Origin of the sequence: Brevundimonas fluminis, from assembly GCF_003934285.1 — a bacterium.
In the GTDB taxonomy this organism is placed as follows: Bacteria; Pseudomonadota; Alphaproteobacteria; order Caulobacterales; family Caulobacteraceae; genus Brevundimonas; species Brevundimonas fluminis.
The window spans coordinates 492,501-601,522 of record NZ_RQWJ01000003.1 but is presented as its reverse complement, the minus strand read 5'-3'; the positions used below and the strand labels follow the sequence as shown (position 1 = coordinate 601,522).

Sequence of the window (109,022 nt, the reverse complement as noted above, 5' to 3'; positions counted from 1 at the left end):
GGTGGAGGCGTGGGTCTGCTGCGCCGCCGCTTCGGCGGGCGTTTCGCCGAGCACGGGCTCGGGCGGACCTGGCGGCTGTGCGATCGGAGGGGCCATCGGACTTCTAAGCTTGGAAATGGAAGATGCGGCCGACCGTCCGGCCGGCCGCGGTCTCGAAGGGCTTAGTTGGCGCCCGAGTAAAGCAGGAAGCCGATGACGAAGGCCAGGATGCCCAGGGCTTCGGCGAGGGCGGCGCCCACGAACAGGTTGCCGACTTGCGAGGCGGCGGCCGACGGGTTGCGCAGGGCGCCCGCCAGGAAGTTGCCGAAGATGTTGCCGACGCCGATGCCGGCGCCGATCATCCCCGTCATCGCGAGACCGGCCCCGATGGCCTTGGCGGCTTCTACTTCCATGATTCTCTAGTCCTAGTTGGTTGGGGTTGGAAAGGATGGCTGGCCCGGCCCTTTAGTGGGCGTGGTCCAGGTTGACCACATCGTTGAGGTAGATGCAGGTCAGAACGGCGAAGACGAAGGCCTGAAGGAAGGCCACGAGGAACTCGAGCGCGGTCAGGCCGATGGTCATGCCCATGGCCAGCGGCGCGATCAGCAATCCGAGCCAGCCGGCCGCGCCGATCGCCGCGGTTGCGACGAACCCGGCGAACACCTTCAACGCGACGTGGCCGCCCAGCATGTTGCCGAACAGGCGAAGCGTCAGCGTGAGGGGACGCAGCAGGAAGGAGAAGAACTCGATCAGACCGACAATGGGACGCATCACCAGCGGCGCGCCTGTCGGCCAGAACAGCTTAAAGAAGCCCAGTCCGTTCTTCATGAAGCCGATCACGACCACGACCGCGAAGGCGATCACACCGAAGGTCGCGGTGATGGCGAGCTGGGAGGTCACCGTGAAGCTCAGGAACATGCCGAGCATATTCATGGCCAGGATGAAGGTGAAAATGGCGAACACAAACGGGAAATACTTCTTGCCGTCGTGGCCGATGATCGACTCCGTCATCCCATCGATCATGCCGAACAGCGTCTCTCCAGCGGCCTGGAAACGCCCCGGCACGACCTTGGCCCCGGACGTCACGGCCTGAAGGAACAGAACGACCGCGAAGAAGGCGATCGTCATAGCGACGTGCGAGTTGGTGATCGCGAAATCCACGTAGCCGACGACAGGGAGGGTCGCGTCGGGAAGATCGACGTACTTCTGGATCTGGAACTGATGCAGCGGATCGGCCATCGGTCGATCAGACTCCTTCGTCGTCGAAAGGGACCGCCTGCGGCGTTTCCCCGGATGCTTTGGCCTCGGCCATGATGCGCTGCGAGGTCCGCCACGCCATCCAGACCGAGACGGCGAAGCCCAGCAGGACGCCGCCGATAGTTCCCCACGGCCCCGTTCCTGCGAACCGGTCCAGCAGCAGACCCAATGCCAGCCCGACGAAGACCCCGCCGAGGAGATCGGCGAGAATCCGCCAAGCCTGACCGGCCGCCTTCTGGCCCGCCAACTCGTGGGAGAGCGGCGGAGCCGTCCGCGCCTGCAGATCGGATGCGCTCTTCTGAAGGCGAGCGATCGCCTCTTCGCGCGATTCCGGGGGCGTGGACATGGGTGGCCTCAGCGCTTCGACGCGAACGCCGAAGGGGGTCTGAATTCGGCGCGGAACCTATAGGCGGGACCCCGGAAGGTCAAGGCACGGGCAGAGTTCGCCAAAAGTCTGATTTCACTTGCGAAAATCGAAAGTGCGGCGTTCAGGCGCGCAGCGCGCGGGCGGCGGCGCGCGCTTCGTCCGTCACGACGGCACCGGACAGCATGCGCGCGATCTCCTCGTCGCGCCGCGCCTCGTCGAGCACGGCGACCGAGGTACGGACCTGACCGTCGGCCTCGGCCTTTCCGACCTTCCAGTGCGACTGTCCCATGGCGGCGACCTGCGGGCTGTGGGTGACGACGATGACCTGGGCGGCCTCGGCCAGACGACGCAGACGGCGACCCACGGCCTCGGCCACGGCGCCGCCCACGCCCTGATCGACTTCGTCGAAGATCATCAGCGGCTGGCCGCCAGCGCCCCGCGCGGCCAGCGCCGCCTTCATGGCCAAAGCGAAGCGCGCCAGTTCGCCGCCCGACGCGACCGAATCAAGCGGGCCGAAGGGCTGGCCGGCGTTGGTGGCGACCTCGAACCGGACGGTCTCGCGCCCTTGCGGTCCGCGGCGGTCGTCGGCGACGGGCTCGAGCACCACGCGGAACCGGGCGCGCTCCAGCTTCAGCGGCCCGAGCTCGGAGGCCACGGCGGCCTCCAGCCGGCGGGCGGCGGCGTCGCGCGCGGCGGACAGGGCGACGGCCGCCGAATCATAAGCCTCGCGCGCGGCGGAGGCGGCGCGGCGGCCCTGGGCCAGGGCGTCGGCGTCGCCCTCCAGCAGGGCCAGCTTCTCGCGAAGCTCCGCGCGCAGGGCCGGCAGCGCGTCGGTGGTGGTGCGCAGGCGCCGCGCGGCGGCGCGCAGGGCGAACAGGCGCTCCTCCGCCTTGTCGAGGCGGCCGGGCTCGAAGTCGAAGGCGTCGGCGGCGGCGTCGACTTGGGCGACGGCCTCGGCCGCCTCGATCAGGGTGCGGTCGATGGCCTCGGCCGCGGCGGTCAGGCGGACGAGGACCGGATGCCCCTCCCCCACGCCGCCCTGACGGGCACGGCGCCCGGCGTGGTCGACGGCGCGCAGGGCGGCGGCCAGCTTCTGGCTGAGCTTGTCCCCGCCCAGCGCCGAACGGGCGTCGGAGAGGTCCTCCAGAGCCTTCTCGGCGGCGCCCAGCACGGCGCGTTCGCCGGCGAGGGCCTCTTCCTCGTCGGCGCGGGGGTCGAGCTGATCGAGTTCGGCGAGGTCGCGGGCCAGCTCCTCGCGGCGAGTCTCGGCGTCGGCGGCGGCGGCCTGAAGATCCGCCAGCCGCGCCTCGGCGGCGCGCAGGGCCTCGGACGCGGCGCGCACCGCTTCGACCTCGCGACCGAGGCCGCCGAAGCCGTCCAGCTGGGGGCGGTGGGTGCGCCAGTCCAGCAGGCCGACGGTCTCGTGCTGGCCATGCACCTCGACCAGGGCCTGACCGATCTCGCGCAGGGTGGCGACGCCGACCGCCTGATCGTTGACGAAGGCGCGGCTGCGCCCGTCGGCGCCGAGCACGCGACGCAGGATCAGGTCGTCGCCCGGCGGGACGTCCACGCCCTTCTCGTCCAGCAGGGCGGCCAGCTCGGCGGAAACAGGCGCGGCGAAGGTGGCGACGGCGCTGGCCTGTCGTGCGCCGGCGCGGACCAGCCCGGCCTCGGCCCGCGCGCCCATGGCAAGGCCCAGAGCGTCGAGGATGATGGACTTGCCGGCGCCCGTCTCGCCGGTCAGCACGGTCAGGCCCGCGCCGACGTCGAGGTCCAGCGCCTCGACCAGCACCACGTCGCGGATGGACAGGCCCGTCAGCATGGGGCGACCTGATTCGTCATGGCCGGCATGATGGCACGGCCGGCGGCGCGGCTCAGCCCGGGATCAGGCGCTGCAGCCAGTTCTCGCGCTTGCCTTCCGGCGCCTGGTCCGGCCGGGCGCCGCGCTCGGTCAACAGGGCATAGGCCTCGGCGTACCAGGGGCTGCCCGGATAGTTGTGGCCCAGCACGGAGGCGTTGCGGGTGGCCTCGTCGACCAGCCCCAGCATCAGATTGACCTCGACCATGCGGTAAAGGGCCTCGGCGACGTGCGAGGTGCGCTGGAAGTCGGGGTTGTCGACCACGACGCGGTAGCGGTTCATCGCCGCCAACGGCTGGTCGGCGCGCTGGTAATAGCGGCCGATGGCCATCTCCTTGCCGGCCAACTGGTCGTTGACCATGTCGATCTTGACCAGGGCGTCGGTGGCGTAGGGCGAACCGGGATAGCGGCGCACGACCTCGCGCAGACCGGCGAGGGCCTGTTCCGTCAGGGCCTGGTCGCGGCCCACGTCGACGATCTGCTCGAAATAGCAGATGGCGCGCATGTAGAAGGCGTAGGCGGCGGACGGATTGCCGGGGAACAGCTGGATGAAGCGGTCGGCGGAGGCGATCGCCTCCATGTACTGACCGTCTTTGTAGTTGGCGTAGATCTGCATCAGGATCGCGTGACGCGACCATTCCGAATACGGATGCTGACGCTCGACCTCCTGGAAATAGTCGATGGCGTCGCGCCAGCGGCCGCGCTCCAGCCGGTCGTAGCCGGTGTTGTAGAGCAGTTCGACCGGCCGCTCCTCATAGGCCAGACGCGCGCGCGGACGATTGTTGCAGGCCGACAGGCCGAGGCCGAGGATCAGGACCGCGGTGATGACGACCGCCGTGCGGGACCTGGAAAAAGACACGAAGCGACCTCTCGACGATCTCGATCACGTCCGCCGCCCCGGCGAACGAAGCGGCGGTTCTACACCACGCGCCGCGACGCGCCAACGGATGACGGGACACGGCTTGATGCGCCCGGCGCGGCCTGTCTAAAGAGGCGCGCCGGACCCCCATCCTCCTCATGCGGGCGCGATCGCGGCGAAAGGATGACGAGCCATGAAGCTGCTCTCCGGCAACGCCAACCGGTCGCTGTCACAGGCCATCGCCGCCCACCTCGACGCGCCGCTGACGAAGGCCCAGGTCAAGCGCTTCGCGGACAACGAGGTGTTCGCCATGATCGAGGAGAACGTCCGCGGCGAGGACGTCTTCATCCTTCAGTCGACCAGCTATCCCGCCAACGACAACCTGATGGAGTTGCTGATCCTGACAGACGCCCTCGTCCGGGCATCGGCGAAACGGATCACGGCGGTGGTGCCCTATTTCGGCTATGCCCGGCAGGATCGGAAGACGGACGGGCGGACGCCGATCTCGGCCAAGCTGGTCGCAAACCTGATCACGCGCGCGGGCGCGGACCGGGTGCTGACGATGGATCTGCACGCCGGGCAGATCCAGGGTTTCTTCGACATACCCACCGACAATCTGGTTGCCACGCCGGTGCTGGCGCAGGACATCAGGGAGACCTACGGCCGGGACGACAGCCTGATGATCATCTCGCCTGACGTCGGCGGCGTCGTGCGGGCGCGGTCGCTGGCCAAGCGGCTGGACGCGGACCTGGCCATCGTCGACAAGCGCCGCCCGCGCGCGGGCGAGAGCGAGGTGATGAACATCATCGGTGACGTGCAGGGCCGCCGCTGCATCCTGTTCGACGACATCGTGGATTCCGGCGGCACCCTGGTGAACGCCGCCCGGGCCCTGATCGAGCACGGGGCCACGGAGGTGTCGGCCTACATCAGCCACGGGGTGCTCTCGGGCCCGGCGGTGCAGCGGATCACCGACGGCCCGCTGAAGGAGCTGGTGATCACGGACTCCATCGAACAGCCGCACGAAGTGCAGACCTGCGCCAAGATCCGCAGCGTCTCGGTCGCTCCCCTGATCGGCGAAGCCATCCGGCGAATCGCCAATGAGGAGTCCGTGTCCAAACTCTTCGATTAACTGTCGGAAAACGCTTCCTGAGGCGCTATGATCGCGCCGAGACGCCGCGGCTGAAAGCGGCGCAGTTCCGGATCCCTGGGGAGTTTCGTCGATGGCCTGGGCTACTTCGCGCCGCAACCTGTCGCTGGCCGCGGTCGCCGCGGCGACCGTCCTGGCCGCCTGCGCCCAACCCGAGCCCGAGGCGCCGCCGGAGCCCGCGCCCGCGCCGCCGCCTCCGCCGCCCGCCCTGGCCCTGAACGCCGGCATCGCCGAGGCGGCCTCGGTCTACGTCACCTTCATCCGCGAGGTCGGCACGATCGAGCGGGCCTTCAACAGCCCCGAAGCCATCCAGGCCGCGATCCGCAAGGGCGCCGCCTATGAGCCGGTGCAGCTGTCGCGCGGCATGATCGCCTACGGCGCCATCCTGGCCCTGCAGTCGCCGGAGTTCGTCGAAGGCGTGCGCCAGTACGCCGCCGATCCGGTCCAGCGCGAAGAGATCGTCAACCGCATCATCGCCGACCCGGCCTATGCCGCCACTCTGCCGGGCGCGGATCACGCCGCCGGCCTGATCGTGGCCACGCTGGGGGCGGACATCCAGGCCCTCGCCTCCATCGGCGACGCCATCAAGGAAGACGCCTACACCATCCAGGAGCGCAACGACCCGCGCCGGCGCTGGGCGACGACGCCCGTGGCGGATCGGCCGGGCCGACTGGAGGCGGCCAAGACGCTGTCGGCCACGCGCCTGGTTCCCTCCCCGGCAGAGAGCGAGCGCCTGTACGGCGCCGCGCACGCCGGCACCGGCCTGAACCTGTCGTCGGCGCGCCAGGCTCCGCCCTACACCCCGGCCGTGGTGCACAGCCTTGCCATCGCCGCCCTGGCCGCTCTGGGCGCCGGCGGCGAGGACCGCCGCGCCTACACCGAGGCCCTGATCGTCGAATCGAACAGCGAGTTCTGCTTCAACATGTCGAAGCTGAACCTCTTCCAATGCCTGGCGGCCTCGCGTCCGAACTATGAGGACATGTTCTGCGTCGGTCAGCACATCGTGGCGGACATCGCCCAGTGCACGGCGGCCAACACCGGCCCGTTGGCGCCGCAGATCGCCCCGGCCCCGGCGCTGGTGGACGTTCCGCCGGCCCAGACCACGACCGCCGCCGGCGCCGTCGCCGCCGCGGATCAGGCCCAGTCCGCCGGCCGCCAATAGGTCGGGCGGGACTGCAACGGCCCGGTTGCGCCGGGCCACGGGTGCGTGTAATAGCCCGCGCTCTTGAATTCGAGGGATCGTTCCCCGCCGCGCGGGCCGACAGTCGGCGCGGCGTTCGTCATTGAGGCAGGCCAGATGGCTGAGATCATTCTGAACGTCGACGTCCGTGAAGGCGTGGGCACCGGCGGCGCCCGCGCGGTGCGTCGCGCCAACCAGGTGCCGGGCATCCTGTACGGCGGCGGCAAGGACCCGGTGGCCATCTCGGTCAACGAGAAGGACTTCCGCAAGAACCTGTACACCGGCAAGCTGCTGGGTCACCTGGTCACGCTGAAGTACGGCAAGGAAACCCAGCCGGTCATCGCCAAGGACGTCCAGTTCGACCCGGTGTCGGACCGTCCGCTGCATTTCGACCTGATGCGCGTCGACGAGAAGCAGACCATCAAGATCGAAGTGCCGGTGCACTTCATCAACGAAGACCAGTGCGGCGCCTTCCGTCAGGGCGGCTCGCTGGAGATCGTGCGCCACTCCGTCGAGATCCTGGTCCGCGCCGACCACATCCCGGAAGACCTGATCGTCGATCTGGCCGGTCACAAGCTGGGCGACACCATCCGCTGGTCCGACGTGAAGAAGCCGTCGGACGTGGAAGCCACCATCACCGACCGCGACTTCGTGATCGCCTCGATCAAGACCTCTTCGGCCGCCAAGGCCGCCGACGAGATCGAGGAGGCCATCGCCGAGGAACAGGCCGAGGCCGCCGCCGACGAGGTTCCGGCTTCGGAGCAGACCGACGCCGACGCCGCCGAAGGCGAGGAAGCCTCGGAAGGCTGATCCGGCCCTTCGATCTGGTATTCAGGAGCGGCCCTTCCGGCGACGGAGGGGCCGTTTCCATTTGCGGACTGAACCGATGCTGATCCTCGCCGGCCTGGGCAACCCGGGCGCCAAGTACGAAGGCAACCGCCACAACATCGGCTTCATGGCCGCCGACGAGATCGCGCGCCGGTGGCGGTTCGGGGCGGAGCGGGCGAAGTTCCAGTCCATCGTCGCCGAGGGCGAGGTCGAGGGCACGAAGGTCCTGCTGATGAAGCCGCAGACCTACATGAACGAGAGCGGGCGCGCTGTAGGCGAGGCGGCGCGGTTCTACAAGGTCCCGCCGGCGAACGTGGTGGTCTTCCACGACGAGATCGACCTGGCCCCGGGCCGGTTCCGCATGAAGACCGGCGGCGGGGCGGCGGGGCAGAACGGCGTGCGGTCCCTGATCAGCCAGCTTGGGCCCGACTTCCGCCGGGCGCGCATGGGCGTGGGGCACCCCGGGCGCCCGGAGCTGGTGCACGGTCACGTGCTGAGCGACTTCCACAAGGCGGACAGGCCGTGGCTGGACGCCCTGCTGAACGCCTGCGCCGACGCCCTGCCCTTCCTCGTGGCGGGAAACGACGAGCGGTATCAGGCCGAAGTGATGCGCTTGGCGCCGGCGCCCAAATTCAGCCCGCGGCAGGCGGCGCAGGGGGACTGACCCCCTACTCCGTCACCTCGTAGCGATAGGTCAGGGTCCGGCTCTCGCCGGGTGGGACGGTCAGCGTCCAGGCGGGCCAGCCGCCGTCGGTGACCGCGCTGCGGACGCTCTGGCGGACGATGCGGAAGCCGGTGTCGTTGAAGTCCTGCGGGGCCAGCTCGACCGTCTCGGCGTCGTCGCCGAAGTTGGTGACCACGACCTCGACCTCGCGCCACCTGGTCGTCAGCGCACGGCGCGTGCGTGCACCGTCTGCGGTGACCCGGGTTCTCACGCGGACGTCCGAGGCGTCGCCCCGCGCCAGCTCGAACGGCAGGCCGACGGGCCGATCGCGGGTTTCGGCCTCACCCGCATAGACGGCACGGCCCTCCGGCGTCAGCTGGCGCAGGCTCCAGTTTCCGCCCGGCAAGGCGATGCCCAGACCGCCGGCTTCGGTGTTGCGCAGGCGGAAGACGACCTGGGGCGTGGATTCGTCGGCCGCTTCACCGGCGTCCATCCCGTAGGCCCCGATCCACTGCCGATTGACGCGGTCGTAGGGAACGTCCTCGCGCTCGAGGAACCGCACCTGCTTGGTCTGGCGCGCCGCGACGGTGGTCGGGGACGGCAGGGTGTAGACCTTGTAGTCGCCCAGCTCGCCCTGTTCGGCGATGCGGCTGCCGGTGACGACGATCTCGTCGGTCGCCCGCATGGCGGCCGGTCGAGGCGGCGCGGGCGGCGACGGCGGGGGCGGCGCCATGACAGGCGGATAGTAGCCGCCGTACATGTCCTTCATGTCCGGATTGACGCCGTTCGTCGTCGTGTCCTGCGGCCAGCAGCCGGGGCGGCGGAGGCGGACGACGGGGTCGACGGGGACGCTGCGGCCGGTGGTCTGGAGGTCGCCGGCGACGACCTGGACCGGGGCATCGGGGAAGGTGGTGCCGCCGAAATTGGCGAGAGTCAGCCAGCCGGTAAGGTCGAGGGTGCGGCCGTCCGGCGACAGGCGGGCGACGTAGTCGGTCGACCACTGCAGCCCGGTCGACAGATAGGCCAGCGTCACCGTGTACCGGCCGGGCGTCAGGCTGCGCGTGCGAATCGACAGGGTCGGCTGGTCGGACAGGCCCTCGGGCACGTCCTCGAAGATCACCCGCTCGATCAGGCCGGAGCAGGACAGGGCCTCGTACTTTCCGTCGATCTCCAGCACGGCACCGGAGCCGCCGGAGCGGACCACGGCGGGGCGCACCTCCTGGCGGCCGTTCGCCGGATTGGTGCGGACCACCTGAACGGTGTCCCCGATCGACTTGTCGAGCAGCGAGCCGGGGGTCAGCAGGTCGAAGTCGGCGTTCTGTTCCAGCACGGCTGAGGGCAGGCCCGCGATCGTCACGCTCTGCGGCACGATGCCGGTCGAGACGCCTTCGAATCGGATCACGGCGTCGCCGGCCGGCACGTCGACCGTGCGCGTCTCGACGATCAGGGCCAGGCCCTCGCGGTCCAGCCGGTTCCACGACTGGCGCGAGCGTTCCATCAGCTCGACGGTGTCGACCGGCCGGTCGCGATAGATGACGACGGTGGCCGTGTCGGCCCTCTCCGACGTGGAGACCGTCTGGGCGAGCGCGGGCGCGGCCAGCAGGCTGAACACCGCCGTCGCCGCCAAAAGGGCGGCGCGCATCTCAGCCGCCCGTCTCGATGGTGGCGGTCAGCTTGACCTCACCGTTGGCGGGCACCTGCACCTTCCAGACGACGGTGCGGGAATCCTCCAGCACGCCGGGATGGCTTTGCTCCTGAATCTCGGTGTCGCGGCCGAGGCCGCCCTGACGCACCTCGATGGTGACGGGCTCAGGTCTGGCATTGCGCAGGGTGTACTCGACCGAGCGGCGCGTGCGGAAATAGTCGACGATCCGCGTGGAGACCCGCTCTTCGGACACCAGACGCGGCTGGACCGTGACGTCGAACGCCTCGCCGGTGGTGATGGCCAGGTCGGAACCGGCGGGGGTGTGGCTGATCGAGTCTTCGCCGATGAAGCGCGGCTCGCCCGAGGCGTCGTTGATGTAGACGCGGATGGTGCCGGCCGGCAGCGACCGGTTCTGCCCGTTCATCGGGCCGTTGGCGAAGAGGTAGGCCACCTCGACCGCCTGCGGCTGGGCCGAGGTGGTGAAGCCGTAGATCTCCCACAGATAGCGCTTGGTGGTGGCCACGCCGGAGACGTCCAGCAGGCCGACCTGCTTGTTCTGGTTGTTGGCGACGGTCACACGCTCGGGCAGCGGATAGACGTAGTAGTCGCCCAGCGACTGGTCGTCCGAGGCGGCGACGCCATTGCCGCGGTAGTTCGCGCCCGCCGACACGTCGCCGGCCACCACGCGGGTCTCGGCGTCGGTGAAGGTGGCTCCGGAGCGGTTCGAGATCGTCACCCAGCCGACGAGGTCCAGGGTCGAGGCCCGCTCGTCCACGCGCATGACGTAGTCGGCGGTCCAGCTGAGACCTGAAGTCAGATAGGTCAGGGTCACGTCGCGGCGGCCGCCGCCCTCGGCGTCCAGGGTGACGCTGAGCGTCGGGCGCGGGCGCAGGTTGGCCGGCACCTCGTCGAAGATGACGCGGGTCGGGACGCCGTCGTCGCGCAGCACCTCGACGTTTCCGCCGATGCGCAGGACCACGCCCTCGTTGGCGGCCAGCACGGTGGCGCGCTGCGTCTCCTCGCGGCCGGTACCAGGGTTGATGCGGACGAGGCCGATCTCCTGTCCCACCGCGCTCTGCATCAGCTTGTCGGGGGTCAGCAGGTCATAGTCGAAGTTCTGCTCCACCACTTCGAGCCCGCGGCCGGACAGACTGACGGTCTCCGGCCGGATGGAGGCCGAGACTCCCGGGAACTCCTGCCGCGACCGACCGGCGGGGATGCTGAGGCCGCGCACGTCCTCCACGAGGGTCACGTTGCCCTGATAGATGGTAAGGTCGACGCGCTCGGGCCCGCCGGGCCGGGTGTCGATCTGTGCTTCCTGGGCGGCCGCCGCGCCCGCCATCAGCGCGAAGGCGGCGCCCGCCAGCAAGGTCCGTCGCATCATCATCCCCGTCACTCCCACTGCTTGCGAAGCGTCACCGTCCCACGCGTTTCCCGCGAAGTCGAGGCACCCGCGACCGCCGGACCCGTCGTCCGTCGAGCCAACGTAGACCCGGGGACGCGCGGCGCAGCCCTACGGAACCTGATCGGGGCTCACTGAAGCTGATTGGTCATCCATGCGCATTGACGGGGACCCTTCCGGGCGCAAGCTTCGCCGCAAGGGAGAGCGGACATGAAGACACTTCTGATCGCGAGTCTGGCGGCAGGCTTGCTCGGCAGCGCCGGCACTGCGGCGGCGCAGCCGGCGTCGGAATTGAACGGCACATATCTTTTCGGATCGCCGATGACCCGTCTGAACAGCGGCGCGCTGGGCCAGCTGTCCGGCGTGATGGAGGTCCGGCCCAACGGAGAGGGCCGCTATCACGTGTCGCTGTCGACCATCGAGCGGATCGACGACGGCGCCACGCAGAGGCGATCATGGTCGCTGCAGTCCTGCGACGGCCGGAATGACGGGAACGACGTCGTTCTGACGTGCGAACTGCTGAACGGGACCCCGGGCTATGTGGCGGACAACTTCCGGCTTCGTTACGCGGAATGGATTCGATGGGAGGGAGAGCTGATCTCGGCCGACACCTATCGCATCGACATGTTCTACCACTCGCGATGACGACGGCGGATTTGCTCGCTTCGACGTCACGAGCTAAGCGGGCGCGGTGGACACCCGCGCCTTCCGGAGCCTGACCGCCCTGCAGGCCGTCGCCATCATGGCGGCGACCTTCGCGGTCATGTGGGGCGCGCTGTTCCCGTACGCGGCCCAGGCGGCGGCCCAGCCGGGCATGCCGCTCATCCTGTGCTCGACCGAGGGGCCCAGGACCGTGGTCATCGACCCGGTGACGGGTCAGGTCGAGCAGACGTCGGACGCGCCGTCGTGTCCGGCCTGCGTCCTGCCGCCGCCGGCGGATCTGCCGCCTGCGCCGGAAGCGCCCGCCCCGCCGGTCCTGACGCCCGCCGTCCTGCCCGCGCCGGTCAGCGACGCCCTTCTCCTGCCGCCCGCCCGTGCCCCGCCGCGGCCGCCGTCGACCGCTCCACCCCACGCCTGAAGACCGCCACGCAAGCCCCGCGCCCGGCCTGAACGCCCGCGCGGCCCCGTGACCCTTTCTCTTCGGGACATTCATGACCCCCTCGACTTCCGACGGAGCCCGAGCTCCGTCCTCTCCCATGTCCGGCGCCTATCGCGCCGTCTGGCGCTGGCATTTCTATGCCGGACTGCTGGTGCTGCCGTTCCTGATGCTGATGGCGCTGACGGGCGGGATCTATCTCTTCAAGGCCGAGATCGACGACTTGCAGACGCGGTCGGTGGCGGCGATCCCCCCGGGGGCGGCGACCAGCCGACCGGCCGACTGGATCGCGGCCGCCACGGCGGCCGTGCCGGGACGCGCGGCGACGGTGCTGGTCCCGGATCGCCCGGATCGCGCGGTGCAGGTCACGGTCGAGCGGCCTGATGGAGTCCGGCGCGTGGTCTTCGTCGATCCGGCGGACGCCCGGGTTACCGGCGACCGCGCCGTGGGCGGCGTCTCGGAGACCGTGAAGCGCATCCACTCCCTGGCCATCGCGGGTCCCGGCATGAACCTGATCGTCGAGATCGTCGCGGGGTGGGCGATGATCCTGGTCGCCACGGGCGTCTTCCTGTGGTGGCCGCGAAGGCACGACGCGGGCGTCGTCACGGTCAAGGCCAGAGCGGGCCGGCCCTTCTGGCGCGACCTTCATGCGGTGACCGGGCTGTATGCGGGCGGGGTGATCTTCTTCCTCGCCTTCACCGGCATGCCGTGGTCGGCGGTCTGGGGCGACGGCTTCCTGACACTGGTCAATCAGGCGGGGCTGGGCCGACCGCCGGCGCCCGCGGCGCAGGACTGGCTGCACGCCGAGCATGACGATGCGCCGCCCGACGCGGGCTGGGCCTTGGGATCCACCACGCTGCACGCCGCGCCCGGCCCGGTCGACCTGACCGCCGTGGTGGCTTCGGTCGAGACCGCCGGACTGGCACGTCCCTATCTGATCGGCGTGCCGGCCTCGCCGGATCGCGCCGTCACCGCCGCCGTGGAAAACCGGGCGGCCGAGGACGCGCGGGTGATCTATCTGACCCCCGGCGGACGGGTTCTGACCGACGTGAAGGCCGACCAGTTCGGCGTCGGAGCCCGCGCCTTCGAGTGGGGCATCGCCGTGCATGAGGGTCGCCAGTACGGCCGGATCAACCGCTGGATCATGCTGGCGGCCTGCGTCGCCGTATGGGTGCTGGCAATCTCGGCGCTGATGATGTGGTGGCGGCGACGGCCGAACGGGCGCCTCGGCGCGCCCACCGCCCCACCGGGACCGCGCGTTCGTGCCGCGGTGCTGGGGATCGTCATTCCTTTCTGCGTCATCTATCCCCTGACCGGGCTGAGCCTGCTGGTGGCGCTGGTCGCCGACCGCCTCTGGACCCTGACCCGAAGGAGGGCCTCCACGTGAGGAAGATCACCTTGATGCTGGCCCTGCCGCTGCTCCTGGGCGGCTGCGGGGATCCGTCCTCGTCGGCGCGTTCGGCCCAGTCGCGCGACGGGAACACGGTCGGGGTGGAGGTCACCGACGCCTGGTGCCGCGCGACGCCTAACGGGGCGCGAACCGGGGCCTGCTATGCAAGCTTCCGGGCGGTCGGCGCGAACGACAGGCTCGTCTCCGTCAACAGCTCCGCCGCGACCGCCGCGGAGGTGCACGACATGGAGGAACGCGACGGCATGATGCGCATGACGCCGCTGCCGCAGGGCTTGCCGCTGGCGGAGGGTCGAACGGTAGAACTGAAACCCGGCGCGACGCACATCATGTTGACGGGCCTGACCTCGCCGCTGCAGACCGGCGAACAGGCGCCGATGATCCTGACCTTCGAAAGCGGGCGGACGCTGGAGCTGCTCGTCCCGGTTCGGGCGGGCGCCGACGGGTGATGCGGGACTGACAGGGGGACGCGAACCGGCTAAAGGCTCGCCCTCCCTTCTTCCCCCAAGAGCGCCATGGCCCTGAAAGTCGCGATCGTCGGCCTGCCCAACGTCGGCAAGTCCACCCTGTTCAACGCCCTGACCAAGACGGCGGCGGCGCAGGCCGCCAACTATCCGTTCTGCACCATCGAGCCGAACACCGGCGACGTCGCCGTGCCCGAGCCGCGCCTGAAGGTGCTGGCCGAGATCGCGGGGTCGAAGGAGATCATCCCGGCGCGCATCACCTTCGTGGACGTGGCCGGACTGGTGCGGGGCGCGTCGAAGGGCGAGGGGCTGGGCAACCAGTTCCTGGCCAACATCCGCGACTGCGACGCCGTGGCCTTCGTCGCCCGCTGCTTCATCGACGACGACATCACCCACGTCGAGGACCGCATCGACCCGGTCGCCGATCTGGAGATCATCGAGACCGAGCTGATGCTGGCCGACATGGAGAGCCTGGAGCGCCGGCGCGTGCAGATGGAGAAGCGCGCCAAGGGCGGCGACAAGGAGAGCCAGCAGTCGCTGCGCCTGGTCGACCTCGCGCTGGCCCAGCTCAACGCCGGCAAGCCCGCGCGCACGGCGGAGGTGTCGAAGGAGGACAGGAAGGCTTGGGACATGCTGCAGCTGCTGACGGCCTTGCCGGCGCTCTATGTCGCCAACGTCGACGAAGCGTCTGCCGACAAGGGGAACGAACTCTCCGACAAGGTCGCCGAGCGGGCCCGCGCGGACGGCGCCAACACCGTGGTGATCTCGGCCAAGATCGACAGCGAGCTGGCGGTGCTGGACGAGGCGGAGCAGATGGAGTTCCTGCAGGAACTCGGCCTGGCCGAGCCGGGGCTGAACCGGCTGATCCGGGAAGCCTATGCCTTGCTGGGCCTGCAGTCCTATTTCACTGTGGGACCCAAGGAAGCCCGCGCGTGGACCATCCACGTCGGCGACACCGCCCCGCAAGCCGCGGGCGTGATCCACACCGACTTCGAGAAGGGCTTCATCCGCGCCGAGACCATCGCCTACGACGACTACGTCGCCCTGAGGGGAGAGGCCCGGGCGCGGGAGGCGGGCAAGCTGCGGGCCGAGGGCAAGAGCTACGTCGTCAAGGACGGCGACGTCATGAACTTTCTGTTCAGCTGACGGCTCAGCCCGTCGGTTCGGGCGCGGCGACGGGCGGCTGGGCCGGAATCGGGACAGGCCCCGGCTGAGGCGCCTGACAGCGCACGAAGTCCGTCGAGGTCGATCCGGCGCGATCCAGCCAGCTGAGCGTCAGGCGGTCGTCGGCGACGCGCATCCGCACGCGCTCCTGCGTCGTCGTGCCCTCTGCAGTGCAATCCAGCACCGCCTCATAGGCCGTGTTGACCTGCTGCACCCCGGAGATCCGGCAGCTGTTCTCGTAGCCTTCGAACGTGGTCGTGGTGATGCGGATCGGACGTTCCGGGCCGGTCGTGGCGCCGCACCACTCCGCCCGCGCGGCCCAGGCCCCGACGAAGTTGCCGGCGTCCGGACCGGGCGTCGAGGTCTCGCCGTCGACCGGCGGGACCGGCGCGGGGTCGGCCGGAGCCGAGGGCTGCTCGCCGGGCGAGCAGGCGGCGACGGCGAACCAGGCGGACAGGATGAGGAGGCGGGTCATGGCGCGACAACGCGTCGCCCCGACGATGGGTCCGCCGAAGATCTAAATTGCGATTGATCCTGATAATCGTTCGCAGTAATTGCCGCTCCGCTGTGATCCACTTTCGGGGCGCCCACATGAGAATCCGTCTTCTGACCACCACCGCCTCACTGGCCATGACGGTCCTCCCCGGCGTCGCGCTGGCCCAGGCGCAGGAACCGCCGGTCACGGAGGTGGCGCCGATCACCGTCAGCGCCACGCGCACCGCCATCCGGGTCGACGAGGCCCCCGCCACGGTCAGCGTCATCACGGCGCGCGAGATCGAGGCGAACCTGTACACCGACATCAAGGACCTGGTCCGGTTCGAGCCGGGCGTCAGCGTGGTCAGCCAGCCGGCCCGGTTCGGCGCGGCGCTGGGGACCACGGGTCGGGCGGGCAATGAGGGCTTCACCATCCGCGGGCTGGGCGGCGACCGCGTGCTGCAGGTCGTGGACGGCGTGCGCATGGCCGACGGATTCGTCTTCGGCGCCCAGAGCGTGGGCCGCGGCGGCTATGCCGATCTGGAGCTGATGAAGTCGGTGGAGATCCTGCGCGGCCCCGCGTCGGCGCTGTACGGCTCGGACGGCGTTGCCGGGGCGGTGGTGTTCACGACGAAGGATCCGTCCGACCTGCTGGTGAGCGGGCGCGACGTCGCGGTGCGCGGGCGGCTGGGCTACAATTCGGCGGACGACGGGCGGACGTACGGCCTGTCGACGGCGGGCCGCATCGGCGCCTTTTCAGGACTGATCGCGTACACGACGCGCGACGCCTCGGAGACCGAAACGGCCGGCACGAACGACGTCGAGGGCGCGCTGCGCACCACGGCCAACCCTCAGGACCTGTCTTCGGAGTCGCTGCTGGCCAAGGCGGTCTGGGACGTGGCGCCGGGGCACCGGCTGCGGCTGACCTACGACGCCCATGAGTCCGACGTCTCGGCGAACGTGCTGAGCGGCCGCAGCGCCTCGGTGCTGGACCTGCGCGCGGACGATGAGACCCGGCGCGAACGGGTCGCGGCGGACTGGCGGTTCGACGGCGTCCTGGGTCTCGATCGCGGGCAGGTCACGGCCTATCGCCAGACGTCGGAGACGCGGCAGTTCACCTTCGAGGACCGCACCCCGGCGTTGGACCGCACGCGGGACAACCGCTTCGACAACGAGGTGATCGGGTTCGGGGCCGAAGCGGTCAGGACCCTGGACTTCGCCGGAACGACGCATCGCCTGACCTTCGGCGGCGACTGGTCGGAGACGACCCAGATCGGCATCCGCGACGGCACGGTGCCGCCGGCCGGCGAGACCTTTCCCTCCAGCCCGTTCCCGGAGACCGACTATCGCCTGTCGGGACTGTTCGTTCAGGACGAGATCCTGCTGATGGGCGGGAGCCTGCGCATCATCCCGGCGCTGCGGTTCGACTCCTATGAGCTGACGACGACGGCCGACCCGTTGTACTCAGGCGCACGCGCCGATCAGTCCGACGAGCGGCTGTCGCCCAAGCTGGGCGTGGTCTGGTGGGCCAGCGACGCCTTCGGCCTGTTCGGCAGCTATGGCGCGGGCTTCAAGGCGCCCACGCCGTCGCAGGTGAACAACGGCTTTTCCAACCCGGCGTTCGGCTATGTGTCGGTCCCGAACCCTGACTTGGGGCCGGAGACCAGCACCAGCGTGGAGATCGGGGCGCGGTGGCGCGACCTCGATCTGCCGGGCGGTCGTTTGGCCGGGCAGGTCGTGGCGTTCAGGTCCGAATATGAGGACTTCATCAGCCAGCAGGTGGTCTCGGGCTCCTTCACCCCCGCCGACCCGGCCGTCTATCAATTCGTCAACTTCACAGAGGTCGAGGTGTCGGGCGTCGAGGCCCGCGCCGACGTGTTCTGGGACAACGGCTTCCGGGCGCGGTTCTCGGCCGCCTGGGCCGCCGGCGACCAGACCTCGGGCACGACGACCGTGCCGCTGGTCACGATCGACCCGATCAAGCTCGTCGGCGGGCTGGGTTACGACGACCCGGCGGGACTATGGGGCGGCCAGGCCGTCCTGACCTGGTCGGACGCCAAGGACCCGGGAGACCTCGCCGGTCTGGCCTGCGCGCCGGACTGCTACGCCGGCGAGGCGTTCACCCTGCTGGACGTGACCCTCTATCTGAATGTGTCCGACAACGCCGTGCTGCGCGCCGGCCTGTTCAACGTGACGGACGAATCCTACGGCTGGTGGAGCGACGTTCGCGGCCTGTCCGGGACCTCCGCGGTGCTGGACGCATACACCCAGCCGGGCCGCAACCTCAGTGCCTCGCTGACCTTCCGCTACTGATCACTGGCCGAGCGACGTTCGCGCGACTATCGCGAACGCGTCTCATTTTCGAGGTACCGCCATGCGCGCCCTTTTCGTCGCCGCCTTCCTGGCCACCACCGCCCTGCCCGACCTCGCCGCGGCCCAGGCGCCCGCTTCGCAGACGGCGAGACACGCCGCCTATGAGCAGGACCGTCAGGCCATCCTGAGCCAGGTCGGCAACTTCAGCGTCCGCTTCGACATGCGCGAAACGGTCAACTTCGTGGACGGATACGAGCCCTTGGCCCCCAAGACGTCGGGCGGCCACGAGATCGTGCGGGTCGTCTACGACACGGGCGACCGGATCAGCCTGCAGCACATCCTGGTCATGGAGCACGGGGGCAGGACGCACGTGATCAAGCACTGGCGACAGGACTGGGTCTATGAACCGCGGACCGTCCTGACCTATGCCGGACCGAACACCTGGACGCTCACGCTCGTGCCGGAGATCGAGCGCGCGGGCGCCTGGTCGCAGACCGTCTGGCAGACCGACGACAGCCCTCGCTACGGCGGCGTCGGCAAATGGCGCCACGAGAACGGCATGGCGGAATGGGCCTCGGCCCCGTCCTGGCGTCCGGTGGCGCGGCGCGACGCCATCCGCAGTCCGGTCTATGACCGCTACCTCGGCACCAACCGCCACGCCGTGACGCCGTGGGGGTGGGTCCACCTGCAGGACAATCACAAGATGCAGTCGGCGCAGGGGGGCGAGGGCGGACTTACCGTCGTGGTGCACGAGGACGTGGTCAACTCCTATCGCAGGTCCGACGGGTTCGACCCCGGGGCGGGAGACCATTACTGGGCCGCGACGCAGGGCTACTGGGGGGCCGTGCGGGACGCCTGGGATGCGGCGATCGCCCGCGGGAACGGCCTGCGCCTGCAAGAGGAGCCCCAGGCCGGGGCGGTGACGGGACCGGAGCTGATGGATCTGGCCGACAAGGTGCAGGCGGGCGAACTCACCGAAGCCGCGGCCGTCTCCCGGGCGCAGGCGTTGATCGCGGAATCGACCGCGCGTTGAATCTTTCCGCCGGGGGTTGACGTCCCCCGACCCGCTCGTCCAGCGTAAGGGCACTCATCAAGACCGGCTGAGGGATAGGCCCTTTGACGCCGGGGCAACCGACCGGACCCACCCAGGTCCGACACGGTGCCAACTCCTGCGGGGACCCTCAGCCGGTCCGCGAGAGATGAGTGAAGGGACGGCCGCGCTGCGCGGTCCGGCGTCTTCACGGGTTCTCCTCACCGCACGGCGTGCTCGATGAGCGGGACCGTGCGAGACCTTGGCGAGACTTTCTGACATTCACGACTTCGACGTCGCCCTGCCCGGCGGCGGCAGCGTGCGCGCCCGGCTGGCGGGACGGGCGGAAGGCCCGCTGGTGGTGGTGGTCGGCGGCATCTCCGCAGACCGGGCGCCGGCGAGCGGCGCGGCGCGGCGCGGCTGGTGGGACTGGGCCGTCGGGCCCGGCGCTCCGGTGGACGCGGCCCGCTTCGCAGTGCTGGCGATCGACTGGCTGCCGGAAGCGGGCGCCGGGATCGACCGGCCCGTGACGACGCAGGATCAGGCGCGGGCGATCGCGGCGGCGCTGGACGCGCTGGATCGGCCCATCGCGGACGCCTTCGTCGGCGCCTCCTATGGCGGCTGCGTGGGGCTGGCCTTCGCCGAGCTGTTTCCCGAGCGGATCGGGCGGCTGGTGGCGATCTCGGCCCCGCATCGGGCGCATCCGATCGCGACGGCCTGGCGCGGCGTGCAGCGGCGCATTCTGGAGCTGGGTCTGGAGACCGGCCGCACGGACGAGGCGCTGAGTCTGGCGCGCCAGCTGGCCATGACGACCTATCGCACGACCGAAGAGCTGGGCCTGCGCTTCGGCGGCGCCCCCGCGCCCGCCGCGATCGGCGCGCCGCATCCGGTGTGCGACTGGCTGATCGCGCGGGGCGAGGCGCATGCGTCGGGCGCCGACGCGCGGCGGCAGATCGCCCTGAGCGACTCGCTGGACCGGCACGCGGTGGACCCGCAGCGCGTGACCTGCCCCCTGACCGTGGTCGGCTTCACCGACGATCGGCTGGTCCCGATCGACGATCTGCGCGACCTGGCCCGCCGCGCGGCCAACCTGTGCCGTTTCGTCGAGGCCCCCAGCGTGTTCGGCCACGACGCCTTTCTGAAGGAGCGGGAGGTCGTCGGCCGCACGCTTCGTTCCGCCCTGTCTCCCCTCCCCGCCTGTCCGGAGTTCGCCGCATGAGCCAGTCCCCCGAAACCGCCTGCGTCCGCGCGGGCGTCGACAGCGACGCCGCCCACGGCGCGGTCATTCCGCCGATCTGCCTGTCGGCCAATTTCAGCTTCGACGGCCTGGATGGGAAGCGGGCGCACGATTACACGCGCTCGGGCAATCCGACGCGCGACCTGCTGGCCGGGGCGCTGGCCGAGCTGGAGGGCGGAGCCGGCTGCGTGGTGACGTCCAGCGGCATGGCGGCGCTGGATCTGGCGCTGAGCCCGCTGAACCCCGGCGACCTGCTGGTCGCGCCGCACGATCTGTACGGCGGCACTCACCGGCTGCTGTCGGCGCGGGCGCGAAAGGGCCATTTCGACCTGGCCTTCGTCGACCAGGGCGATCCGGAGGCGCTGGACCGGGCCTTCGCGCTTAGGCCGAAACTGGTGCTGATCGAGACGCCGTCCAATCCGCTGATGAGGATCGTCGACGTCGCCGACATCTGTCGCCGCGCCCGGGCGGTCGGCGCGCGGTCGGTGGTGGACAACACCTTCCTGTCGCCCGCGCTGCAGACCCCGATCGCCCTGGGCGCCGACGTGGTGGTGCATTCGACGACCAAGTTCGTGAACGGCCATTCCGACGTGGTCGGCGGCGCGGTGATCAGCGCGGACGCCGAGGTGCACGCCGAGACGGCCTGGTGGGCCAATGCGACGGGCGTGACGGGCGCCCCGTTCGACGCCTGGCTGACGCTGCGGGGGTTGCGCACCCTGTTCGTGCGGGTCGAGCGGCAGCAGGCGAGCGCGCTGGAGATCGCCCGGCGGCTGGAGCGCGCGCCGGGGGTGAAGGCGGCGCACCATCCGGGGCTGGAGAGCCATCCGGGGCACGCGCTGGCGGCGCGGCAGCAGAAAGGGTTCGGCTCCATGCTGAGCGTGGAGCTGGAGGGCGGCATCGCGGCGGTGCGGGCGTTCGTCGAGCCGCTGGGGGTGTTCACCCTGGCGGAGTCGCTGGGCGGGGTGGAGAGCCTGATCGCCCATCCGGCCCTGATGACCCATGCCGCCATGACCCCCGAAGCGCGCAAGACGGCGGGGATCGGCGACGGCCTGATCCGGCTGTCGGTCGGGCTGGAGCATCTCGACGACCTGTGGGCCGACCTGGAGCGCGGGCTGCGGGCGGTGGCCGCGCTGAAGCTGGCGGAGGCGGCGTGATGGGTCTGCTGGAACTGGAGCGCGGCCTCGCGACGAGCACGCGGCCGCTGCGGGTGGCGCTGGCGGGATGCGGCGTGGTGGGCGGCGGTGTGCTGAAGCGCTTGGGCGGGGACGCCCGGTTCGAGGTGGTGGGGGTGCTCGTCAGGGACGCGGGCAAGCCGCGCGACCCGGCGCCCGACGCGCGTCTGCTGGTGACCGATCCCGCGGCGCTGCTGGCGCGGGAGCCGGACGTGCTGGTGGACGCGCTGTCCGACCCGTCGACGGGGCTGGCGCTGACGCGGGCGGCGCTGTCGCGCGGCGTGCACGTGGCGTCGGCGAACAAGCAGGCGGTGGTCGAGGACCTGTTCCCGCTGGCGCGGCAGGCGCATCGTTCGGGCGTGCGGCTGGGCATCGCGGCGTGCGTGGGCGGCGGAGCGCCGATGATCGAGACGGTCCGGGCGGCGCGGGCGCACGCGCCGATCGTGGCGATTGAGGCGGTGCTGAACGGGACGGTGAACTTCCTGCTGAACCGGCTGGCGCAAGGCGCGCCGTTCGCGGCGGCGGTGGCGGAGGCGCAGGCGCTCGGCCTCGCGGAGGCGGATCCGTCGGCCGACCTGTCGGGCCGGGACGCGGCGGCGAAGCTGGCCATCCTGGCGGCCGAGGCGTTCGGTCCGCAGGGGCCGAGGCCGGGCGTGGTGCAGCCGCTGACGGCGGCGTTCACGCCGGGCGGCGCCGTGCGGCAGCTGGCGCGGGCGGCGCCGGACGCGGCGTCGGTGCGGCTGGTCGACGTCGACCACGATCCGCTGTTCGCCGATCTGCCGGGCGAGACCAACGCCTTGAGGGTCACTTGCGCCGACGGACGAATCTTCAGCTGCACCGGCCCGGGCGCCGGCCGCGAGCCGACGACGGACAGCGTGCTGGGCGACCTGCTGGCCCTGCTCTAGTCGGCGGCCACGGCCTCGATCTCGACCAGCCAGCTTTCGTCGAAGATGCCGGTGACGATGACGGTCAGGGCGGGCTGGCGGCCCTGCAGGCGGTCGAGGCGGACGGCGCGGTTCAGGTGGGCGTCCTCGCGGCGGGCGAGGAAGGTCGTGACCTTGACGAGGTTGTCCAGCGTCATGCCCGCGGCGCGCAGCTGGGTCTCCAGATTGTCCCACACCTGCTCGCACTGGCCGCGGAAGTCGTCGGCGAGGCCGCCGTCGGGCCGGGTCGGCACCTGACCGGAGACGAAGAGCCAACGGGTCGCGCCGGTCACCTCGACGGCCTGCGGATACGACCCCTGGACCGGCGGCGAGCCGTCGCCGGTCAGGGGTCGAAGGGTCAGGCTCATTGGCGCGCCGCGTCGGTGCGGGCGCGGACGGCGCCGAACTCGGACGTCGGCTTCCAGCCCGGCCAGTCGGTCGAGTTCGCCAGGTCGAAACCGAGGCGATAGAGCAGCTCGAGGTTCTCGACCGCCGAGCGGAAATCGAGGTTGGGCGACCATTCGTCCGACGGCTGGTGATAATCCGCCTCGAACTTGGCGTCCCAGGCCGCGCGGCCCGCGGCGATCCCGCCCTCGTCCCAGTCGACGCCGTGCCACGGCATCAGGGCCGGCACGCCCGCGCGGGCGAAGGGGAAGTGGTCGGAGCGATAGTAGAAGCCCTGCTCCGGCTGGCGATCGTCGGTGACGTAGCGGCCCTCGGCCGCGGCCAGCACGGCCAGACGGTCCTCGAGGTCGTTCTGGCCCTTGCCGAAGATGGCGACGTCGCGGGTCGGCGGCGACAGCGGCAGCATGTCAATGTTGAGGTCGGCGACCGTCTTCTCCAGAGGATAGACCGGGTCGTCCGCATAGGCGTAGGCGCCCAGCAGGCCCATCTCCTCGGCCGCCATGTGGGCGAAGACGACGGTGCGTTCCGGGCGCGGGCCGGCCGCGAAGGCGCGGGCCACCTCGACCACGCCGACGGTGCCCGAGGCGTTGTCCCAGGCGCCGTTCCAGATCTTGTCCTCACCCTCGGCGTCCGGGTGCTGGGCGGCGCCGCCGACGTGATCCCAGTGGGCCGAATAGACGATGACCTCGTCCGGGCGCTCGGTTCCCTCGATCTTCGCCAGCAGATTATGGGTGACGAGGGTGTTGATGGTCTCGGCGGCCTGGACGTTCAGCTTCACGCCCGGCAGTTCCACCGCCCGGAACGAACCGGAGCCGTAGCTGGCGAACGCGGCGTGATCCAGGCCGGCGGCCATGGCCATGGCGTGCGCGGTGTCCATGTTGATGGAGCCCGTGAACTCCAGATCCGCGGCGCCCGGGGTGAAGGTGCGCTGGCTGGCGTTGCGGCGCGCCGCGCCGGTCCAGGCGGAGTCCGTGGCGGAGACCGGGTTCAGCATGATCAGGCCGACGGCGCCCCGGCGGAAGGCCTGGTCGGCCTTGGCCGAGGTGGAGGCGTGGTGGGTCGTGTACTGGCCGTTGAAGACCTCGCCGTTCGGCTCGCCGGCCATGACGATGACGACCTTGCCGCGGACGTCGAGGTTTCCGTAGTCGTTCCAGTTCCTTTCCGGCGCGTCGATGCCGTAGCCGGCGAACACCAGGCCCGCGCCCTGGACGTTCGCGCGGCCGTCGTTGGTGGCGGCGCGGATCAGGATGTCCTTGCCCGGCTCAAGCGCGTGGGTCGCGCCGTCGGGGCCGGTCCAGCTGACCGTCGCGGCGCCGTCGGGAGTGTAGCGCTTCAGCTCGACGCGCTGCAGCCATTCGCCGTTCGGACCGCCGGGCTGCAGGCCCATGGCCTCGTACTGCGCCTGCAGCCAGGCCAGGGTCATCCGCTCACCCTCCGTGCCGGGATAGCGGCCCTGAAATTCGTCCGCAGAGATGGTGCGAATTCCGTCGGACAGGCGCTGGGCCGAGATTTGCGGCTGCGGCGCGGGCTCGGGCGCCGTGGCGCAGGCGGCGCCGAAAAGAAGGCTGAGCGAGGCGACGCCGGCGAGAAGGCGGGAGGTCATGCAGGGGCTCCGGGGGGCGGGTTTCGTCGGCGCGGACCTTAGCGGGGGCGCGAGACCGCGCAGGTTACGTTTTCGTCATGTGGGATCGGAGCCGACGCCGGGCCGGCAGGGATCGTAGCACCATCCCTTGCGCCGTTTGGTCTCGAGGACCAGACGGATGGCGTCCAATCTCTCGTGAAACAGGGCCATCAGACGCTGCAGTTCCCCGGGGTCTTCAGGCGCCGCCATGGGGGCGCGTCGGGATTGAAATCCCTTTCGCACCACGTTTCAGAACCGGGACGCCCAGGGGAGCCGCCAAGAGCCGTCCGGGCGAAGAGAGTTGCCGAGCCCTCCGCCGCGTGACGACGGAGTTGTAAAGGGCGGGCGGAGCGCCGGGCGCGGAGCCCGGATGCTGTGTGGGTTCACCGTTTCGGCTTCGCGTGACGCTCCGCGCGGTCCGTCTGATCGAAAGCCGTCCGGAACGACCCGCAGGTCACCGCATGGGGCCGCTGCTTCGCGACTGACGGACGCGCCTTCGGCGGGCGGGCGGGAGACTTGCGAACCCCGGCCCCGGACCCGGTCCTTCCCGTGAACCGGCATGACCGCCGCCCTCCCCTGAGGAGGAGGGAGAGGATCACGTCCTACTTCATCCGCCAGGTCGCGCCGTCGGGGCCGTCCATGACGACGACGTTCAGGGCGTTCAGGCGATCGCGGATGCGGTCGGCGGCGGGCCAGTCCCGGGCCGCGCGGGCCGTGGCGCGGTCCCGCAGCAGCTGCTCCACCTCCGCGCGCAGGGCGTCGTCGACCTCCCCTTCCAGCCAGGCGGCGGGATCGGATTGCAGGACGCCCAGCAGGTCGGCGGCGGCCATCAGCCGGCCCTTGGCGGCGGCGACGGCCGCGTGATCGCCCGAGGTCATGCCGCGCTCGATCTCGCTGGACAGGGCGAACAGGGTCGACATGGCGCCGGGTGTGTTCAGGTCGTCCTGGATGGACTTCAGGAAGTCAGCCGGCGGTTCGTCGCCGTCCGCCTCGACGGCCGCGGCGCGATGCAAGGCGCCGTAGAGGCGGTCGAGGTTCTTCTTCGACTGGTCCAGCAATGACTGGTTCCAGTCCAGAGGCTGACGGTAGTGGGCGGACAGCAAAGCCCAGCGCACGACCTCGCCCGGGATCGACCGCACCAGGTCGTGCAGCAGCAGGACGTTGCCGATCGACTTGGACATCTTCTCGGCGTCCACGGTCAGGAAGCCATTGTGCATCCAGTACCGGGCGTACTGGTCGTGCGCGTCGGGGCCATGGGCGTGCCCGTGGGCGCAGACGCCCTGGGCGATCTCGTTCTCATGGTGCGGGAAGACGAGGTCGATGCCGCCGCCGTGGACGTCGATCGGCAGACCCAGGTTCTCCTCGATCATGGCCGAGCATTCGATGTGCCAGCCGGGGCGGCCGTCGCCCCACGGGCTGGGCCAGGACGGCTCGGCCTCTTTCGACGGCTTCCACAGGACGAAGTCGTGGGGGTTCTTCTTGTAGGGCGCGACCTCGACGCGCGCGCCGGCGATCATGTCGTCGAGGTTGCGGCCCGACAGACGGCCGTATTCCGAATAGCTGGAGACGTCGAACAGGACGTGGCCCTCGGCGGCGTAGGCGCAGCCGGCGTCGACGATGGCGGCGATCTGCCTCACGATCGCGTCCATGTGGTCGGTGACGTGCGGGGCAAGGTCCGGCGGGGCGACGTTCAGGCGCGCCATGTCCTCGAGATAGTGCGCCTCGTACTTCGCCGTGATCTCGCCGATCGGGACGCCGAGAGCGGCGGCGCGCTGGTTGATCTTGTCGTCGACGTCCGTGACGTTGCGGGCGTAGATCACCTTGTCGGCCCCGTACTCACGGCGCAGCAGGCGGACCAGCACGTCGAAAACCACCGGCGGGCGGGCGTTGCCGATGTGGGCGTGGTCATAGACCGTCGGGCCGCAGACGTAGAGCGTCACCCGGTTCGGGTCGCGCGGTTCGAAGACGCGCTTTTCGCGATGCAGGGTGTCGTACAGGACCAGCGACATATTGTTGCGACGTTCGTGGGTTTTCTTGCAGGACCGAGGGGGTCGCCCATATAGCGGTCAAGCGCCGCTTGCCGATAGGTCGGCGGCGTCTTCTTTGAGGGAGCGCGGCACGCGTCAATTTCCGGGGCCTTCGTCCCGGCGCCACTAGGCCGCTGAACACGATCCATGACCTCCAGCCCCGTCGTCCCCGCCCTGGTGAGCGTCAACGACTCCGCGACCCGCCCCAGCCGCGAGGAGGCCCTGAAGGCCGTCCGGACCCTGCTGGCCTGGGCGGGCGACGATCCCGACCGCGAGGGACTGAAGGACACGCCCCAGCGCGTGGTCGACGCCTATGCCGAATGGTTCGAGGGCTATGACGCCGATCCGGGCAAGGAGCTGAGCCGCACCTTCGAGGACGTGCAGGGCTATGACGACATGGTCCTGCTGCGCGAGATCGAGGTGGAGAGCCACTGCGAGCACCACATGGCGCCGTTCCTGGGCAAGGCCTACGTCGCCTATGTGCCGAACGAGAAGGTGGTCGGCATCTCCAAGCTGGCGCGGGTGGTGGAGATCTTCTCCAGGCGCCTGCAGACGCAGGAGGTGCTGACGAATCAGATCGCCGAGGCGATCGAGCGCCATCTGGCGCCGCAGGGCGTGGCCATCCTGATCGACGCCGAGCACCAGTGCATGACGACGCGGGGCGTGCACCACCGCCACGTTTCGACCATCACCACGCGGTTCACTGGCGTCTTCAAGGACGACGCGGCCCTGAAGGACCGGTTCCTGCGCCTGGCGCGCGGCTGATTTTCGCCGTTTCGGCGTATTCGCGCCGGGCGGAACCGTTCGACGCCCGAGACCGCTTTACAAGCGGCGCCGGGTCGGCCAAAGCCGTCCGGAAGTTTCAGCACGCCCCGATTGGGGCTCGACATGGAGACGCGACGCATGGGCGCGAAACTGGCCGGACCTGGCGGCGGCAAGACGATCGAGCAAAACAGCGAGATCAATGTGACGCCGTTCGTCGACATCATGCTGGTGCTGCTGATCATCTTCATGGTGGCGGCGCCGCTGGCGACCGTGTCGATCCGTCTGGACCTGCCGCCGCCGAACCCGACCCCGACCACGGAGCCGGAAGAGCCGGTCTACATCACCATCCAGGAATCGGGCTCGCTGTTCATCGCCGATCAGCAGACCACGATCGAAACCCTGGCCGTGGACGTCTGCGCGGCCCTGGGCGGCGGCGCGGCCTGCCGCGAGGAGCGGCTGTTCATCCGCGCCGACGCCGAGGTGAAGTACAACGAGTTCATGACGGTGATGAACACCCTGCAGGAGAACGGCTTCTTCAAGGTCGGCCTGCTGAACGAAGACATCACCTGATTTCGGGCGCCCGCCCGGGAGAACAGGGCCGCCCCCGCAGGGGGGCGGCCTTTTTCATGACCGGAGTCCGGCATGACGGGCGATGAGATCGACGCGCTGGTGATGGCCCTGCCGGGGGCGGAGCGGAGCACGGCGTACGGCGCGCCCTGCTGGCGGATCGCCGCCAAGTTCTTCACGCGGCTGAGGGCCGAGGACGACAGTCTGGCGCTGGACGTCGGCGACCGCGCGCGGCGGGACATGCTGGTGGAGATGGAGCCGGATGTCTTTCACCTGACCGACCGCTACCGGGCCTATTCCTACGTGCTGATCCGCATCGGCGGCGTGGACCGGGCTTGGCTGGAGCCCGAGCTGAAGGCGCGCTGGCGCAAGGTTGCCCCGGCGGCGCTGAGGAAGGCGCATCCGGAGATGGCCGGCGGTTGATCCGGCGCGGCGAGGCCCCACCTGAGGCGTCCCCCTCGCCGCGCAGGAGCCGCCCCATGACAGACCAGCCCACCGTGACCGTCGACGGCCACGCCATTCCCCTGCTGGGCTTCGGCACCTGGAACCTGACGCCCGAGGACGCCCGGCGGATGGTCCGAGAGGCGCTGCGCATCGGCTACCGCCACATCGACACGGCCTGGATCTATGAGAACGAGGCCGCCGTCGGTCAGGGCCTGCAGGACGCGATCGACGAGGGCGTGGCGACCCGCGACGAGATCTGGCTCACCACCAAGATCTGGGTGGCGCATTTCGAACGGGACGACCTGCTGAGGCAGGCCGAGGAGTCGGCCGCGGCGCTGGGCACGACGCCGGACCTGCTGCTGCTGCACTGGCCGAAGCCGCAGCCGGCGTGGGAGGAGACGCTGGGCGCGCTGAACGAGGCGAAGGCGCGGGGTCTGACCCGGACGATCGGCCTGTCGAACTTCCCCTCCTCCGAATGGCGGCGGGCGCAGTCGCTTTCCGAGGCGAGGCTGGTGACCAACCAGGTCGAGTACCATCCCTACCTGAAGCTGTCGCGGCTGCTGGAGACGGCGAAGGCGCTGGGGTCGTCGATCACGGCCTGGTCGCCGCTGGCGCAGGGGAAGGTGGCGCAGGACTCCACGCTTATCGAAATCGGCCGGGCGCACGGCAAGACGGCGGCGCAGGTGACGCTTCGCTGGCTGATCCAGCAGGGCGTGATCGCCATCCCGCGCACGACGAAGGAAAGCCGCGCGGCCGAGAGCTTCGACGTCTTCGACTTCGCGCTCTCGGACGAGGAGATGGACCGCATCCACGCGCTGGCGCGACCCGACGGGCGACTGGGCGACTGGATTGATCCGGCGTTCCAATGGGATCAAGAATGGTGACGGGCTGATCGCGCGCAGACGCGGCGGCCGACTGGGACAGGAGCCGCCATGGGCCAGGTGCTGGGTTTCCCCGGGATCGATCCGGACGACGCCGCCGTCGGCGCCCGGCTGAGGCGCTGGCGCGAGGCGCGCGGCATGGCGGTCGAGGATCTGGCCCGGCTGATGGACCTGACGCCGGAGGAGGAGCGCCGCGTCGAGGCGGGGCGCGCGCGACTGGACAGCGTGAAACAGGGTGCGGCGACGCGGGCCCTGCGCCTGCCGATCTGGGCGCTGGCGTCGGACCGGCGGGCGCACTAAGCCAAGGCGCATGGCCTACAAGTCCCTGCGCGACTTCATCGAGATGCTGGAAGCCGAGGGGGAGCTGGTGCGCGTGCGCGAGCCGGTTTCGACCCATCTGGAGATGACGGAGATCCAGACGCGGCTGCTGCGCAACGGCGGGCCGGCGGTGATCTTCGAACAGCCGGTGATGCCGGACGGGTCGATCAGCCCCATCCCCTGCCTGGCCAATCTGTTCGGCACGGTGAAGCGCGTCGCCATGGGCGTGACCCTGGGGAAGAAGGCGCGGACCACCGCCGCCGAGATGCGCGAGGTCGGCCATCTGTTGGCGGACCTGCGCAATCCCACGCCGCCGCGCGACATGGGGCAGGCGCTGGAGATGCTGCCCATGATCCAGACGGCCATGACGATGCGTCCCAAGGTGGTGAAGTCGGCGCCGGTGCAGCAAGTGGTGCTGAAGGGCGACCGGATCGACCTGACCCAACTGCCGATCCAGGGCTGCTGGCCCGGCGAGCCCGCGCCCCTGATCACGTGGGGCCTGGTGGTGACGAAGGGGCCGTCGGACGCGCGGGAGGACGACTTCAACCTGGGCATCTACCGGATGCAGGTGCTGGGCAGGGATCGGGCCATCATGCGCTGGCTCGCGCATCGGGGCGGGGCGCAGCATTACGCCCGGCACAAGCAGGCCGGAAAGCGCGAGCCCCTGCCCGCCGCCATCGTGCTGGGCGCCGATCCGGGCACGATCCTGGCGGCCGTGACGCCGGTGCCGGACACCCTGTCGGAGTATCAGTTCGCGGGCCTGCTGCGCGGGGCGAAGGCGGAGCTGGTGGACTGCGAGACGGTGCCCCTGAAGGTCCCGGCGCAGGCCGAGATCGTCATCGAGGGCCACGTCCTGCTGGACGAGCACGCGCCGGAGGGGCCGTACGGCGACCACACCGGCTATTACAACTCGGTCGAGACCTTTCCGGTGTTTCAGGTCAGCGCCGTCACCATGCGCCGCGACCCCATCTACCTGACCACCTTCACCGGGCGGCCGCCGGATGAGCCCAGCGTGCTGGGCGAGGCGCTGAACGAGGTGTTCATCCCCTTGTTGCAGCAGCAGTTTCCGGAGATCGTCGACTTCTGGCTGCCGCCCGAGGGGTGCAGTTACCGGATCGCCGTGGTGTCGATGAAGAAGGCGTACCCCGGCCACGCCAAGCGGGTGATGATGGGCTGCTGGAGCTATCTGCGGCAGTTCATGTACACCAAGTGGATCATCGTCGTGGACCACACGGTGAACGCCCGCGACTGGAAGGACGTCATGTGGGCCATCTCCACCAAGATGGACCCCGCGCGCGACGTCACGCTCATCGAGAACACGCCGATCGACTACCTGGACTTCGCCAGCCCCGAGAGCGGTCTGGGGTCCAAGATCGGGCTGGACGCCACCGACAAATGGGAGCCCGAGACGAAGCGCGAATGGGGCGAGGAGATCCGCATGGACGCGGAGGTCGTCGAGCGGGTGTCGGAGATGTGGGACCGGCTGGGCCTGCCGGGCGACGGGACGCCGATCTGGAAGTAGCCGGAGGCCGCGGCCCCGAACTGTGGCCAAAAAGCGCTATTCTCATGACGGAAAAGTAATCTAGGGTGCCGGCAGTTCCCGCTTCGAGAGGACCCGGCATGCGACTTTTCCTGATCAGTGCGGCGGCCTTCGCGCTGGCCTTGCCCGTGATGACCGTTCCTACGACCGCCGACGCCCAGGTGCTGGCCGGCCGGAACGCCGCCCGGCAATCGAGGGCGCCCCGCCTCACCCGCGAGGAGCGCCTGACCAACCTCCTCCGCGAGGCCGAGGACCGCCTGGCCGAAATCAACGACGAGATCGCGAGCCTCGAGAGCGCCGGGGAGGCGGCCGGCGCGCTGACCTCCGGTCAGCAGCGTCAACTGGCGGGGCTGCATCGCCGCCGCGAGCGTGAGGAACGCGAGATCGCCCGGCTGGAGACGGCCCTTGACGGCCCTTCGGAAGACTGAGGTCGACGTCGGCTGAACCCCTGTCGCATATGGAGCCGCACAGGTTCCATGCCAGGGTCGCGGGGGTCGTCGGATGAGCGATTTCGAGTTCTTCTTCAGCTTCTACGGCCTGCTGCTGGGGCTGTCGGTGGCGGAGCTGACGGGCGGCTTCGCGCGGCTGCTGCATGAGCGGCACAGGGTGCGGTTCGGGTGGCTGACGCCGCTGCTGGCGCTGTTCGTGGCGATCGATCTGGCGACGTTCTGGAATCAGGCCTGGCGGTTCTTTCGCGACGCGCCGTTCAACCCGGCCCTGTTGCTGGTCGGCCTGGTCATTGCGGCGACGTTCTACATCGCGGCCAGCGTGACCTTCCCGCGGGTGACGGCCGAGGGGGTCGAGGAGCGGATCGATCTGGACGATCATTTCTGGGCTCATCGCCGCGTGGTGTTCGGCTGCGTGCTGGCGGCGAACGCCATGGTGTGGGGTCTGCTGGGCCTTCTGGCGATGGCCAACCCCGTCTGGGCCGGATTCTGGACGCCGCGGCTCATATTCGGCGTCCTCCTGTTCGCGGCGTGCACGGCCACGGCCGCGTTCGCGCCGAAGCGGGGCGTGGTCATCGCGGCGCTGGTCGTGGTCCTGGCCTACACGCTGTGGAACATGCTGCTGGCGGGATCGAAGCTGATCGCTGCCGGCGGATGGTCGCCGTCGGTCTGAGGCTTGCCAGACGGCCGGGATCGGTCGACGAAGGCGCATGCGCCCGATCCTGTTGTCCGCGGCCCTCGCCGCCCTGTTTTGCGCGAGCCCCGCGATGAGCCAGTCCGTGTCCAACGCCGCCCCCTGGGATCAGGAATTCCTGCCGCCCGCGCCGGAGTGGAGCGGGGCCAGCCGGTCCCTGATCCGGCGGTCCACCGACCCCTGGGCCACGGATTTCGAGAAGGATCCGGAGCTGAACTTCAGCCCCGACTATGCGGCGACGCGCGCGTGGTTCGACCGGCTGGACGCCTCGTCCGACCTGATCCGCATCGAGGAGTTCGGGGTCTCGCCCGAGGGGCGGCCGATCTATGCCGTCATCGCGTCGAAGGACGGGGCGACGTTCGATCCGGCCAAGCCGGTGCTGATGATCCAGGCGGGGATCCACCCGGGCGAGATCGACGGCAAGGACGCGGGAATGATGCTGCTGCGCGACGTGGCGCACTACGGCAAGGCGCACCTGCTGGATGAGGTGAACCTGATCCTGATCCCGATCCTGTCGGTGGACGGGCATGAGCGGGCGTCGGTCTATTCCCGGCCCAACCAGCGGGGACCGCGCGTCCAGGGCTGGCGCAACACGGCGACCAACCAGAACCTGAACCGCGACTACATGAAGCTGGATCAGGCCGAAATGCGCGCGGTGCGCGGCCTGATCGTGAAGTACCGGCCGGACCTGTACGTCGACGTGCACGTCACCGACGGCATGGACTACCAGTACGACGTCACCTTCGGCTTCAACGGGGAGAACGGCGCCTTCACCCGGTCGCCGGCCAGCTCGGCCTGGCTGAACGACGTGTTCAAGCCGGCGATGTACGGGGCGCTCGAGGACCGGGGGCACATTCCGGGCGAGCTGGTGTTCGGCGTGGACGGGGACGACCCGAAGGCGGGCCTGTCGGACGGCGGACTGGGCGAGCGGTTCTCGAACGGCTGGGGGGCCGCGGCGCACGTGCCGACCATCCTGATCGAGAACCACAGCCTGAAGCCCTATGACCAGCGCGTGCTGGGGACCTACGTCTTCATCGAGGCGGCGCTGCGCATCCTGGCCGAGGATGGCGGCGACCTGCGGGCGGCGATCCGGTCGGACGAGGCGCTGAGGCCGGCGGAGATCCCCGCGAATTTCGAGCCCGATCCGACGCCGCAGCGGACGGTCGCCTTCAAGGGCATCCGCTACGAGACCTATCGGTCGGAGGCGTCGGGTCGCGACGAGATCCGCTGGTTGGGAGAGCCGGACCCGGAGCTCTGGCAGGTGCCCTTCTTCGGCTCGCGGCCGACGCTGACGCTGACGCGGCCCGAGGCCTATTGGGTGCCGGCGCACCGGGCCGACCTGATCGAACGGCTGGCGATCCACGGCGTGCGGATGGAGCGGATCGAGGCGCCGCGGACGGTGTCGGTCGACATGCTGCGTCTGGTCGATCCGACCACGGCGACGCGGACGAACGAGGGCCACGTCGCCAATGCGGTGAAGACGGTCGAGGTGGAGCGCCGCGACTGGACCTTCCCCGTCGGGTCGGTGCGGGTGCCGACGGACCAGCCGCTGGGCGACGTGGTGGTGCTGCTGCTGGAGCCGCAGTCCAGCGAGAGCTTCTTTGCCTGGGGTCTGGTCCCCGAGGTGCTGAATCGCGTCGAATACATCGAGGGCTATGCCATCGCGCCGCTGGCGGACCGCATGCTGGCGGCCGATCCGGTGCTGAAGGCGGAGTTCGAGGCGAAGCTGGCGGCCGAGCCGGAGTTCGCGGCGAACGGCGACGCGCGATTGCAGTGGTTCTATGAGCGAACCCCGTTCTATGATGATCGGTACCGACTCTATCCGATCGCGCGGGAACCCTGATGGACATGACGCCCATTCACGCCGCCGGGCTTTGGTCCGGTCTGATGATCCTGCTGATGACCGTGCTGGCGTTCCGCGTGGTCGCCAACCGCCGGAAGCACCGGGTGCTGTTCGGCGACGGCGGCGTGCCGCAGGTGACGGTGGCGACGCGAGCCTTCGGCAACGCGGCTGAGTATGTGCCCGTCGGCATCGGCGCCCTGATCCTGCTGGCGCTGCTGGGCTATCAGAGCTGGGCCATTCATGCCGTCGGCGGGGTGCTGTTCGCGGGCCGGCTGATCCACGGACTGTGGCTGAGCCACGGCAAGGGACCGGGGTGGGCACGCATGACCGGCATGATTCTGACGCTGACGGCGCTGATCGCCGCAGGCGCCATGCTGGCGGCCTGTCCGTTCATGGGGTGACGCCGGTTGCGGCCCGTCGGGCCGTCCGCCATATCGGGGCATGTTCGACGCCGCTCCCGACGACCTGCTTCCCGAGCTGATCACCGCCGCGCGCAAGGCCGGCGCCGACGCCGCCGAGGCGGTGCTGGCCGAGCGGTCGTCTTTGTCCGTCGGAGTGCGCAACAGCGCGCTGGAAGAGGTCGAGCGCGAGGAGAGCCGCGACCTGTCGCTGCGGGTCTTCGTGGGGCGGAGGCAGGCGACGGTCAGTTCGTCCGATCTGTCCGCGGCCACCCGCGCTCGGCTGGTCGAGCGGGTCGTGGCGATGGCCAGGCTGGCGCCGGAAGATCCCTATGCTCGGCTGGCGACGGCGGCGGAGCTGAACCGCGGCGCCCTGCCCGACCTGGAGCTCTTCGACCCCTCGGAACCGAGCCCGGCGGAGCTGGAGCGCGCGGCGGTGGAGGCGGAGGCCGCGGCGCTGGACGTCGAGGGCGTGGCGAAGTCCGAGGGCGGACACGCGTCGACCAGCAGCAGCCGCTGGCGGCTGGCGACGTCCGAAGGCTTCGACGGGGTGCACCGGGGCAGCGTCTTCTCGCTGGGCGCGTCGGTGATCGCCGAGAAGGACGGGGCGATGGAACGGGGCGGCGAGCACCGCGCCATGCGGTGGCTGGCCGACCTGCCCCCGGCCGAAGAGATCGGACGCGAGGGCGGTCGGCGTGCCGTGCGACGCGTGGGCGCGCGCAAGATCGCCTCGACCACCGCGCCGGTGATCTTCGAGAACCGGGTGGCGACGCAGGTGCTGTCGCCGCTGATCTCGGCGATGGCCGGGCCGTCCGTGGCGCGGGGCATGAGCTTCGTGAAGGACCGGCTGGGCAAGGCGGTGCTCCCGGGCGGTCAATCAATCATTGACGACCCCTTCCGGCCCCGCGGGCTGGGCTCCACGCCGTTCGACGACGAGGGGCTGCCGGTCTCCAAGCGGGCGCTGGTCGAGGACGGCGTGGTCACGACCTGGCTGCTGAACCTGTCATCTGCGGCGCAGCTGGGCATGACGTCGACGGGGCATGCCTCGCGCGGCGGGGCCGGGCCGGCGGGCGTGTCCGGGCACAATCTGCATCTCACCCCGGGCACGCGCGACCTGGACGGGTTGATGGCCGACGCGGGCAAGGGACTGCTGGTCACCAGCATGTTCGGGCCGTCGCTGAACGCGGACACCGGCGACTGGTCGGCCGGGGTGTCGGGCTTCTGGTTCGAGGGCGGCGAGATCGTCCATCCGGTGAGCGAGGTGACCGTGGCGGGCAACCTGCTGGACCTCTACGCCCGGCTGGTCGCGGGGTCGGACCTAGAGTTCCGGGGCAGTTTCAACAGCCCCTCCCTGATGTACGACGCGGTCACCATCGCCGGAAAATGAACGGGTTGCAGGCCGATCTTGATCTGATCGTCGAGGCGGCGCGGGAGGCGGGCGCGCTGGCCCTGAGCGAGCGGGCCAAGGGCCTGAACATCCGGTCCAAGGTCGGCGGTTCGCCGGTGACCCACGCGGACCTGGCCGTGGACGCCCTGCTCAGGGATCGTCTACTCGGCGCGCGGCCGGATCACGGCTGGCTGTCGGAGGAAACCCCGGACGGGCCTGACCGCCTGTCGAAGCGACGCATCTTCGTGGTCGACCCGATCGACGGCACCGTGGCCTACATGAAGGACCGACCTTGGTGGTGCGTGCCGATCGCCCTGGTCGAGGACGGGCGGCCGGTCGCCGCCGTGGTGCATGCGCCCGCTCTGGACGAGACCTTCACCGCCGTCGCGGGCGGCGGGGCGTTTCTGAACGGGCGCCCGATCACCGCGTCGGACACCGCCGATCTGGACGACGCCGCGGTGCTGGGCGACGCGCGCCTGTTCGCCGACGTCAGCCTGTGGCCGGAGCCGTGGCCGGCGATGCGCTGGGAAAAGCGCAACGCCCTGGCCTATCGGCTGTCGCTGGTGGCGGCCGGCGCCTTCGACGCGGCCATCGCCACCGCGCCCAAGTGGGACTGGGACGTCGCGGCCGGCGCCCTGATCGCCGGGGAGGCGGGCGCGAAGGTGTCGGACCACCACGGTCGGCCGTGGACCTTCAACCGCCCCGACCCGCGACAGGCGGGCCTGGTGTGCGCCGCGCCCGCCCTTTGGCCGTTGATCGTGCGGCGGACGCGGTCCATACCCCTGCCCGCCGACCTTCCCTGACGAGACCCCGATGACCGAAGCCCACGAAGACCAAGAACAGCTGCTGCACATCGTCATCGGCGGCGAGCTGCGCCATCTGGACCAGCCGGTGTTCCGCGATCTGTCGCAGGTCGAGTTCGTGGGCGCCTTCCCGAACTACGCCGAGGCGAAGAAGGCGTGGAAGGCCCGTGCGCAGGCGACGGTCGACAACGCCCACATGCGGTATTTCATCCTGCATGCGCACCGGCTGATCGACCCGCGCGGGGACGCCCACTGAGATGGAGCTGTTCGGCCGCACCCTGGGCGCGCAGGAGATCGCCGGACTGGTGTTCCTGCTGGGCGCGCTGGCGCTGTGGGCGAACGTGCTGCGGGCCCAGATGCGCGAACGCCGCTGGGTCAGGAAACGCGAGGCCGAGCTCAAGGCGGCGAAGAAGGAGCCCGGGGGACCGGATCACGGCGGCCCGTGGGGCTGAGCCCTACTCCCGCCTGAGCAGCTTCTCGGTCAGCAGGGTGCCCCACCACTGGGCCTTGAACTCCGCCCGGATCGCCCTGGGGTCGTAGGCCGGCGAGCTGATCCAGTCGAGGAAGGCGACGCCGGTCGGCTCGACCTCGTTCAGGTACTTCTCCAGCGTGAAGTCGAGGACGCCGGTCAGGCCCTCGCGGTGGTGCAGATACTTCTTGTCGAGCTGTTTGATCGCCTCGGAGATCGGCTCGCCGAGATGGAAGTGGCGATAGAGCACGGCCATCATCCCGGCCCGGTCCGCGCCCGACTTGCAGTGGATCAGGGCGGGATATTCGATCGTGCGGAACAGCTCGCGCGCGCGATGGATGCGGTCGGGCCACGGCGGGTCGCGGCTGTCCAGCGGCGCGTCGATGAGGGTCAGGCCGAGGCGCTCGCAGGCGTCCTTTTCCAGCGCGTACCAGGCCTCGTCCCGCGCGCCGCGCAGGTTGATCACCGTCCTGACGCCCTGCCGCTTCCAGTCCGCCAACTGACGCGGCGACGGCTGGTTGGTGCGGACCAGGTCGGGACCCAGCCAGTGGGCGTTCCGGAACCAGCGGCGCAGGAAGGCGTGGTCGCCCCAGACATAGTCCCAGTGCGCCTTGAACCGGCCGGCGCGAGTGGAGAGGTCGTAGCGCGACATGGGGCGGAGATAGGGGTTTTCCCGGCCGCCGTCACCGGAGGGTGATCGCTGAAGGGCAACCGCCGCGCCGGGATCGCCGTTGTGCCGGGAACGAAGTGGAGATTTCAATGCGCACGCTTGCCCTGTCCCTGACCCTTTTCATCGGCGTGAGCGCGGCGGGGGCCGCGGCCGCGCAGGAGCCGCCCTCGGCCGGCGCCGTCATCCGCCAAAGCGACCAGTCTCTGACCTGCGAGCAGATCGTCGCCGCCGGCGCCGAGATCAGTCAGGCGTTGGGGGAGACGAAGGAGCAAAGCATGTTCGGGCGGTTCGGCGGCGTGGTGAAGGCGGGCGCCTCGATGCTGGTCCCGGGCGCGGGGATCGCCATCGCCGGGGTCGAGGCCATGGGCGAGGACGAGCGGCAGGCCGCGCTGGCCGAGGACCTGGCCCGGATGAACCGCTGGTACTATCTGAACGGCCTGTATTTCGGCAAAGGCTGCGGCACGCCGGCGATCGCGGGACAGTAAGGCCCGCGTCTTCGCAGCGCGGCGGGCCGGACCGCTGAGCGCTTGACTTCCCTCCCCCGCCGTCCGACCTCGGACCGATGACCGCCGCCGCCGACACGACCGCGCGCCGTCCCCTGCTGGGGCGAATCTGGCGCGAGCATCTGTCGAGGCGGAAAGGGGCGCTGGCCGTGTCGATCCTGTGCGCCGTGGTGGTCGGGATCATGGCCGCGACCGTGCTGCAGCTGCTGGAGCCGGCGATCGACGGCCTGTTCCTGCAGCGGCCGGTGACGATCTGGGGCCTGGTCCGCATTCCGCCCGAGGGGGCTCTGGTCACGATCCCGCTGCTGATCGTCGGGCTGGCGGTGATCTGGACGATCGCGGCGCTGGGACAGGCGGCGCTGGTCAACCGGATCGGCCACGGCATCGTCGGCGACATCCAGGTGCGGCTGTTCGGGTCGATGATCCGGGCGGACCTGGCGCGGCTGCGCAGCAAGCACTCCGGCAGCTTCGTCTCCTCGGTGCTGTTCGACGCCAATCTGGTGCGCGAGGCCTTCACCAACGGGGTGGTGAACTACACCCAGCACAGCCTGACCCTGGTCGCGGTCATCCTCTACATGGCCGTCACCGACTGGCGGCTGACGCTGATCGTGCTGCTGGCCGTGCCCGTGATCAGCTGGGTGATGCGGCGCTTCTCGAAGCGGATGCGCAAGGCGACCACCGGGGCGATGGTGGAGACGGAGAACCTGTCCACCGCCCTGATGGAGAACCTGGACGGGGTTCGCCTGGTCAAGATCGAGAACCGCGAGGCGGTCGAGGAGGCGCGCGTCGGGGAGGTGGTCGACCGGCGTCAACGGCACGTGATCAAGTCGGCCGACAGCCGGGCCTTCGCCGGGCCGTTCTCGAACCTTGTGGCCATGATCGTGGTCGCGGCCGTCATGGCCTATGCCGGGTGGCAGGCGCGCGAGGGGCAGATGACGGTGGGCGCTTTCGCGGCCTTCATCGGCCTGCTGATGGCGGCGGGGCAGAGCCTGCGTCAGGTGACCAATCTCCAGACCGTGATGTCCGAGGGCCTGACGGCGGCGGAGCGGCTGTTCGACGCGCTGGACATCCAGCCGGAGATTCGCGAGGCGGCGGCGCCTGCGGCCCTGCCGGCGGGTCCGGTCACGGTGGCGTTCGAGCATGTCGACTTCGCCTATGCCGGCGCGCCCTCCCCGACCCTTTCGGACGTGACGCTGACGGTGCGGCCGGGCGAGACGGTGGCGCTGGTCGGGCCGTCGGGCGGAGGCAAGAGCACCATCCTGAGCCTGCTGCCCCGGTTCTATGACGTCACCGGCGGGCGGGTGACGGTGGGCGGGGTGGACGTGCGTCAGGCCTCGCTGGGCGCGCTGCGCGACCGGATCGCGCTGGTGACGCAGGAGCCGTTTCTGTTCGACGACACGATACGCGCCAACATCGCCTATGCGCGGCCGGACGCGACGGCGGGTCAGATCGAGGCGGCGGCGCGGGCGGCGGCGGCGCACGATTTCATCGCCGCCCTGCCCGACGGTTACGACACCCGGGCCGGAGAGGCGGGCGCGCGGCTTTCCGGCGGGCAGCGGCAGCGGATCGCCATCGCGCGCGCCTTCCTGAAGGACGCGCCGATCCTGCTGCTGGACGAAGCCACGTCGGCGCTGGACACCGAGAGCGAGGCCCTGGTGCAGGCGGCGCTGGAACGGCTGATGGAAGGCCGCGCCACCCTGATGATCGCGCACCGTCTTTCCACCGTCATGAAGGCCGACGCCATCCACGTGCTGGAAGCCGGCCGCCTCGTCGAGAGCGGGACCCATGCCCAGCTTGTGAAGAAGGGAGGCCTGTACGCGCGGCTGGCGCGCAGCCAGTCGCTGGACGGGACCCCCGCGGTCGGGGACGTGGCGTGAGGCCGCTGCGCAATCCGGCGATCCGGGACGGGCTGGCGTGGCTGCTGGCGGCATGGATGCGGTTCTGCTTCGCCACCATCCGCTGGACCCGTGAGGGGGAGGCGGAGGTGGAGCCGGTCTGGGCGAAGGGCGGCGGCGTGATCCCGGTCTTCTGGCATTCGCGCCTGGCGCTTTCGCCCGCCGCCTGGCCCCTGGATCGCGCCACGCCCGCCAAAGGGCTGATCTCGCTGTCGCCGGACGGTCAGTTCATCGCCCGCGCCATGGGTCGGATGGGGTTTCCGGCCGTGCGCGGCTCCAGCGCCAACAAGGACAAGGCCCAGGCGGCCAAGGGGGGATCCCAGGCGCTGCGCGACGGGCTGCGGCAGCTGAAGGTCGGCGGGCTGGCGGTGACGCCGGACGGTCCGCGCGGGCCGGCGAACGTCATGGGCGAAGGGGTGCCGCTGATGGCGAAGCTGTCGGGCGCGCCGGTGGTCTTCCTGGGCCTGTCGTGCCGGCCGGCGATCCGGCTGGGCAGCTGGGACCGGGCGCTGGTGCCCCTGCCGTTCGGGCGGGGGGCGATCGTGTACGAGACGGCGACCTACCCCGAGGGCGCCGAGCCGACGGAGGTCGCGGACGCCTGGGCCAAGCGGCTGACCGCGGTCGAGGCGCGCGCCGACGCCATCACCGGGCTGGAGCGGATCTGAGTGAGCCCGGCGTTGTGGGCATATCGCGTGGCGACGCGCCTTCTGGAGCCGCTGGCGCCCCGGTTGCTGGACGCGCGCGCGCGGCGGGGCAAGGAGGACGCCGCGCGGGTCGACGAGCGGCTGGGGACGGCGTCGGTCGCGCGGCCGGACGGCGATCTGATCTGGCTGCACGGCGTCAGCGTGGGGGAGACCCTGTCGCTGCTGCCCTTGGTCGAACGGCTGCGGCGGGACCGGCCGGACCTGACGGTGCTGGTGACGTCCGGGACCGTGACGTCGGCGCAGTTGCTGGCGCGGCGGCTGCCGACGGGCGTGATCCATCAGTATGCGCCGGTGGACGGCCCGCAGGCGGCGGCGGCCTTCCTCCATCACTGGCGGCCGTCGCTGGGGGTGATGGTCGAGAGCGAGCTGTGGCCCAACCTGCTGCTGTCGGCGAAGGCGCGCGGGGTGAAGCTGGCGCTGGTCAGCGCGCGGATCACGCAGAAGACGGCGGACGGCTGGGCGCGGTTCCCGGGCGCGGCGCGCAAGGTGCTGGCGGCGTTCGACCGCGTGTTGCCGCAGGACGACTCCTCGGCGGAGCGGCTGGCGGGGCTGGGCGCGCGGGTGGACGGCCTGGCGAACCTGAAGCTTGCGGGCGAGGCGCCGCCGCATGACGCCAGGGCCTTCACGGCCATGTCCGCGGCGGTCGGCGACCGCGCGGTGATCGTGGCGGCCAGCACGCATGAAGGCGAGGAGGCGGCCATCGTGCGGGCGCTGGACCGGCTGACGGGCCGGGTGTGCCTGATCTTCGTGCCGCGGCACCCCGAGCGCGGGCCCGGGCTGGCGCAGGTGCTGGAGGCCGAGGGCTGGCGACTGGCGGTGCGGTCGCGGGGGCAGACGCTGGACGGGGGGACGGACCTGTATCTGGCCGACACCCTGGGCGAGATGGGGCTGTTCCTGCGTCTGGCCGACGTGGTGGTGATGGGCGGGTCGTTCCACGCGGCGGTGGGGCAGCCGCCGGTCGGGGGGCACAATCCGCTGGAGCCGGCGCGGCTGGGCAAACCGACCTTCACGGGGCCGGACATGTCGAACTGGGCGGCGGTGACGGAGATGCTGACGGCCGGCGGCGGCCTGCGGGTCGTGGAAACGCCGGAGCATTTGCCCGAAGCGATCGCGCCGCTGTTGACCGATCCGGCGGCGGCCAAGCGCATGGGCGAGGCCGGGCGGCGGACGGCGGCCGAGGTCGGCGCCGTGGTCGATCAGGTGACGGCGGCGCTGGCCCCCCTGCTGCCGGCGCGGAAGGGGCGGCGATGAAGCTGAACACGCCGCGCTGGTGGTATCGGCGGGACCGGAAGCACGGGACGGCGCTGCGGATGCTGCTGACGCCCGCCGGGTGGATATGGACGGCGGCGACGAAGCGGCGGCTTGCCGGAGGCGCGTGGGTGAACGTCGGCGCGCCGGTGATCTCGATCGGCAATCTGACGGTCGGCGGATCGGGCAAGACGCCGGTCGCCATGGAGACGCTGCGGCTCCTTCGGGCGACGGGGGTCGAGGCGCATGCGCTGTCGCGCGGTTACGGGGGACGGCTGGAGGGGCCGGTGCGGGTCGATCCGGCGACGCATTCGGCCGGCGACGTGGGGGACGAGCCGCTGATGATCGCGACGACGGCGCCGGCGTGGGTTTCGCGGGACCGGGTCGCGGGGGCGCGGGCGGCGGTGGCGGCGGGCGCGGAGGCGCTGGTGCTGGACGACGCGCACCAGAACCCGGCGCTGAAGCAGGCGCTGAGCCTCGTGGTCGTGGACGGCGAGACTCGGGACGAGGAATGGCCGTTCGGCGACGGTTCGGTGTTTCCCGCCGGGCCCATGCGCGAGCCGTTGAAGGTCGGTCTGGCGCGGGCGGACGCTGTGATCGTGCTCCTGCCGACGGACGTGGCCGAGGTGGACCCGGAGCTGATGGAGGAATTCGGCAGCCTGCCCGTCTTCGTCGCGCGGCTGGCGCCGGAGGGGCCGCCGCCCGAGGGACCGCAGGTCGGATTCGCCGGCATCGCCAAGCCGTGGAAGGTGGAGCGGTCGCTCAAGGCCGCGGGGTGCGATCTGGCGGACTTCGCCCCCTTCCCCGACCACGCCGCCTATTCCGGGGGCGAGCTGAAGGCGCTGGCCGACCGCGCGGCGGTGTTCGGGGCAGGACTGATCACCACCGAGAAGGACTGGGTCCGCCTGCCGCCCGAGTGGCGGGCGCGCGTGACGTCGTGGCCGGTGCGCGCGCGGTTCGAGGACGAGGCCGGGTTTCTGAGGCTGATCAGGTCCCCCGTCTGACGGCGGGGCGGTCCAGCACGTCGTCGCGCAGGGGGGTCATGGTGGACAGGTCCCAGTCGGCCTCGACGAAGGGCTTTCGGGTCGGCTCGGTCACCGGGGGATAGCCGCCGACCTGCCGTTCATGGTCGATGATCTCGCCGCGGCCCTCGGCGACTTCGGCGATCAGCAGGACGTCGCGCTGGTCGCGGTCCCACGGCCGGGCGCCGACGTCGCGCAGCACGCTCACCTGCACGTCCACGGCCGGGATCGGCTGCAGTCCCTCCCACCAGACCGGCGGACGGCGCATCTCGATGATGCGGGCGTTCGTCGTCGTGTAGCGGCCGAACATGCGCAGCGGCTCGCCCACCTGGTCCACGGCGATGTTGTCGCGGCCGTAGTATTCCACGTCGCCGGCGCCGCCGATCATCATGAAGGCCAGACGCTCGGTCGGGGTGGACGGGCCGGCGCGAAGCACGTTGCCGACGACGGTCATCTTGCCGACCTCGAAGGGGACGTCGCCCCACTCCTCGGGGGCGAGGTTGTAGTGGATGGCGCGGGGTCCGGGATTGTAGATCAGGTTGTTGGCGATGATCCCGTGCACGCCGCCCTTGAACAGCGGGCTGCGCTCGTAGTTGTGGGCGTACAGATTGCCCACGATCAGCAGGTTCGTGACGTTGTCGTGGATCAGCGAGCCCTTGGAGTGCTCGCCCTTCGAGTGGGTCGACCAGGCCAGGCTTTCGCCGACCAGGTTGTTCGAGAAGGTGATGTTGTGGCTGGTGCCGGCGCGCCATTCGGCGGGCGTGGAGCCGGTGAAGCGGGGGCCGGAGGCGGACAGGTTCTCGTCGGTGGCCCAGGTCAGGCTGTTGTGGTCGATGATGACGTTGCGGGCGCCGACGGTGGCGATGCCGTCCTCGTCCCAGCCGCTCATCCATTCGCCGCCGGCCGAGCCCGGGCGGATGCGCAGGTGCTGGACGATCACGTCGTGGCCGCGGATGTCCATGCCGCCGCGGATCAGCGTGATGCCGGGCGACGGGGCCGTCTGGCCGGCGATGGTGACGAAGGGATTGCGCAGGACCAGGGTCTTCTTCTCCAGGTCGATGACGCCGCCGACCTCGAAGACGATGATGCGGGGGCCCTCGGCCTCGATGGCTTCGCGCAGGGAGCCCGGCCCCTCCGACGCCAGGGTGGTGACGCGGATGATGCGGCCGCCGCGCCCGCCGGGCGTGGTCGAGGCCCAGCCCAGCGCGCCGGGGAAGGCCAGGGGCGCGGTCGCCTGGGGCGTCGGCTCGGCGCGCCGCCCGATTCCGAACAGCTGGGCCGAGGCCAGCGAAGGTGCGGTCAGCAGCGCCGCGAAGGCGAGCAAACCGGCGAGCGAGCGGGTCAGGCGCATGATTCCATCCCTGTGAGCGGGTCGCCTCACTGTGCGACCGTCTGTTCCGGATTCAAATTGACACCGGTTTCCTTCCTGCGCAATGTCCGCCTCAACCGGGGAGGACGCGTGGCTCACGCGCACGACAGTTCAAGCGTTTCGCCCATCGCCCGCGCCTTCGTGGAGGCGCGCCGGCAGGGTCGCGCCCTGCCCGTCTATCCGGGCGTTGAGCCCACCAGCCTGGCGGACGCCTATGCCATCCAGGACGACGCCATCGGCCTGTCGACCGACCGCATCGTCGGCTGGAAGCTGGGCCGCGTGCCGCCGCCGTACGACGCGCGCTTCGGCGCAGGGCGGCTGGCCGGGCCGATCTTCGCCGCCGAGCTGCAGGAGGCGGCCGAAGCGACGTTCCCGGTCATCGAGGGCGGCTTCGCGGCGGTGGAGGCGGAATATGTGCTGGTGCTGGGAGACGACGCGCCCGATCGGGCCGGATGGACCGCGGACACGGTCGGCGATCTGGTCTCCGACATGCGGATCGGCATGGAGATCGCGGGCAGTCCTTTTCCCGGGATCAACGACCACGGCCCGGCCGTCACCGCCTCGGACTTCGGCAACAATCAGGGCCTGATCCTGGGGCCTTCCATCCCCGACTGGCGGGGGCGCCTGAGCGACCTGACCTGCCGCATGGAGATCGACGGGGTGGAGGTGGGGCACGGGGGCGCCGCGACGGTGCCGGGCGGGCCGCTGGACTCGCTGGCCTTCCTGCTGAACCTTCTGCATGCGCGGGGGCGGGCGCTGACGGCTGGACAGCTGGTGTCGACCGGAGCGGCCACCGGAGTGCACCGGATCTTCGCGGCGCAGTCCTGCGTGGCCGATTTCGGACCCGACGGCGCCCTTTCGGCGCGGGCCGTGGCGTGGGGGACGGACGGATGACGGCGACGCGGCGCGGGCTGGCCCTCGGGGCCCTGGGGCTGGGCGGACTGGCCGCGTCGGGATGCGCCCCGACGGCGCGGGCGAGCGCGGCGACCGAGTTCAGATGCGTGGACGTGCACCCCGCCGACTATCCGACCGTCGAGGCCGTGAAGTGGATGGGCCAAGAGCTGTCGCGCCTGACCGACGGACGTCTGGGCGTGCGCCAGTTTCCAGCGGGCCAGCTGGGCACCGAGGACGACTCGATAGGCCTGACGCGGTTCCAGGCGGTCGACGTGTGCCGGGTGGCGGTGGCGGCGCTGAACAACGCCTTCCCCGAGACCCGCATCCTGGCCCTGCCCTACGTCTTCCGCTCGGTCGCCCATGTGCGCGCCGTCGTGGACGGGCCGATCGGGACCGACCTGCTGAACGTGTTCGAGGGGCGAGGGCTGGTGGGGCTCGCCTATTACGACGCCGCGCCGCGCAGCTTCTACAACGTGCGCCGGCCGGTGGCGGAGCCGGGGCAGCTGAAGGGTCTGAAGATCCGGGCGCCGCAGTCGGACATCTTCCTGGAGTCGATCCGGGCCATGGGGGCGAACCCCACGCCGCTGACCTTCGGGGCGGTGTTTTCGTCCCTGCAGACCCACCTGATCGACGGGGCCGAAAACAACTGGCCCAGCTATCAGTCCAGCCGACAGTTCGAAGTGGCCCGGCACTGGAGCGACACCCAGCACTCCTTCTCGCCCGACGCCCTTCTGATGTCGAAGGCGAGCCTGGAGCGGTTGACGCCGGCCGACCGCGATCTGGTGCGCGACGTCGCACGGAGATCGGTGCAGGTCATGCGCCCCCTGTGGGACGCCCGCGAGACCGACGCCCGGACGAAGGTGATCGAGGCGGGCACGGTGGTGACCGAGGTCGACCGGGAGGCGTTCGCCGCCTCGGTGAAGCCGGTGCTGGACCGGCATCTGGCCGATCCGGTTCTGGATCGTCTGCACGACCGGGTCACGACGACGGCCGGATAGGGCCGCGAACGGAAACGGCTTCGAGAGGGAGGAGCCCATGAGCGAGCAACCGCAGGCGCGGCGTCGCGCGCTGGACGGACTGGCCGCCCTGGCCCTGGGGCTGGCGGCGGCGGCCCTTGCGGGCATGGCGGTGGTCCAGGCGTGGCAGGTCTTCGCCCGCTATGTGCTGAACGACAGCCCGGGCTGGACCGAGCCCGTGGCCCTGCTGCTGATGGGCCTCGCGGTGATGCTGGGCGCGGCCGTGGGCGTGCGCCGTGAGACCCACTTCGCCTTTCAGGGCCTGCGCGACGCCCTGCCCGGCCCGCTGAAGGCGGCGGCCAAGGCGCTGTCGCGTCTGATCGCCCTCGCCGCGGGATTGGGCCTGACGGGCTATGGCCTGATGCTGATGATCGACGACTGGGACGTGGCCATGGCCGGCGCGCCGCTGCCGTCGGGGCTGAAATTCCTTGGGCTGGCCGTGGGCGGGGCGCTGATCGCGCTGTTCTCGGCCGAGCGTCTGCTGACCGGCGATTTCGTCGAACCCGCGACGGAGGGCTGAGCCGTGGAGTATGTGATCCTGTTCGGCGTCCTGTTCGGCCTGCTGGCGCTGGGCGTGCCCGTGGCCTTCTGCCTGCTGGCCTCGACGCTCGCGACCGTCCTTTATCTGCTGCTGCCGCCGCTGGTCGTGTTCCAGCAGATGGGCTCGGACATGAGTTCGGTGGCGCTTCTGGCCATCCCGCTGTTCATCTTCACCGGCGAGCTGATGATGAAGGGCGGGCTGGCGGACCGGATGATCGCCCTGGCCTCGTCCATGGTCGGGCACGTGCGCGGCGGCCTGGGCCAGGTGACGGTGGTCGGATCGACCCTGTTCGGCGGGGTTTCGGGCAGCGCCATCGCCGACGTCTCGGCCATCGGCGGCACCATGATCCCGCAGATGCAGAAGCGGGGATACCAGTCGGACTATGCGGTCAACGTGACCATCTCGGCGGCGCTGGTGGCCCTGCTGGTGCCGCCGTCGCACAACATGATCCTGTATTCGGCCGCGGCCGGGGGCGGGGTGTCGATCTCCGACCTGTTCGCCGCGGGCATCATCCCGGCGCTGCTGCTGGCGGCCAGCCTGATGGTCACGGCCTACGTCATCGCGCGCAGGCGCGGCTACGCGGCCGAAGCCTTCCCCGGCTTCCGCACGGTGGCGACGCGGTTCGTGGCGGCCATACCCGGACTGTTGCTGGTGCTGATCATCTTCGGCGGCATCCGGGCGGGCATCTTCACCGCGGTGGAGAGCGCCTCGATCGCGGCGGTCTATGCCGCGGTGATCACCGGCCTGGTCTATCGCCACCTGTCGTGGGACGGGTTCAAGGCGGCCTGCACGGGCGCGGCGCGGACGGCGGGGGCGGTGCTGTTCATCATCGGCACGGCCGGGGCCTTCGGCTGGCTGATGGCCTATCTGCAGATCCCGGCCCAGATGGTCGAGCTGCTGCAGGTGCTGACCGACAACCCGATCCTGATCCTGCTGCTGATCAACGTCATCCTGCTGATCCTCGGCACCTTCATGGACATGGCGCCGCTGATCATCATCTGCACGCCCATCTTCCTGCCGGTGGCCAAGGCGTTCGGCGTCGACCCGGTGCAGTTCGGGGTGATCCTGCTGCTGAACTGCGGCATCGGCCTGATCACGCCGCCGGTGGGATCGGTGCTGTTCGTGGGATCCGCCATCGCCCGGCAACCGATGACGACGGCGCTGAAGACCATCTGGCCGTTCTGGCTGACCTGCGCCGCCGTGCTGATGCTGGTGACCTTCGTGCCGGCGCTGAGCCTGTGGCTGCCCGCCCTGCTGAAGTAGGTCAGGCGGCGTCGCGGGGACCGTAGCGCAGGCGGGCGAGGAAGTCCGTGGCGGCGCGCAGGGGAGAATAGAAGTCCTTGCCCGCCTTCCACTTCTCGAAGGCCATGACGTTCTCGATGCGGGCGGCGACGAAGGCGTCCGCCGCGTCCTTGCCGTCGAACAGGCGCAGGGTCATGGCCGGGATCAGAATGCCCGACAGGATGGTGCGCTTGGACTGGTGGTTCCAGTCGGTCGCCACATCGCCCGCCCAACGCCAGATGCGGTCGGCGGTGGCCCAGGTCAGGGTCAGGGCGAGGTCGGCGTTGGTCGGCAGGGCCATGAAGCCGGCCACGCGCTTCTCCGCCTCAGCGCCCGCGGCCGCCGCCTCCAGCCGGGCGGAGACGGCGCGGGAGATGCGCTCGCGGATCTTCAGCGTGGTCGGATCGACGCCGGCCAGCGATTCGAAGGCCGCATCGTCGTTGCGGCGCCACAGCAGGGCGGCGAGATCGCGGGGGCCGTTGGGCAGAAGCAGCTCGCGGTCGCCGTCGGACAGGCCGCAGGCCTTGCACGCCGAAGCGACCATTCGGGCGTTCCAGCCCATGGTCGGCGCGCGGTCGAGAGCGGCGTCCAGCACCTTCCGCTCCGTGATGGAGGCCCAGTCGTCGGCGGGTTCGCCCGTGGTCGTCATCGCGCCAGAATAGGCCCGGAAAAAGCGTCGCGCGAGCCCGCAGAAGCGGCCGCGACGATCTGGACACGCCCTGCCCGCTCGTGTATCAGCCCGCCTTCATCCGCGGACCCTGTCCGGCGGAGAACGATTTCGTTTTGTCTGCCCGTCTCCCTCACAGGACGCGGCGGGCGGCCAAAGGAGAGTTTCACCTGGTTCAGATTTTCGTCCGCGACAACAACGTCGATCAGGCGCTGAAGGCCCTGAAGAAGAAGATGCAGCGCGAAGGCAGCTTCCGCGAGATGAAGCGCCACGTGCACTACGAGAAGCCCTCGGAGAAGCGCGCCCGCCAGAAGGCCGAGGCCGTTCGCCGCGCCCGCAAGCTGGCCCGCAAGCGTGCCCAGCGCGAAGGCCTGCTGCCCGCGCCCAAGCCGCGCGTGCCCGGCGGCCGCTGATCTCCTGATCGGCAGTTCGAGTTTGAAGAGCCGCCCCGGGAAGCCGGGGCGGTTTTTCTTTGCTCAGTAGAGCGTGCGGAAGCGCAGCGTGCCCGGGATCGCCTTCAAGGCGTCCAGGGCCTTGGGATCGTAGTCGCGGTCGACGTCGACGATGACGTAGCCGGTGCGCTCGTCCGTCTTCAGGTGCTGGCCCAGAACGTTGAGGCCGGCCGAGGCCAGGGCGCCGTTCAGCTCGGCGAGGACGCCCGGCTGGTTGCGGTGGATGTGCAGGAGGCGGTGCGCCTCGGCCACGTCGGACAGCTGCACGTTGGGCAGGTTGACGCTGAACGTGGTGTCGCCCCGGTTGAGGTAGCCCAGCAGGCGCTCCGCCGCGAACTCTCCGATCGCCTCCTGCGCCTCCTCGGTCGAACCGCCGACGTGCGGCGTCAGGATGACGTTGCGCAGACCCATGAGCGGGCTGTCGAAGGGATCGTCGTTCGTGCGGGGTTCCTCGGGAAAGACGTCGAGCGCGGCCCCGCCGATGCGGCCCGCGCCGATCGCCTGGGCCAGGGCGCTGACGTCGACGACGTGGCCGCGCGACAGGTTCAGCAGCAGCGCGCCGGGCTTCATCGCCGCCAGTTCGCGCGCGCCGATCAGGTTCGTGTTCGAGGCGCGGCCGTCGACGTGCAGGCTGACCACGTCGGCCTCGGCCAGCACCGCCTCCAGCGAGGGCAGGCGGCGCGCATTGCCCAGCGCCAGCCGCTCGGTCAGGTCGTGGAAGACCACGCGCATGCCCAGCGCCTCGGCCAGCACCGACAGCTGGCTGCCGATGGCGCCGTAGCCGATCAGGCCCAGCGTCTTGCCGCGGATCTCGCGGGCGCCCGCGGCGGACTTGATCCACTGGCCGCGGTGCATGGCGGCCGACTTGTCCGACACGCCGCGCATCAGGCTGACGATCAGGCCGACGGCCAGCTCGACCACCGAGCGGGTGTTGGAGTGCGGGGCGTTGAAGACGGCGACGCCGCGGTCGGCGGCGGCCTGCAGATCGATCTGGTTGGTGCCGATGCAGAAGGCGGCCACGGCCATCAGGCGGTCGGCGGCCTCCAGCACGCGGGCGCTGACCTCGGTCTTGGACCGCACGCCGAGCACGTGCACGCCCTTGAGCCGCGCGATCAGATCGTCCTCGTCCAGCGCCCCCTTCACGGTCTCGACCGTGTAGCCGGCGGCCTCGAACCGCTGCACGGCGGCGGGGTGGACGTTCTCCAGCAGCAGGATGCGGATGCGGCTGCGCGGGTAGGACCAGCGACCGGCGAGGCCCTCGGCGTGCAGGACTTCGTCGAGCGTCGCCGCCTCCATGTCGGCGGCGGCCACGACGCGGTCGCGGCGCACGATCTCGGTGAAGGCGATGAAGCGGTCGGCGGCGCCGGCCAGCTTGACCTCGGCGTCGGTCCAGCCGTCGCCGATCATGACGACGGGGCCGGTCAGGTTCAGGGCGCGGATCGCGGCGGCCTTGCCCTGCGGCGCGAGGATCGGATTGGGCTGGACGCCGGCGACCCGGCCGGCGTCGTCGTAAGTCAGGTCGTTGGCCAGCAAGCGGTCGGCGGGAACGCCCAGCAGGTCGGCGACGGGGGCGATCACCTCGCGGAAGCCGCCGGACACGATCACCAGCCGGTCGGCGTGGCGACGGAGCGTTTCGAGATTGCGGGCGACCGAGGGGGCGAGACGGGAAGAGGCCCGGGCGGCGAGGGCCTGGACGTGATCACGCGTGACGGGGAGCAGCTCCAGCCGCTGTGCGAGCGCCCCGGCGAAGTCGATTTCGCCGGCCATGGCCCTGTCCGTCAGTTCGGCCACCCGGGCGCGCCGGTCGGCGGCGTCCGGCGCGTCGGCCAGGGACAGCTCGGCCAACGCCTCAAGCGTTTCGAAATCCACCAGGGTGGAATCGAAGTCGAAGATCAGGGTCGGGGCGGCCATGGGCCGACCCTGACCGACCTTCGCAGTTGCAGCAAGGCTTAGCGGCGTTCCTGGAAATGCTTCAGGGCGGCGGCGCCGACGGCGGCGGCGATGGCGGCGATGGCGGCGGCCCCGGCGCCCTCCTGCGCATGGTCGCGGGCGTAGGCGGCGGCGCGGTGACGGGAGTCGCGGCCGATCATGCGCTCGGTGAACGCCCCGACGCGGTCCCAGCCGCCCTCGGCGTGATCGCGGACGTCACGCAGCCGGTCGCCGGCGCGGAGGCGCGACCAGAGACGCGACGGGCGCACGCTCTCGCGGAGGCGCTCATACCGGGTCGGGCCGCTGCGCTGGTTCAGGAGCAGGGTCGCCAGACCGATGCCCGCCAGGACCGCCACCACGCCGGCGGTGACGCCCGGGTGTTTGCGGATTTCCGCGAGGGCGCTGAAATTCCTGACCATGGGATAATGCACTTCTTCCTCCAGACCGTCGTCCGCGGGATCCCAGAGGCCGTCCTCGTACGGGTGATACTCGCCCCGCTTGTCCCGCATCAGCATGGGAGCGAACCGGGCCAGCAGAGGTTCCGCCACGCCGGGGAAGGCGGCGTAGAGCGAGGCGATCAGCCGCCCTCCTCCGCCCACGGTGATCTCGCGCACCGGATGGGTGGCGCACCACAGGATGGCGTCGGCGACCACCGGCGTCGCATAGACCGGCTGGGGGTTGTGCACGGCGTGGCCGGTGATGTTGCGGGCATGCTTGTTGTAGGGCGTGTCGACGGCGGCCGGCTTGACCAGGCTGACCGCGACCTTGGCGTCCTCGCGCAGAAGCTCCATGCGGAAGGCGTTGGTGAAACCCTTCACCGCATGTTTGGAGGCCGAGTAGACCCCCTGCACCGGCAGGGGCGCGTCGGACAGCGTCGAGCCGACGTTGACGATCGCGCCGCCGTAGGGCCGCTCGCGCAGGTGCTCGGCGGCGATCAGCGATCCGTTGACCACGCCCCAGTAGTTGGTTTCGAACAGCTTGCGCTGGTCCTGGAGCGTCGTCTCGCGGATGGCGCCGAAGATCGAGACGCCGGCGTTGTTCACCCAGGTGTCGAAGCCGCCGAACAGGCGCGCGGCCTTGTCCGCGGCCTCGCGCAGGGCGCCTTCGTCGGCCACGTCGGCGACGGCGAAGGCGACGCGGGCGCCTTTGGCCTGAAGCTCCTCGCACAGACGGGCCAGGTCCTTTTCGCCGCGCGCGATCAGAAACACCCGCGCGCCCGCCGCCGCCGCCTTGCGCGCCGTCGCCAGGCCGATGCCGGACGTGGCGCCGGTGATGACGATCGACTGCTGGCCAAGGGGCTTGAAGGCGGGCTTTCGGGCCATTCGGCGCTCCGGGTGTTCGGGGACGACAAATCAACGGGTCGCCGCATCGCAGGGTTCCCAGCTTGGCCGTAGCACCCGGCCTTGGAAAGGGCCAAGGGTGCGCCTATCTGGCGCCTTTCGCGTTGCCCCGTTCCGGAGACCGACTTGACCGACGCCGCCCCGATCACCGACGACCTGGCCGCCGCCTTCCAGATCGAGGGCTGGCCGGTGCGCGGTCGGATCGTGCGTCTGGGCGCGGCGATCGACGAGGTGCTGTCGGCGCACGACTATCCGGAGCCCGTGGCAGCCCTGCTGGGCGAGGCGTGCGTGCTGGCCGCGCTGGTGGGGTCCAGCCTGAAGTTCGACGGCCGGCTGCTGGTGCAGGCGCAGGGCGACGGGCCCGTGCGGTATCTGGTGGCGGACTACGGCACCGACGGCACGCTGCGCGGCTTCTGCCGGTTCGATCCGGACGAGGTGGCGGCGGCGTCACGAGGCTTTTCCCGGCCGGGCGCGCAGAGCCTGCTGGGCAAGGGCGTGCTGATCATGACGCTGGACCGCGGCCCCGACTTCGAGCGCACGCAGGGCATCACGCCGATCGAGGGCGAGAGCCTGAGCCTGTGCGCCGAGCATTTCTTCGAGCAGTCCGAGCAGGTGCCGACCAAGGTGCGGCTGGCCATCGGCTCGGTCGACGCCGGCGACGGACCGCGGTGGCGGGCGGGCGGCGCCCTGATCCAGGTCATCGCGGCCGATCAGGCGCGCGGCGACACCGCCGACGTGTGGGAGCGGAGCCGCGCCCTGTTCGCGACCCTGGCCGACGACGAGCTGCTGGATCCGACGGTGACGCCGGAGACCCTGCTGTACCGCCTGTTCCACGAGGACGGCGTGCGGCTGGAGGGCGCAAGGCCGCTGGTGGCGCAATGCCGGTGCTCGGCCGAGCGGATCGAGGCCATGATGGCCAGCTTCAGCGCCGAGGACCGCGCCGAGATGGTCGAGCCCGACGGCAGGATCCACGTGAAGTGCGAGTACTGCGGCCGGAACTACGAGCTGGAGCCGGAGGCGGCGCCCGCTCAGTAGGCCAGCGCCAGACCGTCCTTGCGCATTTCTGACGCCGCGCCGTAGGTCCACGGGCCGCGCTCGTTCACCTGGCGCACCACGTTCTGATAGCCGCCAAAGCCGCCGTTGGGTCCGCCCAGGGTCCAGCCCATGGCGCGCAGCCGTTCCTTCGTGGCTTCCGGAACGCCTGTTTCGAGATGCAACACGCCCGTGCCCACGGCGGGCTCTCCCGTCGGTTCGGACGACCCCTCGTGCTGCCAGCGCGGGGCGTCGCCCGCCTCCTGCGGGTCGAGGCCGTAGTCGACCATGTTGATCACGATCTGGGCCTGGCCCTGGGGCTGCATGCCGCCGCCCATGACGCCGAAGGCCATCCAGGGCTCCCCGTCCTTCGTGGCGAAGCCGGGGATGATGGTGTGGAAGGGCCGCTTGCCCGGGGCGTAGACATTGGGGTGGCCGTCGATCAGGGCGAACAGTTCGCCGCGGTCCTGGAACATGAAGCCCAGGGTGCCGCCGTTTCCGTCGTCGGGCACCAGGCCCGAGCCCATGCCGCGATAGTTGGACTGGATCCAGCTGACCATCATGCCGTCGGCGTCGGCGACGCTGAAATAGGTGGTGTCGCCCTGCGTCGGCGCGTCGCCGGGCAGGACGCGGTCCATGACCCGGTCCATGCGGATCAGGGCGGCGCGTTCGGCGGCGTAGTCCCTGGAGATCAGCCGCTCGACAGGCGTCTTCGAGAAGCGCTCGTCGGCGAACCAGCGAGCGCGGTCCTCGAAGGCCAGCCGCTTGGCCTCGGCCTGGACGTGGATGGCGGCGGCGGACTGGAAGCCCAGCCCCTTCAGATCGAACCGCTCGCAGACGTTGAGGATCTGCAGGGTCGACAGGCCCTGGGTGTTGGGCCCCAGCTGCCAGACGTCGACCCCGCGATAGCTGGACGACAGCGGCTCGACCCACTCCGTCCGGTGCGCGGCCAGGTCGGCGCGGGTCATCCAGCCGCCGATGCGCCGGAAATAGCCCTCGATGGCCTCGGCGATCGGCCCTTCGTAGAAGGCGTCGCGCCCGCCGTCGGCGATCAGGCGGTAGGTGCGGGCCAGGTCGGGATTGGCGAAGACCTCGCCCACCCGTGGCGTCCGGCCGTCGGGGGCGTAGACCCGCTTGCGATTGTCGTTGTCCTCTATGATCGCGGCCGACCGGTCGAAGCCGGCCATGTTCCGCTCCAGGTAGAAGGCGATCAGCTGGGGCATGACCTCGCCGCGCTCGCACAGCTCGACGACGGGCATCAGCACGTCCTTCCACGGCAGCTTGCCGTGGCGCTGGTGCGCCTGCCACCACGCGTCGACCGTGCCCGGCACGTTGACCGTGACGGCGCCGTAGGACGGCAGGTATCCTCGCGCGTTTGCCTTGCCGCGCGCCGCCTCCAGCGACAGGCCCCGCGGGCTGGCGCCCGAGCCGTTGAAGCCCAGCACCTTCCTCTGCTTCGGGTCCCACATCAGACAGAAGGCGTCGCCGCCGATGCCGTTGGCGACGGGCTCCAGAAAGCCCAGCGCCGCATTGACCGCGATCGCCGCGTCGATGGCCGAGCCGCCGCGCCGCAGCGTGTCGAGCCCGATCAGGGTCGCCGTCGGATGCGCCGTCGCCACGGCCCCGCGCGTTCCCCACACGGTCGAGCGCCCCGCGAACGGCGCCCCCATGATCCGGTCGCCCATGCCGACGCCGCGATAGGGATAGGCGGAAGGGGCGGTCTGCGATGGGGCGGCCGAGGTCCGTGCGGAGCCCGCCGTCGCGGCGACGGAAGCGCCGGCCAGCACGGCGCCGGCGGGCAGGTTCGACAGGAAGGTGCGGCGGCGCATGGAAATCTCCGTCAGCGACGTTTGGGGGCCGCCGGACCGGCGGCTTCACCGTTCAGGGCGCCTTCGCCCAGCACCAGCGTCGTGCCCTTTCCGGCGCTCAAGGCCTGAAGCAGTCGGAGGCGCATCAGGTCCGGGTTGTCCTTGAGCATGCGCGCCGCGTTCGCCAGCGCCCGGAGGGCCGCCTGCTCGCCGCGCGCGCGTTCCAGAGCGGCCTGTCCTTCCAGACGGGCGCGTTCCACTTCGGTGACGGAGCGGCGGAGCTCGGGCGGCATGACGACCGCGCCGAGCGCCACCTGATCGACGGCGACCTGATCGGCGGGAGCCTTGACCTCTTCCAGCAGACTGCCGTCGAGGGTCTCTTCACGAGCCAGAAGGGCCTCCAGCTGATGGCGGGCGGCGAACCGCATGAGAGCCTGCGCCACCGCCGCCTGAACGACCTGGTAGGCGGGGAACGCCAGCGACCGCTCGGCATCCACGATGCGCCAGAGGACGATGGCCGAAAGGCGGATGGGGAAGCCCTCGGCCGTGACGGCCTCCACGGGCCCGACCGACATGAACTGGGCCGTCATCGACACGCGCTGGACGTACATCGACCGACCTCCGCGGAGGACGTGATGCCGGCCGGGCGCGAGCATCCGCTGGAAGCCGCCGTCAAGGAACACGGCCGCCCGCTCCCAAGGGCTGACGCGCACGGTCTTGAAGGCCGCGGTCCAGCCGATCCACGCGAACAGGGCCGCCAGAGCCGCCAGGACCAGGTACTGCACCGTCATGCACCCTCCTCCGGACCGGGCCCCGACGCCGCGACGGACAGGCGGGGGCACGAGACCCGCAGAGCCTGACCATGGCTGCCTTGCGGCCGGCGTCGGGACCACTGTCGTGACCAAACAGGAGACGGCCGGCGTTGTGGCTGACCGCGCCCGAAAACCGAGCGTCGCGCCTCGACGACCGTCGATGGGGAGTCGAACCCCGTCGTCACGCTAGGGGATGGGCGCTCGATTGCAAGTCGCGGCCGTTGGGCGGCGACGCCGGCTCAGCCGCCCAGATCCAGCGAATAGCCGGCGGAGCGCACGGTGCGGATGGGGTTGGCGGTCCCTTCGACGTTGAGGGCCTTCCGCAGGCGGCCGACGTGGACGTCGACGGTTCGGGCCTCGACGTAGACGTCGGACCCCCAGACGGCGTCCAGCAGCTGCTCGCGGCTGAAGACGCGGCCGGGGTGCTGCATGAAGTGATCCAGCAGGCGGAACTCCGTCGGGCCCAGATGGACCTCCGACCCCGCGCGGCGCACCCGGTGCGCGACCCGGTCGATGACGATGTCGCCGTGGTTGATGCGGTCGTCGGCCAGACCCGGACGGATGCGGCGCAGCACGGCGCGGATGCGGGCGATCAGCTCCGTCATCGAGAAGGGCTTGGTCAGATAGTCGTCGGCGCCGGTGTCGAGCCCACGGACGCGATCGGTTTCCTCTCCCCGAGCGGTCAGCATGATGATCGGCAGGTTGCGCGTCTCGGCCTTGCCCCGGATGCGGCGGCAGACCTCGATGCCCGACACCTTGGGCAGCATCCAGTCCAGCAGGACGAGGTCGGGCAGGCGCTCGTCGATCTGGACCAGCCCCTCCTCGCCGTCGCCGGCGACGACCACGCGATAGCCTTCCTTCTCGAGATTGTACTGAAGCAGGGTGGCGAGGGCGTCCTCGTCTTCCATCACCAGAACGTAGGGCTGCACGTCGGTCTCCAGGCTGTTCGGTCAGGCGCGGATCAGGAGTCGGCCTTGAAGTCGGGCTCGGACGGCAGGGCGCTGAGGCGCGGCCGCTCGCCGTACATGTCGCCGCCGGTGATCTCGTAGTGGATGGTCTCGGCGATGTTGGTGGCGTGGTCGCCGATCCGTTCGAGGTTCTTGGCCATGAACAGCAGGTGGGTGCCGGCCGATATCGTGCGCGGATCGCCCATCATGTAGGTCAGCAGCTCGCGGAACAGGCTGTTGTAGTGCTCGTCCACCTCGTCGTCGGTGCTCCAGACCGAGACCGCGCGGTCCAGCTCTCCGCCGGTGTAGGCGTCCATGACGTCGCGGAGGCGGCCGGAGACCAGCTTGCCCATACGCTCGATCGAGCGCGTCAGCGGCACCATGGGCTCGCCCTCTGCCAGGATCAGGGCGCGCTTGGCGATGTTGCGGGCCAGGTCGCCGGTGCGCTCCAGATCCACCGCCAGCTTCATGGCCGACAGGGTCTTGCGCAGGTCCGACGCCACGGGCTGGCGCAGGGCGATGAGGCGGATGGCCTTCTTCTCGATGTCGTGGTGCAGGGCGTCCAGCTTCTGGTCGCGCTCCACCACCGCACGGGCCAGGGCGACGTCGCGGCGGGCGACGGATTCGACGGCGTCGGCGACCTGGGCTTCGGCCAGGCCGCCCATGCGGGCGACCTCGGCCGTGAGCTGGTTCAGCTCGTCTCCATAGGACTTTACGGTGTGCTGGTTCATTCGAGGTGATCTCAGCCGAAGCGGCCGGTTATGTAATCGAGCGTGCGCCGCTCGCGCGGGTTTGTGAAGATTTCCTCCGTGTTCCCCGTCTCGACGAGGCGGCCCATGTGGAAGAAGGCCGTGCGCTGCGACACGCGGGCGGCCTGGGCCATGGAGTGGGTGACGATGACGATGCAGTACTGCTCGCGCAGTTCGTCGATCAGTTCCTCGATCTTGGCGGTGGCGATGGGATCCAGGGCCGAGCACGGCTCGTCCATCAGGATGACCTCGGGCTCGACCGCGATGGCGCGGGCGATGACCAGCCGCTGCTGCTGACCGCCCGACAGGCCGGTGCCGGGCGAGTGCAGACGGTCGGCGACCTCGTCCCACAGGCCGGCGCGACGCAGCGACTTCTCGACCACGCCGTCCAGGTCGGCCTTCGACGTCGTCAGGCCGTGGATGCGCGGGCCGTAGGCGACGTTCTCGTAGATCGACTTGGGGAAGGGGTTCGGCTTCTGGAACACCATGCCGACCTGGGCGCGCAGCAGCACGGGGTCGACCGACTTCGAGTTGACGTCCTGACCGTCCATCTCGATGCGGCCCGTGACGCGCGCCGACGGAATGGTGTCGTTCATGCGGTTGAGACAGCGCAGGAAGGTCGACTTGCCGCAGCCCGACGGGCCGATGAAGGCGGTCACGGTCTTGTCCGGGATGTCGACGGAGACGTCGTGCAGCGCCTGCTTGTCGCCGTAGTGGACCGAGACGTCGCGCGCGCGGATCTTGATCGGGCCCAGCGGTTCCGCCGGGCGGGGCTGGAGGGCCGGGCCGGCCGTGGCGTCGGTCGGCTCCACGGCGTCGGCGGTAGGGCCGTCGGGCCCGTCAGACCGCGCGGCGGGCAGGACGTGGCCGCCCATGCGCGGCGTCTGGGTCGGATCGCCCGAGCCCCGGTCGTCGTGCGAACGGAAGATGTTGAACTTCATTGGACTTACCACCGACGTTCGAAACGGCGCCGCAGAACGATCGCGGCGGCGTTCATGACGATCATGAGGGCGAGGAGAACCATGATCGCGGCGGCGGTGCGTTCATGGAAGGCGCGTTCGGACGCGTTCTCCCAGATGTAGATGAGGGACGGCAGGGCGCCGGTCGGCTCGGCCACCGAGGTGGCGACGCCGGGCACGAAGCTGACCATGCCGATCAACAGCAGGGGCGCGGTCTCGCCGAGGGCATGGGCCATGGAGATGATGGCGCCGGTCATGACGCCCGGCAGGGCCAGCGGCAGGACGTGCTGGAACACGGTCTGGGTCTTCGAGGCGCCGAGGGCCAGCGCGGCCTCACGGATCGAGGGCGGCACGGCCTTCAGCGACGACCGCGTGGCGATGATGATGGTCGGCAGGGCCATGAGGGCCAGCACCAGACCGCCGACCAGCGGCGAGGACCGCGGCAGTTGCATCCAGTTGATGAACAGGGCCAGCCCCAGCAGGCCGTAGACGATCGAGGGCACGGCCGCGAGGTTGTTGATGTTGACCTCGATGAAGGCGCTGAGACGATTGCGGGGCGCGAACTCCTCCAGCCAGATGGCCGCGGCGACGCCGATCGGGATGGCGAGCAGGGCCGTCACCAGCAGCATCAGGGCCGAGCCCACGACGGCGCCCAGCACGCCGGCCAGCTCCGGCTCGGTCGAGTCGCCGGAGGTGAACATGCGGCCGTTGAAGGTCCGCTTCACAAAGCCGTCGTCCTGCAGCCGGTCCAGCCAGCCGATCTGGCGGTCGGTGACGCGGCGCTGCTCCTCGGGCGTGTCGCGCCCGATTTCACCCTTGAAGAACAGGTCGGCGTCGTCCGACAGAGGGGCCGTGACCGTCACGGTCCTGCCGATCAGCGACGGGTCCGCCTTGATCATGTCGCCGGCCACGAACTTCAGCTCGGACGAAAAGATCTGGCGCATTTCGGTGGAGGCGCGGCCGGCCGCGTCGTCGGTCACGCCCAGACGCGCCAGCTGCTGCTCGGCCACCATCTGCGGGAAGTTGGTTCCTTGCGGATAGGCCGGGTCGATGCGGGCGGGGTCCATGTAGACCGGGATCGCCGCCTCGTGCGCCCAGAAAGCGGTGTTGCCCTGGGTCCAGATGCGGCCCAGCAGCAGAACGAGGAAGCCGACGGCCACGCCGATGGCCAGCAGACCGTACAGCTGGAACCGCCTCTCGCGCGCATAGCGGCGGCGCAGACCCTTCTGCAGGCGCGCGGCGCGGTCCGCGGTGGTGGGGGCGAGCGCGTCAGTCATACTGCTGCCGGTAGGTCTGGACGATGCGCTGGGCGACGATGTTGAGCACCAGGGTGGCGAGGAACAGGGTCAGGCCCAGACCGAAGGCGGACAGGGTCTTGGCGCTGTCGAACTCCTGGTCGCCCGTCAGCAGGGTGACGATCTGCACGGTGACGGTGGTGACCGTGTCCAGGGGATTCAGGGTCAGGCGGGCGGCGAGACCGGCGGCCATCGTGACGATCATCGTCTCGCCCACGGCGCGCGACACGGCCAGCAGCAGGGCGCCGGCGACGCCCGGCAGGGCCGCGGGCATCAGCACCCGTCCGACCGTTTCCGACTTCGTCGCGCCCATGGCGTAGGAGCCGTCGCGCAGCGACTGGGGCACGGCGTTGATGATGTCGTCGGACAGCGAGCTGACGAACGGGATCAGCATGATTCCCATGACGCCCCCGGCCACGAGGGCCATCTGGTTCTGAACCAGCATCAGGTACTGGCCGAGGCCGTCCAGCGGACCGCCGATAAGCTGGGCCCCGATGCCGTTGAAGAAGGCGCGGAAGGCGGGACCGACCGTCAGGGCGGCGAAGAAGCCGTAGACGACGGTGGGCACGCCGGCGAGGATCTCAAGCACCGGCTTGACGATCGCGCGGGTCGTCGGGCCAGCGTACTCGGACAGGTAGATGGCCGACATCAGGCCGACCGGCGCGGCCACGGCCATGGCGATCAGCATGATCAGGAAGGTGCCGGCGAACAGCGGCAGGGCCCCGAAGGCGCCGGTGGACCCGACCTGATCGGCGCGGATGGCGGTCTGCGGCGACCACTGCGTGCCCAGCAGGAACTCCTGCACCGGTACCCGCTCGAAGAACCGCGTGGCGTCGATCAGCAGGGAGGCGACGATTCCGACCGTCGTCAGGACGGCGACGGCGGCGCAGGCCAGAAGCACCCCGACCACCCAGCCCTCGACCCGGTTGCGGGCGCGCAGGTCCGGGCGGATGCGGGAGAAGGCGAACAGACCTCCGATCGCGGCGGCCAGAAGGGCTGCCGCCAGGGCGCCGACCAGGCGGATGGAGTCCAGTTGCCCGGCGCGCACGGCCTGGGACTGCAGATCGGCGCTGAGCGGCGCCTCCCAGGTCTGGAGCGGGGTCTCGCCGCCGGCGACGCGGTGGACGTCGGCGTAGAAGGCGTCGCGGCGGATGTCGTCCAGGGCGACGACGGCGGCGGGCTGGTCCGCCTCCAGCAGGCCGCGCTCGACCTGACCGCCGAAGAGGGCGGCGGCCAGAACCACGACGAGGGCGGGCACGGCGACCCAGATCGCGGCCAGGGCGGCGTGCTGCGAGGGGCGGGAATGCGGCCGCACGCCGTCGAAACGCCGGTGCGCGACGGCGCGGCCGGCCACGAAGGCCGCCACGGCGAGGACGATCGGCAGGAGGAAAAGGAGCGCGCTCATCAGGTCCGGCGAAAGGGAATCGGCGCGCGCCGGGGAGGCTCGACCGTTCGGCCGGGAAACTGCCTGCGATGGGTGAGCGGATTACGACTGTGGCGTGACAGTTCCGTTACAGCGTCGAGCCCGGCGCGCCGGTCGGGCGACGGCCGCCCGAAAGCGGGAAAAACGCCGTGAAAATCGTGCCTTGATCGACGACGCTTTCGACCGCCAGACCGCCTCTGTGACGGTTGACGATGTGTTTGACGATGGCCAGGCCCAGTCCCGTGCCCGGCCGGTCGCCGCCGCTCTTCTGGCCCTCGACCCGGTAGAAGCGCTCCGTGAGGCGCGGAAGATGCTCGCGCTCCATGCCGGGCCCATGGTCGCGGACGACGACCGCCGCGTACCGGGCCGAGGCGTCGCGGTCGGGCGTCAGCAGCGGCAGGCGAGACGAGCCCGACATGCGCGCGGCCGTCGCCTCGTCGCCGGACAGGGCGGCGATCACCTCGACGTCCACGCGACCGCCGCGGGCCGAGTATTTCACGGCGTTGTCGATGAGATTCTGGATGACCTGCACGATCTCGTCGCGGTCTCCGCGCACCTCGGCGAAGCCGGCGCCGGACACGCGGACCTCGACGCCCTTGTCGTGCGTCAGGACGCTGAGGGCGTCGACGACGTCCGTCGTCGCGCGGGCCAGATCGACCCGGCCGGACGGCGGAATGTGTTCGTTCAGCTCGATGCGGCTCAACGACAGAAGGTCGGCGACGAGCCGGCCCATCCGGTCGGCCTGCGCCGACATGATGTCCAGGAAGCGGTCTCGGGCCTTGGGGTCGTCTCTGGCGTGGCCCTTCAGCGTCTCGATGAAGCCCGACAGGGAGGCCAGCGGCGTCCGCAGCTCGTGGCTGGCGTTGGCCAGAAAATCGACGCGCATCAGCTCCATGCGCCGCACGTCGGTGTCGTCTCGCAGGACGAGGACGGCGAGCGCGCGCCCCTCGCCGCAGGCCAGCGGACGCGCGTGCGCCACCCAGTGACGATCGCGCACGCCGGTCCAGTCCACCACGCGTTCGACGCTGCCGAAGAGCGCTTCGTCCACGGCCTCGAGAACGACGGGGTCGCGCAGGACGGAGACCAGGATGGCGCCGTCGCGCTGGATGCGCAGCAGATCGCGGGCGGCGCGGTTGGCCAGCACGACGCGACGGCCGGCGATGTCGTCCGGCTCTCCGCCGCTGATGACCAGAACGGCGTCGGTCAGCGACTCGAAGGTGGCCTCGAGCAGCGACGCGTCGGGCGCGGGCGCAGGCGTTTCGGGTTCCTCCTCGGCGACCGGAACCGCAACGCCTTCGGCCCTGCGACGTGGCCGGTTGACCATCCAGGTCGCCAGCGCGACCGCCGCAGCGCCGCCGAGCAGAACCGGCGCATGATGGGGGTGAAGGGCCGCGACTCCCAGCAGCACCGCCGAGGCCACGCCGCCGCTCGCGCCCGCCGTCCACAGGCGCGACGAGGCGGTCGGCGCGATCGGGGACGGGTTGGAGGCGTCGGGCATCGGGGTTCTCTAAAGCGTCCACGCCCGGAGGGGAACGCGACGGACCGCGGCGCTTAACGCGGGTTTCCGCCATTCGCGTGACAATGCCGGCTTGCGCACGGAATGTTCACCTGTGCCGTTCATGGTCACGCGAAACCGTCGCGGGGCCCACACGACTTGAACGCCGTACTGCTATGTCTGACGACGCAGCACGACCTGGGGCTGGTCGTGGCGGCGGGCGTCCTGTGCCTGACGGGCCTGGCCACGGCCTTCGCCCTTGGCCGGCGGGCGTGGGCCGCGCAGGGCCGCAGGCGGGCGATGCTGACCGCCGGAGCCGGCGCCCTGGGCGCGCTGGCGGTCTGGACCACGCATTTCACCGCCATGCTGGGGTTCGATCCCGGTCTGGCGACGCAATACGATCTGGCCGTGACGGCGGCCTCCCTTGGCCTCGCGCTGGCCTTCGGCGTCGGCACGGCCTTCGCCGGACTGGGCGCGCCGCGGATCCGCCGCGGTCTGGCGGGCGCCCTGGCCGGTTCGGGCGTGGCGGCGATGCACTTCCTCGGCATGAGCGGCCTGCTGATGGCCGGGACGGCGGTCTGGGATTCCGGTCTGGCGGGCGTCGCCGTCGCCAGCGCCCTGATCGCCGGAACGGCCGTGGCGCTTGCGCCGCATCGCGGGGGTTGGAAGAACGGACTGTCGACGGCGCTCGGCGCGACGCTCGGGGTCTGCGCCCTGCACTTCATCGCCATGGGCGCGGTGACGGTCGTGCCGGATCCCGCGCTGGCGGGCGCGACGGGCATGGATCAGGGCGACCTGCTGACGGCGGTGGCCACGGCGGCCGCCCTGCCGGTGCTGGTGGTCGCCTTCCTGACCGGCGTGGCGCGATGGAGCGACGGCCGGACGCTGAACCAGATCCGTGAGGCCGTGGAGGCCATGCCGGACGCCATGGGCTTCTACGACGCCGATGGCCGTCTGGTGTTGTGGAACGCGCGCTACGCTGAGGTGAATCCCGAGCTGGTCGCCCAGCTGAAACCCGGCATGCGCTTCGAGGAAGTCCTGCAGATCGGACTCGACGAAGGCATCTATGCCGACGCGATCGGGCGCGAGGCGGAATGGCGTGCGGAACGTCTCGCCGCCCGCCAGCAGCTCGAAGCGACGCTGGAACAGAGGTGCGACGACGGGCGCTGGCTGCGGGTCCACGACCGACGGACCGCCAACGGCGGCATCGTCACCCTGTGCACCGACATCACCGACCTGAAGCGGGACGCCAAGGCCCTGGCCGACGCGCGCGACGCGGCCGAAGCGGCGAACGCGGCCAAGAGCCTTTTCCTCGCCAACATGAGCCACGAGATCCGCACGCCGCTGAACGGCGTGATCGGCCTCGCCCAGGCTTTGGGGCGGACCGAGCTCAAGCCCGACCAGCGGGAAATGCTGGACCTGATGCAGTCGTCCAGCCGCATGCTGCTGACCCTGCTGGGCGACATCCTGGACCTGGCGCGGATCGAAAGCGGACGGCTGTCGCTGGAGGACGAACCGTTCGCGCTGAAGGCCGCGGTGCACGAGGCGGCGGACCTGTACCGCGCCTCGGCCGCCGCCAAGGGCCTGGCGCTGATCGTGGACGTCTGCCCGACGTGCCCCGACTGGATCGCCGGCGACGTGGTGCGGCTCAAGCAGGTCATGTGCAACCTGGTCTCCAACGCGGTCAAATTCACCGAGGCGGGACTGATCAAGCTGGAGGCGCAATGCGGCCCGGCGGTGGACGGCTCACCGACGCTGCGCATCGCCGTCAGCGACACGGGAATCGGCTTCGGCCCCGAGCAGAGGGACCGGCTGTTCGGCCGGTTCGAGCAGGCGGACGGGGCGATCACGCGCCGCTACGGCGGCTCGGGCCTGGGTCTGTCGATCTGTCGCCAACTGGCGGAGATGATGGGCGGAAGTCTCGACGCCGAGAGCGAACCGGACGGAGGCTCCACCTTCCTGCTGACCGTGCCCCTGCGCGCGGCCTCGGCGCCCGCCGCGCCGGCCGCCGATGAGGCTCCCTCCCTCCCCGCGGGCGCCGCGGTCCGCGTGCTTCTGGCCGACGACCACCCGACGAACCGCAAGGTGGTCGAGCTCATCCTCGGCGCGGCGGCCGTGGAGCTGACCAGCGTCGAGAACGGCGCCGAGGCGGTCGAGGCCTATCGCTCCGGCGCCTACGACCTGGTGCTGATGGACATGCAGATGCCGGTCATGGACGGCCTGACCGCGACCCGGGCGATCCGCGAGTTCGAGTGCGAGGCCGGCCGCGCGTTGACCCCCATCGTCATGCTGACGGCCAACGCCCTGCCCGAGCACGTGGCGGCGGCGCGGGCGGCGGGCGCCGACAAGCACCTCGCCAAGCCGTTCGAAGCCGCGGAACTGCTGGCGCTGGTGACCGCGCCGGACACCGCCGTGGCGAAGGCGGCCTAGCGGGCCTCAAAAAAGCGTTCGTAGCGGGCCTGATCGGTGCCGTTGCTGAGGGGCGACAGCTCCCACGCCAGCCAGCCGGACGCCGCGCACGACAGAAGGAACAGCCCGGCGACCAGCCGCACGCCCCGATCCCTGACGATCGCCTTCATGTCCTCGACCCTCCAGCCGATCCTCGGTCGGCAGGAGCGAAACGCCGGCTTTCCTCACACGTTCCGCGAGATCAGTCGCGCGGCTCGAGCGCGCGCCAGGCGATGTCGGAACGGTGGAAGCCGCCGGGCCAGTCGATGGCCTTGACTGCGGCATAGGCGCGTTCCCTGGCCTGGGCCACGTCGTCGCCGAGGGCGCAGACGTTCAGCACGCGGCCGCCGGAGGCCACCAGGGCGCCCTTCTCGTCGCGGCGCGTGCCGGCGTGGAAGACCTGCACGTGCAGGCCGAAGTCGCGGTCGGCGCCCCGGATGATCGAGCCTTCAAGCGGACTGTCGGGATAGCCCTGCGCCGCCATGACCACGCAGACGCAGGCTTGGGGCCGGAACTCGGGCGCGGCGGGCATGCGGGACAGGTCGCCGCGCGCGCAGGCCAGCAGCCAGGGCACCACGTCGCCGGCCAGCCGCATCATCAGCACCTGGCATTCCGGGTCGCCGAAGCGGGCGTTGAACTCCACCACCTTCGGACCTGCCTCGGTCGCCATCAGGCCGCAGAAGAGGACGCCGCGGAACGGGGCGCCCTCGCGCGCCATGGCGGCGACCACGGGCGCGACGATTCGGTTTTCCGCCTCGCCCACCAGCTCCGGCGTGAAGACCGGCGCCGGGGAATAGGCGCCCATGCCGCCCGTGTTGGGACCAAGGTCGCCGTCGAAGGCGCGCTTGTGGTCCTGGGCGCCCCCGAACAGGACGGCGCGCGTGCCGTCGCAAAGGGCGAACAGGCTGCCCTCCTCCCCGTCCATGAACTCCTCGATGACGACGCGGGCGCCGGCGGCGCCGAAGCGCCCGCCCAGCATGCGGGTGATCTCGGACTCCGCATCCTTGCGATCCGGACTGATGGCCACGCCTTTTCCGGCCGCGAGGCCGTCCGCCTTGATGACGTAGGGCGGCTTGAACACCTTGAGGGCGTCCCGGGCCTCATTGAGCTTCTCATAGACGCCGAAGCCCGCGGTCGGGATGTCCCAGCGCTCCATGAAGTCCTTGGCGAACGCCTTGGACGTCTCCAGCCGCGCCGCCTTGGCCGAGGGGCCGAAGCAGGGGATGCCGGCGGCCGCCAGCCGGTCGGCGAGGCCGGCCTCCAGCGCCGACTCCGGCCCGACGACGACCAGATTTGCCTGCATCTCGCGGGCAAGGGCCGCGAGCCCCTCGGCGTCGGTGGCCTTCAGCTCGGGGCGCAGCTCGGCATGCTTGCCGATGCCCGGGTTGCCGGGGGCGCAGACCAGCCGCCGGCACAGCGGCGACTGGGCGATCTTCCACGCCAGGGCGTGCTCGCGCCCGCCCGATCCGACCAGCAGGATGTTCATCCGCCGGGGGAATGACGCGGGGCGCCCCCGGGGTCAAGGCGCGTCAGCCCCGCGCCCAGACGATGAAGGCCAGTGCCGCCAGCAGGACGACCGCGGCGGTGATCAGCCACGGCGCCAGCGCCGCCTGGCCGCTGCGTCTGGCCAGATCGCGCTCCGCCGGATCGAGCTCGCGGGGCGGCAGATCTGGGGGCTGGACGGCCATGAGGTCTCCGGTTCCGGTTTGCCGCAGGATGCGGGCGGACTACGATCAGATCATGACCGACGACTCCTATGTCTTCGAAGGCCCCGCCGAGGCGCCGCCGCCGCGGGACAACAATCCGCCGCTGTCGATCTCGGAACTGTCGTTCGCGCTGAAGCGGACGCTGGAAGACCGGTTCGGCCACGTCCGCCTGCGCGGCGAGGTTTCGAAAGTGAACCGCCACGCCTCGGGCCACGTCTATCTGACGCTGAAGGACGACAAGGCCTGCATCGACGGGGTCATCTGGAAAGGGTCCGTGCGCGGACTCGGCATCCAGCCGGAGACGGGGCTGGAAGTCATCGTCACGGGCAAGATCACCAGCTATCCGGCGCGATCCAGCTATCAGATCGTCATCGAGACGATGGAGGCGGCCGGGGCGGGCGCCCTGCTGGCGCGGCTGGAGGCGCTGAAGGCGAAGCTGCGGGACGAAGGCCTGTTCGAAGCGGCGCGCAAGAAGCCCCTGCCCGCGCATCCGGCCGTCATCGGCGTGATCACCAGCCCGACCGGCGCGGTGATCCGCGACGTTCTGCACCGCATCGCCGAGCGGTGGCCATGCCGGGTCATGGTCTGGCCCGTGGTGGTGCAGGGGGACGCGGCGGCGGCGCAGGTGGCGACGGCCATCCGCGGCTTCGACGCGCTCCAGCCCGGCGGGGAGATCCCCCGGCCGGATCTGGTGATCGTGGCGCGCGGCGGGGGATCGGTGGAGGACCTGTGGCCGTTCAACGACGAGGCGCTCGCCCGGACCGTGGCGGAAGCGCGGATTCCGATCGTTTCGGCCGTCGGGCACGAGACGGACACGACGCTGATCGACTTCGTGTCCGACCGGCGCGCGCCGACGCCGACCGGCGCGGCGGAAATGGTCACGCCGGTGCTGGCCGACCTGATCGGCTGGGTCGCGGACCTGTCGGCGCGCTCGGCGCGGGCGGCGGGACGGCTGGTCGAGGACCGGCGCACGCGCCTGCGGGCGGCGGCGCGGGGCCTGCCGGCGCGGGCCGACGACCTGCTGGCCCTGCCCCGACAGCGGCTGGATCAGGCGTCGCTGCGGCTGGGCGCGGGGCTGGAGCGTAACCGCAGCGTCCACGAGCGCCGCGCCGCGGGGGTCGGGGCGCGGCTGGGGCCGCATCTGCTGGAGCGGGCCATCGAACGGCGGCGCGCGCGGCTGGACGCGGCGACGGGGCGGCTGGCGGCGTTTCCGCTGCAGCTCGAGCGGCGCGGGGAGCGGCTGACGGCGCTGGCGCGCGCGCTCGCGACCCTCGATCCCGCGAAACCGAAACCCGGGTTCGCCCGCGTGGAGGCGGAGGACGGCGTCTGGCTGACCAGCGCGGCCGCGCTGATCCCCGGACGGGCGGTGCGCCTGGTCATGCCGGACGGATCGGCCGGGGCGACCATCGACGGCGGCGAGCCGCGCCCCGCGAAGGCGGCCGTCAGGCCGAAGACGCCGCCTCCCGAACAGGGGGCGCTGTTCTGATCTTGAGCGCCCGGCCGCCCGCCCCTAACCTGCCGGCATGAGCGATCAGGAAGCCCGCGTGTCCTATGGCGACGGCGATTTCGCCGTGGTGAAGCCGGGGCGGTTCGTCCGTTGCGCCGTGAGCGGCAAGCCGATCCCGCTGGAGGGGCTGCGTTACTGGTCGGTGCAGCGCCAGGAGGCCTATGCCGGCCCCGCCGAGGCGGCTCAGGCCCTGGGCGGGCCCCGGTGATGATGCGCCGGCGCGCGCTGCTGGCGGGCGTCGGAGGGCTGGCCGTCGCGGCGGCGGCACGGGCCGAGGTCCCGCTGGATCTGACCGGCCGATTCCAGCAGGGCGGCCACGCCATCGGGCGCACGACGCCCCGGGCCATGGTCTACGTCGACGGCGAGGCGCTGACCCAGGCCTCGGCGTCGGGCTGGTTCTTCGTCGGCTTCGACCGGGACGCGGCGGGAACCGCGGAGATCATCGTCCGGGAAGGCCGGTCCGAGACGCGCCGGGTGCTGGAGATCGCGCGGGGAAGCTTTCCCACAAGCCGGATCGACGGCCTGCCCCCTTCGACGGTCGAGCCCGCCGATCCGGCGCTGCTCGAGCGGATCCAGCGGGAGGTCGCCCTGAAGGCCGAGGGCTTCGCCAGCCGGGTCGACGGAGACGACTTCCGCGACGGTTTTCGCTGGCCGCTGGAGACCGTGCGGGTGACCAGCGGCTGGGGCGCCCAGCGCATCCTGAACGGCACGCCGGCCAGGCCCCACTACGGCATCGATCTCGGCGCCGAAGCCGGCACGCCGATCCGGGCGCCCGCGGCCGGGACCGTCACCCTCGCCGATCGGGACCTGCATTTCGAGGGCGGACTGACGCTGATCGACCACGGACAGGGGCTGATCGGCGCCTGTCTGCATCAGTCGCGCCTCCACGTGAGCAAGGGAGACCGCGTGGCGCGGGGCGACGTGATCGGACGCGTCGGGTCGAGCGGGCGGGCCACCGGACCGCATCTCTGCTGGCGCCTGAAATGGCGAGACCGGAACCTGGATCCGTCGCTGCTGGTGCGCGCCTGAGCTCCATCACCTGCGCCTATGCCGACGATGAAGAATTGTTTCAGCCGTGATTTACCGGGTCCTTACCGCTCTGTAATCTGATGGTCCGGCCGTGCTCAGACGGCGATGCGATTCCTGATCCATGTCGGCCCTGAACGCCCTTCAAGTCCTGCTGGTGGACGACAACCAGCACATGCGCGCCATCACCTCGGCGATCCTGCAGTCCGCCGGCGTCCGCAAGATCCGCGAAGTCGGCGACGGCGGCGCCGGGCTGGACGCGCTGAAGGAGCAGGCCTTCGACGTCGCCATCGTCGACTTCAACATGTTCCCGCTGGACGGGGTGGAGTTCACCCGGCTGGTCCGCAACAGCGCGGACAGCCCGAACCCCTATCTCCCGATCATCATGATGACCGGGCACTCCGAGAAGAGCCGGGTCACCGAAGCGCGCGACGCCGGCGTGACCGAGTTCGTGGTCAAGCCGATCACGGCCAAGGCCATCTTCGACCGCCTGAACGCGGTGATCTTCAAGCCCCGCCCGTTCGTGAAGACCGAAGGATACTTCGGGCCGGACCGACGCCGGACCGACGCGCGCGGCTTCAAGGGCCCCTATCGCCGGGCGACCGATGCGGAACGGGCTCAGGCCTCGGGCGACAGCGCGGCATAGACCTTGTCGGGCCACCGCTTGTGGACCCAGAACCAGTCCTCCGGGACCTCTCGCACGCGCTCCTCGACGAAGGTGGTGACGGCCTGGACCCCGCGGGCGACGTCGGCCGGGCGGTCGCCGGTCTTCTCCAGCACGATCGGTTCGTGGGCGGTGACCCGGAAGCGCACGCCGGGCAGACGGACCACGCTCATCGGCTGCAGCACCGTGCCGAAGCGCAGGGCCAGCCGTGAAGGGCCGGGCGCGGCGTTCACCGGCTGGCCGAAGAAGGTCACCTCCGGGCCTTCGTTGAACTTCTGATCGTTCATCAGGGCCACGGACTCGCCGCGCTCCAGCCCGGCCAGCAGCTCGCGCGCGCCGTCTCCGCCCTTGGGCGCGAACAGCTTCACGCCGTAGCGGGCGCGGGCGGCCCTGACCTGGGCGTCGACGTAGGGATTGTTGATGGCGCGATAGGTGATCTGGCACGGCACCCCGGCCGCGAGGATGGCGGCGGGCATGGTCTCGAAGCAGGCCAGATGGCCCGAGACGAACACCACCGGACGACCCGAGTCGCGGATGGCGTGCAGCCGGTCCAGCCCGACGATCTCAAGGCGTCCGGACTCCATCGTGATCCGGTCCAGCAGGGTCGTTTCGGCGAAGGTGCGGCCGGTGCGTTCCCAGCTTTCCAGCGCCAGCCTTTCGCGGTCGGCGGAGTTCATCTCGGGGAAGGCGATGCGCAGGTTGCGGATCACCGTGCGGTGGGTGCCCGTCTTCGGCCCGAGGGTCCGGAGCAGCCAGCCGCCGAAGTCCGAGGCCCGCTCGACCCCCAGAGCCCGCAGCAGGGTCGTCAGGCCCGCGAAGGCGACCGCCTCCAGCCGCCAGGCCAGATCCTGAGCGAGACTGGTCTTCTCACCAGGCAATGGTGATGCCGCCGTCCACGACCAGGGTCTGGCCGGTCATGTAGGTGGAGGCCGGCGAGGCCAGATAGACGGCGGCGCCCGCGATCTCGTCCGGCATGCCGATGCGGCGCAGCGGGGCCGGATCGGTCGCGACCTTCAGGATCTCCGGATTCTCCCAGAGATAGCGGGCGAAGTCGGTCTTGATCAGGCCGGGCGCGATGCAGTTCACGCGCACGTTCGAAGGCCCCCACTCGACCGCCAGGTTGCGCGCGAGCTGCATGTCGGCGGCCTTGGAGACGTTGTAGGCGCCGATCAGGGCGTTGCCGCGCAGGCCGCCGATGGACGAGACGATGATGATCGACCCGTCCTTCCGCTCCAGCATCTCCGGCGCGACCATCTGGATCAGCCAGTGGTTGGAGACGACGTTGTTCTGAAGGATCTTGTCGAACTGCTCGTCCGAGATGCCCGCCATCGGCCCGGCATAGGGGTTCGACGCGGCGTTGCAGACCAGGACGTCGATCCGGCCGAAGGCGGCGCGGGTCCGGTCCACCAGCCGCTGCAGGTCCTCCTTCGAGGCTATGTTGGCAGGGACGGCGACGGCGCGGCCGGCGCCGAAGCGGGCGTTGATCTCGGCCGCCACATCGTCGCAGGGCCCGGGCTTGCGCGACGAGATGACGACGTTGGCGCCGTGCTCGGCCAGCCGCTCGGCGATCGCCCTGCCGATGCCGCGCGAGGAGCCGGTGATCACGGCCGTCTTGCCGGTGAGGTCGAACAATTCCATCGGCGGCCCCTTCATTCCCAAGTTTCTGCGGCCCGTCTCTGGCCGTTCCGACGCAATAGCCGGATACTCGGGCGATTCCACCCGGAAAGGGTCATCTGTCCCGATGCGCGCGGTCACCACGGGCTTCCTGTTCTTCGGCTATCTGTTCCTCGGCATGACCGTGGGCGCCCTGCTGTGGCGGGGCGGTCTGGGCGTCGGGGCCGGCGTGGCCGGGGCCCTGGGGACGCTGGGGGTGCTGGCCGCCGTCCACGTGGCCGTCGCCTCGGCGGCGCGCGCGCGGGCGCTGTCGGCCGAGATCGGTCAGGTGCGCGAGGCGCATCGCCTGTTGGCCGACGCGATGGAGCAGACCCAGGGCGCCCTGTCGGACCTGGCCCAGGCCATCGAGAGCGGCCCGCTGTCCCGGGCCGAGGAGCTGACCGGGGAAGTCCGCATGCTGGAGACGCTGATCCAGCAGATGAGCGAGAGCGTGGATCAGCGCCTGGCCGACGCCCGCCCGCCCGCCAGCCCGTTCGAGGACCGTCATCGCCGCGCCGCGGACGCCCTGCTGCGCACCGTGCACGACGCCCTGACGGAGAACCGCGTCGACCTGTATCTGCAGCCGGTGGTCAGCCTGCCGCAGCGTCGGACGGTCTTCTACGAAAGCTTCACCCGCCTGCGCGATTCGACCGACCGGGTGATGATGCCGGCCGAGTATCTGTCGATCGCCGAGGGCGAGGGACTGGTGCCGGCCATCGACAACCTGTTGCTGTTCCGCTGCGCCCAGATCGTGCGGCGCCTGGCGCGACAGGACCGCAAGGTCGGGGTGTTCTGCAACGTCGCGCTGTCGTCTCTGGGCGACGAGACCTTCTTCCCGCAGTTCCTCGAGTTCCTGAGCCAGAACCGCGACCTGAACCAGGCCCTGATCTTCGAGCTGGGGCAGGCCAATTTCGACGCCCGCGGCGCGGTCGAGGCGCGCAACATGGCCAAGCTGGCCGACCTCGGCTTCCGCTTCTCCATCGACAAGGTGCAGACGCTGGATCTGGACTTCGCCGACCTGCAGCGGTCGGACGTGCGGTTCGTGAAGGTGGCGGCCGATCTTCTGATCGAGCAGCTGCTGGACCTGGACGGCGCGGCGCCCCTGCCCTCGCTGCCCGACATCCGCGCCGCGGACTTCGCCGGGCTGACCCGGCGCTACGGCATCGAGGTGATCGCCGAGAAATGCGAAAGCGAGCGCCAGATCGTCGACGTTCTGGAGCTGGACGTCGGCATCGGACAGGGCCACCTGTTCGGCGAGCCGCGCGCCATAAAGGAAGACGTGCTGGCCGAGACGGATCCGCCCGCCGAATTCCTGCGCTCCACCCTGCGCACGGCGGAGACGCGGCGGCGCCGCGTCGGCTAGCCTTGACCGTCGCCGCCTGCTAACCGCGCCGCATGAAGATCCCCCGCATCGCCTGGGCGGCCTACGGCTTCGCCCTCCTCATCATCCTGCTGGATCAGGCCACCAAGGCCTGGGTGCTGGGATCCGCCGACGTGTCCGACGTGTCGATGATCCCCAGCGGACACCGCTTCGCCGAGATCATTCCGGGCATCTTCCAGATCACCATGGTCCGCAACACCGGCGTCAGCTTCGGCCTGTTCGGCGGCGGCGAGGCGCGCTGGGCGCTGACGGTCTTCTCGGTGCTCGTGTCCGGCTTCCTGGTCTGGTGGGCGACGCGGACCGACCGCCGGATCCTGATCACCGCGATCGGGCTCGTGATCGGCGGGGCGATCGGCAACGCGATCGACCGCTTCCAGTACGGCTACGTCGTGGACTTCCTGGACTTCTCGGGCACGGGCGTGTTCCCCTGGGTCTTCAACGTCGCCGACGCGGCGATCACCGTCGGCGTCATCCTGCTGTTCGTCGACGGTTTCCTCAGCGACCGCCGCCGACCGGCTCAGGTTGGCGCAGCCCCCGAAAAGTCGTAATCACCCGCTCTTGAAGTCCGATGCGCAGTCGTGCGCCCGGCCCGCCGTCGTGAGTTGAGACCCATGTCGATCCGCAAGTACGCCGCCTTCGGCCTCGTCGCCGCCACCGCCCTCTCGCTGGGCGCCTGCGGAAACGTTCGCCAGTCGCTGGGCATGACCCGGGTCACGCCGGACGAGTTCCTGACCGTGTCGACGGCGCCGCTCAGCCTGCCGCCGGAATACGGTCTGCGTCCGCCGCAGCCGGGCCAGCCGCGCCCGCAGGACGTGACGCCCGAGGTCGAGGCCCGCCGCATCCTGGCGACCGAGCGCGGCGCCGTGGTCCGGTCCGAGGGTGAGCAGGCCCTCGCCGCTCGCGTCGGGGCGGGCACCGAGGCCGTGGACAGCCGCGTCCGCTACATGGTCGACGACGAGTTCGGCGACCTGGCCCACAAGGAGACCAGCTGGGCCGACCGCGTCATGTTCTGGCGCCGTGACGACGCCGCCACCCAGGGCGCCACCCAGATCACCACCAGCCAGGGCGCCGTCACCATCGACGCCACCACCGAGTACGAGCGGATGCAGCAGCTGACGGGCGGCCAGAACGCCATCGTCATCACGCCGCGCCGCGCCGGCGGCGGTTTCAAGCTGCCGGGCCTGTAAGGCTCAGGCCGTCAGAACCCGGGGGAGCTTGAAGGTGACGGTCTCGCGCAGGCCGTCGTCCTCGCTGACCTCGGCGTCGAAACGCGCGCAGACGGCGTCGATCACGCCCTGAACCAGGCTTTCCGGGGCGGAGGCGCCCGCGGTGACGCCGAGCGAGCGGACGCCCTCGAACCACGCCCAGTCGATCTGCGCGGCGTCGTCCACGAGATGCGCCGCCACGGCCCCCGCCCGCTGCGCCACCTCGACCAGCCGGACCGAGTTGGACGAGTTCTTCGAGCCAACCACCAACACCAGATCGCTCACCGCGCCGAGACGCTTCACCGCCTCCTGCCGGTTCGTCGTGGCGTAGCAGATGTCTTCCTTGTGCGGGTCCGGCAGCTCCGGGAAGCGCCGCTTCAGCGCGGCGAGGATCTCCGCCGTGTCGTCGACCGACAGGGTCGTCTGGGTGGCGTAGGCCAGGGGCGCGTGGACGGGTCGTACGAAGGTCTCGGCATCCCCGACGGTTTCGATCAGGGTGATGGCGCCGGGCGGCAGCTGCCCCATGGTGCCGATGACCTCCGGATGGCCGGCGTGTCCGATCAGAAGGATGTGACGCCCCGCCGCGTGGTGGCGCTCCGCCTCGACGTGGACCTTGGACACCAGCGGACAGGTGGCGTCCAGGAAGAGCATCTCCCGCGAGCGGGCCGTGGCCGGCACGGACTTGGGCACCCCGTGGGCCGAGAAGACCACCGGCCGGTCGTCGGGGCAGTCGTCCAGTTCCTTGACGAAGACGGCGCCCATGGCCTTCAGCCGGTCGACGACGTGCTTGTTGTGCACGATCTCGTGGCGGACGTAGACCGGCGCCCCGTACTTCTCCAGCGCGCGCTCGACGATCTGGATGGCCCGGTCCACGCCCGCACAGAAACCGCGCGGCGCGGCCAGCCGCACGGTCATCGGGCGGCGCGTGTCGTCGACGACGGCGGGCGTGGGGGGCATGGCGCACATCTAGAGGTTCGAGCCCCCCCGCGCCACCTCCCCGGCGGGTTTGCCGCGCCTCCGTTTAGCCGCTATCAGCGGTAAGCGTCTTACCGGGCGGGGCCGCAAGCCCGCGCCCCGCTCCCAGCCGGATATCTGAACATGCGTCGCGTCCTTCCGCTTCTTCTCGTCGCCGGCCTGGCCGCCGCGGCCGTGCCGACCGTCGCCTCGGCCCAGTCCCAACCCGGGCGGGGTCAGACCGCCGACGGTCAGGAAGCCAACCAGCGCGCGCGCCAACCCCGCATCGCCCCCCTGTCGCGCCGCGCCAACGCCGGGCCCTGCCCCACCGTGCGGATCCTGTACGACGCCGCCCGCTATGTGGAGCTGACCGACGGCCAGGCCCGCGCGGCCAGCGTCGGGTACACGGGCGAGATCGAGGGCGTGAACTCGGATTGCACCTATCGCAACGACGACCCGATCACGATCGACATCGACATGCTGTTCCGGCTGGGCAAGGGGCCCGCGGCGCAGGGCGAGGGCCGGACCTACCGCTACTGGGTGGCCGTGACGGCCCGCGACCGCGCCGTCCTGCACAAGGAATACTTCGACCTGCCGGTCGCCTTCACCCAGGGGTCCGACCGCATGGACGCCCACGAGCAGCAGCGGATCGTCATTCCTCGCGCGGAGGCGACGACGTCGGGCGAGAACTTCGAAGTCCTGATCGGCTTCGACGTGACGCCGGAGCAGGCCGAGTTCAACCGCAACGGCAGCCGCTTCTGCGTCGACGCCGTCGGGACCGATCCGGGCACCTGCGTCCGCAGATGAGCGCTCTGAGAACCGACCTGGGCGAAGCGGTCGCGGCCGCCTTCGCCGCCGAAGGCGTGGACGCGTCGACCGTGCGCGTGACCGCGTCGGACCGGCCCGACCTGGCCGACTTCCAGTCCAACGCCGCCCTGGCCCTGGCGAAGATCACCAAGGCCAATCCGCGCGAGCTGGCGGGCCGCGTGGCCGCGCGGCTGGAGGGCGACGCGCGGCTGGCGGCCGTCGAGGTCGCAGGGCCGGGATTCATCAACCTGAAGGTGGCCGACGCCGCCTTGGCCGCGCGGGCCGCCGAGGTGGCGGGCGACGCCGAGCGCGCCGGCGCCGAAGCGGTGGCCGGGCCGCGTCGCGTGGTCATCGACTTCGCCGGGCCGAACGTCGCCAAGCCGATGCACGTCGGCCATCTGCGCAGCTCGATCATCGGCGAGAGCTTGAAGCGCCTTTTCCGCTTCCGGGGCGACACCGTCTGGGGCGACGCCCACTTCGGCGACTGGGGCTTCCAGATGGGGCTGCTGATCACCGCCCTGACCGAGGAGGGCCGCGCAGACGCCTATCTGGCCGAGGCCGGTCCCCATCCCTCCGAAAGCCCGGTGACGCTGGAGGATCTGGAACGGCTGTATCCCGCCGCCGCCGCCCGCGCGAAGGAAGAGCCGGAGTTCCGCGACCGCGCCCGCAAGGCGACGGCCGCCTTGCAGGCCGGCCATACTGGCTATCGCGCTCTATGGGCGCACTTCGTGGCCGTCAGCCGGACGGCGCTGGAACGCGAGTTCTCGGCCCTGGGCGTGACGTTCGACCTGTGGAACGGCGAGAGCGACGCCGACCCCCTGATCCCCGACATGGTCGCCGACCTGAAGGCGCGCGGACTGGCGGAGTTCGACCAGGGCGCCTGGATCATCCGCGTGACCGAAGAGGGCGAGAAGCGCGAGCTGGCGCCCCTGCTGCTGGTCTCGTCCGAGGGCTCGGCCATGTACGGGACCACCGATCTGGCCACCATCCTGCAACGCCGCCGCGAGCAGGACTTCGACCTGGTCCTGTACTGCGTCGACGCGCGTCAGGGCGACCATTTCGAACAGGTGTTCCGCGCCGCCTACAAGGCGGGCTACGCCGTGCCCGGCCAGCTGGAACACGCCGCCAACGGCACGATGAACGGCCCGGACGGCAAGCCCTTCAAGACCCGCGCGGGCGGGGTGCTGAAGCTGCACGACCTGATCACCATGGCGACCGACAAGGCGCGCGAGCGCCTGCGCGAAGCCCATCTCGGCGAGGACGCCTCGGCCGAGGAGTTCGAGGCCATCGCCCACAAGGTGGCGGTCGCTGCCCTGAAGTTCGCCGACCTGTCGAACGCGCGCACCACCAGCTACGTCTTCGATCTGGACCGCTTCACCAGCTTCGAGGGCAAGACCGGGCCCTACCTTCTGTACCAGGCCGTCCGCATCAAATCCCTGCTGCGCAAGGCCGCCGATCAGGGCGCGGCGCCGGGCCCCATCGCCGTCGCCGAGCCGGCCGAGCGCGACCTCGCCCTGACGCTGGACGCCTTCGAACAGGCGGTGGACGACGCCTACGCCAAACGCGCCCCGCACGTGGTGGCGGAGCATGCCTATCGCTTGGCGCAGAGCTTCTCGAAATTCTACGCCGCCTGCCCCGTGCTGGCCCCGGGCCACGAAGCCACGCGCGGTTCGCGCCTGGCCCTGTCCGCTGCGGCGCTTAGGCAGTTGGAGACGGCGCTGGACCTTCTGGGCATCGACGTGCCGGAGCGGATGTAGTCTCCTCCGCTTCGGAGGACGCCATGACCGATCTCGCCGCCTACGTCGCGGGCCTGCCCAAGGCCGAGCTGCACCTGCACATAGAGGGCTCGCTGGAGCCGGAGCAGATGTTCGAGTTCGCGCGGCGCAACCGCGTGGCCATTCCGTTCGACAGCGTCGAGGCGGTGCGCGCGGCCTACGACTTCTCGAACCTGCAGGACTTCCTCGACATCTACTACGCCGGGGCCGACGTTCTGAGGACCGAGGCTGACTTCCACGACCTGGCCGTCGCCTATTTCCGGCGCGCGGCGGCGGACGGCGTCCGGCACGCCGAGATCTTCTTCGACCCCCAGACGCATACCGACCGCGGCCTGCCCTTCGGCGTCGCCGCGGACGGCCTTCTGTCGGGGATGAAGGCGGCGGAAGCCGAGCTCGGCGTCACGTCCAGGCTGATCCTCTGCTTCCTGCGCCATCTGGATGAGGACGCGGCGTTCGACACCCTGCGCGCCGCCGAGCCCTGGCTTGACCGCATCGTCGGCGTGGGCCTGGACTCGTCGGAAGTCGGGCATCCGCCGTCGAAGTTCCGGCGCGTGTTCGAGCGGGCCGGAGAGATGGGTCTGAAACGCGTGGCTCACGCCGGCGAGGAAGGCCCGCCGGAATATGTGCAGGAGGCGCTGGACCTGCTGCACATCGACCGCATGGACCACGGCAACCGGTCGATGGAGGACGAGCGCCTGATCGAACGCCTCGCCGACGAACGAATGACCCTGACGGTCTGCCCGCTGTCGAACCTGAAGCTGTGCGTGGTGAAGGACCTGAAGTACCACCCCGTGCCCGAGATGCTGCGGCGGGGGCTGCACGTCACGCTGAACTCGGACGATCCGGCCTATTTCGGCGGCTATGTGAACGACAACTACGTGCGGCTGGCCGAGGCGGTCGGGCTGACGCGTGAGCAGCTGACCCAGCTGGCCCGCAACAGCTTCGAGGGGTCGTTCCTGAGCGACGGCGAGAAGGCTGCGCGGATCTCCGAGGTCGACGCCTACGCCCGCACCTAGACCAGCGCTTCGAACTCGTCGATCAGCCGTTCCAGCCGCTTCGTGCCGATCAGCCAGAAGGCCGGGTCGCGCGGATTGAGGCCGAAGGGCCTGAGCGCCTCGACGTAGGTCTTCGTCCCGCCGGCGGCCAGCAGGTCGCGGTACAGCGGCGTGAACCCCTCAGGATCGGTTCGGCGCGTCTCCATCAGCGCCGCCGTCAGCAGGTCTCCGAACGCGTAGGCGTAGACGTAGAAGGGCGAGTGGACGAAGTGGGACACATAGGCCCACCAGACGTCATAGCCCTCGTTCAGCGTCACCGCCGGCCCCAGCGAGGCGCCCATCTCCTCCAGCCAGATCCGGCCGATCCGCTCGACCGACAGCTCGCCGCCCGCCCGCTCCTCGTGGAACCGCGTCTCGAACCGGTGGAAGGCGATCTGACGCACCACCGTGTTCAGCCCGTCCTCGATCTTGCCGGCCAGCAGCCCGCGCCGCTCCGCCGGCGCGGCCTCGGCCAGCAGCCGGTCGAACGTCAGCCCCTCGGCGAAGATGGACGCCGTCTCCGCCAGCGTCAGCGGCGTGTCGGCCAGCAGCGTCCCCTGATCGGCCGCCAGGGTCTGGTGCACGCCGTGCCCCAGCTCATGCGCCAGCGTCAGCACGTCGCGACGCTCCCCCATCCAGTTCAGGAATACGTAGGGGTGGCGATTGGCGGTCACCGGGTGGGCATAGGCGCCCGACTGCTTGCCCGGCCGCGCCCGCGCGTCGATCCAGGGCCTGTCGAAGAAGCCTCGCGCCCGGTCGGCGAACTCGGGTCCGAGCGCCGCGAAGCTGTCCAGCACCACCTCGCGTCCCCGCCCCCAGTCGAAGGCGCGCGGCGCTTTCGTGTCCAGCGGCGCGTTGCGGTCCCAGTGATCCAGCGTCGGCTTGCCGAGAACGCGCGCCTTCAGGGCGTAATAGCGATGGGACAGGCTCGGATACGCCTGCGCCACCGCGTCCGCCATGGCGTCCACCGCCTCGCCGTCGACCTCATTGGCGAGGTGCCGACCGTCGGCGGGCCGCGCGAAGCCGCGCTTGCGGGCTTCCAGCGCGTGCTCGGCGGCGACCGTGTTCAGCACCATGGCCAGCACGCGGGACTCGCCGCGCAGGGCCTCGGTCAGCCCTTCGGCCGCGGCCTTGCGGCGCGCGGGCTTGGGGTCCGAAAGGCGGTTCAGGGTTTCGGCGAGGGTCAGGCCGTCCTTGCCGGCCCTCACCTTCAGCGCCGCCAGGGTCTCGTCGAACAGACGGGGCCACTGCGCCGAGATCGGCATGCGCTCGGCCAGGAAGGTCTCGAGCTCGGGCGACAGCTCGTGCGGCTTCTGCGCCCGCACCCGGCGCAGCCAGGGCCGCCAACGCGCGGCGGCGGGATGCGCCGCCAGAGCCGCCTCGATCTCGGCCTCCTCGAGCCGGTTGATCTCCAGCGTGAGCCAGACGGTCGGCGTGGCGACGGCGGTGATCTTCTCCCGCACGTCGGCCTCGAACCCCTGCGCCGCCGCGTCGTCGCGGGCGGTGGAGGCGGCGAGGAAGGCGTAAGCGGCGACCCCGCCGAGCGCGTCCGAGGCCTGCTCGTACAGGGTCACGGCGCGATCCAGTCGGGCGCCCAGCTCGGCCGGATGCTCGCGGGCGGCGATCAGTTGCCCCTCCAGCGCCCCCAGCTCGGCCACGCCCGCGCGCGCGGCGTCCAGGTCGGCGGCGATCCGGGCGTCGTCGCGCGAGGCGTAGAGGTCGGACAGGTCCCACAGGGGGGCTTCGGCGTCGGGGCTCTTGAAGGGCGCGTTCATGGGGTCAGGTATGGGGTGGCGCTCCCGCCGGAGCAAGGCGACGCCGGGTCCGAATGCCGCCAGACAGGTTGCGCCGCCCGCACGACCTTCCTCCCATGACCTGGACGATCCACGCCCTGCCCCTGACCCTTTTCCGGGCCATGTTCGACCTGACGGACGTCGAGCTCGACGCGCTCGGCGCACGCCGCATGACGGCCGACGCGCCCCATGCCGCCCCGTGCCGGGTGTCGCTGAAGGACGCCACTCCGGGCGAGCGGCTGATCCTGGTCAATCACGTGCACCTCGACGCTCCCGGCTCGCCGTACAGGCAGGGCGGACCGGTGTTCGTGCGCGAGGCGGCGCGGGAGGCGGCCCCGACCGCAGAGGTTCCCGACATGCTGGCCCGACGCCTGCTGTCGGTGCGCGCCTTCGACGCCGACGCTCTGATGATCGGCGCCGAGGTTCTGGACGGGCGCGATCTTGCGAACTGGCTGGATCGCGCGTTCGCCGACGAAGCGGCGTCGCGGGTGCAGATTCACACCGCGCGTCGCGGGTGCTTTCTGGCAGAGGCCCGGCCGGATTAACCCTCCGCTCACCACGCCGCCCAACCCGATCTTCACGGGCCCTCCCGTAAAACCGTCCCGAAATGGGTCGCTTTCGGGCGGCGATGCGGGGCTGAAGACGATGGCCAAGACGGTTCTGGTGGTGGACGACGACCCCACCCAGCGACGCCTGATCCAGGCGGTGCTGGAGCGCGAGGGGCTGGGCACAGCCCAGGCCGAGACGGGCGGTCAGGCGATCGACCGGATGACCGCCGGCGGCGGCGCGGACCTGATCCTGCTGGACATGGTGATGCCGGGCATGACCGGGCTGGAATGTCTGGCCGAGTTGCGCGCGGCGGGCGTGTCGGCGCCGGTCATCGTGCTGACGGCCAACGGCGGCATCGAGACCGTGGTCAAGGCCATGCAGGCCGGGGCCCAGGATTTCTTCGTCAAGCCGGTGTCCCCCGAGCGCCTCATGGTCGGCGTGCGCAACGCCCTGCAGCTGACCCAGCTGACGGCCGAGGTCGGGCGGCTGAAGAAGCAGGCGGCCAACCGCACGACCTTCGACGATCTGGTCGGCCAGAGCCCGGCCATGCGTCAGGTGAAGGCCATGGGATCGCGCGCGGCGAAGTCCGGCATCCCGGTTCTGATCACCGGAGAGAGCGGCGTCGGCAAGGAGGTCATCGCCCGCGCCCTGCACGGCGCCAGCGAACGCGGCGGCAAGCCCTTCGTGGCGGTGAACTGCGGCGCCCTGCCCGCCAATCTGGTGGAGTCGATCCTGTTCGGCCATGAGAAGGGCAGCTTCACCGGCGCCACCGACAAGCACCTTGGCAAGTTCAAGGAGGCCGACGGCGGCACCCTGTTCCTGGACGAGATCGGCGAGCTGCCGCTGGACATGCAGGTGAAGCTGCTGCGCGCGCTGCAGGAGGGCGAGATCGATCCGGTGGGATCCAAGCGCCCTGTGAAGATCGACGTGCGCATCGTCTCGGCCACCAACCGCGATCTGGCCGAACAGGTGAAGGCCGGAGCGTTCCGCGAGGACCTGTTCTATCGCCTGAACGTCTTCCCGATCGAGGCCCCGGCCCTGCGCGAACGGCGCGAGGACATTCCGGCGCTGGTGGATCATTTCGTGGGTCGATTCAACGTTGAGGAGGGCAAGCGGGTGATGGGCTGCGCGCCCGAGACCCTGGCCCTGCTGACCGCCTTCGACTGGCCCGGCAACGTGCGCCAGCTGGAGAACGCGGTGTACCGCGCCATCATCCTGGCCGACGCGCCGTATCTCCAGCCGCACGACTTCCCGGCGATCTCCGGGGTGGCCATGCCGGTGCTGGAGAGCGCGCCCCGGCCGGCCGCCGGGCCTCTGCCCACCGCGGATCACGTCGGCGTCGAGATGCCGCCGGCGCCGGAGGTGCCGATCCGCATCCTGGACGAGCGCGGCCATCTGCGGACGCTCGAGGAGATCGAGCGGGATCTGATCCAGCACGCCATCGAGGTCTATGCCGGCCACATGTCGGAGATCGCGCGGCGCCTGGGGATCGGGCGGTCGACGCTGTACCGCAAGGTCCGCGAGCAGGGGCTGGAGGAGCAGATCAAGGAGGCGGGGTGAGGGTCTGAGGCGTCTCCCTCCCCTTCAAGGGGAGGGTGGCTGGCGCGGAGCGCCAGACGGGTGGGAGGGACCGGGTGAGCGGCCCTCCAAAGCCTCAGCCTGTCGCGCCGCATCCCTCCCACCCTGTCGTCGCTTCGCGCCGACATCCCTCCCCTGAAGGGGGAGGGAAAACGTCAGTCGCGCTTCTTCTCCCCCTTCGCCTTCTTCGCGATCTCCTTCAGCTTGCGCCCTTGCATGGCCGACAGCGCCTGACCGGGCGCGCCCTTCTCAGGGTCGGCGAAGGCGCGGCCGTGGGTCTTCACGCGCTCGCCGACCGATTGGAGGAACTCGCCTTCCCATTCAGAGAGCGTCACGCCGGCCTTGTCGGCTGCGCGTTTCGCGCGTTTCAGGGCGCTGAGGGCGGCGCGCTTCGTCGCCTCGCGCTGGGCCTCGAAGGGCGACGGCGGGGCCTTTGACGCGCGAGGCGTTTTCGCGGACGGGGGCTTGCGAGTCAGCCCGCCGGAGCGTTTGAGCTCGCCCGTCCGCTTCAGCGTCAGATCTCGCCCAGCGCCGAGAGATAGAGGTCCAGGATGGCCTCCTCCTCCTGGCGCTTGGCCTTGTCCTGCTTGCGGATGCGCAGAACCTTGCGCAGGGTCTTGACGTCGTAGCCCTCGCCCTTGGCCTCGGCGAAGACCTCCTTCATGTCGCCCGCGATGGCGGCCTTGTCCTCTTCGAGGCGCTCCAGACGCTCCACGATGGTGCGCAGGCGGCCCTGGGCGGTCGAGGTCAGGACGTCGGGCGAGGAATCGAAGGCGGCGTCGTCGGGCATTGGTCTTCCTTGGGCGCTGACGCTCGCGACGCGGTCGCTCGCTGCCTGAGCGCGATGAGCTCGGTGGATCAGGCTTAATGAGGGCCCGCAGCGCGCTCAACCGCGGGCAAGCAAAAGGCCGCGGACGAACGCCCGCGGCCTGTGGATGCTTTTTCGCCTCCGGACGGAGGCGCGTCGCCTCAGCCCTGCTTGGCCTTGAAGCGCGGGTCGGTCTTGTTGATCACGAAGACCTTGCCCTTGCGGCGCACGACCTTGCAGTCGCGGTGGCGGGTCTTGAGCGACTTGATCGAGCTGCGGACCTTCATGGTCTTCGGGCCTCAGAAAAGCGAAATGAAATGGCCGCGGGCACGGGGGCTCGCGGCGGGAACGGGGCGTATAGAGGCGACGCGCGGAAACGTCAACCGGGTGGGCGTTCTGGAGGCCTGGCCTCCGGGTCAAACGGAGGGTCTTCGGACTTGCGGGTCCGACGCGTGGCCCCTCCGCCACCAGGCCGCTTCAGAGCGGACCGAGGGCTACGCCCGCCGCCGGACGTCCCGCAACGGAATTGAGAGTTAACGACGGCGTTCGGGGAAACCGGCGTGGAGAGTTCGCCCGGCGCGCGGTGCGGCGCCCACGACACGCCGGTCACGCTTTGGCCCCGTTCGTGCAACGGACTGTTCGTCCGCTTCGCTTAAGATCCGAATGATGTCCCCAGAATCGCTTCGTAGCCCCGCCCTCCCCCGTGCCATGCGCCTGACGTCGAAACTCCTGCTGGTCCTCACCGTCGCCGCCTGTGCGCCGATGGTCGAAACGCCGCCCATGCCGGTGACCCTGCCGCCGGAACCCGCGCGGCCGCAGCCGGTGCCGCCGACGCCGCAGCCGGAGCCGCAACGACCGGCCGAGCCGGCCGTGGATCAGGCCGGTTTCGACGGCTGGAAGGAAGGCTTCCTGAACCGCCACGGCGGCGCGCGCCGCGCGGAGTACGCCCGCGAACTGGCCGGCCTGACGCCCGATCCGTCCGTGGTGCGGCTGGACCGGAACCAGCCGGAGTTCAGTCGGCCGGCCGGCGCCTACGTCCAGAACGCGGTGACGCCCGCGCGAATCGCCCAGGCCAAGCAGCGCGCCGACCGTGTGCCGTGGGAGGTGGTGCAGCGCTATGGCGTGCCGACCGAGATCCTGCTGGCCATCTGGGCGCAGGAGAGCGCCTTCGGCGCGGTGCAGGGCGACTACGACGTGATTCGCTCGCTGGCGACGCTGGCCTATGACGGCCGGCGCCGCGACTGGGCCGAGGCCCAGCTGAAGAACGCGCTGGACATCGTGGTCGACGGCCGCCGCGCACGGTCGGGCCTGAAGGGCAGCTGGGCCGGGGCGATGGGCCAGACCCAGTTCATGCCCGACAATTTCCTGCGGCTGGGCGTGGACCAGACGGGCGACGGTCTGGTGGACATCTGGGGCTCGGACGCCGACGCCCTCGCCTCGGCCGCCAACCTGCTGTCGCGCGCCGGCTGGAAGCGCGGGCAGAGCTGGGGCTATGAGGTCATCCTGCCGCCCGGCTTCGACTACGGGCTGGCCGAGGGCGACAAGCGGCCGTGGAGCTTCTGGGAGGCGCAGGGCGTGCGTCTGGCCGGCGGCGGCCGTCCGACGGAGGCCGAGGCGGCCGAGGTCGGGGCCGTCCTGCTGCCGCAGGGCGCGCGCGGACCGGCCTTCCTGGCCCTGCCCAACCACTACGTCATCCGCGCCTACAACAACTCCGTCTCCTACGCCCTGGCCATCGGCCTGACGGCGGACGGGGTGGCGGGCCGGCCCGGGCTGGTCACGCCCTGGCCGGAAGAGGCGCCGATCAGCCGCGACCAGCGGATCGGCGCGCAGCGGGCGCTGACCGCGCTGGGCTACGACACCCAAGGCATCGACGGCGTCGTGGGGGCCAACACACGCGCGGCCCTGAGGCGCTGGCAGTCGGCCAACGGCCGCCTACCCGACGGTCACCTGACGGCGGCCTTGGCGGACGAGCTGATCGCCCTGGCGCAGGGCCGCTGAAGGCGGCCTAGCGGCGGGCCGCGGCGCTGCGGTCCCGCACCGGTCCGAACTCCGAGGTCGGCGACCACCGGGGCCAGTCGCGCGAGAACGCCAGGTCCCGGCCGACGGCGTAGACGGCTTCCAGATCCTGCACGGCGCCGCGGAAGTCCATCACCGGCAGCCACTCGTCCTGGGCCTGGTGATAGCGGCGGGCGCCGTATTCGTCGCGGGCGGCGACGCGCTCGGCGATCGGCTCGTCCAGAAACTCGCCCGAGCCCTTGGGATAGGCCATGGGGACGCCCCGTTTGGCCAGCGGGAAGTGATCCGAACGGAAGTAGGTGCCGGCGGCGTTGTTGGCATCCGGGACGATGACGCGGCCCTGCGCCGAGGCCGCGGCTTCAAGGCGGCCGTCCATGTCGGCCGACTGGCCGTGCCCGGTGACGCCGAGGCCCGACAGGCGTCCGTAGACGTTCATGGCGTCCAGGTTGAACCCGGCCACCGTCGTTTCCAGCGGATAGATCGGGTTGGCGGCATAGAACTCGGAGCCCAGCAGGCCGGACTCCTCTGCGGTGAAGGCGATCATGACGATGGAGCGTTCCGGGCGCGGGCCGGCGCCCCAGACGCGGGCCAGCTCCAGCAGGCCGGCGATGCCCGAGGCGTTGTCCACCGCGCCGTTGAAGATGCGGTCGCCCTCGGCGTCCGGCTCGCCCATGCCGATGTGATCCCAGTGGCCGGTGTAGAGGATGGTCTCGTCCGGATGGGTCGTGCCGGGCAGGCGAGCGATGACGTTGCGGGTCGTGATCGTGGTCGAGGAGACGTCGTAGGCGGCGTCGATCGTCACGCCGGAGAGGTCGACCGGGCGGAAGTCGCGGCTGCGGGCGGCGACCTTCTGGGCCTCGAAGTCCAGACCGGCGCGGCGGAACAGGTCGACCGCGACGTCGCGCTGAATCCAGCCTTCCAGAGGCACGCGCTCGGCGGCCGCATTCTGGCGGACGATGTCGAACTGGGGCGTGGTCCAGCTGTTCCTGACGGTTGCCCAGCCGTAGCTGGCGGGGGCCGTCTCGTGCACCACCAGGACCCCCGCGGCGCCGCGGCGAGCCGCCTCGTCGTACTTGTAGGTCCACCGGCCGTAGTAGGTCATGGCCCGGCCGTTGAAGGTGTTCAGTTCCGGCTGCTCGTAGTCGGCGTCGTTGACCAGCACGACGATGACCTTGCCGCGCACGTCGACGTCCTTGAAGTCGTCCCACTGGCGCTCCGGCGCCGTGGTGCCGTAGCCGACGAAGACCAGCGGCAGATCGGCCAGGTTCTGGCGCGCGGCGGGCAGGCGGGTGGAGATGACGATCTGCTCGCCCTGCGTGAGAGGAATGGCCTCGCCGCCGTGCTCGAACTGGGCGCGGGCGTTGGAGACGGTGAAGCGGTTCAGGGTGACGGCCTGGGTCCAGCCCCCGTTCTCGCCGCCCGGCTGGAAGCCGGCGGCCGCGAACTCGCGCGACAGATAGTCGACGACCTTGTCCTCGGCCGGCGTGGCGATGCCCCGTCCTTCGAAAGCGTCGTCCGACAGGGCCTTCACATGATCGGAAAGACGCTGCGCGTCGAAGTCCGGAGCGGCGCCCCCTCCCCCCGCGTCCATGGATGCGCAGGCCGACAGGGCCAGGGCACAGGCGGCGGCGGTCAGGAGCTTGAGACGCATGGGAACCCTCTTGAGAACGCGAAGAGAGGCGGACGTTAGGGGCCGATCCCCGGGGAGTCGAGTGAGCCGCTCAGCGCGGCGGAACCGCCCCGGCCGACGGCCAGTCGCTGTCCCCGATGCGCGTCAGCCGCATCTCGATGTAGCGCCGGGGCGGCTGGCCTTCGGCCACGTAGTCGCCGACTTCGTGCCAGACGCCGTCCTTCACGGTGGCGACGTACTCGATGCGGGCGTTCGGGCCGGCGGGCGTCGACCATCGGAAGCCATCCTCGGTCGCTTCGAACGGGTAGTCGCCCGAGAAGCCCTGGGCGTAGCTGCGGAAGCCGTAGCGGCCGGCGCGCTCGTCATACGAGATCGTCGCCATGGCGTTGAACTGCGTGTTCCCCCCGGCGTCGTAGCCGCGGCCCTCGATCACCTTGATTGAGCCGCCGAGATGCGAGCCGACCCGCTCGGTCTGGGTCAGCTCCTGCCGCCCCTGCGGCCCGGTGATCACGGCCGTGCCGCGCCATTCGCCATCCAGCATGTCCAGGCGGGAGATGGCGGCGCGCTGGGCCTCGGAACCGTTCGGCGACGGCATGGGAACCTGGGCTTGGGCGGCGGAAGCGGTGGCGGCGCAAGCGACGACGGCGGACGCGAGAACGGTGCGGAGCATGATGCCCTCCCTCATTTGCTTTGCGTCATAAAGCACTTTTCCGCGGGGCAGGCAAGCCACGAAAAACCCGCCGGGCCGGGGCCGCGGCGGGTTGATGGTTCAGCCGTCGGGCCGGCCGTCGCCTCAGTGGGCGACGCCCTTCCAGATGCGGCGGTAGCTGGCGTAGGTCAGGCCGAGGAACAGCAGCAGGAAGATCATCACGCCCACGCCGGCCTGTTTGCGCTGGACCTGATGGGGTTCCGAGGCCCAGGCGATGAAGGCGGCCACGTCCTTCGAATACTGGTCAACCGTCTGGGCCGTGCCGTCGTCATAGGTCACCTGGCCGTCCGCCAGCGGCGGCGGCATGGCGATGAAGCCGCCCGGCGGGACGTGCGAGGGATCGCCGGTCCAGAACGGGGTCATGTCGCCGGCCATGTAGGGGTTGTAGTACTGGCCCGGATTGATCTGCAGACCCGCCGGGGCCGGCACGTAGCCGGTCAGCAGGGAGTAGATGTAGTTGGCCCCGTCGTGACGCGCCTTGGCCATGACCGACAGGTCCGGCGGGAAGGCGCCGCCGTTGGCCGCGGCGCCGGCGGTGGCGTTCGGATACGGATTCGGGAAGCGGTCGGCCGGCGTGGCCGGACGCATGATGGCCTCGCCCGTCTCGGTGTCGATGTCGGCGACCTGCACCTCGGCGGCGAGCGCGCGGACATAGCGGTTCGCCGCGGCGTTCTCCGCGTGGGGATCCCAGAAGGGCCCGCCGCGCTCGCCCAGGGTGCGGAACGACAGCAGGTTCATGCCGTGACAAGAGGCGCAGACCTCGCGGTAGACCTTGTAGCCGCGCTGCAGCTGGCCCTGATCGAAACGGCCGAACGGCCCTTCGAACGAGAAGCCCCCCGAACGCGGGTGCTTGGCGCCGCCGCCGGCGGCCATCGCCGGGGTCGCGGTGATCGCCACGGCCGCGATCAGCACGGCGGCGACGGTCTTGAACAGGTTCATCGGACGATCCATCGGGGTCAGCCCTTCTTCTCGGCCTGGGCCACGGCGGCCGCCGGCGTCGCGCCGCCCGACAGGACCGGCTCGGACACCGAGGCCGGAACCGGCAGGGGCGTCTCACGCAGGCCGACGATCGGCATGATGAACAGGAAGAAGGCGAAGTAGTAGGCGGTGAACAGGCGGGTCAGCCACAGGTAGCTGTTCAGTTCGCCGTCGAGGAGGACGAAGCTGGCCATGCCCGGCACGACGGGCGCGTCCGGCAGCTGGGCGCCGCACCAGCCCAGGCCCATGCCGACCAGCACGAAGATCACGAAGAAGATCTTCATCGTCGGGCGGTAGCGCATCGACCGCACCTTCGACGTGTCCAGCCAAGGCAGGACGAACAGGATGCCGATGGCCGCGAACATGGCAACCACGCCGCCGAACTTGTCCGGGATGGCGCGCAGGATCGCGTAGAAGGGCAGCATGTACCATTCGGGCACGATGTGGGCCGGCGTCTGCAGGGGGTTGGCCGGGATGTAGTTGTCGGCGTGGCCCAGGGCGTTGGGCATGAAGAAGACGAAGAAGGCGAACATCATCATGAACAGGATGATCGCGACCCCGTCCTTCACCGTGTAGTACGGGTGGAACGGCAGGGTGTCCTTGGCGGTCCGCTCCTTGGGGATCAGGACGCCGACGGGATTGTTCTGGCCGGCCGTGTGCAGGGCCCACAGGTGCAGCACCACGACGCCCAGGATCACGAACGGCAGCAGGTAGTGCAGCGAGAAGAAGCGGTTCAGCGTGGCGTTGTCGATCGCCGGGCCGCCGCGCAGCCAGATCAGGATCGGCTCGCCGACCATCGGGATGGCGCCGATCAGGTTGGTGATCACCTCCGCGCCCCAGAAGGACATCTGGCCCCACGGCAGGACGTAGCCGAGGAAGGCGGTGGCGATCATCAGGAAGAAGATCAGGCAGCCCAGGATCCAGATGATCTCGCGCGGGGCCTTGTACGAGCCGTAGTAGAGGCCGCGCAGCATGTGGATGTAGACGGCGATGAAGAACATCGACGCGCCGTTGGCGTGGACGTAGCGGATCAGCCAGCCGCCCGGCACGTCGCGCATGATGCGCTCGACCGAGTCGAAGGCCATGGCGACGTTGGGCGTGTAGTGCATCGCCAGAACGACGCCGGTGACGATCTGCGTGATCAGGCAGACCATCAGGATGGCCCCGAAGGTCCACCAGTAGTTCAGGTTCCGCGGCGTGGGCAGCGACATGTAGTCGGCGCCGAAGCGGACGATGGGCAGACGGGAGTCGAGCCAGCGCTCGATTCCGGTCTTGGGGACGTAGGTGGATTCGTGATCGCTCATGTCTGTCCTGCCCCGCCTCAGCCGATGCGCACGGTCGAGCCGGCGGTGAATTCGTAGTCCGGCACCACCAGGTTCAGGGGCGCGGGACCCTTCCGGATGCGGCCCGAGGCGTCGTAGTGCGAGCCGTGACACGGGCAGAACCAGCCGCCGAAGTCGCCGGCGTTGAAGGTGGGGACGCAGCCCAGGTGGGTGCACGACCCGATCACGACCAGGATGGCCTCATGGCCGGCCTTGGTGCGGGCCGAGTCAGGCTCGGCCGGGCTGCCGACGGCGCCCTCGGCGCGGACCCTCTGCAGCTCGGCGGCGGTGCGGTTGCGCACGAACACCGGCTTGCCCTGCCACTTGATGACGACCTGCATGCCTTCGAGCACCTTGGAGGTGTCGAACTCGATCGTCGAAAGGGCCAGGGTGTCGGCGGCCGGGTTCATCTGATTGACCAGCGGCCACGCGGCCATGACGCCCGCGCCCACGGCCGCGGCGCCGGCCGCGATGTGAATGAAGTCCCGACGATTGGGATCCTTGTCGTTCGGATCGCCTTGATCAGCAGCCACCGATTCGTTCTCCAGTGCCATCGGGACGGCGGATCGAACCGTCGCCCCAACGATGTCGTTCAGCGACCGACTGACTGCCGCCCCGACCTCCGCGCCCACCGTGCAACCGGCTGACGCCATTTGCGAAACGGTCGCAATTGAGGCCGCGACAAGCCCCCGGGCCGCGCGTATGAGGGCCTTAGAATGCGTCTCGCCCTTTTTCAACCAGCCATCCCGCAGAACGTCGGGGCCTGCATCCGCCTGTCGGCCTGTTTCGGCGTCGAACTGGACGTGATCGGCCCCACGGCCTTCGCCCTGGACGACCGCGCCATGAAGCGCGCGGCCCTGGACTATGGGCCGCTGGGACACATGACCGCACACCCTAGCTGGGACGCCTTTCAGGCCGCCCGGGCGCCCGGGCGGCTGGTGCTGTTCACCACGAGGGGGGCGACGCCGCTGCAGGATTTCGCCTTTCGGCCGGACGACGTCCTGCTGTTCGGGTCCGAGCCCACGGGAGCCCCGGAGTTCGTGCATTCGGCGGCCGACGCGCGGGTGGTGATCCCGATCCGGCCCGCCGCGCGCTCGTTGAATCTGGCGGTGAGCGCGGGGATCGCGGTATGGGCGGCGACGTCGACCGCGACTTAGCGTGACCTTAAGGCGCCGCGAACATGCTGGCCGCATGAGCCGTCCCGATCCGAACTTCGATCCCGCCTGGCGAGCCTGGGACGACCTCAGGCGGCCCATCTGGCTGTTCGACCCCCATGGTCTGCGCGGGGTGTACGCCAACGCCTCGGCCTGCGCCCTGTGGGGCGCCGCTTCGCGCGAGGAACTGCTGGCGCGCGACTTTTCCCAGCTGTCGCCGGCCGTACGGGCGCGCACCGAGCGTCTGGCCAAGGCCACCGCGCGCGGCGACGAGATTTCGGAACGCTGGACCTTCTATCCGAACGGGGCGCCGGTGACGGTGCAGGCCACGATCTCGACCTATCGCCTGCTCGACGGTTCACCGGTCTTGCTGTTCGAGGCGTCGCCCGTGGATGCGGAACCGGAGGAACGGCGCGCGCTGGAGGCGTTGCGGCACACCGACGCCCTGATCAGCCTGTTCGATCGGGACGGCCGCAATCTTTTCTCCAACCCCGCGGCCTTTGGAGCGTTCGGTCGCGCGGACCTGCCCTTCGAGGCGCGCTTCGCGGAACCGGAGATCGCCGGAGGCTTGATGGACCAGGCGCTGACGCGAGGGTCGACCGACGCCCTCGCGGAGGTGGTCACGCGGGGCGGACGCCGCTGGCACCGTCTGGACGTGCGGGTCAGTCTGGATCCCGTGACCGGAGGACAGGCGCTTCTGCTCAACGAGATCGACGTGACCGGCGAGGTCGAGGCGCGGGCGGCCCAGGCGGAGGCGGAACGCGCGGCCGCGGCGGCGGCGGCGCGGCAGTCGCTGCTGGCGACGCTGTCGCACGAACTCAGGACGCCGCTGAACGCGGTGCTGGGCTTCTCGGGGCTGCTGTCCGAACAGGGGCTCTCCTTCGCCCAGGCGGAACAGGTGGCGCGGATTCACGAGGCCGGCGACCGCCTGCGTCTCGTCGTCGACGAGATCATCGCGCTCGCGGACGGCGGCGGGGCGATCCCGGACGGCGAGCGCCGCGACGGGGCCCCGATCGGCACGGCGCCGGACCGGGCGCTGCGCGTTCTGTACGTCGACGATCACCCCGCCAACCGCGCGCTGGTGCATGCGGTGCTGACGTCTCAGGGTGTCGATTGCGTGCTCGCGGAAGACGGGGCCGAGGGCGTCGAGGCGGCCCGGACCGGCGCATGGGACCTGATCCTGATGGACGTCCAGATGCCGGTCATGGACGGGGTGACGGCGACGCGGACGATCCGCGCCCTGCCCGGCCCCGCATCCCGCGTCCCGATCGTCGCCCTCACCGCCAACACCCTCGCCGCCGACCGACGCGCCTATGCGGAGGCGGGAATGGTCGACTGCCTCGCCAAGCCGGCGTCGCCCGGCGACCTCATGGCCGCCGTGGTCCGTTGGGCCTGCGCGCCCGCCGGACCCGACCTCACCGAGCCCGTGCCTCGCAGCGCGTGAGCGTCACTGCGCCGGTTCGTTCCGCTCCAGCCCCGGCCGTTCGCCCTTCTTGCGCGCGGCCACGGCCTCGACGTCACGCATGACGCGCAGGACGTTCTCGCCCAGCAGCTTGCGCACGTCCGCGTCGGTCCAGCCGCGGCGGTAGAGCTCGGCGATCAGGGCCGGGTAGGTCTCCACCCCGCCCAGACCGTCCGGCAGCGCCGAGACGCCGTCGAAGTCGCCGCCCAGTCCCACGTGGTCGATCCCGGCCACGCGGCGAACGTGCTCGATGTGATCGGCGACGTCGGAGATGTCGGCCCGCGGCGGGGGATTGGCCGCGACCCACGCGGCGACGCCTTCGGTCACGGCGTTCGGCGAGCCCGGATGCAGGGATTTGAGCCGCGCCTCCTCGGCCGAGCGGGCGGCGCCCCAGGCCCGGACGTCTTCCGACACGAAGCCGGGCACGAAGGTGATCATCACCACGCCGCCGTCCTCGGGCAGCAGGCGCAGGACGGAGTCGGGGACGTTGCGCGGATGCCCCGTCACGCCTCGCGCGGAGGAGTGGGAAAAGATCACCGGCGCTTCGGACACCCGCAGGGCGTCCAGCATGGTCTCTTCCGAGACGTGGCTGAGATCGACCATGATCCCCAGGCGGTTCATCTCGCGCACCACCGCCTCGCCGAAGGGCGACAGTCCGCCCCATTTCGGCGCGTCTGTGGCCGAGTCGGCCCAGGTGGTGGTCGTGGAATGGGTCAGCGTCATGTAGCGAACCCCCATGGCGTGGAAGACGCGCAGCAGACCCAGCGAGTCGTTGATCGAATAGCCGCCCTCGATGCCGATCAGGCTGGCGATCCTGCCACCGCGGTGGATGCGCACGACGTCGTCGGCCGTGTAGGCCAGTTCGAACGCCTCCGGATGGGCCGCCACCATGCGGCGGACGACGTCGATCTGTTCGAAGGTCGCCTGCGCCGCCTCCACCGGCGGCAGCGAGGCGGGCACGTAGACCGACCAGAACTGGCCGCCCATGCCGCCCGCCTTCAGCCGGGGGATGTCGGTGTGCAGATCCGTGGTGGCGTCCAGATCCGTCGCCAGGTCGACGGCGTGCGGATCGGATCCGTGATTCTGGCGCAGCGCCCACGGCAGGTCGTTGTGCCCGTCGATCAGCGGCGTGCGCTGCATCACGCGGCGGGCCCGCTCCTGCAGCTGGGCGTCCGTCGGCTCCTGGGCCAGGGAAGGCGCCGCCAGCAGGACGGACAGGACGGCGGACGACAGCACGGCGCGGATCATGTGGGGCTCCCCGGGTTTTCGGCGCGAATAGTGGCGCGGCGCCGCGTCGTGTCCAGCCCGCCCGCTGGCGCGTGACGGCCCGGCGTGCTTTGAGGCGGCCATGCTGGACGACCGCAAAGACCGCGCCCGGGCCTGGTTCGAGACCCTGCGCGACCGAATTCATGCCGGGCTGGAAGCGCTGGAGGACGAGGCGCCCGAGGATCTGTTTCCCGGCGACCCCGGCCGCTTCGTGCGGACGCCATGGGATCGCCCGGAGGGCGGCGGCGGCGTCATGGGCATGCTGCACGGGCGGCTGTTCGAGAAGGCGGGCGTGCACGTCTCGACGGTGCACGGCAGCTTCCCGGCCGACTATGCGAAGTCGGTGCCCGGCGCGGAGGAGGATCCGCGGTTCTTCGCGACCGGGATCAGCCTGATCGTGCATCCGGTCAGCCCCCGCGTGCCGGCCGTGCACATGAACACCCGCTTCATCGCCACGACGAAGAGCTGGTTCGGCGGCGGCGCGGACCTGACGCCGGTGCTGGACGTCGACCGGTCTCAGGACGCGCCGGACGCGGTCGCCTTCCACGCCGCGATGGAGGCCGCCTGCGACGCCTTCGATCCGTCCTGGCATGCGAAGTACAAGGCGTGGTGCGACGAGTATTTCTGGCTTCCGCATCGCAACGAACCGCGCGGGATCGGCGGCATCTTCTACGACCACCACGACAGCGGCGACCCGGAGCGGGACTTCGCCTTCACCCAGGCGGTGGGGTCGGCCTTCCTCGACGTCTACGCCGCCATCGTGCGGGGGCGGATGCACGAACCGTGGACCGCGGCCGAGCGCGACGAGCAGCTGGTGCGGCGCGGCCGCTACGTCGAGTTCAACCTGCTCTACGACCGCGGCACCATGTTCGGACTGAAGACCGGCGGCAACGTCGACTCGATCCTCAGTTCGATGCCGCCGCTGGTGAGATGGCCGTGAAGCTTGCTCCGGCGCACGTCGCGGTGGAACCTGCCCGCATGCTCCGCGCCGCCGCCCTCCTTATCCCGCTCGTCCTCGCCGGAGCCGCGCAGGCTCAGCAGGCGCACACCGCCGACCGCTCGATGGGCGGCCGCGGCGCCGAGAGCGAGGTCCGGACCGCAGCCCAGCGCGCGGCGAACGACCTCGGCCTGTCCTGCGTGGTGACTGACGCCGTGGCGCTGGGACGGGACGGCGTCGGGCGGCCGGCCTGGGAGATCGCGTGCGAGGTCGGCGACGGGCACGTGGTCATCGCCGGCGACCGGACGATGGACTGCCTCGCGCTGGCCAACGGCAGCACACCTTGCCGGCTGCCCGCCAACCGGAACGCCGCGCGGGCGGTGGCGGGGCTTGCGCGGGAGGCGGGCGTGACCTGCCGCGTCGCCGAGGGGAGGCTGGTCGGCCGGACCCCGGACGAAGCCCGGATCTACGAGGTCGGCTGCGCGGACGGCGCGGGCGTCTGGATCGAACAGAACGGCGAGGCGTGGACGGTCACGCCCTGCGACCGCGTCGCGGCCATCGGCGGCGAGTGCCGCTTCACCTCGCAAGCGGACGTCGACCGCGCCCTGATCGCCCGGGTCGCCGCCGTCTGCCCCGCCCGTCGCGCGCGCTTCATGGGCGGCGAGGCCAACGGCGAGTGGTACGAGGCCGCCTGCGACGACGGCCGCCGTCTGGTCGCGCGCATCGACGCGTCCGGCGCCGTGGCCGAGACCCTGCCGTGCGCGGAGGCCGGGCTGATCGGCGACGGCTGCCGGCTGGACGACTGAGACCGGCGGCTCAGCCGAACTGGTTGAAGCGGACGGGCACGCAGTCCCGGCCCGCGCAATACCAGTACTGGCCCCCGGTTTCGATGTAGCTGGCCTGTCCGCCGACGTTCTGGGCCTGACTGGGAGCCGCGCTGAATGAAAGTCCGATCAACAGGCCGGCGGCGCCCAACAGGACGGCAAGGGCGACGTCGCGGGCCTTGAGCTGGATGGTCATGGATTCCTCCTCCGGATGACGGCCGGATCCTGACATGACCGCTGCCCCGCGAGCCACTGACGGGATCAGACGCCGCGCAGAAAAGTCCGCAGCCAGGCCCCGACCACGCCCCGGTCGTTGGGCCGGGCCAGCGTCTCCAGCGCCCGGTCGACCACCGCCGGATCGATGCGGCCGCGCCGCCCTTCGGCGAGGTCGGCGGCATAGGCGGGGGTGAACTCCGGGTGGAACTGCATGCTGATCGCGTCGTCGCCCCACGCCAGTCCGCCGAAGGGCGTGAAGTCGCTGGCCAATGTGACGCGCGCGCCCGGCGGCAGGGTCTGGACCTGATCCTGATGGGAGGCGGGCACGGCGACGCCGGACGCCGGCGGCGTCATCCATGGCTCTTCCGACACGACGTCGTAGCGGTGCAGGCCGACGCCCCAGCCCTTGTCCGACTTGCGCACTTCCCCGCCCAAGGCCTGCGCCATGGCCTGGTGGCCGAAGCAGACGCCGACCAGCCGCGTCCGGCCCCGCGCCGCGCGGATCCAGTCGAACAGGGGCGGCAGCCAGGCGTGATCCTCGTAGACCCCGGCCGAGGACCCCGTGATCACCGCGCCGTCGAAGGCGTCCGGATCGGGCAGTTCGCCCGCCTGCACGTCGAAGGTCGTCAGCCCGTCGCCCAGCAGGGCGCCGAACATGGCGGGATAGTCGCCGTGTCGCTCCGCAAGCGCGGGCGGGGGGGCGCCGGTCTTCAAGATGGCGACGTTCGTCATGCGGCCAAGGTAGGAGGCGGCGGCGTCGGGCGCTATACGGCCGGTCCATGAGCGACGCCGACGCCGTGATCCTGATCAACGTGTTCAAGTGCGCGCCCGAGCGGCAGGACGAACTGATGGACCTCGTCACCGCCCTGGTCCGGCGCCAGCGCGAGCTGGACGGCTTCGTCTCGGCCGCGCTCCACCGCGGGCTGAACGGCAAGGTCGTGGCCAACCACGCCGTCTGGCGCTCGCGAGACGACTGGAAGGCGATGACGCGGCACCCGACCGTCGTCGCGGCGATGGAACCGATCATGGCCATCGCCACGTTCGAGCCGAACCTCTACGAGCCCGGCGAGGTGATCGAGGGCTAGGCGCGCCAGATCTCGGCGCGGGCGCCGGGGTCGCCCAGCGTTTCGGCCACCCAGCCGCAGACCTCGCGCGCCGCCGCCTCGAGCCCCTCGGGCGGATTGAGGAAGACCATGGCGCAGCCGTTCATCTTCATGGGATTGGCCAGAGGACGCAGCCGGGCCTCGGCGACCAGCGGAGTCCGTGCGCCGGCGCTGGCCAGCCGGCGCAGAAAGCCGTCGAAGGTCTCCATGTCCTTGAGGGGGGTCCAGATCGCGACGGTCGCCTGCCGGTCGTCCTTCACAACCGCGGCGGCCAGATCGGCGGCCCGCAGATAGTCGTCAGGACGCTCGAACGGCGGATCGATCAGCACGATCGCCCCGGGCGCCCCCCGGGCCGCCTCCAGCGCCTGATCATAGCCGTCGCCGCCCAGAGCGCGGGCGTTCGGCGCCCCGGCGAGCGCCGCGGCCAGCAGGTCCAGCACCGGCGGGTTCATCTCAAAGCCGACGTAGCCGTCGCCCGGCCGCATCCCGTCCGCCACCAACCGGGGGGAGCCGGGGTAGAAGCGCGCGTCGCCTTCCGGATTCAGCGCACGGACCCTATCGGCCAGCGCCCGGATGGTCGGCGGCAGGTCGACCGCCGCCATCAGGCGGGCGATCCCGGCCTCCGCCTCCTTCGAACGCGCGGCGTCGCCCGAAAGGTCGTACAGACCGGCGCCCGCATGGGTGTCGACCACCGTCAGCGGGCCGTCCGCCCGCCGCAGGTCCAGCAGCCGGAGCAGCAGGGCGTGCTTGACGACGTCGGCGAAATTCCCGGCGTGGAAGCTGTGGCGATAGTTCATGCGCGACGTGTCGCAGGCCCGGCGCGCCGGTCAAGCCGGAACCGCAGGACGCGGGCGCCGTTGCCGAATCCCCACCGGAGACGACTGACGTGCCCGACGGCTCGGCGAACCTGGCTCAGACTCTCAAGGCCCCGCCGGGGCTGACGTGGTGCAGCGACGAGAACGGAGGCCTGACCCGCCGCAGATCGGGCAAGGGCTTCACCTACCTGGACGCTCGGGGCGGGAAGATCACCGATGCGAAGACGCTGGCGCGCATCCGTGCGCTGGCCATCCCCCCTGCCTGGACCGACGTGTGGATCTGCCCGCAGGCGACCGGGCACATCCAGGCCACCGGCCGCGACGTGAAGGGGCGCAAGCAGTACCGCTATCACGCCGAGTGGACCTCCCACGCCGCCGGCAACAAGTTCGACCGCCTGCCCGCCTTCGCCCGCGCCCTTCCGCGGCTGCGCGCACGGGTGGAGGCCGATCTGGGCAAGCGCGGCGTCTGTCGGGAGAAGGTGACGGCCACGGCGGTTCGGCTGCTGGAAATCACCCTGATTCGCGTCGGCAACGCCCAGTACGCCCGGCAGAATCGCTCCTATGGACTGACCACCCTGCACAAGCGGCACGTCGACGCAGGCGCGACGGCTCTGACCTTCGCCTTTCGCGGCAAGAGCGGGGTGGAGCACGAGGTGCGGGTGCGCGACCGGCGGCTGGCCACGGTGATCAAGGCCGTGCGCGAATTGCCCGGGCAGCAACTGTTCAAGTGGCGGGCCGCGGACGGGACGCTGTGCCCGCTGACGTCCGACGACGTGAACGCCTATGTCCGCGAGGCGATGGGCGAGGACTTTTCGGCCAAGGACTTCCGCACCTGGGCCGGGACGGTGTCCGCCGCGCGCGCGCTTCGTGAGATGGAACCGCCGACCAGCGCCACGGACGCGAAGCGCAAGATCACCACCTGCGTGAAGGCCGTGTCGGGCGTGCTGGGCAACACGCCGACCGTCTGCCGGTCGTCTTACGTGCACCCGAAGGTGTTCGAGGCGTTCGAGGCCGGCACGCTGGCCGGGCTTCTGCCCGGTCCGGACGCCAAGGCGTTCGAGGCGAAGCTGATCCGGATGCTGGAAGCCTGACCTCTCCGGATTGAGGCCGGATTGTGCGACAGCCTGACGCAGAGTTAAGTTGAGCGATCCGCGTTCGCCGGGGTACGGCGGCGGCCCTCATCGGGATCGTTCAAGGAATCCGGAATGGACCACAAGCTCTCCACCCTGTTTCTGCGTCTGGCCGTCGTCTTCATCCTGCTGGGCGTGTGCCTCGGCTACTGGATGGGCATGACCCACAACTTCACCCTGTCGCCGGTGCATGCGCACACCAACCTGCTCGGCTGGGTGTCGATGTTCCTCTATGGCCTGTTCTATCGCGCGGTGCCCGGCGCGGCCGCCGGCGTCCTGCCCAAGGCCCACGCCGCTCTGGCCATCCTCGGCCTGCCGATCATGATGATCGGCCTGACCATCCAGCTGCTGGCCGTGCCGTCGCTGATGGGCCTCGTGCCGCCGATGATGATCGCCGGGCCGACGCTGGTCGTGCTGGGCATGTTCGTGTTCGCCGTGATCGTTTTCCGCGCCACGGGCGGGCGTCAGGCCGTAGCCGCCTAGGTCTCGGCCCAGCGGCGCAGCAGGGCGCCGATGGCCTTGTCCAGCGTCAGGCGCGCCGTCGGGTCGGCATCGTCCGGCCAGGCGGCGCGCACGCGTTCGAGGTCCCACAGCACCTCGCGCGCCGCGGCGTCGCGGACGTGGCTCTGGATCCAGCCGACGCAGACCAGCCGCGTGCCCTGCGTCACCGGCTCGACCCGGTGCGGGGCGCCGGAGGGGTAGAGGATCATGTCTCCGGCGTTCAGGCGCACGGTGCGGTCTTCCAGCGCGTCTTCGATCGTCAGACCGCCGCCCTCGTAGGTCTCCGGCTCGGAGAGGAAGAGGGTGAAGCTGAGGTCGCTGCGCAGCCGGGCGCCCTCCGGCCCCATCAGGGCGTTGTCGACGTGGTCGCCATAGCCCCCGCCGACGTCTGTGCGACTGACCAGAAGGCGGCTTAGCGTTCTCGGTCGGGCCGCCACGGAAACCACGGGGTGGGTGAGGATGCGCTCGCGCAGCAACGCCTCCAATCCCTGCCCGGCGCGCGTGGACAGGTCGGCCTGTTCGTTGCGTTTGACCCCGCGCGCCGCGGCGCCCGCGGTGGCGGCGCCGTCAAGCCACGACAGGGCGTCGATCTGGGCCCGCGCCCAGGCGAGCGTCCCGGCGTCCAGAACGCCGCCCGCGATCAGCCGCATCGTCCGCTCCAGTTGCGATCAAGTTGCAAGCGCATCTCCCGCCCTATAGACCAGCCGCACACTTCGCAGCGAGGATTTCCGATGTCGACCCTGAAGCGCTGGACCGCCCTTGGCGTGGGCGCCGCCCTGATCGCGGGCTGCGGACAGCCCGCCGACGCCGACAAGGCCGCCGACCAGCCTCAGGCCCGCCAGATGGGCGCGGGACCGGGCGAGAGCGGCGAGGGCGAAGGCGGGGAATCCGGCGAGGGCGGCGTCGACGTCGCCGCCGCCGCCACCGATCCGACGGTCTATCTGTCGGCCCTGGCCGTCGTGGAGGCACACATTCGCGCCGCCTCGGCCGCCGCCGAGGCCGGCGAGCGTCAGGCGGCGGGCGAGATGTTCGCTCACCCCGTCAGCGAGATCCTGATCGACATGGCGCCGACCTTCCGGAAGCTGGGCGTCACCCCGTTCGACGACCAGCTGCTGGCGGCCTCGACGGCCACCTTCGAGGGAGCCGACGCCGACGCGCTGAAGACGCGCGCCGACGCCATCCTGACCACGCTGGACCAGGCCGCGACGAAGGCCCCGGGCGGCGCGGCGAGCTCCGCGGTGCTGGCCGGGGTGATCGCCGACCAGATCGATCGCGCCGCGATGCAGTACGGCACGGCCAAGGGGTCGGAGAATTACGAGCCCTATCTGGACGGCTACGGCTTCTACGTGACCGCCCGCGCCATCCGCGACGAGAACGCGGACGTCCTGCGCCATGAACAGCCGCAGGCGCTGGCAGCCATCGACGCGGCGCTGCAGCTGCTGTCGGCCGCCTATCCGACCGCGAAGCGTCCGCAGAGCCTGTCGGCCGACGCGGGTCCGCTGGTGGCCGCCTCGTCGCAGGCGAAGCTCGCCGTCACCAGGTAAGCACGGCCGCTAACCGGCCGGAAAGTCCGCCGGCGTCATCGTCGGCGGATGGCCCGAATCATCCGTTTCCCCCGGCGCCGCCGGTCGATCGTCCTCGAGGTGGCCGTCGGCTGCGGGGCGGCGGTCGCCTGCATTCTGATCCTGGCGCCGATGGCCGAGACGCCCGCCGCGGCGGCCACGGAAGCTGCGCCGGCCACGATCGTGGGCGTGGCCGGCGTCGTCGACGGCGACGGACTGAGGATCGACGGCGCCCGCATCCGCCTGCATGGCGTGGACGCCTTCGAAAGCGGACAGACGTGCGGCGCGCAGGCCTGTGGTCGAGCCTCCACGGAGAATCTGGACCGGCTGACGCGCGGCGTCGAGGTACGGTGCGAGCCGCTGGACGTCGACCGGTACGGCCGCGTCGTCGCCCGTTGCGTCGCGCGGGGCGTCGACGTGGGCGCGGCCCAGGTCGAGGCGGGGCATGCCCTGGCGTATCGCCGCTACTCGCTCGACTACGTGCCCCACGAAGACGCCGCCCGGCGCGCGCGTCGCGGCGCCTGGGCGACCGGCTTCACCTCACCGGAAGAGTGGCGTCGTCGGAACTGACGGTTCAGGCCGCCTTCGACCAGTCCAGCACGACCTTGCCCGACTTGCCGGCCTTCATGATCTCGAAGCCCTCGCGGTACTGGTCGTAGGGGAACTGGTGCGTGATCAGCGGGGTCAGGTCGAGGCCGGCCTTCAGCAGGCCCAGCATCTTGCGCCAGGTGGTGAACATCTCCCGGCCGTAGACTCCCTTGATGGTCAACGCCTTCAGGATGATCGCCCCCCAGTCGGTTTCCATCGGCTTCGACGGAATGCCCAGCAGCGCCAGCCCGCCGCCCATGATCAGGGTGTCGACGCACTGCTTGAAGGCGATGGGCGAACCGGACATCTCCAGCGCCACGTCGAAGCCGACCTTCAGGCCGAGCTCGTGCATGACGTCCTTGAGGTCCTCGTTCGTCGTGTTCACGGTGCGGACGCCGGGCGCGACCTTCTGGGCCAGCTCCAGCCGGAAGTCGTTGATGTCGGTCAGGACCACGGTGCGCGCGCCGGCGTGACGGGCGACCGCGGCGGCCATCATGCCGATGGGCCCCGCGCCGGTGACGAGCACGTCCTCGCCCAGCAGGTCGAATTGCTGCGCGGTGTGCACGGCGTTGCCGAACGGGTCGAGGATCGAGCCGATCTCGTACGGCACGTCGTCGGGCAGCTCGATGACGTTGAAGGCGGGAGCCACGACGTATTCAGCGAAGGCGCCCTGACGGTTCACGCCGATGCCCTTGGTCGCGGGATCGAGGTGGAAGTGGCCGGCGCGCGCGGCCTCCGAGTTCAGGTCGATGACGTGGCCCTCGGCCGAGACCCGCTGGCCGACCTTCAGGCGCCGGTCGACCTCCTTGCCGATGGCGACGATCTCACCGGAGAACTCATGCCCGGTGATCATCGGCACGGGGACGTTCTTCTGGCTCCACTCGTCCCAGTTCCAGATGTGGATGTCGGTGCCGCAGACGGCCGCGCGGTGGACCTTGATCAGCACGTCCTCGTCGCCCGGTTTCGGGATCGGGGCGGTGATCAGGTCCAGGCCCTCGGCCGGCCTGGTCTTGGCCAGGGCCTTCATGGTGTCGGTCATGCGTTCGCTCCCGTCGGTCCGGCCTGGCGCCGGTTCGTTGCGGACGGCATAGCGCACTGCCGCCAGACCTCAAGCGTCGCCTTCGCGATGCGGCGGAAACCGCGCGGCCGCCCACGGGTTAGGGCGAGATGCGCATGCCCTTCCCCCGCACCGTCGCCGCCCTTTGCGCCGTCAGCGCGGCCCTTCTCATGAGCGCCTGCGGCCAGGGGGAGCCTCCCGCAGGTCCGCCCGCGCCGACGCCCGCCCCCGACGCGCCCTCCCCGTCGGCACCGACCGGCACGCCGGTGCCCGGGCCCGAAGTCCTCCCCACCCCGCCCGCCGGGGGTTCGGGCGCCCTGCCCCTGACGCCCGGCGTCTACGTCGGGGAGGGCGTCGGCTGCGGACGGCCGCCCAACGCGGGCTTCCGCATCTATGACGGCCGCGGGATCAGCGGCTCGTCCACCAGCGACTGCCGCGCGACGATCAGGTCCAGCGACGGAAACGTCCATCAGGTCGACCAGTCGTGCGAAGACACCTACAGCGGCCGACGCTCGTCGGTCGCCCAGACGGTCGCGATCCCGAACGCCTCGACCTTCACCCTGACCGAGGGCGGCGACACCGAGACGTTCCGGCTGTGCGCGGCGGGGGAGGCGCCGGCGTATCTCGAGGATCTGGCGCGGCCCTAGATCACGCCCAGTTCACGGCCTGCGGTCGTGAAGGCCGCGACGGCCTGGTCGATCTGTTCGAAGGTGTGCGCCGCCGACATCTGGGTGCGGATGCGCGCCTGACCGCGCGGCACGACGGGGAAGCTGAAGCCGATGACGTAGACGCCCAGTTCCAGCATGCGCGCGGCCATGTCCTGCGCCAGCCTGGCGTCGCCCAGCATGACGGGGATGATCGGATGCTCGCCCGGCAGCAGGTCGAAGCCGGCCTCGGTCATCGCCGCGCGGAAACGGCGCGCATTGGCGAACAGCTGGGTCCGCAGGGCGTCGCCTTCCTCCCCGCCCGCGATGCGGATGGCCTCCAGCGACGAGCCGCAGACGGCGGGGCTCAGTGCGTTGGAGAACAGGTAGGGCCGAGCCCGCTGCTTCAGCAGCTGCACGACCGGCCCGGTGGCGCAGATGAAGCCGCCCATGGCGCCGCCCAGCGCCTTGCCGAAGGTGCCCGTGACGAAGTCGACACTGACCCCGCAGTGCGAGAACGAGCCGCGCCCGCGCTCGCCCATGAAGCCGGTGACATGGCAGTCGTCGACCATGATCAGGGCGCCGTACCGGTCGGCCAGCGCCCTCACCTGATCCAGCTTCGCCACATAGCCGTCCATCGAGAAGGCGCCGTCGGTGGCGATGACGATCTCGCGCGCGCCGTCGGCCCGCGCCTGCTTCAGCTGCGCCTCCAGATCGGCCATGTCGGAGTTGGCGAAACGGTACCGCTTCGCCTTGCACAGCCGCACGCCGTCGATGATCGAGGCGTGGTTCAGGCTGTCGGACACGATGGCGTCCTCGGCGCCGAACAGGGGCTCGAAGATGCCGCCGTTGGCGTCGAAGGCGGCCGCGAACAGGATGGCGTCCTCGAAGCCCAGATAATCCGCGATGGCGCGCTCCAGCTCCTTGTGGACGCCCAGGGTGCCGCAGATGAAGCGCACCGAGGCGGTGCCGGCGCCCCACTGCTGCTGCGCCTTGATCCCCGCCCGCACGACGCGCTCGTCGCCGGCCAGGCCGAGGTAGTTGTTGGCGCAGAAGTTCAGGACCTGACGTCCGCCGACCTCGATCACCGGGCCCTGCCGGGACTGGATCACGCGTTCGGGCTTGGTCAGGCCCTGGGCGACTATGTCGGCCAGTTCGGCGGCGATGCGGTCGTGGAAGGTCGCGGTCATGGCGGCATCCGCTACGCGCTTTCGCCGCCGGTTTGAACCCCCGGCGGCGACCTCAGGGCCCGACCTGCGGCGTCACGTCCGGCGTCCGGGTCGCGCGCAACGGCGTGACCGAGACGCGCCCGCCGCACGGCGTGAAGGTCTGGCTCAGCGAGGTCGGCGAGGTGTCGCCGGGCGCGGTCACCGAGACTCGCGCCGCAGTCGGACAGGTCCGCTGCCCCGCCGCCTCGTTCGGCACGACGTTCCAGCGCAGACCGAAGAAGGCCTTGCCCTGCGGCGGCAGGACGACGGGCGCCGCCGCGCCCGAGAACGAACCGCCGCCGTCGTCGACGCGGTCGGTCCGCACGGCCGTCAGATCGCGGCCCTGCGCGTCCTGCAGCGTCAGCCCGACGTGGCCCTGCAGGGTGCAGGCCTGGGTTCCCACGTTCCTCAGCGAGAAGACCGTCTCGCGGCTGCCGGCGCCGGCGTCGGACGCCTCGGCGGCCAGTTGCAGCTGGGGCCCGCGGCACGGAGAGCCTGAGGTCGGGGCCATTCCGGGCTGACCGGGCTGGCCCGTCAGCGGACCGGGCGCGGCGCCGCCGGACGTCGGGCGCGTGCACCGCTCCAGAATGGTCACGCCGACCTGGTCGTTCGGCCCGACGCGACCGAGCGTGGCCTGCTCCTGTCCGTCGCGCGTGGCGCTCCACCACTCCCACTCCGCGCCGGAATAGCGCGCGCCGCTGCCGGAAGGCGTCAGGCGAAGATCCGCGGTCGCGCCCTTGTAGGTGACGCGGGCCGTGGCGTCGTCGACGTACTGGACGTTCACCGTCTGACCGCTTTCGCAGGCATAGCCGACGATCGGCATGGTCGAGGCCGCTGGCTGTCCGGACGACGGCTGAACGGGCGCGGCCGGCGGCTCTTCCGCCGGCGGGTCGCAGGCGGCCAGCGCCAGGGCGGCGGCGGTCAGGACGGGCAGCGGGCCGTGGCGCATGAGCGGGTCCTCTCGGGCGAACGCCCAAGCTTAACGCGGTTCGGCGTCGAGGGATGCGGCCTTGCGCCCGGGACGGCCAAAAGGCCCGAGGCTTGAACCTGCGGGGCTTTGAGATCTTGGGTGCGGGAGCCGGCAGCCACCTTTGTCCTAACTTCAAGCTCCGGCTCGCAGCGTAGGTCCGGCAAACTCCAAAGTCCGCTAACGACCCGTTGCGGACGTTCGGCCTTTGCGACACCTTAGCCATATGAATGGGAAGTCTCCTGTCCTCCGGCAACTCGCATGGGTAACGCTCTCCGGATGCCTGACAGTCGTTAGCTTCGTTCTTCTTCTGCCCTACGTCCGTTCTGAGGCGATTAGCGTAATATGGCCGTCTCCCATCAAGGCTTTGTTCGCGGGCGTGCTCATCCTCGTCGGGCTTTCGGTTTCGCGCCGCGCAGGACCGCTACAGTATGTGAGCTACTTCTTGTTCGCGGCGTGCTTCACCGGCTACTTCATGGCATTGCCTGCGGTACTGGACGTCGCGGGGATACGCGGCAGCGGGTACGTCTGCTTCCCACCCCTGGCTGACGTTCAGCGGGTCCGCCTTCCGCCGCATGGCTGAAAGTCCGCTTTAGGCTGCGACGCCTAGTGCCGCTTCCGACCCATAGCGGACGGTTCCGACTTCGGGCTACGCTTGCCAGATGATCAATGTCGCCACCTTCGCCCTGACCATGCTGGCGGGCTCTCCAGTCATGGAGACCACCTCCGGCAAGGCTGTCTGCGAAGTTGCAGACGCGCGGACCATCGCCGATCTCCGGCAGATGCTAGGCCGCAGGGCGATCGAGGCCCTCACCTTGGCAGCGACGCAGCAGGCTGACGAGTCATCCCTGACGAACCTGATCGCTCCGACAGCGACGTTCTCCTTGGGGATCGGAGATGTTGGCAGATCGCTCGGCACGGGCCCGGACGGCGCTCGCGCCATGGCGCGTGAGATGAACGCCGACACATTTCGATTCTTCGGTTGGGACTACATCCCCACGCCCGTCGCCGATCCGTGCTCGACGCATCAAGTCGATGTCGAGTTCGTCGACAGCCGCAGGCAGAATCTCTACCCGATAACCTTCACGTTTTATGCGGGTCAGATCGTGGCTGCTGAGGGCTGGTCCCGTTCGTATCAAACCGGACCGATACCCCGCTCACCCGATGATTGAAGACCACCCGAAAGGTCTGTTTGCTATCCTCAGGCGACAGTCCACACCCGACCCCTTTGCGGACCTCAACTCACGCGCCGCGCCTGTTCGGCTTGGATAGCGTGACGCTTCTTCTGAATTAGCTTCGAGAGAAGCGGCGACAGAGGTGTCGCCAACCTGCTCGCCACCCGCGCGGCTTCCTTCTCAAGTTCAGCGTCAGACAACCCGGAAAGGCTTGCCTCGGAAGGCACTCCACTGCGATTTCGGGTCGAACGAGCCATACCCCATTGTGCATGGCCGTGTTCCGCTTGCCATCTTTCACACGACCGTCCGCTCGCGACCCATTGCGGACCTTCGGGCCTGAGGTAAGGTGGATTTCGTGAAACGCCTCGCCGTCTGGCCGGGATGTGACCTTGTCGACGCGGCGGTCGAACCAGGTGCTGGCTAGGCTATTAAAACTGTGCAGAAGAACGTGAACAAGCAAGTTGAAGGCTTGGCCTATAGAGCCGTGGTTGGTGCCGCTGCGTTGGCGATAGCCTTCTCGGCCGTCATACGGGTTCTCGACGGCCAGTTGATTGGCTGGCTTTATCTGTTTGGGTCTTCAGTTGTTTTAGTTTGGGTCGCGGTCGTGTTCGTCAAGACTTTGCGAGGCTGGCAGAGATAACGCCGACACTCCGAATGCGCCAGAGCGATGCCAACCGGCCAGCCGCCGCCTTGTCGTCGGCCGAAATGGCGGCTGCGGACCCGCTGAACATCCGCTTTCCACCCCTAGCAGACCTTTGGGACGTCCGCTCCCCGGTTGCTAAGGGGACCGGACTGCGATGACTGCCAGCTGCGATGGGCGACGGGCAGATTCGCAACAGAGAACAAGCGAAAGCCCCCGCTTGCGCGGGGGCTAACTGGCTGATTTTACTCAGCTTTTCTGGGTGCGGGAGCAGGATTTGAACCTGCGACCTTCAGGTTATGAGCCTGACGAGCTACCGGGCTGCTCCATCCCGCGGCGAACCTGAGCGTGAAGGAAGAACTGTTCGAGAAGCGTCCCTTGGGACGAAATCACTCTGTGCGACCGGTAGACCCGGCGACGACCTACTCTCCCGCGCCTTAAGACGAAGTACCATCGGCTCTGGAGGGCTTAACGACCGAGTTCGGAATGGGATCGGGTGGGGAACCTCCGACATAGTCACCGGGTCAACCGGGCGCACAGAATGAGAAGACATCGTCATGTCCGGCAAGCGGACCAGTATTCATGAGTTTTGCTGAGAAACGATCAAACCGATCGGATTATTAGTACCGGTAAGCTTCATGCGTCGCCGCACTTCCACACCCGGCCTATCGACGTGGTAGTCTTCCACGATCCTCAGCGAAGCCTTGTTTTGAGGTTAGTTTCCCGCTTAGATGCTTTCAGCGGTTATCTATTCCGTACATAGCTACCCTGCTGCGCGGCTGGCGCCACGACAGGTCCACCAGAGGTACGTCCATCCCGGTCCTCTCGTACTAGGGACAGATCCTCTCAAGCTTCGAACACCCACGGCAGATAGGGACCAAACTGTCTCACGACGTTCTGAACCCAGCTCACGTACCACTTTAAATGGCGAACAGCCATACCCTTGGGACCTGCTCCAGCCCCAGGATGTGATGAGCCGACATCGAGGTGCCAAACTTTCCCGTCGCTGTGGACGCTTGGGGAAAATCAGCCTGTTATCCCTAGAGTACCTTTTATCCGTTGAGCGATGGCCCTTCCATGCGGGACCACCGGATCACTATGGCC

General features: G+C 70.4%; 112 protein-coding genes, 1 tRNA gene, 2 rRNA genes and 1 riboswitch (2 of these 116 cut by a window edge). Of the genes, 64 read left to right on the top strand and 51 right to left on the bottom strand.

Annotation, left to right across the window (positions count from 1 at the left end; all coding sequences use genetic code 11):
- The 6 genes from EFJ44_RS07930 to EFJ44_RS07905 all read right to left on the bottom strand — a co-directional run.
- Nucleotides 1–96, bottom strand: the 5' portion of a protein-coding gene (locus EFJ44_RS07930) for a F0F1 ATP synthase subunit B family protein (protein WP_125256646.1). 504 nt of this gene lie to the left of the window's left edge; 96 of the gene's 600 nt are visible here — the first part of the coding sequence; its start codon is at nt 94–96; the stop codon falls past the left edge of the window.
- A 65-nt stretch (nt 97–161) separates the two neighbouring features.
- On the bottom strand, nt 162–392 hold the full coding sequence (locus EFJ44_RS07925) for a F0F1 ATP synthase subunit C (protein WP_125256645.1): 231 nt from the start codon (nt 390–392) through the stop codon (nt 162–164).
- Nucleotides 393–444: 52 nt separating this feature from the next.
- Complete coding sequence (locus EFJ44_RS07920; RefSeq protein WP_125256644.1) at nt 445–1,218, bottom strand: F0F1 ATP synthase subunit A; 774 nt, start codon at nt 1,216–1,218, stop codon at nt 445–447.
- 7 nt (nt 1,219–1,225) lie between these two features.
- Nucleotides 1,226–1,582 carry an AtpZ/AtpI family protein gene (locus tag EFJ44_RS07915; protein WP_125256643.1) on the bottom strand — a complete coding sequence of 119 codons (357 nt, stop codon included), beginning with the start codon at nt 1,580–1,582 and terminating at the stop codon, nt 1,226–1,228.
- 142 nt (nt 1,583–1,724) lie between these two features.
- On the bottom strand, nt 1,725–3,425 hold the full coding sequence (gene recN, locus EFJ44_RS07910; protein WP_125256642.1) for a DNA repair protein RecN: 1,701 nt from the start codon (nt 3,423–3,425) through the stop codon (nt 1,725–1,727).
- A 52-nt stretch (nt 3,426–3,477) separates the two neighbouring features.
- Nucleotides 3,478–4,320, bottom strand: coding sequence for an outer membrane protein assembly factor BamD (locus tag EFJ44_RS07905; protein WP_125256641.1), 843 nt, complete (start codon nt 4,318–4,320; stop codon nt 3,478–3,480).
- A 193-nt stretch (nt 4,321–4,513) separates the two neighbouring features.
- On the opposite strand from EFJ44_RS07905, the gene EFJ44_RS07900 reads away from it, so the two are divergent.
- The 4 genes from EFJ44_RS07900 (at nt 4,514) to pth (ending at nt 8,139) form a co-directional block, all read left to right on the top strand.
- Nucleotides 4,514–5,449, top strand: a complete 936-nt coding sequence (locus EFJ44_RS07900) for a ribose-phosphate pyrophosphokinase (RefSeq protein WP_125256640.1) — start codon at nt 4,514–4,516, stop codon at nt 5,447–5,449.
- Nucleotides 5,450–5,540: 91 nt separating this feature from the next.
- Nucleotides 5,541–6,629 (top strand): hypothetical protein, encoded by a 1,089-nt coding sequence (locus EFJ44_RS07895; protein WP_125256639.1) that lies wholly within the window; start codon nt 5,541–5,543, stop codon nt 6,627–6,629.
- 135 nt (nt 6,630–6,764) lie between these two features.
- Nucleotides 6,765–7,457, top strand: a complete 693-nt coding sequence (locus EFJ44_RS07890; protein ID WP_125256638.1) for a 50S ribosomal protein L25/general stress protein Ctc — start codon at nt 6,765–6,767, stop codon at nt 7,455–7,457.
- Between the two features lie 76 nt (nt 7,458–7,533).
- On the top strand, nt 7,534–8,139 hold the full coding sequence (pth, locus tag EFJ44_RS07885; protein ID WP_125256637.1) for an aminoacyl-tRNA hydrolase: 606 nt from the start codon (nt 7,534–7,536) through the stop codon (nt 8,137–8,139).
- Between the two features lie 4 nt (nt 8,140–8,143).
- Here pth and EFJ44_RS07880 read toward each other — a convergent pair whose 3' ends face one another.
- Together EFJ44_RS07880 and EFJ44_RS07875 are read right to left on the bottom strand one after the other, a co-directional pair.
- Nucleotides 8,144–9,781 carry a DUF4139 domain-containing protein gene (locus tag EFJ44_RS07880; protein ID WP_125256636.1) on the bottom strand — a complete coding sequence of 546 codons (1,638 nt, stop codon included), beginning with the start codon at nt 9,779–9,781 and terminating at the stop codon, nt 8,144–8,146.
- Between the two features lies 1 nt (nt 9,782).
- Entirely contained in the window at nt 9,783–11,171 is a 1,389-nt protein-coding gene (locus EFJ44_RS07875; RefSeq protein WP_338142280.1) for a DUF4139 domain-containing protein, read from the bottom strand.
- A 225-nt stretch (nt 11,172–11,396) separates the two neighbouring features.
- On the opposite strand from EFJ44_RS07875, the gene EFJ44_RS07870 reads away from it, so the two are divergent.
- From EFJ44_RS07870 to ychF, 5 genes are all read left to right on the top strand, one after another.
- Nucleotides 11,397–11,831 carry a hypothetical protein gene (locus EFJ44_RS07870; protein ID WP_125256635.1) on the top strand — a complete coding sequence of 145 codons (435 nt, stop codon included), beginning with the start codon at nt 11,397–11,399 and terminating at the stop codon, nt 11,829–11,831.
- A gap of 46 nt (nt 11,832–11,877) precedes the next feature.
- Nucleotides 11,878–12,264, top strand: a complete 387-nt coding sequence (locus EFJ44_RS07865; protein WP_241209716.1) for a hypothetical protein — start codon at nt 11,878–11,880, stop codon at nt 12,262–12,264.
- Nucleotides 12,265–12,382: 118 nt separating this feature from the next.
- Entirely contained in the window at nt 12,383–13,669 is a 1,287-nt protein-coding gene (locus tag EFJ44_RS07860) for a PepSY-associated TM helix domain-containing protein (protein WP_241209715.1), read from the top strand.
- Nucleotides 13,666–14,139: a copper chaperone PCu(A)C gene (locus tag EFJ44_RS07855; RefSeq protein WP_125256633.1), complete on the top strand. Its 474-nt coding sequence runs from the start codon at nt 13,666–13,668 to the stop codon at nt 14,137–14,139. Before EFJ44_RS07860 ends, EFJ44_RS07855 begins: the two co-directional genes overlap by 4 nt.
- A gap of 66 nt (nt 14,140–14,205) precedes the next feature.
- Nucleotides 14,206–15,300 carry a redox-regulated ATPase YchF gene (gene ychF / locus EFJ44_RS07850; RefSeq protein WP_125256632.1) on the top strand — a complete coding sequence of 365 codons (1,095 nt, stop codon included), beginning with the start codon at nt 14,206–14,208 and terminating at the stop codon, nt 15,298–15,300.
- Between the two features lie 4 nt (nt 15,301–15,304).
- Here the strand turns inward: ychF and EFJ44_RS07845 are convergent, their stop codons facing one another.
- Nucleotides 15,305–15,793: a hypothetical protein gene (locus EFJ44_RS07845; RefSeq protein WP_125256631.1), complete on the bottom strand. Its 489-nt coding sequence runs from the start codon at nt 15,791–15,793 to the stop codon at nt 15,305–15,307.
- Between the two features lie 116 nt (nt 15,794–15,909).
- Here EFJ44_RS07845 and EFJ44_RS07840 point away from each other — a divergent pair, with 116 nt between their 5' ends.
- The 5 genes from EFJ44_RS07840 to EFJ44_RS07820 all read left to right on the top strand — a co-directional run bounded on the left by EFJ44_RS07840 (nt 15,910) and on the right by EFJ44_RS07820 (nt 22,449).
- Nucleotides 15,910–18,105 (top strand): TonB-dependent hemoglobin/transferrin/lactoferrin family receptor, encoded by a 2,196-nt coding sequence (locus tag EFJ44_RS07840; protein WP_125256630.1) that lies wholly within the window; start codon nt 15,910–15,912, stop codon nt 18,103–18,105.
- A gap of 61 nt (nt 18,106–18,166) precedes the next feature.
- On the top strand, nt 18,167–19,138 hold the full coding sequence (locus EFJ44_RS07835) for a DUF6607 family protein (protein ID WP_125256629.1): 972 nt from the start codon (nt 18,167–18,169) through the stop codon (nt 19,136–19,138).
- Between the two features lie 51 nt (nt 19,139–19,189).
- A riboswitch (SAM riboswitch) is annotated at nt 19,190–19,311 on the top strand.
- Between the two features lie 86 nt (nt 19,312–19,397).
- Nucleotides 19,398–20,354 carry a homoserine O-succinyltransferase MetX gene (gene metX / locus EFJ44_RS07830; protein WP_125256628.1) on the top strand — a complete coding sequence of 319 codons (957 nt, stop codon included), beginning with the start codon at nt 19,398–19,400 and terminating at the stop codon, nt 20,352–20,354.
- A complete protein-coding gene (gene metB, locus EFJ44_RS07825) occupies nt 20,351–21,526 on the top strand; it encodes a cystathionine gamma-synthase (RefSeq protein ID WP_125256627.1) in 1,176 nt (391 codons plus the stop codon). Before metX ends, metB begins: the two co-directional genes overlap by 4 nt.
- Nucleotides 21,526–22,449, top strand: a complete 924-nt coding sequence (locus tag EFJ44_RS07820; protein ID WP_125256626.1) for a hypothetical protein — start codon at nt 21,526–21,528, stop codon at nt 22,447–22,449. The genes metB and EFJ44_RS07820 overlap by 1 nt, the downstream gene beginning before the upstream one ends.
- Here the strand turns inward: EFJ44_RS07820 and EFJ44_RS07815 are convergent.
- From EFJ44_RS07815 to cysS, 3 genes are all read right to left on the bottom strand, one after another.
- Complete coding sequence (locus EFJ44_RS07815) at nt 22,446–22,835, bottom strand: RidA family protein (RefSeq protein WP_125256625.1); 390 nt, start codon at nt 22,833–22,835, stop codon at nt 22,446–22,448. The genes EFJ44_RS07820 and EFJ44_RS07815 overlap by 4 nt on opposite strands.
- Nucleotides 22,832–24,475 carry a M28 family peptidase gene (locus EFJ44_RS07810; RefSeq protein ID WP_125256624.1) on the bottom strand — a complete coding sequence of 548 codons (1,644 nt, stop codon included), beginning with the start codon at nt 24,473–24,475 and terminating at the stop codon, nt 22,832–22,834. The genes EFJ44_RS07815 and EFJ44_RS07810 overlap by 4 nt, the downstream gene beginning before the upstream one ends.
- A 620-nt stretch (nt 24,476–25,095) precedes the next feature.
- Complete coding sequence (gene cysS / locus EFJ44_RS07805) at nt 25,096–26,502, bottom strand: cysteine--tRNA ligase (RefSeq protein WP_125256623.1); 1,407 nt, start codon at nt 26,500–26,502, stop codon at nt 25,096–25,098.
- A 165-nt stretch (nt 26,503–26,667) separates the two neighbouring features.
- On the opposite strand from cysS, the gene folE reads away from it, so the two are divergent.
- From folE to EFJ44_RS07735, 14 genes are all read left to right on the top strand, one after another.
- Nucleotides 26,668–27,285 (top strand): GTP cyclohydrolase I FolE, encoded by a 618-nt coding sequence (gene folE / locus EFJ44_RS07800; protein WP_125256622.1) that lies wholly within the window; start codon nt 26,668–26,670, stop codon nt 27,283–27,285.
- Nucleotides 27,286–27,423: 138 nt separating this feature from the next.
- Nucleotides 27,424–27,855, top strand: a complete 432-nt coding sequence (locus EFJ44_RS07795) for a biopolymer transporter ExbD (protein ID WP_125256621.1) — start codon at nt 27,424–27,426, stop codon at nt 27,853–27,855.
- 72 nt (nt 27,856–27,927) lie between these two features.
- On the top strand, nt 27,928–28,275 hold the full coding sequence (locus tag EFJ44_RS07790; RefSeq protein WP_125256620.1) for an MmcQ/YjbR family DNA-binding protein: 348 nt from the start codon (nt 27,928–27,930) through the stop codon (nt 28,273–28,275).
- Between the two features lie 56 nt (nt 28,276–28,331).
- Nucleotides 28,332–29,180: an aldo/keto reductase gene (locus EFJ44_RS07785; RefSeq protein ID WP_125256619.1), complete on the top strand. Its 849-nt coding sequence runs from the start codon at nt 28,332–28,334 to the stop codon at nt 29,178–29,180.
- Between the two features lie 48 nt (nt 29,181–29,228).
- Nucleotides 29,229–29,477: a helix-turn-helix domain-containing protein gene (locus EFJ44_RS07780; RefSeq protein WP_125256618.1), complete on the top strand. Its 249-nt coding sequence runs from the start codon at nt 29,229–29,231 to the stop codon at nt 29,475–29,477.
- A gap of 10 nt (nt 29,478–29,487) precedes the next feature.
- Nucleotides 29,488–31,017, top strand: coding sequence for a UbiD family decarboxylase (locus EFJ44_RS07775; RefSeq protein WP_125256617.1), 1,530 nt, complete (start codon nt 29,488–29,490; stop codon nt 31,015–31,017).
- Between the two features lie 98 nt (nt 31,018–31,115).
- Entirely contained in the window at nt 31,116–31,463 is a 348-nt protein-coding gene (locus EFJ44_RS07770; protein WP_125256616.1) for a hypothetical protein, read from the top strand.
- A gap of 73 nt (nt 31,464–31,536) precedes the next feature.
- A complete protein-coding gene (locus EFJ44_RS07765; protein ID WP_125256615.1) occupies nt 31,537–32,154 on the top strand; it encodes a hypothetical protein in 618 nt (205 codons plus the stop codon).
- A 94-nt stretch (nt 32,155–32,248) separates the two neighbouring features.
- Nucleotides 32,249–34,018 (top strand): M14 family metallopeptidase, encoded by a 1,770-nt coding sequence (locus EFJ44_RS07760; RefSeq protein WP_420897383.1) that lies wholly within the window; start codon nt 32,249–32,251, stop codon nt 34,016–34,018.
- Entirely contained in the window at nt 34,018–34,419 is a 402-nt protein-coding gene (locus EFJ44_RS07755) for an MAPEG family protein (RefSeq protein ID WP_125256613.1), read from the top strand. The genes EFJ44_RS07760 and EFJ44_RS07755 overlap by 1 nt, the downstream gene beginning before the upstream one ends.
- Before the next feature lie 40 nt (nt 34,420–34,459).
- On the top strand, nt 34,460–35,803 hold the full coding sequence (locus EFJ44_RS07750; RefSeq protein ID WP_125256612.1) for a TldD/PmbA family protein: 1,344 nt from the start codon (nt 34,460–34,462) through the stop codon (nt 35,801–35,803).
- Nucleotides 35,800–36,606 (top strand): 3'(2'),5'-bisphosphate nucleotidase CysQ, encoded by an 807-nt coding sequence (locus tag EFJ44_RS07745; RefSeq protein WP_125256611.1) that lies wholly within the window; start codon nt 35,800–35,802, stop codon nt 36,604–36,606. The genes EFJ44_RS07750 and EFJ44_RS07745 overlap by 4 nt, the downstream gene beginning before the upstream one ends.
- 10 nt (nt 36,607–36,616) lie before the next feature.
- Nucleotides 36,617–36,862 (top strand): DUF4170 domain-containing protein, encoded by a 246-nt coding sequence (locus tag EFJ44_RS07740; protein ID WP_125256610.1) that lies wholly within the window; start codon nt 36,617–36,619, stop codon nt 36,860–36,862.
- A 1-nt stretch (nt 36,863) separates the two neighbouring features.
- The gene (locus EFJ44_RS07735) at nt 36,864–37,058 is read left to right on the top strand and encodes a hypothetical protein (protein ID WP_125256609.1); all 195 of its coding nucleotides are present in this window, start codon (nt 36,864–36,866) and stop codon (nt 37,056–37,058) included.
- Nucleotides 37,059–37,061: 3 nt separating this feature from the next.
- Here the strand turns inward: EFJ44_RS07735 and EFJ44_RS07730 are convergent, their stop codons facing one another.
- Entirely contained in the window at nt 37,062–37,727 is a 666-nt protein-coding gene (locus tag EFJ44_RS07730; protein WP_125256608.1) for a protein tyrosine phosphatase family protein, read from the bottom strand.
- Between the two features lie 107 nt (nt 37,728–37,834).
- Here EFJ44_RS07730 and EFJ44_RS07725 point away from each other — a divergent pair, with 107 nt between their 5' ends.
- From EFJ44_RS07725 to lpxK, 5 genes are all read left to right on the top strand, one after another.
- A complete protein-coding gene (locus EFJ44_RS07725) occupies nt 37,835–38,230 on the top strand; it encodes a hypothetical protein (protein ID WP_125256607.1) in 396 nt (131 codons plus the stop codon).
- 77 nt (nt 38,231–38,307) lie between these two features.
- Nucleotides 38,308–40,125 carry an ABC transporter ATP-binding protein gene (locus tag EFJ44_RS07720; RefSeq protein WP_125256606.1) on the top strand — a complete coding sequence of 606 codons (1,818 nt, stop codon included), beginning with the start codon at nt 38,308–38,310 and terminating at the stop codon, nt 40,123–40,125.
- Nucleotides 40,122–40,808 carry a lysophospholipid acyltransferase family protein gene (locus EFJ44_RS07715; protein WP_125256605.1) on the top strand — a complete coding sequence of 229 codons (687 nt, stop codon included), beginning with the start codon at nt 40,122–40,124 and terminating at the stop codon, nt 40,806–40,808. The genes EFJ44_RS07720 and EFJ44_RS07715 overlap by 4 nt, the downstream gene beginning before the upstream one ends.
- A 27-nt stretch (nt 40,809–40,835) precedes the next feature.
- Nucleotides 40,836–42,098, top strand: a complete 1,263-nt coding sequence (locus tag EFJ44_RS07710) for a 3-deoxy-D-manno-octulosonic acid transferase (RefSeq protein ID WP_241209714.1) — start codon at nt 40,836–40,838, stop codon at nt 42,096–42,098.
- Complete coding sequence (lpxK, locus tag EFJ44_RS07705; protein WP_125256603.1) at nt 42,095–43,099, top strand: tetraacyldisaccharide 4'-kinase; 1,005 nt, start codon at nt 42,095–42,097, stop codon at nt 43,097–43,099. Before EFJ44_RS07710 ends, lpxK begins: the two co-directional genes overlap by 4 nt.
- Here lpxK and EFJ44_RS07700 read toward each other — a convergent pair.
- Nucleotides 43,083–44,468, bottom strand: coding sequence for a pectate lyase family protein (locus EFJ44_RS07700; RefSeq protein ID WP_125256602.1), 1,386 nt, complete (start codon nt 44,466–44,468; stop codon nt 43,083–43,085). The two genes, lpxK and EFJ44_RS07700, sit on opposite strands and share 17 nt — an antisense overlap.
- 108 nt (nt 44,469–44,576) lie before the next feature.
- On the opposite strand from EFJ44_RS07700, the gene EFJ44_RS07695 reads away from it, so the two are divergent.
- Genes EFJ44_RS07695 through EFJ44_RS07680 form a run of 4 tightly spaced genes read left to right on the top strand, consistent with a single transcriptional unit; the run spans nt 44,577 to nt 48,200 of the window.
- Nucleotides 44,577–45,380, top strand: a complete 804-nt coding sequence (locus EFJ44_RS07695) for a 2-keto-4-pentenoate hydratase (RefSeq protein WP_125256601.1) — start codon at nt 44,577–44,579, stop codon at nt 45,378–45,380.
- On the top strand, nt 45,377–46,378 hold the full coding sequence (locus EFJ44_RS07690; RefSeq protein WP_125256600.1) for a TRAP transporter substrate-binding protein: 1,002 nt from the start codon (nt 45,377–45,379) through the stop codon (nt 46,376–46,378). The genes EFJ44_RS07695 and EFJ44_RS07690 overlap by 4 nt, the downstream gene beginning before the upstream one ends.
- Nucleotides 46,379–46,415: 37 nt before the next feature.
- Nucleotides 46,416–46,916, top strand: coding sequence for a TRAP transporter small permease (locus tag EFJ44_RS07685; protein WP_206426885.1), 501 nt, complete (start codon nt 46,416–46,418; stop codon nt 46,914–46,916).
- Nucleotides 46,917–46,919: 3 nt separating this feature from the next.
- On the top strand, nt 46,920–48,200 hold the full coding sequence (locus tag EFJ44_RS07680; RefSeq protein ID WP_125256599.1) for a TRAP transporter large permease: 1,281 nt from the start codon (nt 46,920–46,922) through the stop codon (nt 48,198–48,200).
- 1 nt (nt 48,201) lies between these two features.
- Here EFJ44_RS07680 and EFJ44_RS07675 read toward each other — a convergent pair whose 3' ends face one another.
- Nucleotides 48,202–48,867 (bottom strand): COQ9 family protein, encoded by a 666-nt coding sequence (locus EFJ44_RS07675; RefSeq protein ID WP_125256598.1) that lies wholly within the window; start codon nt 48,865–48,867, stop codon nt 48,202–48,204.
- A gap of 188 nt (nt 48,868–49,055) precedes the next feature.
- Here EFJ44_RS07675 and rpsU point away from each other — a divergent pair, with 188 nt between their 5' ends.
- Nucleotides 49,056–49,298 (top strand): 30S ribosomal protein S21, encoded by a 243-nt coding sequence (rpsU, locus tag EFJ44_RS07670; protein ID WP_087120183.1) that lies wholly within the window; start codon nt 49,056–49,058, stop codon nt 49,296–49,298.
- Between the two features lie 63 nt (nt 49,299–49,361).
- Here rpsU and serA read toward each other — a convergent pair whose 3' ends face one another.
- Both serA and EFJ44_RS07660 read right to left on the bottom strand, forming a co-directional pair.
- The gene (gene serA, locus EFJ44_RS07665) at nt 49,362–51,248 is read right to left on the bottom strand and encodes a phosphoglycerate dehydrogenase (RefSeq protein WP_125256597.1); all 1,887 of its coding nucleotides are present in this window, start codon (nt 51,246–51,248) and stop codon (nt 49,362–49,364) included.
- A 38-nt stretch (nt 51,249–51,286) separates the two neighbouring features.
- Entirely contained in the window at nt 51,287–52,588 is a 1,302-nt protein-coding gene (locus EFJ44_RS07660) for an SDR family oxidoreductase (RefSeq protein ID WP_125256596.1), read from the bottom strand.
- Between the two features lie 144 nt (nt 52,589–52,732).
- On the opposite strand from EFJ44_RS07660, the gene EFJ44_RS07655 reads away from it, so the two are divergent.
- The gene (locus EFJ44_RS07655; RefSeq protein ID WP_125256595.1) at nt 52,733–53,641 is read left to right on the top strand and encodes an Hsp33 family molecular chaperone; all 909 of its coding nucleotides are present in this window, start codon (nt 52,733–52,735) and stop codon (nt 53,639–53,641) included.
- On the opposite strand, the gene EFJ44_RS07650 is transcribed toward EFJ44_RS07655, so the two are convergent.
- The 8 genes from EFJ44_RS07650 to EFJ44_RS07615 form a co-directional block, all read right to left on the bottom strand.
- Complete coding sequence (locus tag EFJ44_RS07650) at nt 53,635–55,467, bottom strand: gamma-glutamyltransferase family protein (RefSeq protein ID WP_125256594.1); 1,833 nt, start codon at nt 55,465–55,467, stop codon at nt 53,635–53,637. The genes EFJ44_RS07655 and EFJ44_RS07650 overlap by 7 nt on opposite strands.
- A gap of 11 nt (nt 55,468–55,478) precedes the next feature.
- Nucleotides 55,479–56,237 (bottom strand): SPFH domain-containing protein, encoded by a 759-nt coding sequence (locus EFJ44_RS07645; protein ID WP_125256593.1) that lies wholly within the window; start codon nt 56,235–56,237, stop codon nt 55,479–55,481.
- A 260-nt stretch (nt 56,238–56,497) separates the two neighbouring features.
- On the bottom strand, nt 56,498–57,187 hold the full coding sequence (gene phoB / locus EFJ44_RS07640; protein ID WP_125256592.1) for a phosphate regulon transcriptional regulator PhoB: 690 nt from the start codon (nt 57,185–57,187) through the stop codon (nt 56,498–56,500).
- Between the two features lie 32 nt (nt 57,188–57,219).
- Nucleotides 57,220–57,936: a phosphate signaling complex protein PhoU gene (gene phoU / locus EFJ44_RS07635; RefSeq protein WP_125256591.1), complete on the bottom strand. Its 717-nt coding sequence runs from the start codon at nt 57,934–57,936 to the stop codon at nt 57,220–57,222.
- Nucleotides 57,937–57,947: 11 nt separating this feature from the next.
- Nucleotides 57,948–58,895 carry a phosphate ABC transporter ATP-binding protein PstB gene (pstB, locus tag EFJ44_RS07630; RefSeq protein WP_241209713.1) on the bottom strand — a complete coding sequence of 316 codons (948 nt, stop codon included), beginning with the start codon at nt 58,893–58,895 and terminating at the stop codon, nt 57,948–57,950.
- Nucleotides 58,896–58,900: 5 nt separating this feature from the next.
- The gene (pstA, locus tag EFJ44_RS07625; RefSeq protein WP_125256590.1) at nt 58,901–60,190 is read right to left on the bottom strand and encodes a phosphate ABC transporter permease PstA; all 1,290 of its coding nucleotides are present in this window, start codon (nt 60,188–60,190) and stop codon (nt 58,901–58,903) included.
- Nucleotides 60,183–61,613, bottom strand: a complete 1,431-nt coding sequence (gene pstC / locus EFJ44_RS07620; RefSeq protein ID WP_125256589.1) for a phosphate ABC transporter permease subunit PstC — start codon at nt 61,611–61,613, stop codon at nt 60,183–60,185. Before pstC ends, pstA begins: the two co-directional genes overlap by 8 nt.
- A gap of 106 nt (nt 61,614–61,719) precedes the next feature.
- Nucleotides 61,720–63,129 (bottom strand): sensor histidine kinase, encoded by a 1,410-nt coding sequence (locus tag EFJ44_RS07615; protein WP_125256588.1) that lies wholly within the window; start codon nt 63,127–63,129, stop codon nt 61,720–61,722.
- A 156-nt stretch (nt 63,130–63,285) separates the two neighbouring features.
- On the opposite strand from EFJ44_RS07615, the gene EFJ44_RS07610 reads away from it, so the two are divergent.
- Nucleotides 63,286–65,556, top strand: coding sequence for an ATP-binding protein (locus tag EFJ44_RS07610; protein ID WP_241209712.1), 2,271 nt, complete (start codon nt 63,286–63,288; stop codon nt 65,554–65,556).
- Here the strand turns inward: EFJ44_RS07610 and EFJ44_RS13825 are convergent.
- The 3 genes from EFJ44_RS13825 to EFJ44_RS13820 all read right to left on the bottom strand — a co-directional run bounded on the left by EFJ44_RS13825 (nt 65,553) and on the right by EFJ44_RS13820 (nt 67,262).
- A complete protein-coding gene (locus tag EFJ44_RS13825; protein WP_164511882.1) occupies nt 65,553–65,705 on the bottom strand; it encodes a hypothetical protein in 153 nt (50 codons plus the stop codon). The genes EFJ44_RS07610 and EFJ44_RS13825 overlap by 4 nt on opposite strands.
- 71 nt (nt 65,706–65,776) lie before the next feature.
- Nucleotides 65,777–67,060: a phosphoribosylamine--glycine ligase gene (gene purD / locus EFJ44_RS07605; RefSeq protein ID WP_125256587.1), complete on the bottom strand. Its 1,284-nt coding sequence runs from the start codon at nt 67,058–67,060 to the stop codon at nt 65,777–65,779.
- Nucleotides 67,061–67,103: 43 nt separating this feature from the next.
- On the bottom strand, nt 67,104–67,262 hold the full coding sequence (locus EFJ44_RS13820; protein WP_164511881.1) for a hypothetical protein: 159 nt from the start codon (nt 67,260–67,262) through the stop codon (nt 67,104–67,106).
- Nucleotides 67,263–67,314: 52 nt separating this feature from the next.
- On the opposite strand from EFJ44_RS13820, the gene xseA reads away from it, so the two are divergent.
- From xseA to EFJ44_RS07585, 4 genes are all read left to right on the top strand, one after another.
- Entirely contained in the window at nt 67,315–68,766 is a 1,452-nt protein-coding gene (gene xseA / locus EFJ44_RS07600; protein ID WP_125256586.1) for an exodeoxyribonuclease VII large subunit, read from the top strand.
- Between the two features lie 37 nt (nt 68,767–68,803).
- Nucleotides 68,804–68,995: a DUF2093 domain-containing protein gene (locus EFJ44_RS07595; RefSeq protein WP_125256585.1), complete on the top strand. Its 192-nt coding sequence runs from the start codon at nt 68,804–68,806 to the stop codon at nt 68,993–68,995.
- Complete coding sequence (locus tag EFJ44_RS07590; protein WP_125256584.1) at nt 68,995–69,816, top strand: M23 family metallopeptidase; 822 nt, start codon at nt 68,995–68,997, stop codon at nt 69,814–69,816. The genes EFJ44_RS07595 and EFJ44_RS07590 overlap by 1 nt, the downstream gene beginning before the upstream one ends.
- A 121-nt stretch (nt 69,817–69,937) precedes the next feature.
- Complete coding sequence (locus tag EFJ44_RS07585) at nt 69,938–70,459, top strand: response regulator (RefSeq protein ID WP_125256583.1); 522 nt, start codon at nt 69,938–69,940, stop codon at nt 70,457–70,459.
- Here the strand turns inward: EFJ44_RS07585 and EFJ44_RS07580 are convergent.
- A complete protein-coding gene (locus EFJ44_RS07580; RefSeq protein ID WP_125256582.1) occupies nt 70,432–71,355 on the bottom strand; it encodes a lysophospholipid acyltransferase family protein in 924 nt (307 codons plus the stop codon). The two genes, EFJ44_RS07585 and EFJ44_RS07580, sit on opposite strands and share 28 nt — an antisense overlap.
- Complete coding sequence (locus tag EFJ44_RS07575) at nt 71,345–72,115, bottom strand: SDR family NAD(P)-dependent oxidoreductase (protein ID WP_125256581.1); 771 nt, start codon at nt 72,113–72,115, stop codon at nt 71,345–71,347. Before EFJ44_RS07575 ends, EFJ44_RS07580 begins: the two co-directional genes overlap by 11 nt.
- 103 nt (nt 72,116–72,218) lie before the next feature.
- On the opposite strand from EFJ44_RS07575, the gene tipF reads away from it, so the two are divergent.
- From tipF to EFJ44_RS07560, 3 genes are all read left to right on the top strand, one after another.
- A complete protein-coding gene (tipF, locus tag EFJ44_RS07570; RefSeq protein ID WP_125256580.1) occupies nt 72,219–73,493 on the top strand; it encodes a flagella assembly cyclic-di-GMP phosphodiesterase TipF in 1,275 nt (424 codons plus the stop codon).
- Nucleotides 73,494–73,525: 32 nt separating this feature from the next.
- Nucleotides 73,526–74,059 carry a signal peptidase II gene (gene lspA / locus EFJ44_RS07565; protein WP_125256579.1) on the top strand — a complete coding sequence of 178 codons (534 nt, stop codon included), beginning with the start codon at nt 73,526–73,528 and terminating at the stop codon, nt 74,057–74,059.
- 63 nt (nt 74,060–74,122) lie between these two features.
- The gene (locus tag EFJ44_RS07560; RefSeq protein ID WP_125256578.1) at nt 74,123–74,698 is read left to right on the top strand and encodes a DUF3035 domain-containing protein; all 576 of its coding nucleotides are present in this window, start codon (nt 74,123–74,125) and stop codon (nt 74,696–74,698) included.
- 3 nt (nt 74,699–74,701) lie between these two features.
- On the opposite strand, the gene ispH is transcribed toward EFJ44_RS07560, so the two are convergent.
- Nucleotides 74,702–75,673 (bottom strand): 4-hydroxy-3-methylbut-2-enyl diphosphate reductase, encoded by a 972-nt coding sequence (gene ispH, locus EFJ44_RS07555; protein WP_125256577.1) that lies wholly within the window; start codon nt 75,671–75,673, stop codon nt 74,702–74,704.
- 141 nt (nt 75,674–75,814) lie between these two features.
- Between ispH and EFJ44_RS07550 the strand changes: the two genes are divergently transcribed.
- From EFJ44_RS07550 to EFJ44_RS07540, 3 genes are read left to right on the top strand one after another with little or no spacing between them, the layout of a single operon-like run.
- Entirely contained in the window at nt 75,815–76,477 is a 663-nt protein-coding gene (locus EFJ44_RS07550) for a Tat pathway signal sequence domain protein (RefSeq protein WP_125256576.1), read from the top strand.
- Nucleotides 76,474–78,234 carry an arginine--tRNA ligase gene (argS, locus tag EFJ44_RS07545; RefSeq protein WP_125256575.1) on the top strand — a complete coding sequence of 587 codons (1,761 nt, stop codon included), beginning with the start codon at nt 76,474–76,476 and terminating at the stop codon, nt 78,232–78,234. The genes EFJ44_RS07550 and argS overlap by 4 nt, the downstream gene beginning before the upstream one ends.
- Nucleotides 78,235–78,257: 23 nt before the next feature.
- Nucleotides 78,258–79,268: an adenosine deaminase gene (locus tag EFJ44_RS07540; protein WP_125256574.1), complete on the top strand. Its 1,011-nt coding sequence runs from the start codon at nt 78,258–78,260 to the stop codon at nt 79,266–79,268.
- On the opposite strand, the gene EFJ44_RS07535 is transcribed toward EFJ44_RS07540, so the two are convergent.
- Nucleotides 79,265–81,061: a M3 family oligoendopeptidase gene (locus EFJ44_RS07535; protein WP_125256573.1), complete on the bottom strand. Its 1,797-nt coding sequence runs from the start codon at nt 81,059–81,061 to the stop codon at nt 79,265–79,267. The two genes, EFJ44_RS07540 and EFJ44_RS07535, sit on opposite strands and share 4 nt — an antisense overlap.
- A 95-nt stretch (nt 81,062–81,156) precedes the next feature.
- Between EFJ44_RS07535 and EFJ44_RS07530 the strand changes: the two genes are divergently transcribed.
- Together EFJ44_RS07530 and EFJ44_RS07525 are read left to right on the top strand one after the other, a co-directional pair.
- Nucleotides 81,157–81,624 carry a DUF1203 domain-containing protein gene (locus tag EFJ44_RS07530; RefSeq protein ID WP_164511880.1) on the top strand — a complete coding sequence of 156 codons (468 nt, stop codon included), beginning with the start codon at nt 81,157–81,159 and terminating at the stop codon, nt 81,622–81,624.
- A gap of 100 nt (nt 81,625–81,724) precedes the next feature.
- Nucleotides 81,725–83,188 carry a sigma-54-dependent transcriptional regulator gene (locus EFJ44_RS07525; protein WP_125256571.1) on the top strand — a complete coding sequence of 488 codons (1,464 nt, stop codon included), beginning with the start codon at nt 81,725–81,727 and terminating at the stop codon, nt 83,186–83,188.
- Between the two features lie 173 nt (nt 83,189–83,361).
- On the opposite strand, the gene EFJ44_RS07520 is transcribed toward EFJ44_RS07525, so the two are convergent.
- The 3 genes from EFJ44_RS07520 to ykgO all read right to left on the bottom strand — a co-directional run bounded on the left by EFJ44_RS07520 (nt 83,362) and on the right by ykgO (nt 84,301).
- A complete protein-coding gene (locus EFJ44_RS07520; protein ID WP_420897386.1) occupies nt 83,362–83,682 on the bottom strand; it encodes a hypothetical protein in 321 nt (106 codons plus the stop codon).
- Between the two features lie 38 nt (nt 83,683–83,720).
- Nucleotides 83,721–83,996, bottom strand: coding sequence for a nucleoid-associated protein GapR (gene gapR, locus EFJ44_RS07515; RefSeq protein WP_125256570.1), 276 nt, complete (start codon nt 83,994–83,996; stop codon nt 83,721–83,723).
- A 179-nt stretch (nt 83,997–84,175) separates the two neighbouring features.
- Nucleotides 84,176–84,301 (bottom strand): type B 50S ribosomal protein L36, encoded by a 126-nt coding sequence (gene ykgO / locus EFJ44_RS07510; RefSeq protein WP_125256569.1) that lies wholly within the window; start codon nt 84,299–84,301, stop codon nt 84,176–84,178.
- Between the two features lie 421 nt (nt 84,302–84,722).
- Here ykgO and EFJ44_RS07505 point away from each other — a divergent pair, with 421 nt between their 5' ends.
- Nucleotides 84,723–86,012: a lytic murein transglycosylase gene (locus tag EFJ44_RS07505; RefSeq protein WP_125256568.1), complete on the top strand. Its 1,290-nt coding sequence runs from the start codon at nt 84,723–84,725 to the stop codon at nt 86,010–86,012.
- Nucleotides 86,013–86,019: 7 nt separating this feature from the next.
- Here the strand turns inward: EFJ44_RS07505 and EFJ44_RS07500 are convergent, their stop codons facing one another.
- The 5 genes from EFJ44_RS07500 to petA form a co-directional block, all read right to left on the bottom strand.
- A complete protein-coding gene (locus EFJ44_RS07500) occupies nt 86,020–87,681 on the bottom strand; it encodes a M28 family metallopeptidase (RefSeq protein WP_125256567.1) in 1,662 nt (553 codons plus the stop codon).
- A gap of 70 nt (nt 87,682–87,751) precedes the next feature.
- Nucleotides 87,752–88,330, bottom strand: coding sequence for a DUF1579 domain-containing protein (locus tag EFJ44_RS07495; RefSeq protein WP_125256566.1), 579 nt, complete (start codon nt 88,328–88,330; stop codon nt 87,752–87,754).
- Nucleotides 88,331–88,453: 123 nt separating this feature from the next.
- Complete coding sequence (locus tag EFJ44_RS07490; RefSeq protein ID WP_241209711.1) at nt 88,454–89,308, bottom strand: cytochrome c1; 855 nt, start codon at nt 89,306–89,308, stop codon at nt 88,454–88,456.
- Nucleotides 89,309–89,325: 17 nt separating this feature from the next.
- On the bottom strand, nt 89,326–90,651 hold the full coding sequence (locus EFJ44_RS07485; RefSeq protein ID WP_125256564.1) for a cytochrome b: 1,326 nt from the start codon (nt 90,649–90,651) through the stop codon (nt 89,326–89,328).
- 17 nt (nt 90,652–90,668) lie between these two features.
- Nucleotides 90,669–91,223: a ubiquinol-cytochrome c reductase iron-sulfur subunit gene (gene petA, locus EFJ44_RS07480; protein WP_125256563.1), complete on the bottom strand. Its 555-nt coding sequence runs from the start codon at nt 91,221–91,223 to the stop codon at nt 90,669–90,671.
- Nucleotides 91,224–91,385: 162 nt separating this feature from the next.
- On the opposite strand from petA, the gene EFJ44_RS07475 reads away from it, so the two are divergent.
- Entirely contained in the window at nt 91,386–91,826 is a 441-nt protein-coding gene (locus tag EFJ44_RS07475) for a tRNA (cytidine(34)-2'-O)-methyltransferase (RefSeq protein ID WP_125256562.1), read from the top strand.
- Between the two features lie 34 nt (nt 91,827–91,860).
- Nucleotides 91,861–93,267: a hybrid sensor histidine kinase/response regulator gene (locus tag EFJ44_RS07470; protein WP_125256561.1), complete on the top strand. Its 1,407-nt coding sequence runs from the start codon at nt 91,861–91,863 to the stop codon at nt 93,265–93,267.
- Nucleotides 93,268–93,270: 3 nt separating this feature from the next.
- On the opposite strand, the gene EFJ44_RS07465 is transcribed toward EFJ44_RS07470, so the two are convergent.
- Nucleotides 93,271–94,533, bottom strand: a complete 1,263-nt coding sequence (locus EFJ44_RS07465) for a dipeptidase (protein ID WP_125256560.1) — start codon at nt 94,531–94,533, stop codon at nt 93,271–93,273.
- A 100-nt stretch (nt 94,534–94,633) separates the two neighbouring features.
- Between EFJ44_RS07465 and hemF the strand changes: the two genes are divergently transcribed.
- Nucleotides 94,634–95,491: an oxygen-dependent coproporphyrinogen oxidase gene (gene hemF, locus EFJ44_RS07460; protein WP_125256559.1), complete on the top strand. Its 858-nt coding sequence runs from the start codon at nt 94,634–94,636 to the stop codon at nt 95,489–95,491.
- A 38-nt stretch (nt 95,492–95,529) separates the two neighbouring features.
- Entirely contained in the window at nt 95,530–96,294 is a 765-nt protein-coding gene (locus EFJ44_RS07455; RefSeq protein ID WP_125256558.1) for a hypothetical protein, read from the top strand.
- Nucleotides 96,295–96,304: 10 nt separating this feature from the next.
- Here EFJ44_RS07455 and EFJ44_RS07450 read toward each other — a convergent pair whose 3' ends face one another.
- Together EFJ44_RS07450 and EFJ44_RS07445 are read right to left on the bottom strand one after the other, a co-directional pair.
- Entirely contained in the window at nt 96,305–96,508 is a 204-nt protein-coding gene (locus EFJ44_RS07450) for a hypothetical protein (RefSeq protein WP_125256557.1), read from the bottom strand.
- Nucleotides 96,509–96,573: 65 nt separating this feature from the next.
- Nucleotides 96,574–97,260: a type 1 glutamine amidotransferase gene (locus EFJ44_RS07445; protein ID WP_125256556.1), complete on the bottom strand. Its 687-nt coding sequence runs from the start codon at nt 97,258–97,260 to the stop codon at nt 96,574–96,576.
- A gap of 47 nt (nt 97,261–97,307) precedes the next feature.
- On the opposite strand from EFJ44_RS07445, the gene EFJ44_RS07440 reads away from it, so the two are divergent.
- On the top strand, nt 97,308–97,613 hold the full coding sequence (locus tag EFJ44_RS07440; RefSeq protein ID WP_125256555.1) for an antibiotic biosynthesis monooxygenase family protein: 306 nt from the start codon (nt 97,308–97,310) through the stop codon (nt 97,611–97,613).
- Here the strand turns inward: EFJ44_RS07440 and rlmJ are convergent.
- Nucleotides 97,610–98,428: a 23S rRNA (adenine(2030)-N(6))-methyltransferase RlmJ gene (gene rlmJ, locus EFJ44_RS07435; protein ID WP_125256554.1), complete on the bottom strand. Its 819-nt coding sequence runs from the start codon at nt 98,426–98,428 to the stop codon at nt 97,610–97,612. The genes EFJ44_RS07440 and rlmJ overlap by 4 nt on opposite strands.
- Nucleotides 98,429–98,517: 89 nt before the next feature.
- On the opposite strand from rlmJ, the gene EFJ44_RS07430 reads away from it, so the two are divergent.
- A complete protein-coding gene (locus EFJ44_RS07430) occupies nt 98,518–99,537 on the top strand; it encodes a DNA topoisomerase IB (RefSeq protein ID WP_241209709.1) in 1,020 nt (339 codons plus the stop codon).
- 114 nt (nt 99,538–99,651) lie between these two features.
- Nucleotides 99,652–100,059: a cytochrome-c oxidase gene (locus EFJ44_RS07425; protein WP_125256553.1), complete on the top strand. Its 408-nt coding sequence runs from the start codon at nt 99,652–99,654 to the stop codon at nt 100,057–100,059.
- On the opposite strand, the gene EFJ44_RS07420 is transcribed toward EFJ44_RS07425, so the two are convergent.
- Nucleotides 100,056–100,727, bottom strand: a complete 672-nt coding sequence (locus EFJ44_RS07420) for a Fe2+-dependent dioxygenase (protein WP_125256552.1) — start codon at nt 100,725–100,727, stop codon at nt 100,056–100,058. The two genes, EFJ44_RS07425 and EFJ44_RS07420, sit on opposite strands and share 4 nt — an antisense overlap.
- 81 nt (nt 100,728–100,808) lie before the next feature.
- Between EFJ44_RS07420 and EFJ44_RS07415 the strand changes: the two genes are divergently transcribed.
- Together EFJ44_RS07415 and EFJ44_RS07410 are read left to right on the top strand one after the other, a co-directional pair.
- Entirely contained in the window at nt 100,809–101,621 is an 813-nt protein-coding gene (locus EFJ44_RS07415; protein WP_125256551.1) for a hypothetical protein, read from the top strand.
- 48 nt (nt 101,622–101,669) lie between these two features.
- Nucleotides 101,670–102,209: a thermonuclease family protein gene (locus EFJ44_RS07410; protein WP_206426884.1), complete on the top strand. Its 540-nt coding sequence runs from the start codon at nt 101,670–101,672 to the stop codon at nt 102,207–102,209.
- A 4-nt stretch (nt 102,210–102,213) separates the two neighbouring features.
- Here EFJ44_RS07410 and tdh read toward each other — a convergent pair whose 3' ends face one another.
- Complete coding sequence (gene tdh / locus EFJ44_RS07405) at nt 102,214–103,266, bottom strand: L-threonine 3-dehydrogenase (protein ID WP_125256550.1); 1,053 nt, start codon at nt 103,264–103,266, stop codon at nt 102,214–102,216.
- A 134-nt stretch (nt 103,267–103,400) separates the two neighbouring features.
- Here tdh and EFJ44_RS07400 point away from each other — a divergent pair, with 134 nt between their 5' ends.
- Nucleotides 103,401–103,931 (top strand): hypothetical protein, encoded by a 531-nt coding sequence (locus tag EFJ44_RS07400; protein WP_125256549.1) that lies wholly within the window; start codon nt 103,401–103,403, stop codon nt 103,929–103,931.
- Here EFJ44_RS07400 and EFJ44_RS07395 read toward each other — a convergent pair.
- Both EFJ44_RS07395 and EFJ44_RS07390 read right to left on the bottom strand, forming a co-directional pair.
- Nucleotides 103,928–105,118, bottom strand: coding sequence for a glycine C-acetyltransferase (locus tag EFJ44_RS07395; protein WP_125256548.1), 1,191 nt, complete (start codon nt 105,116–105,118; stop codon nt 103,928–103,930). The two genes, EFJ44_RS07400 and EFJ44_RS07395, sit on opposite strands and share 4 nt — an antisense overlap.
- Before the next feature lie 52 nt (nt 105,119–105,170).
- The gene (locus EFJ44_RS07390) at nt 105,171–106,085 is read right to left on the bottom strand and encodes a DUF4232 domain-containing protein (RefSeq protein ID WP_125256547.1); all 915 of its coding nucleotides are present in this window, start codon (nt 106,083–106,085) and stop codon (nt 105,171–105,173) included.
- Nucleotides 106,086–106,765: 680 nt separating this feature from the next.
- Between EFJ44_RS07390 and EFJ44_RS07385 the strand changes: the two genes are divergently transcribed.
- Nucleotides 106,766–107,275 carry a hypothetical protein gene (locus EFJ44_RS07385; RefSeq protein WP_125256546.1) on the top strand — a complete coding sequence of 170 codons (510 nt, stop codon included), beginning with the start codon at nt 106,766–106,768 and terminating at the stop codon, nt 107,273–107,275.
- 902 nt (nt 107,276–108,177) lie between these two features.
- Here the strand turns inward: EFJ44_RS07385 and EFJ44_RS07380 are convergent.
- The 3 genes from EFJ44_RS07380 to EFJ44_RS07370 form a co-directional block, all read right to left on the bottom strand.
- A tRNA-Met gene (locus tag EFJ44_RS07380) sits at nt 108,178–108,254 on the bottom strand.
- Nucleotides 108,255–108,327: 73 nt separating this feature from the next.
- Nucleotides 108,328–108,442 (bottom strand): 5S ribosomal RNA (rrf, locus tag EFJ44_RS07375).
- A gap of 75 nt (nt 108,443–108,517) precedes the next feature.
- A 23S ribosomal RNA gene (locus tag EFJ44_RS07370) occupies nt 108,518–109,022 on the bottom strand (it continues 2,283 nt past the right edge of the window).

Bases quoted from the DNA above. Each gene is read 5' to 3' on its own strand.
- EFJ44_RS07920 (WP_125256644.1), bottom strand. From the start codon at position 1,218: ATGGCCGATCCGCTGCATCAGTTCCAGATCCAGAAGTACGTCGATCTT.
- EFJ44_RS07760 (WP_420897383.1), top strand. From the start codon at position 32,249: ATGAGCCAGTCCGTGTCCAACGCCGCCCCCTGGGATCAGGAATTCCTG.
- metB (WP_125256627.1), top strand. From the start codon at position 20,351: ATGAGCCAGTCCCCCGAAACCGCCTGCGTCCGCGCGGGCGTCGACAGC.
- EFJ44_RS07875 (WP_338142280.1), bottom strand. From the start codon at position 11,171: ATGATGATGCGACGGACCTTGCTGGCGGGCGCCGCCTTCGCGCTGATG.
- EFJ44_RS07740 (WP_125256610.1), top strand. From the start codon at position 36,617: ATGACCGAAGCCCACGAAGACCAAGAACAGCTGCTGCACATCGTCATC.
- lspA (WP_125256579.1), top strand. From the start codon at position 73,526: ATGAAGATCCCCCGCATCGCCTGGGCGGCCTACGGCTTCGCCCTCCTC.
- EFJ44_RS07775 (WP_125256617.1), top strand. From the start codon at position 29,488: ATGGCCTACAAGTCCCTGCGCGACTTCATCGAGATGCTGGAAGCCGAG.
- tipF (WP_125256580.1), top strand. From the start codon at position 72,219: ATGCGCGCGGTCACCACGGGCTTCCTGTTCTTCGGCTATCTGTTCCTC.
- EFJ44_RS07465 (WP_125256560.1), bottom strand. From the start codon at position 94,533: ATGATCCGCGCCGTGCTGTCGTCCGCCGTCCTGTCCGTCCTGCTGGCG.
- EFJ44_RS07590 (WP_125256584.1), top strand. From the start codon at position 68,995: ATGATGCGCCGGCGCGCGCTGCTGGCGGGCGTCGGAGGGCTGGCCGTC.
- EFJ44_RS07420 (WP_125256552.1), bottom strand. From the start codon at position 100,727: ATGCGGCTGATCGCGGGCGGCGTTCTGGACGCCGGGACGCTCGCCTGG.
- EFJ44_RS07895 (WP_125256639.1), top strand. From the start codon at position 5,541: ATGGCCTGGGCTACTTCGCGCCGCAACCTGTCGCTGGCCGCGGTCGCC.
- argS (WP_125256575.1), top strand. From the start codon at position 76,474: ATGAGCGCTCTGAGAACCGACCTGGGCGAAGCGGTCGCGGCCGCCTTC.
- cysS (WP_125256623.1), bottom strand. From the start codon at position 26,502: ATGTCGCTGGTCCTGTACGACACCCTGCATCGCGAAAAGCGCGTCTTC.
- EFJ44_RS07690 (WP_125256600.1), top strand. From the start codon at position 45,377: ATGACGGCGACGCGGCGCGGGCTGGCCCTCGGGGCCCTGGGGCTGGGC.
- xseA (WP_125256586.1), top strand. From the start codon at position 67,315: ATGACCGACGACTCCTATGTCTTCGAAGGCCCCGCCGAGGCGCCGCCG.
- EFJ44_RS07815 (WP_125256625.1), bottom strand. From the start codon at position 22,835: ATGAGCCTGACCCTTCGACCCCTGACCGGCGACGGCTCGCCGCCGGTC.
- EFJ44_RS07400 (WP_125256549.1), top strand. From the start codon at position 103,401: ATGCCCTTCCCCCGCACCGTCGCCGCCCTTTGCGCCGTCAGCGCGGCC.
- EFJ44_RS07450 (WP_125256557.1), bottom strand. From the start codon at position 96,508: ATGACCATCCAGCTCAAGGCCCGCGACGTCGCCCTTGCCGTCCTGTTG.
- pstC (WP_125256589.1), bottom strand. From the start codon at position 61,613: ATGAGCGCGCTCCTTTTCCTCCTGCCGATCGTCCTCGCCGTGGCGGCC.
- EFJ44_RS07675 (WP_125256598.1), bottom strand. From the start codon at position 48,867: ATGACGACCACGGGCGAACCCGCCGACGACTGGGCCTCCATCACGGAG.
- EFJ44_RS07745 (WP_125256611.1), top strand. From the start codon at position 35,800: ATGAACGGGTTGCAGGCCGATCTTGATCTGATCGTCGAGGCGGCGCGG.
- purD (WP_125256587.1), bottom strand. From the start codon at position 67,060: ATGAACATCCTGCTGGTCGGATCGGGCGGGCGCGAGCACGCCCTGGCG.
- EFJ44_RS07495 (WP_125256566.1), bottom strand. From the start codon at position 88,330: ATGCTCCGCACCGTTCTCGCGTCCGCCGTCGTCGCTTGCGCCGCCACC.
- serA (WP_125256597.1), bottom strand. From the start codon at position 51,248: ATGGCCGCCCCGACCCTGATCTTCGACTTCGATTCCACCCTGGTGGAT.
- EFJ44_RS07785 (WP_125256619.1), top strand. From the start codon at position 28,332: ATGACAGACCAGCCCACCGTGACCGTCGACGGCCACGCCATTCCCCTG.
- EFJ44_RS07575 (WP_125256581.1), bottom strand. From the start codon at position 72,115: ATGGAATTGTTCGACCTCACCGGCAAGACGGCCGTGATCACCGGCTCC.
- EFJ44_RS07750 (WP_125256612.1), top strand. From the start codon at position 34,460: ATGTTCGACGCCGCTCCCGACGACCTGCTTCCCGAGCTGATCACCGCC.
- EFJ44_RS07505 (WP_125256568.1), top strand. From the start codon at position 84,723: ATGCGCCTGACGTCGAAACTCCTGCTGGTCCTCACCGTCGCCGCCTGT.
- EFJ44_RS07840 (WP_125256630.1), top strand. From the start codon at position 15,910: ATGAGAATCCGTCTTCTGACCACCACCGCCTCACTGGCCATGACGGTC.
- EFJ44_RS07845 (WP_125256631.1), bottom strand. From the start codon at position 15,793: ATGACCCGCCTCCTCATCCTGTCCGCCTGGTTCGCCGTCGCCGCCTGC.
- rlmJ (WP_125256554.1), bottom strand. From the start codon at position 98,428: ATGAACTATCGCCACAGCTTCCACGCCGGGAATTTCGCCGACGTCGTC.
- EFJ44_RS13820 (WP_164511881.1), bottom strand. From the start codon at position 67,262: ATGGCCGTCCAGCCCCCAGATCTGCCGCCCCGCGAGCTCGATCCGGCG.
- EFJ44_RS07445 (WP_125256556.1), bottom strand. From the start codon at position 97,260: ATGACGAACGTCGCCATCTTGAAGACCGGCGCCCCCCCGCCCGCGCTT.
- EFJ44_RS07880 (WP_125256636.1), bottom strand. From the start codon at position 9,781: ATGCGCGCCGCCCTTTTGGCGGCGACGGCGGTGTTCAGCCTGCTGGCC.
- EFJ44_RS07425 (WP_125256553.1), top strand. From the start codon at position 99,652: ATGGACCACAAGCTCTCCACCCTGTTTCTGCGTCTGGCCGTCGTCTTC.
- EFJ44_RS07385 (WP_125256546.1), top strand. From the start codon at position 106,766: ATGATCAATGTCGCCACCTTCGCCCTGACCATGCTGGCGGGCTCTCCA.
- EFJ44_RS07890 (WP_125256638.1), top strand. From the start codon at position 6,765: ATGGCTGAGATCATTCTGAACGTCGACGTCCGTGAAGGCGTGGGCACC.
- EFJ44_RS07860 (WP_241209715.1), top strand. From the start codon at position 12,383: ATGTCCGGCGCCTATCGCGCCGTCTGGCGCTGGCATTTCTATGCCGGA.
- EFJ44_RS07735 (WP_125256609.1), top strand. From the start codon at position 36,864: ATGGAGCTGTTCGGCCGCACCCTGGGCGCGCAGGAGATCGCCGGACTG.
- EFJ44_RS07725 (WP_125256607.1), top strand. From the start codon at position 37,835: ATGCGCACGCTTGCCCTGTCCCTGACCCTTTTCATCGGCGTGAGCGCG.
- petA (WP_125256563.1), bottom strand. From the start codon at position 91,223: ATGGCACTGGAGAACGAATCGGTGGCTGCTGATCAAGGCGATCCGAAC.
- pstA (WP_125256590.1), bottom strand. From the start codon at position 60,190: ATGACTGACGCGCTCGCCCCCACCACCGCGGACCGCGCCGCGCGCCTG.
- EFJ44_RS07900 (WP_125256640.1), top strand. From the start codon at position 4,514: ATGAAGCTGCTCTCCGGCAACGCCAACCGGTCGCTGTCACAGGCCATC.
- EFJ44_RS07685 (WP_206426885.1), top strand. From the start codon at position 46,416: ATGAGCGAGCAACCGCAGGCGCGGCGTCGCGCGCTGGACGGACTGGCC.
- EFJ44_RS07615 (WP_125256588.1), bottom strand. From the start codon at position 63,129: ATGCCCGACGCCTCCAACCCGTCCCCGATCGCGCCGACCGCCTCGTCG.
- EFJ44_RS07485 (WP_125256564.1), bottom strand. From the start codon at position 90,651: ATGAGCGATCACGAATCCACCTACGTCCCCAAGACCGGAATCGAGCGC.
- EFJ44_RS07795 (WP_125256621.1), top strand. From the start codon at position 27,424: ATGGGCGCGAAACTGGCCGGACCTGGCGGCGGCAAGACGATCGAGCAA.
- ychF (WP_125256632.1), top strand. From the start codon at position 14,206: ATGGCCCTGAAAGTCGCGATCGTCGGCCTGCCCAACGTCGGCAAGTCC.
- EFJ44_RS07820 (WP_125256626.1), top strand. From the start codon at position 21,526: ATGGGTCTGCTGGAACTGGAGCGCGGCCTCGCGACGAGCACGCGGCCG.
- EFJ44_RS07415 (WP_125256551.1), top strand. From the start codon at position 100,809: ATGTCGACCCTGAAGCGCTGGACCGCCCTTGGCGTGGGCGCCGCCCTG.
- EFJ44_RS07540 (WP_125256574.1), top strand. From the start codon at position 78,258: ATGACCGATCTCGCCGCCTACGTCGCGGGCCTGCCCAAGGCCGAGCTG.
- EFJ44_RS07835 (WP_125256629.1), top strand. From the start codon at position 18,167: ATGCGCGCCCTTTTCGTCGCCGCCTTCCTGGCCACCACCGCCCTGCCC.
- folE (WP_125256622.1), top strand. From the start codon at position 26,668: ATGACCTCCAGCCCCGTCGTCCCCGCCCTGGTGAGCGTCAACGACTCC.
- EFJ44_RS07525 (WP_125256571.1), top strand. From the start codon at position 81,725: ATGGCCAAGACGGTTCTGGTGGTGGACGACGACCCCACCCAGCGACGC.
- EFJ44_RS07730 (WP_125256608.1), bottom strand. From the start codon at position 37,727: ATGTCGCGCTACGACCTCTCCACTCGCGCCGGCCGGTTCAAGGCGCAC.
- EFJ44_RS07660 (WP_125256596.1), bottom strand. From the start codon at position 52,588: ATGGCCCGAAAGCCCGCCTTCAAGCCCCTTGGCCAGCAGTCGATCGTC.
- EFJ44_RS07595 (WP_125256585.1), top strand. From the start codon at position 68,804: ATGAGCGATCAGGAAGCCCGCGTGTCCTATGGCGACGGCGATTTCGCC.
- EFJ44_RS07475 (WP_125256562.1), top strand. From the start codon at position 91,386: ATGCGTCTCGCCCTTTTTCAACCAGCCATCCCGCAGAACGTCGGGGCC.
- EFJ44_RS07645 (WP_125256593.1), bottom strand. From the start codon at position 56,237: ATGACGGTGCAGTACCTGGTCCTGGCGGCTCTGGCGGCCCTGTTCGCG.
- EFJ44_RS07585 (WP_125256583.1), top strand. From the start codon at position 69,938: ATGTCGGCCCTGAACGCCCTTCAAGTCCTGCTGGTGGACGACAACCAG.
- pstB (WP_241209713.1), bottom strand. From the start codon at position 58,895: ATGAAGTTCAACATCTTCCGTTCGCACGACGACCGGGGCTCGGGCGAT.
- phoU (WP_125256591.1), bottom strand. From the start codon at position 57,936: ATGAACCAGCACACCGTAAAGTCCTATGGAGACGAGCTGAACCAGCTC.
- EFJ44_RS07720 (WP_125256606.1), top strand. From the start codon at position 38,308: ATGACCGCCGCCGCCGACACGACCGCGCGCCGTCCCCTGCTGGGGCGA.
- EFJ44_RS07500 (WP_125256567.1), bottom strand. From the start codon at position 87,681: ATGCGTCTCAAGCTCCTGACCGCCGCCGCCTGTGCCCTGGCCCTGTCG.
- EFJ44_RS07810 (WP_125256624.1), bottom strand. From the start codon at position 24,475: ATGACCTCCCGCCTTCTCGCCGGCGTCGCCTCGCTCAGCCTTCTTTTC.
- EFJ44_RS07870 (WP_125256635.1), top strand. From the start codon at position 11,397: ATGAAGACACTTCTGATCGCGAGTCTGGCGGCAGGCTTGCTCGGCAGC.
- EFJ44_RS07470 (WP_125256561.1), top strand. From the start codon at position 91,861: ATGAGCCGTCCCGATCCGAACTTCGATCCCGCCTGGCGAGCCTGGGAC.
- tdh (WP_125256550.1), bottom strand. From the start codon at position 103,266: ATGACCGACACCATGAAGGCCCTGGCCAAGACCAGGCCGGCCGAGGGC.
- EFJ44_RS07700 (WP_125256602.1), bottom strand. From the start codon at position 44,468: ATGCGCCTGACCCGCTCGCTCGCCGGTTTGCTCGCCTTCGCGGCGCTG.
- EFJ44_RS07765 (WP_125256615.1), top strand. From the start codon at position 31,537: ATGAGCGATTTCGAGTTCTTCTTCAGCTTCTACGGCCTGCTGCTGGGG.
- EFJ44_RS07440 (WP_125256555.1), top strand. From the start codon at position 97,308: ATGAGCGACGCCGACGCCGTGATCCTGATCAACGTGTTCAAGTGCGCG.
- EFJ44_RS13825 (WP_164511882.1), bottom strand. From the start codon at position 65,705: ATGAAGGCGATCGTCAGGGATCGGGGCGTGCGGCTGGTCGCCGGGCTG.
- EFJ44_RS07390 (WP_125256547.1), bottom strand. From the start codon at position 106,085: ATGCGCCACGGCCCGCTGCCCGTCCTGACCGCCGCCGCCCTGGCGCTG.
- EFJ44_RS07780 (WP_125256618.1), top strand. From the start codon at position 29,229: ATGGGCCAGGTGCTGGGTTTCCCCGGGATCGATCCGGACGACGCCGCC.
- EFJ44_RS07915 (WP_125256643.1), bottom strand. From the start codon at position 1,582: ATGTCCACGCCCCCGGAATCGCGCGAAGAGGCGATCGCTCGCCTTCAG.
- gapR (WP_125256570.1), bottom strand. From the start codon at position 83,996: ATGCCCGACGACGCCGCCTTCGATTCCTCGCCCGACGTCCTGACCTCG.
- ispH (WP_125256577.1), bottom strand. From the start codon at position 75,673: ATGCCCCCCACGCCCGCCGTCGTCGACGACACGCGCCGCCCGATGACC.
- hemF (WP_125256559.1), top strand. From the start codon at position 94,634: ATGCTGGACGACCGCAAAGACCGCGCCCGGGCCTGGTTCGAGACCCTG.
- EFJ44_RS07790 (WP_125256620.1), top strand. From the start codon at position 27,928: ATGACGGGCGATGAGATCGACGCGCTGGTGATGGCCCTGCCGGGGGCG.
- EFJ44_RS07560 (WP_125256578.1), top strand. From the start codon at position 74,123: ATGTCGATCCGCAAGTACGCCGCCTTCGGCCTCGTCGCCGCCACCGCC.
- EFJ44_RS07770 (WP_125256616.1), top strand. From the start codon at position 31,116: ATGCGACTTTTCCTGATCAGTGCGGCGGCCTTCGCGCTGGCCTTGCCC.
- lpxK (WP_125256603.1), top strand. From the start codon at position 42,095: ATGAAGCTGAACACGCCGCGCTGGTGGTATCGGCGGGACCGGAAGCAC.
- pth (WP_125256637.1), top strand. From the start codon at position 7,534: ATGCTGATCCTCGCCGGCCTGGGCAACCCGGGCGCCAAGTACGAAGGC.
- EFJ44_RS07535 (WP_125256573.1), bottom strand. From the start codon at position 81,061: ATGAACGCGCCCTTCAAGAGCCCCGACGCCGAAGCCCCCCTGTGGGAC.
- EFJ44_RS07395 (WP_125256548.1), bottom strand. From the start codon at position 105,118: ATGACCGCGACCTTCCACGACCGCATCGCCGCCGAACTGGCCGACATA.
- recN (WP_125256642.1), bottom strand. From the start codon at position 3,425: ATGCTGACGGGCCTGTCCATCCGCGACGTGGTGCTGGTCGAGGCGCTG.
- EFJ44_RS07530 (WP_164511880.1), top strand. From the start codon at position 81,157: ATGACCTGGACGATCCACGCCCTGCCCCTGACCCTTTTCCGGGCCATG.
- EFJ44_RS07455 (WP_125256558.1), top strand. From the start codon at position 95,530: ATGCTCCGCGCCGCCGCCCTCCTTATCCCGCTCGTCCTCGCCGGAGCC.
- EFJ44_RS07550 (WP_125256576.1), top strand. From the start codon at position 75,815: ATGCGTCGCGTCCTTCCGCTTCTTCTCGTCGCCGGCCTGGCCGCCGCG.
- EFJ44_RS07410 (WP_206426884.1), top strand. From the start codon at position 101,670: ATGGCCCGAATCATCCGTTTCCCCCGGCGCCGCCGGTCGATCGTCCTC.
- EFJ44_RS07755 (WP_125256613.1), top strand. From the start codon at position 34,018: ATGGACATGACGCCCATTCACGCCGCCGGGCTTTGGTCCGGTCTGATG.
- EFJ44_RS07925 (WP_125256645.1), bottom strand. From the start codon at position 392: ATGGAAGTAGAAGCCGCCAAGGCCATCGGGGCCGGTCTCGCGATGACG.
- EFJ44_RS07650 (WP_125256594.1), bottom strand. From the start codon at position 55,467: ATGCGCCGCCGCACCTTCCTGTCGAACCTGCCCGCCGGCGCCGTGCTG.
- ykgO (WP_125256569.1), bottom strand. From the start codon at position 84,301: ATGAAGGTCCGCAGCTCGATCAAGTCGCTCAAGACCCGCCACCGCGAC.
- EFJ44_RS07490 (WP_241209711.1), bottom strand. From the start codon at position 89,308: ATGAACCTGTTCAAGACCGTCGCCGCCGTGCTGATCGCGGCCGTGGCG.